This is a genomic window from Serratia sp. 2C06, from assembly GCF_050037615.1.
GTDB lineage: Bacteria > Pseudomonadota > Gammaproteobacteria > Enterobacterales > Enterobacteriaceae > Serratia > Serratia ureilytica.
In genome coordinates this window covers 3,974,857-4,084,427 of record NZ_CP188299.1, presented here as the reverse complement: position 1 = coordinate 4,084,427, position 109,571 = coordinate 3,974,857, and the positions used below count along the sequence as shown (strand labels likewise).

Annotated in this window: 117 protein-coding genes and 1 riboswitch (2 of these 118 only partly in view); of the genes, 61 read left to right on the top strand and 56 right to left on the bottom strand. The window is 58.0% G+C overall.

All coding sequences use genetic code 11. The features are described from left to right. Positions 1-108 carry the 3' portion of a DUF1304 domain-containing protein gene (locus ACP3TA_RS20095; protein ID WP_047574842.1) on the top strand. It extends 246 nt beyond the left edge of the window, so only the last 108 of its 354 coding nucleotides appear in the window; its start codon lies beyond the left edge, outside the window; it ends in the stop codon at positions 106-108. Between the two features lie 25 nt (positions 109-133). Here the strand turns inward: ACP3TA_RS20095 and ACP3TA_RS20090 are convergent, their stop codons facing one another. Further along, positions 134-520 (bottom strand): helix-turn-helix domain-containing protein, encoded by a 387-nt coding sequence (locus ACP3TA_RS20090; RefSeq protein WP_004927697.1) that lies wholly within the window; start codon positions 518-520, stop codon positions 134-136. Positions 521-964: 444 nt separating this feature from the next. Further along, positions 965-1,177, bottom strand: coding sequence for a YccJ family protein (locus ACP3TA_RS20085; RefSeq protein WP_004927694.1), 213 nt, complete (start codon positions 1,175-1,177; stop codon positions 965-967). 188 nt (positions 1,178-1,365) lie between these two features. Here ACP3TA_RS20085 and ACP3TA_RS20080 point away from each other — a divergent pair, with 188 nt between their 5' ends. Next, on the top strand, positions 1,366-1,605 hold the full coding sequence (locus ACP3TA_RS20080; RefSeq protein WP_033643399.1) for a DUF2766 family protein: 240 nt from the start codon (positions 1,366-1,368) through the stop codon (positions 1,603-1,605). A 40-nt stretch (positions 1,606-1,645) separates the two neighbouring features. Here the strand turns inward: ACP3TA_RS20080 and ACP3TA_RS20075 are convergent, their stop codons facing one another. After that, complete coding sequence (locus tag ACP3TA_RS20075) at positions 1,646-1,879, bottom strand: YobH family protein (RefSeq protein WP_033643398.1); 234 nt, start codon at positions 1,877-1,879, stop codon at positions 1,646-1,648. A gap of 161 nt (positions 1,880-2,040) precedes the next feature. On the opposite strand from ACP3TA_RS20075, the gene ACP3TA_RS20070 reads away from it, so the two are divergent. Next, positions 2,041-2,199 carry a PhoP/PhoQ regulator MgrB gene (locus ACP3TA_RS20070; RefSeq protein ID WP_206196355.1) on the top strand — a complete coding sequence of 53 codons (159 nt, stop codon included), beginning with the start codon at positions 2,041-2,043 and terminating at the stop codon, positions 2,197-2,199. An 81-nt stretch (positions 2,200-2,280) separates the two neighbouring features. Then, a complete protein-coding gene (locus tag ACP3TA_RS20065; protein ID WP_033643394.1) occupies positions 2,281-2,556 on the top strand; it encodes a YebO family protein in 276 nt (91 codons plus the stop codon). A 38-nt stretch (positions 2,557-2,594) separates the two neighbouring features. Here ACP3TA_RS20065 and fos read toward each other — a convergent pair whose 3' ends face one another. Beyond that, positions 2,595-3,002: a fosfomycin resistance glutathione transferase gene (gene fos / locus ACP3TA_RS20060; RefSeq protein ID WP_033643393.1), complete on the bottom strand. Its 408-nt coding sequence runs from the start codon at positions 3,000-3,002 to the stop codon at positions 2,595-2,597. A gap of 169 nt (positions 3,003-3,171) precedes the next feature. Between fos and ACP3TA_RS20055 the strand changes: the two genes are divergently transcribed. From ACP3TA_RS20055 to ACP3TA_RS20045, 3 genes are all read left to right on the top strand, one after another. Continuing rightward, the gene (locus ACP3TA_RS20055) at positions 3,172-3,474 is read left to right on the top strand and encodes a phage protein NinX family protein (protein WP_033643391.1); all 303 of its coding nucleotides are present in this window, start codon (positions 3,172-3,174) and stop codon (positions 3,472-3,474) included. Positions 3,475-3,549: 75 nt separating this feature from the next. Further along, positions 3,550-3,786 carry a DUF4060 family protein gene (locus ACP3TA_RS20050; protein WP_025303167.1) on the top strand — a complete coding sequence of 79 codons (237 nt, stop codon included), beginning with the start codon at positions 3,550-3,552 and terminating at the stop codon, positions 3,784-3,786. A gap of 175 nt (positions 3,787-3,961) precedes the next feature. Continuing rightward, positions 3,962-5,323, top strand: coding sequence for an amino acid permease (locus ACP3TA_RS20045; RefSeq protein WP_033643390.1), 1,362 nt, complete (start codon positions 3,962-3,964; stop codon positions 5,321-5,323). 40 nt (positions 5,324-5,363) lie between these two features. Here ACP3TA_RS20045 and ACP3TA_RS20040 read toward each other — a convergent pair whose 3' ends face one another. Continuing rightward, positions 5,364-5,654: a hypothetical protein gene (locus ACP3TA_RS20040; protein WP_033643389.1), complete on the bottom strand. Its 291-nt coding sequence runs from the start codon at positions 5,652-5,654 to the stop codon at positions 5,364-5,366. Between the two features lie 221 nt (positions 5,655-5,875). On the opposite strand from ACP3TA_RS20040, the gene ACP3TA_RS20035 reads away from it, so the two are divergent. The 3 genes from ACP3TA_RS20035 (at position 5,876) to cspE (ACP3TA_RS20025) (ending at position 7,960) form a co-directional block, all read left to right on the top strand. Beyond that, a complete protein-coding gene (locus ACP3TA_RS20035; protein ID WP_046687259.1) occupies positions 5,876-6,910 on the top strand; it encodes an MBL fold metallo-hydrolase in 1,035 nt (344 codons plus the stop codon). 682 nt (positions 6,911-7,592) lie between these two features. After that, on the top strand, positions 7,593-7,709 hold the full coding sequence (locus tag ACP3TA_RS20030; protein ID WP_002211058.1) for a DUF2627 domain-containing protein: 117 nt from the start codon (positions 7,593-7,595) through the stop codon (positions 7,707-7,709). A 41-nt stretch (positions 7,710-7,750) separates the two neighbouring features. After that, positions 7,751-7,960, top strand: a complete 210-nt coding sequence (gene cspE, locus ACP3TA_RS20025; protein WP_002221949.1) for a transcription antiterminator/RNA stability regulator CspE — start codon at positions 7,751-7,753, stop codon at positions 7,958-7,960. Between the two features lie 52 nt (positions 7,961-8,012). On the opposite strand, the gene pgeF is transcribed toward cspE (ACP3TA_RS20025), so the two are convergent. Further along, positions 8,013-8,729: a peptidoglycan editing factor PgeF gene (gene pgeF / locus ACP3TA_RS20020; RefSeq protein ID WP_099817951.1), complete on the bottom strand. Its 717-nt coding sequence runs from the start codon at positions 8,727-8,729 to the stop codon at positions 8,013-8,015. 161 nt (positions 8,730-8,890) lie between these two features. Between pgeF and rlmA the strand changes: the two genes are divergently transcribed. Next, positions 8,891-9,709 (top strand): 23S rRNA (guanine(745)-N(1))-methyltransferase, encoded by an 819-nt coding sequence (gene rlmA / locus ACP3TA_RS20015; RefSeq protein ID WP_096242324.1) that lies wholly within the window; start codon positions 8,891-8,893, stop codon positions 9,707-9,709. Between the two features lie 62 nt (positions 9,710-9,771). Here the strand turns inward: rlmA and mntP are convergent, their stop codons facing one another. From mntP to manX, 5 genes are all read right to left on the bottom strand, one after another. After that, a complete protein-coding gene (gene mntP, locus ACP3TA_RS20010; protein ID WP_025159822.1) occupies positions 9,772-10,341 on the bottom strand; it encodes a manganese efflux pump MntP in 570 nt (189 codons plus the stop codon). A gap of 11 nt (positions 10,342-10,352) precedes the next feature. After that, a riboswitch (yybP-ykoY riboswitch) is annotated at positions 10,353-10,535 on the bottom strand. 218 nt (positions 10,536-10,753) lie between these two features. Then, positions 10,754-11,212 carry a DUF986 family protein gene (locus ACP3TA_RS20005; protein ID WP_033643385.1) on the bottom strand — a complete coding sequence of 153 codons (459 nt, stop codon included), beginning with the start codon at positions 11,210-11,212 and terminating at the stop codon, positions 10,754-10,756. A 54-nt stretch (positions 11,213-11,266) separates the two neighbouring features. After that, complete coding sequence (locus ACP3TA_RS20000) at positions 11,267-12,109, bottom strand: PTS mannose transporter subunit IID (protein WP_033634889.1); 843 nt, start codon at positions 12,107-12,109, stop codon at positions 11,267-11,269. Positions 12,110-12,124: 15 nt separating this feature from the next. Further along, positions 12,125-12,925 (bottom strand): PTS mannose/fructose/sorbose transporter subunit IIC, encoded by an 801-nt coding sequence (locus ACP3TA_RS19995; protein WP_033634888.1) that lies wholly within the window; start codon positions 12,923-12,925, stop codon positions 12,125-12,127. 56 nt (positions 12,926-12,981) lie between these two features. Next, the gene (manX, locus tag ACP3TA_RS19990) at positions 12,982-13,941 is read right to left on the bottom strand and encodes a PTS mannose transporter subunit IIAB (protein ID WP_042784756.1); all 960 of its coding nucleotides are present in this window, start codon (positions 13,939-13,941) and stop codon (positions 12,982-12,984) included. Between the two features lie 562 nt (positions 13,942-14,503). On the opposite strand from manX, the gene ACP3TA_RS19985 reads away from it, so the two are divergent. Further along, the gene (locus ACP3TA_RS19985) at positions 14,504-16,048 is read left to right on the top strand and encodes a TerC family protein (RefSeq protein WP_033643383.1); all 1,545 of its coding nucleotides are present in this window, start codon (positions 14,504-14,506) and stop codon (positions 16,046-16,048) included. A gap of 16 nt (positions 16,049-16,064) precedes the next feature. Here the strand turns inward: ACP3TA_RS19985 and ACP3TA_RS19980 are convergent, their stop codons facing one another. The 4 genes from ACP3TA_RS19980 to pabB form a co-directional block, all read right to left on the bottom strand. Further along, positions 16,065-17,651 carry an EAL domain-containing protein gene (locus ACP3TA_RS19980; RefSeq protein ID WP_033643382.1) on the bottom strand — a complete coding sequence of 529 codons (1,587 nt, stop codon included), beginning with the start codon at positions 17,649-17,651 and terminating at the stop codon, positions 16,065-16,067. A 267-nt stretch (positions 17,652-17,918) separates the two neighbouring features. Beyond that, complete coding sequence (sdaA, locus tag ACP3TA_RS19975) at positions 17,919-19,283, bottom strand: L-serine ammonia-lyase (RefSeq protein WP_096242323.1); 1,365 nt, start codon at positions 19,281-19,283, stop codon at positions 17,919-17,921. A gap of 446 nt (positions 19,284-19,729) precedes the next feature. Next, a complete protein-coding gene (locus ACP3TA_RS19970) occupies positions 19,730-20,308 on the bottom strand; it encodes a CoA pyrophosphatase (RefSeq protein ID WP_033644292.1) in 579 nt (192 codons plus the stop codon). After that, complete coding sequence (gene pabB / locus ACP3TA_RS19965; RefSeq protein ID WP_426784409.1) at positions 20,305-21,678, bottom strand: aminodeoxychorismate synthase component 1; 1,374 nt, start codon at positions 21,676-21,678, stop codon at positions 20,305-20,307. Before pabB ends, ACP3TA_RS19970 begins: the two co-directional genes overlap by 4 nt. Positions 21,679-22,204: 526 nt before the next feature. Between pabB and ACP3TA_RS19960 the strand changes: the two genes are divergently transcribed. Both ACP3TA_RS19960 and ACP3TA_RS19955 read left to right on the top strand, forming a co-directional pair. Beyond that, positions 22,205-23,206 carry a glycosyltransferase gene (locus tag ACP3TA_RS19960; RefSeq protein WP_096242322.1) on the top strand — a complete coding sequence of 334 codons (1,002 nt, stop codon included), beginning with the start codon at positions 22,205-22,207 and terminating at the stop codon, positions 23,204-23,206. Positions 23,207-23,276: 70 nt separating this feature from the next. Next, on the top strand, positions 23,277-23,516 hold the full coding sequence (locus ACP3TA_RS19955; protein WP_033643378.1) for a YoaH family protein: 240 nt from the start codon (positions 23,277-23,279) through the stop codon (positions 23,514-23,516). A 34-nt stretch (positions 23,517-23,550) separates the two neighbouring features. Here ACP3TA_RS19955 and purT read toward each other — a convergent pair whose 3' ends face one another. Next, entirely contained in the window at positions 23,551-24,729 is a 1,179-nt protein-coding gene (gene purT, locus ACP3TA_RS19950; RefSeq protein WP_089197146.1) for a formate-dependent phosphoribosylglycinamide formyltransferase, read from the bottom strand. A gap of 246 nt (positions 24,730-24,975) precedes the next feature. On the opposite strand from purT, the gene cspE (ACP3TA_RS19945) reads away from it, so the two are divergent. From cspE (ACP3TA_RS19945) to yebF, 5 genes are all read left to right on the top strand, one after another. After that, a complete protein-coding gene (gene cspE, locus ACP3TA_RS19945; protein WP_004927572.1) occupies positions 24,976-25,185 on the top strand; it encodes a transcription antiterminator/RNA stability regulator CspE in 210 nt (69 codons plus the stop codon). A 147-nt stretch (positions 25,186-25,332) separates the two neighbouring features. After that, positions 25,333-26,715, top strand: coding sequence for an ATP-dependent RNA helicase DbpA (dbpA, locus tag ACP3TA_RS19940; protein WP_033643376.1), 1,383 nt, complete (start codon positions 25,333-25,335; stop codon positions 26,713-26,715). 88 nt (positions 26,716-26,803) lie between these two features. Then, the gene (locus ACP3TA_RS19935; RefSeq protein ID WP_033643375.1) at positions 26,804-27,127 is read left to right on the top strand and encodes a YebG family protein; all 324 of its coding nucleotides are present in this window, start codon (positions 26,804-26,806) and stop codon (positions 27,125-27,127) included. A gap of 39 nt (positions 27,128-27,166) precedes the next feature. Then, positions 27,167-27,475, top strand: a complete 309-nt coding sequence (gene yqfB, locus ACP3TA_RS19930) for a N(4)-acetylcytidine aminohydrolase (RefSeq protein WP_004927562.1) — start codon at positions 27,167-27,169, stop codon at positions 27,473-27,475. Positions 27,476-27,545: 70 nt separating this feature from the next. Beyond that, positions 27,546-27,905 carry a protein YebF gene (yebF, locus tag ACP3TA_RS19925; RefSeq protein ID WP_033643374.1) on the top strand — a complete coding sequence of 120 codons (360 nt, stop codon included), beginning with the start codon at positions 27,546-27,548 and terminating at the stop codon, positions 27,903-27,905. A gap of 57 nt (positions 27,906-27,962) precedes the next feature. Here yebF and ACP3TA_RS19920 read toward each other — a convergent pair whose 3' ends face one another. The 5 genes from ACP3TA_RS19920 to mdtH form a co-directional block, all read right to left on the bottom strand. Beyond that, positions 27,963-28,526: a lipoprotein gene (locus ACP3TA_RS19920; RefSeq protein ID WP_206196352.1), complete on the bottom strand. Its 564-nt coding sequence runs from the start codon at positions 28,524-28,526 to the stop codon at positions 27,963-27,965. A 152-nt stretch (positions 28,527-28,678) separates the two neighbouring features. Next, on the bottom strand, positions 28,679-30,319 hold the full coding sequence (locus ACP3TA_RS19915; protein WP_195879925.1) for an ABC1 kinase family protein: 1,641 nt from the start codon (positions 30,317-30,319) through the stop codon (positions 28,679-28,681). Positions 30,320-30,353: 34 nt separating this feature from the next. After that, positions 30,354-31,001: a glutaredoxin 2 gene (gene grxB, locus ACP3TA_RS19910; protein ID WP_033650938.1), complete on the bottom strand. Its 648-nt coding sequence runs from the start codon at positions 30,999-31,001 to the stop codon at positions 30,354-30,356. Positions 31,002-31,128: 127 nt separating this feature from the next. Then, positions 31,129-31,377: a hypothetical protein gene (locus ACP3TA_RS19905; protein ID WP_033643371.1), complete on the bottom strand. Its 249-nt coding sequence runs from the start codon at positions 31,375-31,377 to the stop codon at positions 31,129-31,131. Between the two features lie 73 nt (positions 31,378-31,450). Next, entirely contained in the window at positions 31,451-32,656 is a 1,206-nt protein-coding gene (mdtH, locus tag ACP3TA_RS19900) for a multidrug efflux MFS transporter MdtH (RefSeq protein ID WP_033643370.1), read from the bottom strand. A gap of 346 nt (positions 32,657-33,002) precedes the next feature. On the opposite strand from mdtH, the gene rimJ reads away from it, so the two are divergent. The 4 genes from rimJ to murJ all read left to right on the top strand — a co-directional run bounded on the left by rimJ (position 33,003) and on the right by murJ (position 36,796). After that, positions 33,003-33,587, top strand: a complete 585-nt coding sequence (rimJ, locus tag ACP3TA_RS19895) for a ribosomal protein S5-alanine N-acetyltransferase (RefSeq protein WP_033644290.1) — start codon at positions 33,003-33,005, stop codon at positions 33,585-33,587. 9 nt (positions 33,588-33,596) lie between these two features. Further along, positions 33,597-34,241 (top strand): YceH family protein, encoded by a 645-nt coding sequence (locus ACP3TA_RS19890; RefSeq protein WP_042784746.1) that lies wholly within the window; start codon positions 33,597-33,599, stop codon positions 34,239-34,241. Continuing rightward, entirely contained in the window at positions 34,234-35,154 is a 921-nt protein-coding gene (locus ACP3TA_RS19885) for a Gfo/Idh/MocA family protein (protein ID WP_033643368.1), read from the top strand. The genes ACP3TA_RS19890 and ACP3TA_RS19885 overlap by 8 nt, the downstream gene beginning before the upstream one ends. Before the next feature lie 106 nt (positions 35,155-35,260). Then, complete coding sequence (murJ, locus tag ACP3TA_RS19880; RefSeq protein ID WP_033643367.1) at positions 35,261-36,796, top strand: murein biosynthesis integral membrane protein MurJ; 1,536 nt, start codon at positions 35,261-35,263, stop codon at positions 36,794-36,796. Between the two features lie 65 nt (positions 36,797-36,861). On the opposite strand, the gene argS is transcribed toward murJ, so the two are convergent. After that, positions 36,862-38,592, bottom strand: coding sequence for an arginine--tRNA ligase (gene argS, locus ACP3TA_RS19875; RefSeq protein ID WP_033643365.1), 1,731 nt, complete (start codon positions 38,590-38,592; stop codon positions 36,862-36,864). Between the two features lie 200 nt (positions 38,593-38,792). Here argS and ACP3TA_RS19870 point away from each other — a divergent pair, with 200 nt between their 5' ends. Continuing rightward, positions 38,793-38,951, top strand: coding sequence for a hypothetical protein (locus tag ACP3TA_RS19870; RefSeq protein ID WP_154219869.1), 159 nt, complete (start codon positions 38,793-38,795; stop codon positions 38,949-38,951). 474 nt (positions 38,952-39,425) lie between these two features. Then, positions 39,426-39,992 carry a VOC family protein gene (locus tag ACP3TA_RS19865; protein WP_099785887.1) on the top strand — a complete coding sequence of 189 codons (567 nt, stop codon included), beginning with the start codon at positions 39,426-39,428 and terminating at the stop codon, positions 39,990-39,992. Here the strand turns inward: ACP3TA_RS19865 and ACP3TA_RS19860 are convergent. Continuing rightward, positions 39,989-41,137: a MalY/PatB family protein gene (locus ACP3TA_RS19860; protein WP_426784408.1), complete on the bottom strand. Its 1,149-nt coding sequence runs from the start codon at positions 41,135-41,137 to the stop codon at positions 39,989-39,991. The two genes, ACP3TA_RS19865 and ACP3TA_RS19860, sit on opposite strands and share 4 nt — an antisense overlap. 101 nt (positions 41,138-41,238) lie before the next feature. Between ACP3TA_RS19860 and cutC the strand changes: the two genes are divergently transcribed. Beyond that, positions 41,239-41,997, top strand: coding sequence for a copper homeostasis protein CutC (gene cutC / locus ACP3TA_RS19855; protein WP_060660624.1), 759 nt, complete (start codon positions 41,239-41,241; stop codon positions 41,995-41,997). 131 nt (positions 41,998-42,128) lie between these two features. Here the strand turns inward: cutC and ACP3TA_RS19850 are convergent, their stop codons facing one another. Next, positions 42,129-43,949: a hypothetical protein gene (locus tag ACP3TA_RS19850; protein WP_033643361.1), complete on the bottom strand. Its 1,821-nt coding sequence runs from the start codon at positions 43,947-43,949 to the stop codon at positions 42,129-42,131. Between the two features lie 443 nt (positions 43,950-44,392). On the opposite strand from ACP3TA_RS19850, the gene ACP3TA_RS19845 reads away from it, so the two are divergent. Then, the gene (locus ACP3TA_RS19845; protein ID WP_033643360.1) at positions 44,393-44,797 is read left to right on the top strand and encodes a hypothetical protein; all 405 of its coding nucleotides are present in this window, start codon (positions 44,393-44,395) and stop codon (positions 44,795-44,797) included. Continuing rightward, positions 44,794-46,644, top strand: a complete 1,851-nt coding sequence (locus tag ACP3TA_RS19840; RefSeq protein ID WP_198808844.1) for an FKBP-type peptidyl-prolyl cis-trans isomerase N-terminal domain-containing protein — start codon at positions 44,794-44,796, stop codon at positions 46,642-46,644. Before ACP3TA_RS19845 ends, ACP3TA_RS19840 begins: the two co-directional genes overlap by 4 nt. Before the next feature lie 36 nt (positions 46,645-46,680). Here ACP3TA_RS19840 and cmoB read toward each other — a convergent pair whose 3' ends face one another. The 5 genes from cmoB to ACP3TA_RS19815 all read right to left on the bottom strand — a co-directional run bounded on the left by cmoB (position 46,681) and on the right by ACP3TA_RS19815 (position 50,439). Then, positions 46,681-47,652 carry a tRNA 5-methoxyuridine(34)/uridine 5-oxyacetic acid(34) synthase CmoB gene (cmoB, locus tag ACP3TA_RS19835; RefSeq protein WP_033643358.1) on the bottom strand — a complete coding sequence of 324 codons (972 nt, stop codon included), beginning with the start codon at positions 47,650-47,652 and terminating at the stop codon, positions 46,681-46,683. Then, entirely contained in the window at positions 47,649-48,392 is a 744-nt protein-coding gene (cmoA, locus tag ACP3TA_RS19830) for a carboxy-S-adenosyl-L-methionine synthase CmoA (protein WP_033650946.1), read from the bottom strand. Before cmoA ends, cmoB begins: the two co-directional genes overlap by 4 nt. 102 nt (positions 48,393-48,494) lie before the next feature. Then, positions 48,495-48,890 (bottom strand): MAPEG family protein, encoded by a 396-nt coding sequence (locus ACP3TA_RS19825; protein ID WP_004932387.1) that lies wholly within the window; start codon positions 48,888-48,890, stop codon positions 48,495-48,497. A 102-nt stretch (positions 48,891-48,992) separates the two neighbouring features. Beyond that, entirely contained in the window at positions 48,993-49,808 is an 816-nt protein-coding gene (locus ACP3TA_RS19820) for a DUF72 domain-containing protein (RefSeq protein WP_089195493.1), read from the bottom strand. A gap of 52 nt (positions 49,809-49,860) precedes the next feature. Then, positions 49,861-50,439, bottom strand: coding sequence for a hydrolase (locus ACP3TA_RS19815; protein WP_033643355.1), 579 nt, complete (start codon positions 50,437-50,439; stop codon positions 49,861-49,863). A 215-nt stretch (positions 50,440-50,654) separates the two neighbouring features. Between ACP3TA_RS19815 and ACP3TA_RS19810 the strand changes: the two genes are divergently transcribed. The 7 genes from ACP3TA_RS19810 (at position 50,655) to ruvB (ending at position 56,280) form a co-directional block, all read left to right on the top strand. After that, positions 50,655-50,885 carry an FmdB family zinc ribbon protein gene (locus ACP3TA_RS19810; RefSeq protein ID WP_320204121.1) on the top strand — a complete coding sequence of 77 codons (231 nt, stop codon included), beginning with the start codon at positions 50,655-50,657 and terminating at the stop codon, positions 50,883-50,885. Between the two features lie 74 nt (positions 50,886-50,959). After that, positions 50,960-52,744 carry an aspartate--tRNA ligase gene (gene aspS / locus ACP3TA_RS19805; RefSeq protein ID WP_197665062.1) on the top strand — a complete coding sequence of 595 codons (1,785 nt, stop codon included), beginning with the start codon at positions 50,960-50,962 and terminating at the stop codon, positions 52,742-52,744. Then, positions 52,744-53,190, top strand: coding sequence for a dihydroneopterin triphosphate diphosphatase (gene nudB, locus ACP3TA_RS19800; RefSeq protein ID WP_004932373.1), 447 nt, complete (start codon positions 52,744-52,746; stop codon positions 53,188-53,190). The genes aspS and nudB overlap by 1 nt, the downstream gene beginning before the upstream one ends. Before the next feature lie 19 nt (positions 53,191-53,209). Continuing rightward, on the top strand, positions 53,210-53,953 hold the full coding sequence (locus ACP3TA_RS19795; RefSeq protein ID WP_004932370.1) for a YebC/PmpR family DNA-binding transcriptional regulator: 744 nt from the start codon (positions 53,210-53,212) through the stop codon (positions 53,951-53,953). 57 nt (positions 53,954-54,010) lie between these two features. Then, positions 54,011-54,532 (top strand): crossover junction endodeoxyribonuclease RuvC, encoded by a 522-nt coding sequence (gene ruvC, locus ACP3TA_RS19790; protein WP_004932367.1) that lies wholly within the window; start codon positions 54,011-54,013, stop codon positions 54,530-54,532. A 112-nt stretch (positions 54,533-54,644) separates the two neighbouring features. Next, complete coding sequence (gene ruvA / locus ACP3TA_RS19785) at positions 54,645-55,256, top strand: Holliday junction branch migration protein RuvA (RefSeq protein WP_033643353.1); 612 nt, start codon at positions 54,645-54,647, stop codon at positions 55,254-55,256. A gap of 19 nt (positions 55,257-55,275) precedes the next feature. Next, positions 55,276-56,280 carry a Holliday junction branch migration DNA helicase RuvB gene (gene ruvB, locus ACP3TA_RS19780; protein ID WP_033643352.1) on the top strand — a complete coding sequence of 335 codons (1,005 nt, stop codon included), beginning with the start codon at positions 55,276-55,278 and terminating at the stop codon, positions 56,278-56,280. Between the two features lie 61 nt (positions 56,281-56,341). Here ruvB and znuB read toward each other — a convergent pair whose 3' ends face one another. Together znuB and znuC are read right to left on the bottom strand one after the other, a co-directional pair. Continuing rightward, the gene (gene znuB, locus ACP3TA_RS19775; RefSeq protein ID WP_033643351.1) at positions 56,342-57,127 is read right to left on the bottom strand and encodes a zinc ABC transporter permease subunit ZnuB; all 786 of its coding nucleotides are present in this window, start codon (positions 57,125-57,127) and stop codon (positions 56,342-56,344) included. Further along, positions 57,124-57,882 (bottom strand): zinc ABC transporter ATP-binding protein ZnuC, encoded by a 759-nt coding sequence (gene znuC / locus ACP3TA_RS19770; protein ID WP_004932357.1) that lies wholly within the window; start codon positions 57,880-57,882, stop codon positions 57,124-57,126. The genes znuB and znuC overlap by 4 nt, the downstream gene beginning before the upstream one ends. A gap of 78 nt (positions 57,883-57,960) precedes the next feature. Here znuC and znuA point away from each other — a divergent pair, with 78 nt between their 5' ends. From znuA to lpxM, 3 genes are all read left to right on the top strand, one after another. Further along, complete coding sequence (znuA, locus tag ACP3TA_RS19765) at positions 57,961-58,905, top strand: zinc ABC transporter substrate-binding protein ZnuA (protein ID WP_033644289.1); 945 nt, start codon at positions 57,961-57,963, stop codon at positions 58,903-58,905. A 20-nt stretch (positions 58,906-58,925) separates the two neighbouring features. After that, positions 58,926-60,248, top strand: a complete 1,323-nt coding sequence (gene mepM, locus ACP3TA_RS19760) for a murein DD-endopeptidase MepM (protein WP_033643350.1) — start codon at positions 58,926-58,928, stop codon at positions 60,246-60,248. 150 nt (positions 60,249-60,398) lie between these two features. Next, positions 60,399-61,367 carry a lauroyl-Kdo(2)-lipid IV(A) myristoyltransferase gene (lpxM, locus tag ACP3TA_RS19755; protein ID WP_042785718.1) on the top strand — a complete coding sequence of 323 codons (969 nt, stop codon included), beginning with the start codon at positions 60,399-60,401 and terminating at the stop codon, positions 61,365-61,367. Positions 61,368-61,416: 49 nt separating this feature from the next. Here the strand turns inward: lpxM and ACP3TA_RS19750 are convergent, their stop codons facing one another. The 3 genes from ACP3TA_RS19750 to ACP3TA_RS19740 form a co-directional block, all read right to left on the bottom strand. Continuing rightward, positions 61,417-62,298 (bottom strand): leucine-rich repeat domain-containing protein, encoded by an 882-nt coding sequence (locus tag ACP3TA_RS19750; protein WP_426784407.1) that lies wholly within the window; start codon positions 62,296-62,298, stop codon positions 61,417-61,419. Positions 62,299-62,382: 84 nt separating this feature from the next. After that, positions 62,383-63,825: a pyruvate kinase gene (gene pyk, locus ACP3TA_RS19745; protein ID WP_019452801.1), complete on the bottom strand. Its 1,443-nt coding sequence runs from the start codon at positions 63,823-63,825 to the stop codon at positions 62,383-62,385. A 190-nt stretch (positions 63,826-64,015) separates the two neighbouring features. Next, positions 64,016-64,888, bottom strand: a complete 873-nt coding sequence (locus ACP3TA_RS19740; protein ID WP_033643347.1) for a MurR/RpiR family transcriptional regulator — start codon at positions 64,886-64,888, stop codon at positions 64,016-64,018. A 447-nt stretch (positions 64,889-65,335) separates the two neighbouring features. Between ACP3TA_RS19740 and zwf the strand changes: the two genes are divergently transcribed. From zwf to mdtI, 4 genes are all read left to right on the top strand, one after another. Beyond that, a complete protein-coding gene (gene zwf / locus ACP3TA_RS19735; RefSeq protein WP_033643346.1) occupies positions 65,336-66,811 on the top strand; it encodes a glucose-6-phosphate dehydrogenase in 1,476 nt (491 codons plus the stop codon). Between the two features lie 154 nt (positions 66,812-66,965). Further along, positions 66,966-67,607, top strand: a complete 642-nt coding sequence (locus ACP3TA_RS19730) for a bifunctional 4-hydroxy-2-oxoglutarate aldolase/2-dehydro-3-deoxy-phosphogluconate aldolase (protein ID WP_089197700.1) — start codon at positions 66,966-66,968, stop codon at positions 67,605-67,607. Positions 67,608-68,159: 552 nt separating this feature from the next. Then, positions 68,160-68,528 carry a multidrug/spermidine efflux SMR transporter subunit MdtJ gene (gene mdtJ / locus ACP3TA_RS19725; protein ID WP_004932327.1) on the top strand — a complete coding sequence of 123 codons (369 nt, stop codon included), beginning with the start codon at positions 68,160-68,162 and terminating at the stop codon, positions 68,526-68,528. Further along, the gene (mdtI, locus tag ACP3TA_RS19720) at positions 68,515-68,844 is read left to right on the top strand and encodes a multidrug/spermidine efflux SMR transporter subunit MdtI (protein WP_016927446.1); all 330 of its coding nucleotides are present in this window, start codon (positions 68,515-68,517) and stop codon (positions 68,842-68,844) included. Before mdtJ ends, mdtI begins: the two co-directional genes overlap by 14 nt. A 61-nt stretch (positions 68,845-68,905) precedes the next feature. Here the strand turns inward: mdtI and ACP3TA_RS19715 are convergent, their stop codons facing one another. Continuing rightward, entirely contained in the window at positions 68,906-69,250 is a 345-nt protein-coding gene (locus ACP3TA_RS19715) for a RidA family protein (protein WP_004932322.1), read from the bottom strand. A gap of 133 nt (positions 69,251-69,383) precedes the next feature. Here ACP3TA_RS19715 and ACP3TA_RS19710 point away from each other — a divergent pair, with 133 nt between their 5' ends. The 5 genes from ACP3TA_RS19710 (at position 69,384) to rnd (ending at position 75,874) form a co-directional block, all read left to right on the top strand. Beyond that, positions 69,384-71,300, top strand: coding sequence for an ATP-dependent DNA helicase (locus tag ACP3TA_RS19710; protein ID WP_004932318.1), 1,917 nt, complete (start codon positions 69,384-69,386; stop codon positions 71,298-71,300). 79 nt (positions 71,301-71,379) lie between these two features. Next, on the top strand, positions 71,380-72,081 hold the full coding sequence (gene tsaB / locus ACP3TA_RS19705) for a tRNA (adenosine(37)-N6)-threonylcarbamoyltransferase complex dimerization subunit type 1 TsaB (protein ID WP_170853002.1): 702 nt from the start codon (positions 71,380-71,382) through the stop codon (positions 72,079-72,081). A gap of 101 nt (positions 72,082-72,182) precedes the next feature. Continuing rightward, positions 72,183-72,773: a Slp family lipoprotein gene (locus ACP3TA_RS19700; protein ID WP_021503867.1), complete on the top strand. Its 591-nt coding sequence runs from the start codon at positions 72,183-72,185 to the stop codon at positions 72,771-72,773. 209 nt (positions 72,774-72,982) lie between these two features. Beyond that, positions 72,983-74,671 carry a long-chain-fatty-acid--CoA ligase FadD gene (fadD, locus tag ACP3TA_RS19695; RefSeq protein WP_033643344.1) on the top strand — a complete coding sequence of 563 codons (1,689 nt, stop codon included), beginning with the start codon at positions 72,983-72,985 and terminating at the stop codon, positions 74,669-74,671. An 81-nt stretch (positions 74,672-74,752) separates the two neighbouring features. Beyond that, positions 74,753-75,874, top strand: coding sequence for a ribonuclease D (gene rnd / locus ACP3TA_RS19690; protein WP_096242316.1), 1,122 nt, complete (start codon positions 74,753-74,755; stop codon positions 75,872-75,874). Between the two features lie 237 nt (positions 75,875-76,111). Here rnd and minE read toward each other — a convergent pair whose 3' ends face one another. From minE to minC, 3 genes are read right to left on the bottom strand one after another with little or no spacing between them, the layout of a single operon-like run. Continuing rightward, positions 76,112-76,381, bottom strand: coding sequence for a cell division topological specificity factor MinE (gene minE, locus ACP3TA_RS19685; protein WP_004932303.1), 270 nt, complete (start codon positions 76,379-76,381; stop codon positions 76,112-76,114). Positions 76,382-76,384: 3 nt separating this feature from the next. Beyond that, on the bottom strand, positions 76,385-77,197 hold the full coding sequence (gene minD / locus ACP3TA_RS19680) for a septum site-determining protein MinD (RefSeq protein WP_004932300.1): 813 nt from the start codon (positions 77,195-77,197) through the stop codon (positions 76,385-76,387). 25 nt (positions 77,198-77,222) lie between these two features. Next, on the bottom strand, positions 77,223-77,918 hold the full coding sequence (gene minC, locus ACP3TA_RS19675; RefSeq protein WP_033650952.1) for a septum site-determining protein MinC: 696 nt from the start codon (positions 77,916-77,918) through the stop codon (positions 77,223-77,225). A gap of 136 nt (positions 77,919-78,054) precedes the next feature. On the opposite strand from minC, the gene ACP3TA_RS19670 reads away from it, so the two are divergent. The 4 genes from ACP3TA_RS19670 to ACP3TA_RS19655 all read left to right on the top strand — a co-directional run bounded on the left by ACP3TA_RS19670 (position 78,055) and on the right by ACP3TA_RS19655 (position 80,662). Next, positions 78,055-78,327 carry a YcgL domain-containing protein gene (locus tag ACP3TA_RS19670; RefSeq protein ID WP_033643340.1) on the top strand — a complete coding sequence of 91 codons (273 nt, stop codon included), beginning with the start codon at positions 78,055-78,057 and terminating at the stop codon, positions 78,325-78,327. A gap of 28 nt (positions 78,328-78,355) precedes the next feature. Then, on the top strand, positions 78,356-79,378 hold the full coding sequence (locus ACP3TA_RS19665) for a lytic murein transglycosylase (protein ID WP_046687238.1): 1,023 nt from the start codon (positions 78,356-78,358) through the stop codon (positions 79,376-79,378). A 58-nt stretch (positions 79,379-79,436) separates the two neighbouring features. After that, a complete protein-coding gene (locus tag ACP3TA_RS19660; protein WP_033643338.1) occupies positions 79,437-80,093 on the top strand; it encodes a fumarylacetoacetate hydrolase family protein in 657 nt (218 codons plus the stop codon). A gap of 122 nt (positions 80,094-80,215) precedes the next feature. Then, complete coding sequence (locus ACP3TA_RS19655; protein ID WP_025159803.1) at positions 80,216-80,662, top strand: YcgN family cysteine cluster protein; 447 nt, start codon at positions 80,216-80,218, stop codon at positions 80,660-80,662. A gap of 118 nt (positions 80,663-80,780) precedes the next feature. Here the strand turns inward: ACP3TA_RS19655 and ACP3TA_RS19650 are convergent, their stop codons facing one another. The 3 genes from ACP3TA_RS19650 to nhaB all read right to left on the bottom strand — a co-directional run bounded on the left by ACP3TA_RS19650 (position 80,781) and on the right by nhaB (position 84,408). Beyond that, positions 80,781-81,542 (bottom strand): aspartyl/asparaginyl beta-hydroxylase domain-containing protein, encoded by a 762-nt coding sequence (locus ACP3TA_RS19650; RefSeq protein WP_033643337.1) that lies wholly within the window; start codon positions 81,540-81,542, stop codon positions 80,781-80,783. 649 nt (positions 81,543-82,191) lie between these two features. Further along, positions 82,192-82,722: a disulfide bond formation protein DsbB gene (gene dsbB, locus ACP3TA_RS19645; protein WP_033643335.1), complete on the bottom strand. Its 531-nt coding sequence runs from the start codon at positions 82,720-82,722 to the stop codon at positions 82,192-82,194. A gap of 120 nt (positions 82,723-82,842) precedes the next feature. Next, a complete protein-coding gene (nhaB, locus tag ACP3TA_RS19640) occupies positions 82,843-84,408 on the bottom strand; it encodes a sodium/proton antiporter NhaB (protein ID WP_033643334.1) in 1,566 nt (521 codons plus the stop codon). Positions 84,409-84,651: 243 nt separating this feature from the next. Here nhaB and fadR point away from each other — a divergent pair, with 243 nt between their 5' ends. Beyond that, positions 84,652-85,371, top strand: a complete 720-nt coding sequence (gene fadR, locus ACP3TA_RS19635; RefSeq protein ID WP_033643333.1) for a fatty acid metabolism transcriptional regulator FadR — start codon at positions 84,652-84,654, stop codon at positions 85,369-85,371. Positions 85,372-85,428: 57 nt separating this feature from the next. Here the strand turns inward: fadR and ACP3TA_RS19630 are convergent, their stop codons facing one another. Continuing rightward, complete coding sequence (locus tag ACP3TA_RS19630; protein WP_033643331.1) at positions 85,429-86,964, bottom strand: SpoVR family protein; 1,536 nt, start codon at positions 86,962-86,964, stop codon at positions 85,429-85,431. A 298-nt stretch (positions 86,965-87,262) separates the two neighbouring features. On the opposite strand from ACP3TA_RS19630, the gene zinT reads away from it, so the two are divergent. Then, the gene (gene zinT, locus ACP3TA_RS19625; protein ID WP_033643330.1) at positions 87,263-87,913 is read left to right on the top strand and encodes a metal-binding protein ZinT; all 651 of its coding nucleotides are present in this window, start codon (positions 87,263-87,265) and stop codon (positions 87,911-87,913) included. 46 nt (positions 87,914-87,959) lie between these two features. Here the strand turns inward: zinT and ACP3TA_RS19620 are convergent, their stop codons facing one another. Then, positions 87,960-88,277, bottom strand: coding sequence for an antibiotic biosynthesis monooxygenase family protein (locus ACP3TA_RS19620; protein WP_033643329.1), 318 nt, complete (start codon positions 88,275-88,277; stop codon positions 87,960-87,962). 534 nt (positions 88,278-88,811) lie between these two features. Here ACP3TA_RS19620 and ACP3TA_RS19615 point away from each other — a divergent pair. Then, entirely contained in the window at positions 88,812-90,116 is a 1,305-nt protein-coding gene (locus tag ACP3TA_RS19615) for a D-amino acid dehydrogenase (protein ID WP_046687235.1), read from the top strand. Positions 90,117-90,192: 76 nt separating this feature from the next. Beyond that, positions 90,193-91,266, top strand: coding sequence for a catabolic alanine racemase DadX (gene dadX, locus ACP3TA_RS19610; protein ID WP_033643327.1), 1,074 nt, complete (start codon positions 90,193-90,195; stop codon positions 91,264-91,266). 8 nt (positions 91,267-91,274) lie between these two features. On the opposite strand, the gene ACP3TA_RS19605 is transcribed toward dadX, so the two are convergent. From ACP3TA_RS19605 to ACP3TA_RS19595, 3 genes are all read right to left on the bottom strand, one after another. After that, positions 91,275-92,468 (bottom strand): Bcr/CflA family efflux MFS transporter, encoded by a 1,194-nt coding sequence (locus tag ACP3TA_RS19605; RefSeq protein ID WP_206196482.1) that lies wholly within the window; start codon positions 92,466-92,468, stop codon positions 91,275-91,277. Between the two features lie 77 nt (positions 92,469-92,545). Next, positions 92,546-93,106, bottom strand: coding sequence for a 3'-5' exonuclease (locus ACP3TA_RS19600; RefSeq protein WP_426784406.1), 561 nt, complete (start codon positions 93,104-93,106; stop codon positions 92,546-92,548). Between the two features lie 306 nt (positions 93,107-93,412). Next, complete coding sequence (locus tag ACP3TA_RS19595; protein ID WP_033643322.1) at positions 93,413-93,895, bottom strand: hypothetical protein; 483 nt, start codon at positions 93,893-93,895, stop codon at positions 93,413-93,415. 225 nt (positions 93,896-94,120) lie between these two features. On the opposite strand from ACP3TA_RS19595, the gene ACP3TA_RS19590 reads away from it, so the two are divergent. After that, positions 94,121-94,417, top strand: a complete 297-nt coding sequence (locus ACP3TA_RS19590; RefSeq protein ID WP_033643321.1) for a hypothetical protein — start codon at positions 94,121-94,123, stop codon at positions 94,415-94,417. A gap of 159 nt (positions 94,418-94,576) precedes the next feature. Here the strand turns inward: ACP3TA_RS19590 and ACP3TA_RS19585 are convergent, their stop codons facing one another. After that, a complete protein-coding gene (locus tag ACP3TA_RS19585) occupies positions 94,577-94,753 on the bottom strand; it encodes a GhoT/OrtT family toxin (protein WP_033634815.1) in 177 nt (58 codons plus the stop codon). A gap of 395 nt (positions 94,754-95,148) precedes the next feature. Between ACP3TA_RS19585 and ACP3TA_RS19580 the strand changes: the two genes are divergently transcribed. Together ACP3TA_RS19580 and ACP3TA_RS19575 are read left to right on the top strand one after the other, a co-directional pair. Then, entirely contained in the window at positions 95,149-95,487 is a 339-nt protein-coding gene (locus ACP3TA_RS19580; protein WP_426784405.1) for a hypothetical protein, read from the top strand. A gap of 140 nt (positions 95,488-95,627) precedes the next feature. Next, positions 95,628-96,317 carry an alpha/beta hydrolase gene (locus tag ACP3TA_RS19575; protein ID WP_033643320.1) on the top strand — a complete coding sequence of 230 codons (690 nt, stop codon included), beginning with the start codon at positions 95,628-95,630 and terminating at the stop codon, positions 96,315-96,317. A 174-nt stretch (positions 96,318-96,491) separates the two neighbouring features. Here ACP3TA_RS19575 and ACP3TA_RS19570 read toward each other — a convergent pair whose 3' ends face one another. The 3 genes from ACP3TA_RS19570 to yeaG all read right to left on the bottom strand — a co-directional run bounded on the left by ACP3TA_RS19570 (position 96,492) and on the right by yeaG (position 100,386). Continuing rightward, positions 96,492-96,722 (bottom strand): hypothetical protein, encoded by a 231-nt coding sequence (locus ACP3TA_RS19570; protein ID WP_033643319.1) that lies wholly within the window; start codon positions 96,720-96,722, stop codon positions 96,492-96,494. A gap of 328 nt (positions 96,723-97,050) precedes the next feature. Continuing rightward, a complete protein-coding gene (locus ACP3TA_RS19565; protein WP_033643318.1) occupies positions 97,051-98,319 on the bottom strand; it encodes a YeaH/YhbH family protein in 1,269 nt (422 codons plus the stop codon). Positions 98,320-98,451: 132 nt separating this feature from the next. Beyond that, the gene (gene yeaG / locus ACP3TA_RS19560) at positions 98,452-100,386 is read right to left on the bottom strand and encodes a protein kinase YeaG (RefSeq protein WP_016927472.1); all 1,935 of its coding nucleotides are present in this window, start codon (positions 100,384-100,386) and stop codon (positions 98,452-98,454) included. Positions 100,387-100,812: 426 nt separating this feature from the next. Here yeaG and ACP3TA_RS19555 point away from each other — a divergent pair, with 426 nt between their 5' ends. Beyond that, the gene (locus ACP3TA_RS19555) at positions 100,813-101,577 is read left to right on the top strand and encodes a MipA/OmpV family protein (RefSeq protein ID WP_069100696.1); all 765 of its coding nucleotides are present in this window, start codon (positions 100,813-100,815) and stop codon (positions 101,575-101,577) included. A gap of 94 nt (positions 101,578-101,671) precedes the next feature. On the opposite strand, the gene ACP3TA_RS19550 is transcribed toward ACP3TA_RS19555, so the two are convergent. Both ACP3TA_RS19550 and gapA read right to left on the bottom strand, forming a co-directional pair. Continuing rightward, complete coding sequence (locus tag ACP3TA_RS19550; RefSeq protein WP_033643316.1) at positions 101,672-102,547, bottom strand: D-hexose-6-phosphate mutarotase; 876 nt, start codon at positions 102,545-102,547, stop codon at positions 101,672-101,674. A gap of 194 nt (positions 102,548-102,741) precedes the next feature. Further along, entirely contained in the window at positions 102,742-103,737 is a 996-nt protein-coding gene (gene gapA / locus ACP3TA_RS19545; RefSeq protein ID WP_004932222.1) for a glyceraldehyde-3-phosphate dehydrogenase, read from the bottom strand. Between the two features lie 348 nt (positions 103,738-104,085). On the opposite strand from gapA, the gene msrB reads away from it, so the two are divergent. Together msrB and ACP3TA_RS19535 are read left to right on the top strand one after the other, a co-directional pair. Continuing rightward, on the top strand, positions 104,086-104,499 hold the full coding sequence (gene msrB / locus ACP3TA_RS19540; RefSeq protein WP_033643315.1) for a peptide-methionine (R)-S-oxide reductase MsrB: 414 nt from the start codon (positions 104,086-104,088) through the stop codon (positions 104,497-104,499). A gap of 63 nt (positions 104,500-104,562) precedes the next feature. Continuing rightward, positions 104,563-104,835, top strand: a complete 273-nt coding sequence (locus ACP3TA_RS19535) for a YeaC family protein (protein ID WP_004932218.1) — start codon at positions 104,563-104,565, stop codon at positions 104,833-104,835. Positions 104,836-104,880: 45 nt separating this feature from the next. On the opposite strand, the gene ACP3TA_RS19530 is transcribed toward ACP3TA_RS19535, so the two are convergent. The 4 genes from ACP3TA_RS19530 to sppA all read right to left on the bottom strand — a co-directional run. Then, positions 104,881-106,158 (bottom strand): glycoside hydrolase family 18 protein, encoded by a 1,278-nt coding sequence (locus ACP3TA_RS19530; protein ID WP_197666135.1) that lies wholly within the window; start codon positions 106,156-106,158, stop codon positions 104,881-104,883. A 233-nt stretch (positions 106,159-106,391) separates the two neighbouring features. Next, the gene (gene pncA, locus ACP3TA_RS19525; RefSeq protein ID WP_089191889.1) at positions 106,392-107,024 is read right to left on the bottom strand and encodes a bifunctional nicotinamidase/pyrazinamidase; all 633 of its coding nucleotides are present in this window, start codon (positions 107,022-107,024) and stop codon (positions 106,392-106,394) included. Positions 107,025-107,046: 22 nt separating this feature from the next. Then, a complete protein-coding gene (ansA, locus tag ACP3TA_RS19520; RefSeq protein WP_033643312.1) occupies positions 107,047-108,063 on the bottom strand; it encodes an asparaginase in 1,017 nt (338 codons plus the stop codon). Between the two features lie 93 nt (positions 108,064-108,156). Next, positions 108,157-109,571, bottom strand: partial view of a signal peptide peptidase SppA gene (gene sppA, locus ACP3TA_RS19515; protein WP_033643311.1) — the 3' portion only. It continues 442 nt past the right edge of the window; the window shows 1,415 of its 1,857 coding nt (coding positions 443-1,857); its start codon lies beyond the right edge, outside the window; it ends in the stop codon at positions 108,157-108,159.

Here is a 109,571-nt window from a genome sequence, read left to right as displayed (position 1 = left end):
GTGCTGGCGGCCGGCGTGTTCGGCGGGCTGACCGCCAGCCGCAAGATCCTGTGGGTGCAGGCGTTGCCGGCCGCGATCGCGCTGCTGGCGGTCTCGGGCGCGCGTTAACCCGCCGGTTGACGGCGGGCGAAAATCAGGCGGATTTTTGGTGAATGACGTGCAGCGGCGGATCGATGTGCAGATCGACGCTCAGATCCTGGCGGAAATCGTAAGGCGTGATATTAAAACGCTTTCTGAACATGTAGGTGAAGTGGGACTGTGAGCCGAAGCCAAAGTCCAGGGCGATATCGAAAATCGACGCTTCACTGCTGCGCAGTTGATAGACCGCGCCGGCCAGACGGCGTTCACGAATGTATTTGCCCAGCGAAATCCCTGTCGCTTCTTTGAACAGCTTCTGCATGTGCCACAGCGAGTAGCCGGAGTACTCGGCCAGCTCTTCGAGATGGATCACTCGTCCGAGGTGAGTTTCGACCCATTTGCTGAGGGCGCAGACCAATGAGAGATGGTGTTCTTGTATCATCAGTGCGTCAGTGTGAGATCTACATAGCGGTGAAGTATACACAACTTGCCGCCGCGGACAAAAAACGCCGCCGATGACGGGGCATGATTCGGAAAAACCGTTGAACCGCCGCTTGTCAGCCGAAAGGAAAAACGGCTAATCTGAGACTGTCGCCGCCGCGGTGGGTGACGCGGAGCAGACCGCAGCAAGAACCGCCAAAACAGAGTCAGCCGTAACAACTCAACGTTGATGGGGTGATCGCATGTTAATGACAGTGATTATTACTCTGGTTGTAATCGTGGGCGTCGGCGCTTTTATGGCGACGCCGGTGATGAGCATGAAAAATGCGGAAGGTGTGGGAGGTGAAGAACCGTGAGAGCAAGCAGAGATGCACGCCGCTGAGCGGGGTGAGCGCTAATCGGGAAAGCCTGGGCCAGAAACCCGGGCTTTTTGTTGCCTGGCGGCTTAAACGTTTTTACGCTCGACGGTTTCCTCTCCCCAATAAAGCTGGTCTGCGGTGGTTTTGGCAAAAGCCTTTTCCAGCGCTTCATCGCTGCCTTCTTCCCAGATCTTCTGCGCCAACACTTCATCGTTCCCTGCCAGTTCAAAAATAGCTTCGGCAATTTCCACCGAAGTTTCACGCACTGTTGCCCAGGATTTCACATTGTGATTCGCCATAACTATCTCCTGTTGGTTGTGGCTTAGGTTACGGATGTTTTTATCACCGTCATGCTGCAAGTATAGGCTAATCTGCCGCGGGCTTTTGCCCGGCGGTGCGCAGAATGGGGAAAAAGGCGGGGAGGGCGGGCAATGGCGCAGGCGGCATGCTATTCTGTGCGGCGTTTGAATCAAGAGGGAAAGTTATTATGTCTGACATGCTGAGCAACGAGCAGGAATTGGCTTCCGATTTGGTCGCTTGCCAACTGGTCATTAAACAGATTCTGGACGTTATCGACGTGATTGCGCCGACCGAAGTGCGCGACAAGATGGCGGGCCAGCTCAAAAGCATCGATTTCTCCACGCATCCCGCCGGCGCCGATCCGGTGACCCGCAGAGCGATTGACAAGGCGATTGCGCTGATCGAGTTGAAGTTTACCCGCGATTGAGGCGGAGCCGCCGCAGAGCGACGGCGTCGGGCGGTGGCGGTTAATCCACCACCGTTTCGATTTTCTTGAACAGCGGGCAGTCGGTCACGCCGATGAAACCGTTGTCGCCATTGACGTACTGGGCGATCGCCACGTTGCGCGCCGTCAGGTATTTGCACTGCAATCCCAATCCGCCGACGTTCTTGTTGCTGCCGATCAGCACGCCGTAGCCCGAGATCAAAAAGCCGCCGTAAATGACCGCCAATACCAGTACCCACTTAATCAGTCTGCTCATTGCGTTTCCTCGTTATCCCTGAGGGTTCATCTAGCCACGGCGCCAGCGCGAGGGCAAGGGTAACAGTCTGAAAACCGGGCGATAGCCAGAAATCTAAACGACAAGTTAAACTTCGTTTAACTTTGCTGTGATAACATGCGCGATAGACCATCCTGATAACAATGAGGCTGCTAAATTTGTTGCGAAAAAAAATCCTCGTGATAATGACGGCCGTCGCTGCCTGCCTGTTTTTCTACCTGTTGGCGCTGGACAGTTATTGCGACGATGGTGGAAATTTTGCGCTGGGCATCTGTGCGGTGACGCGCTTCGTACCCTGGTAAGCAATTTTTGGCAGGGATGTTCGCCCGGCCGCCGCGAGTGTTAAGATGGCGGCCTGAATTTCGCAGTAGATAGGGTTGTCCATGTACGATTTAGGTTTTGGCCAGAACGGCCTGTTGTCGTTGGCTCTCGCCGCCGTGGCGTTGCTGGTGGGGCTCTGGGTTTGGTTCCTTGTGAACCGCGCCAGCGTGCGCGCCAACGAGCAGATTCGCCTGCTGCAGGAAATTGCCGAGCAGCAACGTCAACAAACGGCGCTGTTGAAGCGTTTGGCGCACAGCGCTCGCGCCGACGGCGGCGATGCTGATGACGACGATCTCAGCCCCGCGCTGGATTTTAAAGGTTTTATCCCCGAACGTTGAACACCTTGCTCCGGCCGGCGCTGCGCCGCCGGGGCGCTTCAGTAAAATACCATGCCCTGATACGGTTTTTCCCGGCATGCCGCCAGGCGGCTGGCCAGATCGCCGGCATGGATCTCCAACTGATGCCCATCAGGATCGAGAAAATAGAGCGACTCGCCCTCGCTGCGATTGCTTTTCCACTCTTCTGCGCCGCTCTGGCGCAGCCGCTCGCTGACCCGTTCAATGTGTTCCGGCGCGACGCTGAAGGCGTAATGGGTGTAATCACGCGCCCGTGGTTGCGTGCGGGCCTCATCCAATGACAGGCACAGCCACAACGCCCCCAACGACAGATAGGCGCCGCCTTGCCAGCGGGCGTGAGGGGTAAACCCCAACAGATGACGGTAAAAATCGAAGCTGCGATCGAGATCGCTGACGGCGAGCGTCAGGTGGTTGAGGCCGGTCAACATGCGTGCGTTTCCTGGGCGCTAAACAGACGAAAAGTGTACGCAGAAGGGGAGAAAAGTTAAAGGGGGCGAAACATTAGTGCAGATAATGTGAAAACCGGCGACGCTGTCATAAAACTGTCTTACAGACATCGTAATGTAGCGCGAACCTTACAAAAGATGGATAAAGCCGATGATTAAATGGTACGAAGAAAGCGATGCCGAAGTGAACCGCAGCATTGCGCTGCTGACCGGGGAGAACCCGGACAAGTGGTATCCCTACGGCGGCGTGAAAGGTAAAGATTACTGCAAGAATCCCTCCGACGCCTGGCCGATCATTTGCGCCAACAAAATCAGTCTGAACCCCGACAACCACAGCGACAGCCCACAGTGGCAGGCGCGCATGAGCACCCAGGGCGGTGAATGGCAGGCCGACAGCGCCAGCCCGCTGCGCGCGGCGATGATCTGTTTTCTGATGAGCCGACAGGCTAACTGATTCGCAAAAATACCGGTGATTGGTAAGAGTTTCTCCTTTTTCTAATAACAGAGCTGTCGTTGGCGGAGGCTGTTTATGAAGCGCATTATCAAAGGTGATAAAAACTTGTCTCATCTGGTGATTGCCCATGCGGCGATCGATCGTCATGCCGAAAGCTTCGGCCAGCGCCGTCAGGGCTGGCCCTCGACCTATCTGATAAAATATCAAAACGATCGCGTGGCGGTGGAAGTGGTTACGCGTCGCCAATCTTATGTCGCCACGCTGATGATCGGCGCGCGCAACCTGACCAAACTGTGCGGTATGCCTGGCTGAACGCCGCCGTTACCCGCTCTCCCTCGGTTAAAAAATCGCGCTCCGGTCTGCCGTCTCGGGGCGCTACTCCTTGATGCTCACGGGGTTAAGTGTTAAAAAGCCGCCCGCAGATACATTTATTGATTGGTGAAATCTTGGCCGATAACGGCAAGGAGGTACGCCATATGAGGATAAGATGGGCGGTCAGCATCAGGATACCCCGCTAAAACGCGGATTAAAAAACAGACACATACAGCTTATTGCCCTCGGGGGCGCCATCGGCACCGGTTTATTTCTCGGCATTGCGCAAACCATTAAAATGGCTGGCCCCGCCGTGCTGTTGGGCTACGCCATCGGCGGTTTTATCGCGTTTTTGATCATGCGCCAGCTGGGCGAAATGGTGGTGGAGGAGCCGGTCGCCGGATCTTTCAGTCACTTTGCCTATAAATATTGGGGTGATTTCGCCGGTTTCCTTTCCGGCTGGAACTACTGGGCGATGTTCATTCTGGTCGGCATGGCGGAATTGACCGCCGTCGGCATCTACATTCAGTACTGGTGGCCAGAGATCCCCACCTGGGCGTCCGCCGCGCTGTTCTTTGTGTTGATCAATCTGATCAACCTGGTGAACGTGCGCCTGTACGGCGAAACCGAGTTTTGGTTCGCCATCATCAAGGTGGTGGCGATTGTCGGCATGATCGTGTTTGGCGCCTGGCTGTTGGCCAGCGGCAACGGTGGGCCACAGGCCAGCATCACCAACCTGTGGCAGCAGGGCGGCTTTATGCCGCACGGCTTCTCGGGGCTGGTGATGGCGATGGCGGTGATCATGTTCTCGTTCGGCGGGCTGGAGATGGTGGGCATCACCGCGGCGGAAGCCGCGGATCCGCGTCGCAGCATTCCTAAAGCGACCAATCAGGTGGTGTACCGTATTCTGATTTTCTATATCGGTTCGCTGACCGTACTGCTCTCGCTTTATCCGTGGGGGCAAGTGGTGGAGGGCGGCAGCCCGTTCGTGCTGATCTTCCATGCGCTGAACAGCAATCTGGTGGCGACGGTGCTCAACGTGGTGGTGCTGACCGCCGCATTGTCGGTCTACAACAGCGGCGTTTACGCCAACAGCCGCATGTTGTTCGGGCTGGCCAGCCAGGGCAATGCGCCGAAAGCGCTGACGCGCGTCAACAAGCGCGGCGTGCCGGTCCTGTCCATCGCGCTGTCGGCGCTGATTACCTCGATCGGCGTGCTGATCAACTATCTGATGCCCGGCAAGGCGTTTGAGCTGCTGATGGCGCTGGTGGTGTCCACCCTGGTGATCAACTGGGTGATGATCTGCCTGGCGCACCTGAAATTCCGTGCGGCGAAGAACCGTCAGGGTGTCATTCCGAGCTTTAAGGCGCTGTGGTATCCGTTCGGCAACTATCTGTGCCTGGCGTTCCTCGGCCTGATTTTAGTGATTATGTATTTCAGCGAAGGGATCCGCATTTCGGTGCTGTTGATGCCGGTGTGGGTTGCAGTGCTGTGGGGCGGATTCATGCTGACGCGCCGCAAAGGCGCCAAGCGTTAATCTGCGCGCGGAGGCGTATTGCGCCTCCGCGCTCTTCTCGTCAGCTGCGCGGCATAAAGGCGCGCCCCTCACCGTCACCCCGTCCCAGCAGTTTCCGGCACAGCAGCAGCAGGGTGCTGATGACGTCGATGGTCACCACGCTGAGCATCAGCAGGGTCAGCATGAAGAACCCGAGCAGCGAACCGCCAAGCAGCACCAGCGGTGCAGGCACGCGCACGCGGCGCAGCTTCATGGCGAAATACATTTTCCAGTATTGCTTCTGCGCCAGCAGCGCGCTGCGAATACGGCGCCCCAGGCCTGCGCCTGATTTGCGGGATGTCGAACGACTCATAACTTCTCCTTTTCTGTATGCCCTACAAGTCAATCACAAAGTTCTTAAGAGAGTCTTAACGGGCTCTTGGCGGCCCTGGCTGTCTCACCGAAGTGAGACAACAGCATACGGCAAAAGCTCCCTCAATGCAGCGCACGGCTGACGAAGTGCGAGCTTCATCGGGTTTGTTACACTGAAAGCCATGCCCGTGCAGGGCGCTGAGGGTCGGGAGAAGACGCTGGATGAAAAGAATCAACCGTTATTACGACGCGGCCAAGGCGCATCACACGCCGGAGGGATTTCGCAACCCGGAACCTTCGCGGCGTCAGGAGGGGGATCTTCAACGTTGGCAAGATGAGCGCAAGCGCCAGGGGTTGCCCAAGCCGCCGCAGCAGGGCTACGCGCAATTTACCGAACGCTGGTGGCAGCCAGCCGATCTCAGCGGCAGTGGCGACAGCGTCTGGTGGTTGGGGCATGCCTCGATGCTGCTGCGGTTGAGCGGGCGCTATATCCTGATCGATCCGGCGTTGTCCCAACGCGCATCGCCACTGAGCTTTTACGGCCCGAAGCGCAGAACGCCGCCGCCGCTGACGGTGGAGCAACTGCCGGCGGTGGATGCGGTGCTGATCTCCCATAACCATTATGACCACCTTGACAGGCGCACGGTGCGGCAATTGGCGCGGCGTTTCCCTCAGGCCGAGTTCATCGTGCCGCTCGGCTTGAAGCGCTGGTTCCGCCGTTATCGGCTGAAGGTGCATGAGCTGGACTGGTGGCAGAGTCTGCCGTTGGGCGAGCTGACGGTCTACGCCACGCCGGCGCGGCACTGGAGCATGCGCACGCTGTGGGATCGCAATCGCTCGCTGTGGTGCGGCTGGGTGATCCACCATCCGGCGCTGCGGTTTTATTTTTCCGGTGACAGCGGCTATTCGGAACGGTTGGCGGAGATCGGTCAACGGCTGGGGCCGTTCGACGTGGCGGCGCTGCCCATCGGCGCCTATGCGCCGCGCTGGTTTATGCAGGAACAGCATATGGATCCGCAGCAGTCGGTGACGCTGTACCGTCAACTGAATCAGCCGCGCGCCATTCCCATTCATTGGGGGGTGTTCGAATTGGCGGATGAATCGCTGGACGAGCCGCCGCAGCAGTTGAACCTGGCGTTGAGTGAAGCGGGGCTGGAGCAGCATCAATTCCATCCGCTGAAGATTGGCGAGCGCATCGCGTTGCAGGGCTCACCGTCTGCGTTACCTCATCACCCGGCGGCGCTGCGGGATGAATAAAACCAACGGTTTGAAAGCGCGGCTGTAATTAGCCGAATTGATAAGCGCGGGTGGTGATTCAAATAACCCCCTTGTTTTCAGGATTTAATTCAACGTTGAACTTTCGTTATTGATAAGACTATTCCGGCTATTGAGGTTAATGATATTCGGATTATTTATGATGAACCCACCGGCAAGCGGGAGAGGTGTCGGCGCTTTGCATGTTTATGCATCCGTTGTGCAGGGCGGATGCGTCACCGCTGGCCCGTTCGCCGTGCTCGCCCGCGCCGTTTGGCGGCAGGGCTGAAAGCCGATGATGAATGGGCTTTCCGGCGGTAAATGGTCGGAGGAGCGATGAATAAATTGGCCCCCGTTCATCGATATTCAAATGTTGCATATCAAATTCCATAAAGATTCAAATTTTTTAACGCTATAAGCGGCAAAAAAGCGGAAATGACGAGACAGATAGGCGTCAATACGATGAAAGTTTTGTTAAAACGCCAGCAGAATGCGGGGTCTGGCGCAGTGATTTTGGCAAGCAGAAAATAGCCGATGCTTCAACATCTTTTGGCCTATTTAAGCAAATGTGGCTCTCGACCGTTTCAAATATGTGCGACATGTCGTTCAGTGATTAAAAATGGCTTGCCATCGCATACAGAGTATGTGATAACGCATCTGGGTAAAACGAGGTACAGTTCTGTATATGTGTGGCATTTTCAGTAAAGAAGTTCTGAGTAAAGACGTTAGCGTTGAATACCGCTTCTCTGCCGATCCTTATCTTAGTGCCTCAAGCAGTAACGACTCTAGTTTGTCTATGTAACGCCTACGGGCGGTTTAAACAATCCAAAGGAAATACTCAAGATGGCAAAGATCAAAGGTCAAGTTAAGTGGTTCAACGAGTCTAAAGGTTTCGGTTTCATCACCCCGGCTGACGGCAGCAAAGACGTATTCGTACACTTCTCTGCAATCCAGGGTAACGGCTTCAAAACCCTGGCTGAAGGCCAGAACGTTGAGTTCGAAATCCAAGATGGCCAGAAAGGCCCATCTGCAGTAAACGTTACTGCTATCTAATCAGCGTCAGCTGTACAAAAAGCCCGCCTTTGCGCGGGCTTTTTCGTTTCCGTCATTCGGCGACGATGACGATGCCGGCGTACTGGTTGCGGCCTTTAATGCCCGGATGCGTCGGATCCTGCGCGCGCCGATGGCTGTTGCGGCGATAGCTGGTGTATTTGAAGCGCTGCGGCCGCTGCGGATCGACGTCCGGCGTGCAGATAGTGCAACTGCCTGAGCGGTCAACGGCGGCGAAGCCGAGTGCCGTCAGCTTGTATTCGGCGATCGCGGCCAGATCCAGATGCCGATAGTGCGGGCTGATCAGCGTAGCGGGCAGCGGCAGACGCTGTTTAAAGTTTTCCACCAGCGCTTCGTCAACTTCGTAACAGCACGGGCCGGCGGCGGGGCCGATGGAGGCCACCCAATCGGCGGTGTCGCCGTCCTGGCGAATGCGGGCCGCCATCTGTTCCAGAATACCGTCCAGCAACCCGCGCCAGCCGGCGTGCACCGCCGCGATGGCACCGCCGTCACGACGGCTGAACAGCACCGGCAGGCAATCCGCCGTCAGCACGCTGAGCAGAATGCCGGGCTGGCGCGTGTAGAAGCCATCGGCCTCACCGCACGCCTGCGCCGGTTGCAGCACATCGACGATGCGGGTGCCATGCACCTGCTTCTTTTCCGGCAATGTGGCGCTGTAGGGCAGCAGATGCCCCGGCAGCAGCGCGAGTTTGCTGCCGAAGCCGTGCTGAATGTGGGGCACCGCATCAAGCAGCGCGGAACGATCGCTCATAAATTATTTTCACCTGCGTGAGAAAACAGACTCTCAGTGTAGCCAGCTTTTTCCCCGCTTGGCCAGGTGTTGTTGGCGATGAAAGCGAGCGGGGATGCGCCTTGCATCAAACCGGCGCCTTCTTTAGACTAGCCGCGCCCTGTCTCTCTGGAAGCCCATTCATGTCTTATCAATGTCCCCTGTGTCATCAGCCGCTGCATTTTTCATCTCAACAATGGCGTTGCGACGGCAATCATCAGTTCGATCAGGCCAAAGAGGGCTACGTCAATCTGCTGCCGGTACAGCACAAGCGATCGAAACAGCCGGGAGACAGCGCGGAAATGATGCAGGCGCGGCGCGCGTTTCTCGACGGTGGATATTATCAGCCGTTGCAAGCGCAGGTGGCCGAGTGGCTGGATGTGGCGCTGGCGGCCGATGCTGGCGCGTTATTGGACATAGGCTGTGGGGAAGGGTATTACACCGCCGCCGTGGCCTCACGGCTGGCCCAGGGGCGCAATATGGCGGTCTACGGGTTGGACGTCGCGAAGGTGGCGATCCGCTATGCCGCCAAACGTTATCCGGCGGTCTCGTTCTGCGTCGCCTCCAGCCACCGCTTGCCGTTCGCCGACGGGGCGCTGGATGCGGTCTTGCGCATCTACGCCCCTTGCAAGGCGCAGGAGCTGGCGCGGGTGGTGAAGCCGGGCGGCGTGGTAGTGACGGTTTCGCCGGGCCCGCGTCATCTGTACCAGCTGAAAGAGCGGGTGTACCAGCAGGTGCAGCTGCATGCCGAACAGGACGAACAGTTCGATGGGTTCGACTGCGAGCGCAAAGAGGCGCTGGCCTATACGATGACCTTGCCGGGCGCGCAGGCCGCCAACCTGCTGCAGATGACGCCGTTCGCCTGGCGCGCCACGCCGGAAGTGCAACAGCGGTTGGCCGAGGGCGGGGAGTTTGTGTGCGAGACGGATTTCGTCCTGGCGCTGTACCGACGTCGCGCTTAAAAGGCGCGGCGTCCAGAAACAAAAAAACCTGCCGCGGCAGGTTTTTTTGCAGTTCGGTCGCCTCAGGCCAGGTAGCCGAGGTGTTCCAGCAGGATGTTGACGCCGATACCTATCAGCACCACGCCGCCGAGGATCTCGGCGCGTTTGCCGAGCAGCGGGCCGATAAAGCGGCCGATCATCATGCCCAGCGTCGCCATGATCATGGTGGCGCAGCCGATGGCCATCGCGGTGTGCACGATATTCACCTGCAGGAAGGCCAGGCCGACGCCGATCGCCATGGCGTCGAGGCTGGTGGCGATGGCGGTGGCGACCAATAACCAGAAACCATGGCGTTTGACCTTCTCTTCTTCGTCGGGCCTGTTGCGCACCCCTTCGACGATCATGCGCATGCCGAGAATGAACAGCAGCGAGAAGGCGACCCAGTGGTCCCATTCCATGATGTATTGGCTGGCGAACAGGCCGATGGCCCAACCGATGAGCGGGGTGATCGCTTCCACCACGCCGAAGATCAGGCCGGTGCGGATCGCTTCGCGAAAACGGGGTTGATGCAGGCTGGCGCCTTTGCCAATTGAAGCGGCGAAAGCATCCATGGACATGCCGAAAGCGAGAATAAGCGTTGCTGAAAGGTTCATGTGAAATAGCCTCGGCCGGGTGGCTCCATATACACGTAACCCACCCCCAACCAAACGACGGAGTTACGTGTCTATGGTCTCGCCAACCTTACCTGGCTGCCCGCACCACGTTTCATACGGCGAAACGAGTATGTTGATACGGGCGTTTCTGGTTTTTATTCTCCAGAAACCGGCTACTCCCCAATGACGGCGCAACCATACCATATTATTTCAGCCATCGACAACCTTATTCTTTGGCTATATTGGCTCTTAATTGAGACTCGTTTTCATTAATCTGAGTTCATGCGGGAATATAATGTAGCCGGGGGTAACAATGTTGCGGAAATAATAGTCAGAAAGGAAATGGCGCTGCCGATTAATTGTCCACAAGCAGCGCGGGGTTTGAGCGATAACGGAATGGATTTATTTTTATTTATTGATTATCAACGAAAAAGTGATAAATCTTCTCCAGGTCGTCCAGGTGAGTTACCTGAACCAACAGCCGGCGCTGTTCCAGGTCGATGGCCAGAATGCCATCCTCCGATAAATTCATGGCTTTAATGCGGTTATATTCGACAAACACATTGGCGAAGAAAAAACCGTGCGCTTTAAACACCATCTTGGGCGAGCGAATATAAGCGATATAGATGGCGAGCAGCGCCAAAGAAATAAGCAGGTAAGTGGTTAATGCCGCGCCGTTGGTGGTGACGTTGCGGTAAATCAGAATGGCGATCAGGCCGACGAAAATCAGGCTGTCGAGCCGGTTGCGGCGTTTGAGCGGCACTTTGAGCCGCGTTTTGCCTTTCAGCAGATCCATGCCGAATTCGTCATACAGCGAATACAGCAACAGCAGGGCGATGAACAGCATCAGTACGGCGTCGGTCAGTGACATCTCTTGCTCCACACATAAAAAAGCCGGGGGTTGCCCCCCGGCCGTTTCGAACGATTACAGGCCCAGCAGGCCAATCCAATAGCCAAAGATACCGATGACGAAGAAGCCGATGATGATCCACAGCGCGTTGACTTTCTTGCGCAGCAGCCACATGCAGGCGAAGGTCAGCAGCAACGGCACCAGGCCCGGCATCAGCTGGTCGAGGATAGTCTGCACCGTGGTGACGTTGGTATGCCCGGTCTGGTCGGTTATCTTGGACACCACCAGCGGGATATTCACGTGCGTCCACTTGTTGACCAGCGCCCCCATCACAAACAGGCCGAGAATGGACGCTCCTTCCGTCAGTTTTTGCAGGAAGCCGCCGCCCATGTCGTTGACGATATCCACCCCTTTACGGTAACCGTAGGCCACGCCGTAGTAGCGGGTCAGCAGGCGCACCAGGTTGAACAGCACGAAGAACAGGATCGGTCCGAGCAGGCTGCCGCTCATGGCGATGCCGGCGCCGAGCGCGGCGAACACCGGCCGCACGGTGCCCCAGAAAATCGGGTCACCGACGCCTGCCAACGGCCCCATCAAACCGACCTTGATGCCGTTGATCGCGCCGTCGTCGATCGGCGCGCCGTTGGCGCGTTGCTCTTCCATCGCCATGGTCACGCCGAGCACCGGCGCCGCCACGTAAGGGTGCGTGTTGAAGAACTCGAGATGGCGTTTGATCGCCTGTTTGCGATCGTCATTGTTTTCCGGATACAGGCGACGGATCACCGGCACCATCGAGAAGCAAAAACCCAGCGCCTGCATGCGTTCGAAGTTCCATGACCCCTGGAACAGGTTAGAGCGCAGGAATACGCCGCGAATGTCGGCCGGCGTGAGTTTCTTTTGAGCAGTTGTATCAACCATTTCTCTCACCTATTCCTAGTCGAGTTCGTTATCGAGATCGTTCGCGTTAGCCGGGCCGGCCTGGACAACCTGAGATTTGTTGTATTTCGGGCTGAGCTGGATATACAGCACGGCCATCACCACGCCGATGACGCCGAGCGCCACCAGGTTGAAGTTGGTGAAGGCGGCGGTAACGAAACCGAGATAGAAGAACGGCATCAGGTAGCCGGCGCGCATCATGTTAATCACCATTGCGTAACCGACCACGACGATCATGCCGCCGGCGATGTTCAGGCCGCTGGTGACCACTTCCGGGATCGAGTTGAGCAGGGCGTGTACCCCGGCGGTGCCGACCGAGATGGCGACGATGACCGCAGGGATGGCGATACGCATCGCCTGCAGCAGCAGGGCACCGATATGGATCCAGGTGATGGCGCGCAGGCTGCCGCGCTCCGCCGCGCTGTCCGCCGCGTGCTGGAAGGCCACGGTGAGGGTGCGCACGATGATGGTCAGCACCTGGCCGGCCGCCGCCAGCGGAATGGCCAGCGCGATACCGGCGCCGACGCTCTGCCCACCGGCGATGACCAGAATGGTCGAGATGATGGACGCCAGGGCGGCATCCGGCGCGACCGCCGCACCGATGTTCATCCAGCCGAGGGCGATCATTTCCAGCGTACCGCCGATGATGATGCCGGTTTTCATGTCGCCGAGGATGAAGCCGATCAGGGTACAGGCGACCAGCGGGCGGTGGAACTGGAACTCGTCGAGGACGGAACCCATCCCGGCGATACAGGCAACGATAAATATCAGCACAATCTGAAGAGTGGTGATCTCCATTGCACTTCTCCTATGACCAAAAAAGCTCTGAGTAAAATAATCAGCGGCTGGCGCCACTAATTGAGTTTGTTAATCAGGTCCATCATTTTTAGCCGGCTGTCGGACGAGACCTTACGCACCTCCAGCTCGATACCGCGGTCGTTCAGCTTCTTAAACGCTTCGATATCTTTTTCATCGACGGAAACGGCGTTATTCACCTGGGTTTTCCCCTGACGGAACGCCATGCCGCCGATATTGACGGATGTAATCTCCACGCCGCCTTCCACCAGACGCCAAACGTCGGTCGGGTTGGTAAATAACAGCATCACGCGATCGTTGGCGTATTTCGGGTTGTTCCAGACGCGGATGGCCTTCGCCACGTCCACCACGTGAGCGGTGACGCCCGGCGGGGCAACCTGGGTCAACAAGGTCTTGCGCACATGGTCGGCGGCGACCTCATCGCTGACGACGATGATGCGGCTGACGTTGGTCTCTTTGGTCCAGCGGGTGGCGACCTGGCCGTGGATTAAGCGATCGTCGATACGCGCCAGGCCGATTTTCATGTGATCGTTCGGCCCCAACGGCGCCTGAGGAGCAGCGGCTTTCGGGGCGGGTGCTGCGGGTTTTGCGGGTTCTTCCTGCGGTTTTTTCAGCGCTTTCACGCCTTCACGGCCGGTTTCCAATGCCAGCGCCACCAGTTCATCGAAAGCGGGGTTATCGTCCCGCGCCATGAAGGTTTCCACCAGCATCGGAATGTTGACCCCGGTGACGACCTCATAGTTGTCTTTATCGACCGCAATGCGGCTGGCGGCGTTGAACGGGCTACCGCCCCAGGTATCCACCAGGAACAGCACGCCGCCGCTGGTATCCAATCCACTGATTTTTTCGTTGTACTTGACGATTAACGTTTCGGCATTCTCACCGGGAACGAAGTCTATAAAGGCGACGTTGTCCTGCTCGCCCAATAGCATCTCCGCCGTTTTCAGCAGTTGTTCCGCTGCAGCCCCGTGTGTGCCGATGATAATAGCTATTGCCACTCGCTACCTCCTCGTTGAACTCCAGGCACGGTGTGTATCGTTCTTCCGTGCCGTCTTGGCAGTCACTTCCGCGGTTCAGATACATTATGGTAGAAAAAAAGAAACGCACGCCTAACATTTCTCACGCAGTTTCAAATGCCTGTGCGCGATACTTCACGAACGCGTCATTTATTTTAGTGAGTGAAAAAATATTTTTTGTGACGCTGCTCCGCTATTGAATGCTCGGATAAATCTTAACGGTCGTGGGCGAGATGACAGGGCGCAACCTTAAACCGCCGTTGAAAAAGCCGCTTTGTCCGCCAGAAAAATCCTGATACAGTAATTTCCTCTTTCATCACTAAGGAGTGAAGGGCCTCAGCCCTCCCTATGGACTGTCACCGAAGTTACTGTTTTTCCAGGTTTCACCCGCCACCTGCTGGCGTTACATATGCTGTTCGGCCGCTCGGCCACCACCCGGTAATCCCATCCCGTCACCTTGCTATTGTCGACTGCGCCCATGCAGCGGCGGCATCGTCACGTCTGAGCCTCCTGCGCTCGTTCCCACTTTTCTCTGGAGTCTGATATGGAATTTTTAATGGACCCCTCTATTTGGGCGGGGTTGCTTACGCTGGTGGTGCTGGAAATCGTGCTGGGCATCGACAACCTGGTGTTCATTGCCATTTTGGCCGACAAGCTGCCGCCGAAGCAGCGTGATAAAGCGCGCATCATCGGCCTGTCGCTGGCACTGCTGATGCGTTTGGGCCTGTTGTCGGTGATCTCCTGGATGGTGACGCTGACCACGCCGCTGTTCAGCGTCGGCGATTTCAGCTTCTCGGGCCGCGATCTTATCCTGCTGTTCGGCGGGGTGTTCCTGTTGTTCAAAGCCACCATGGAGCTGCATGAACGGCTGGAAGGGCAGACGCACCAGGACGGCGCCAACCGCGGTTACGCCAAGTTCTGGGCGGTGGTGGTGCAGATCGTCATCCTCGACGCGGTGTTCTCGCTCGATGCGGTGATTACCGCAGTGGGCATGGTGAACGATCTGCCGGTGATGATGGCGGCGGTGGTGATCGCGATGGCGGTGATGCTGTTGGCGTCCAAACCGTTGACTAACTTCGTTAACGCGCACCCGACCATTGTGGTGCTGTGCCTGAGCTTCCTGTTGATGATCGGCCTGAGCCTGATCGCCGAAGGCTTCGGCTTGCATATTCCTAAAGGTTATCTGTACGCCGCGATCGGCTTCTCGATCCTGATTGAATTGTTCAACCAGATCGCGCGTCGCAACTTCATCAAGCATCAGGCGCGTCGCCCGATGCGCGAGCGCACCGCGGAAGCGATCATGCGCCTGATGGGGCAGCAGCGCGCGCAGCAGACGGACGATGCGGTCGCCTTGCCGCGGGATGAAACCTTTGCGGAGGAAGAGCGTTATATGATCAGCGGCGTGCTGACGCTGGCCTCGCGCTCATTGCGCAGCGTGATGACGCCGCGCACCGAGATTTCCTGGGTCGATTGCGAGCGCTCTCGTGAAGAGGTGCGCGAACAGCTGCTGGACACGCCGCACAGTCTGTTCCCGGTGTGCCGCGATTCGGTGGATGAGATTGTCGGCGTGGTGCGCGCCAAGGATCTGCTGGTGGCGCTGGAGCAGGGTGAAGATATCGCCGAGTTCGCCGCCCGCACGCCGCCGATCGTGGTGCCGGAAACCATGGACGTCATCAAGCTGTTGGCGGTGCTGCGTCGCGCCAAAGGGCGTCTGGTGGTGGTCACCAACGAGTTCGGCGTCGTGCAAGGGCTGGTGACGCCGCTGGACGTGCTGGAAGCGATTGCCGGTGAATTCCCGGACGAAGATGAAACCCCGGACATTGTGGCGGAAGGCGACGGCTGGCTGGTGAAGGGCGGGACCGACCTGCACTCGCTGGAACAGGCGCTGGCCTGCGATGACCTGGTGAGCCCAACCGCGGACTACGCCACCCTGGCGGGGCTGCTGTTGGCCCACTACGGCCAGATGCCGGTGGTGGGGGATACTATCGAGCTGAACCACCTGCGTTTCGATATCGTCGACGTCTCCGAATACCGCATCGAACTGGTGCGTGTCACCCGCGTCGTCTTTGACGAGCCGACGCAGTCGTAACCCGTTCGCCGGAGGCTCAGGCCTCCGGCGGATCCTCTTGCGCATGTCTGACGCGCGATTCGTACTGCTGCAACCACAGCGGGAAAACGTGGATCGGCATCGGTTTGGCGAAATAATACCCCTGCAGGGCATTGACCTCGCGTGAGCGCAGATAGTCAGCCTGTTCCGCCGTTTCTACCCCTTCAGCCACCAACTTCAGCTTCAGCCGCTGCGCCAGCGTAATGATGGTGTCGGTCACCGTGGCGTTTACCGCGTCGGTGCCGATGGCCGCGGTAAACCCGCGGTCGATCTTCAACACGTCCGGGCTGAGGTTTTTCAGGTAGCTCAGCGAACTGTGGCCGGTGCCGAAATCGTCGATGGCCAGCATGATACCCATGTCTTTCAGCGTCCGGATCTGGTCATGCTGGATGGCCGACAGCGCGGTGCGCTCGGTCAGCTCCAGCATCAGTGACGGCATTGGGTGCGCCGGCAGCCAAATCTGGCGGATATCGTCGATGATGTTGAGCGTTTTAAAATGTTCGGCCGCGACGTTGATGCTGATGTAGAACGACGGCCGCGGCGGGAATAGCTGCAGATTTTCCGTCACGGTGTTCATCAGATAACGGGTCAGCGGAATGATCAGCTCATGCTGCTCGGCCAGCGGGATAAACACGTCGGGCGAGATCCACCCCTGCCGTTTCTTTTTCCAACGCAGCAGCATCTCGACGCCGGCGCAGCGGCCGGTATCGCTGTGAATGATCGGTTGGCAGTAAACGCGGAACTCCCGGTGGGTAATGGCATGACCGATGTGATAAGACAGGCTCATACGGTTAGCGGTGAGCAGGTAGACCACGTAGGCCGCCAGCAGGCTGATCAACAGCGCCAGAGGAATATGGCGCGGCAGTGCGGAAAACGCCAGCATGCCGACCTGCGGGCCGAACAGCGAAATCGAGAACGGGTACCGCTCGGAACCGGCGGTGTAACGCAGATCGTTGGTCAGGGTGTCGCGGCGCAGGATTTCACGGCGTCCGTATTCCAGGCTGCTGTCGGCTACGTTCAGCACCATTCGCTGAACATAAGGCTCCTGCGGTTCGAGTAAAAAGTTCGATAACAGCTCGATATTGAAGACGTGCAGAACGCCGCTGGTTCTATCGCCGGGGGAGGGTGTCCACATCACCAACGTGGGCAGTCCTTTGCTCACCGCCAACGAAGGGCGCAGCGCCAGCTTGACGTTGCTGTTGACGAAAATCGGCAGCACGGCGGCCAACTGATAATGACGGGCGCCAAACAGGCTGGAGCAGTAGATGACGCCATTTTTTACCAGCAGCATGGCGCGCAGCGCCTGATTTTGCGCAGCGCGAAAGCGTAGGGTCGATGAGACGTTCTCGCAGGGTTGTTCCAGCATGTCCATACTGCGTTCCGCCTGCAGCTGTGCGGGGGACAGCAGCTGGTCAATCTTGCCGACGGTGCGGGTGGCCAACGTTTGCTGGCTCTGCTCGATGCTTTTGACCTCTTGATAGTAACGGGTATACAGCGATACCAACAGAATAGCCGCGCCCACCGCTCCGGCCAGCAGCCAACGGTAGTAACGATATTGGGACGCGGCGAGGTGGGTCATCAACATCCGGTAAATCCTTGTTCGGTAATCCAGCTCCGAGTCACGGTCAGGCCATAGATCCTTAAGTTACGCTCGGCTAATTCTAGCCTGAGGTTATACAAGATTGATGGTAACTCAGTAAATTATTTCGATTTGGCAAAACAGAAGGTCAATTTGCAGGCTAACCGCCGGATCGATGAGAAAAATGCAGGATTTTTTCTGGTGACATTGTCACAAAAACGCTCAATGAATTGATTACCCATAAAAAACCCCGTCGGATGGCGGGGTTGTCGGTCAGTCGCATTGCACCTTGATAGCCAGGCCGCCGCGTGATGTTTCTCGATACTTGGCGTTCATGTCTTTGCCGGTTTCATACATGGTCTCGATCACCTTATCCAGCGAAACGCGCGGTTCGCTGGTGCGGCGCAGGGCCATGCGGGCGGCATTGATCGCCTTGACCGAGGCGATGGCATTGCGCTCAATGCACGGCACCTGCACCTGGCCGGCGACCGGATCGCAGGTCAGACCCAGGTTGTGTTCCATGCCGATTTCCGCCGCCACGCATACCTGCTCAGGGCTGCCGCCCAGCAGTTCGGCCAGGCCGGCCGCCGCCATGGAGCAGGCAACGCCGACTTCACCCTGACAGCCGACTTCGGCGCCGGAAATGGAGGCGTTCATCTTGTACAGCGCGCCGATGGCGCCCGCCGCCATAAAGTAGCGGATATAGATGTCCGGGCTGACGGACTCGATGAAGTGATCGTAGTAAGCCAGCACGGCAGGCACGATGCCGCAGGCGCCGTTGGTCGGCGCGGTGACGACGCGGCCGCCGGCGGCGTTTTCTTCGTTAACCGCCAGCGCGAACATGTTGACCCAGTCGATCACGTTCATCGGATCGTTGGACAGTTTATCCGACGCCACCAGCATGCGGCGCAGCGCGGAGGCACGGCGCGGCACGCGCAGCGGGCCCGGCAGCACGCCTTCGGTGTTCAGACCGCGATCGATGCAGGCGCGCATGGTTTGCCAGACGTTACCGAAGTAGGTGTCGATCTCTTGCATGCTGTGCAGCGCCAGTTCGTTCTGCATCACCATGCCGGACAGCGACAGCCCGGTATCGCGACAGTGGTCGAGCATTTCGCGCGCGGAATTGAACGGATAAGGCATTTGCAGTTCTTGCTCGGCGGCCTTGCCGAAGTTCTCTTCATCGACGATGAAGCCGCCGCCGATAGAATAATAGGTCTTGCTGTACACTTCTTTATCGCCGGCGAAGGCGTGGACCTGCATACCGTTTTCGTGCAGCGGCAGGTTGTCGCTGCGGAAGACCATGCCGCCGTCGCGCGGGAAATCGACTTCATGCAGGCCGTTGGCCAGCATCAGGCGTTGACGTTGTTCTACATCGCGAATAAAACCCGGAATGCTATCGATATCGACGGTGTCCGGCATGTTGCCGGCCAGGCCGAGAATGATAGCGATATCGGTATGGTGACCTTTGCCGGTCAATGAGAGTGAGCCGTAAACGTCTACGGCAACACGCGTGATAGAAGGCATCAGGCCTTTATTTACCAGATCGTCGACAAACTGTTTGCCGGCTTTCATCGGTCCAACCGTATGAGAGCTGGACGGGCCGATGCCGATCTTAAACATGTCGAAAACGCTAATCACGCTAAAACTCCTTAAAGAGACGTATTGTTATGGCTGCGGCGGTTAAAAACCGCGCAGGGAACAGCGATATTGTAAAAGGGCCGTGCGGGTTCGGCTGCCTTTTTCGCATGAAATTAAATAATCCGTGGTGTCGCTTTTTTTACTGATTACCCGGGGCGAACCCTTGTGCGGGGCATCCGCTTTCGCCCAAGCTCCATTAACGGTAATCGCGCCAGCTTTCCTTGCTGAACGCCGCCGGCTTAATCCCTGTTTCTACAGTGGTTTATCTCGGACGGTGGTATTTTACAGGTATTTCGTAAGGTTTAAGAGAGGGTTTACAGTTTTTTTAAAACCATTCAACCGGAACGGTAGTTGAAAAAGCGATCAAATGAAGTGATTTCGATCGCTTTACCCGCAGCGGAGGCCGGCAACCGTGCCAGATTGCGAGTCAGATCACGCAATGCCGGCTAAATACTGACTTGCTGCGCCAGGCGGCGAATGATGGCGGCGGTCAGCCCCCAGATAAACTGGCTGTGGTACCAGGAAAGGTAAATCCGGTGCGTATGGCCGGCGCGATGAATGTCCAGCGGGTAGTAACGCGACAGGGTCAGCGCCTCCCGCAAAGGCATTTCAAACACGTCAGCCACTTCGCCTTCGTTGGCGCGGAACTGCACGTCCGGCGAGACCAGGCCGACGATAGGCGTGACCTGAAATCCGGTGCTGCTGTCGAGCGGCGCCATTTGGCCGAGTATGGTAACCGCCTGTGGCGGTATCGCCACTTCTTCCTGCGCTTCTCGCAGCGCCGTCACGATCGCCGACCCGTCTTCAGCGTCGGTTTTACCGCCGGGGAAGGCCACCTGGCCGGCATGTTTGCGCAGCGAGTCGGCGCGGCGGGTCAACAGCAGCGTTGGCTCGGCGCGACAGACGATCGGGATCAGCACCGCGGCCGGGCGCACATTGTGCGAGATCTGCGCCGCCTGCGGCAGCTGCAGTTGGAAACGGCTGATAAAGGCGTGCAGTGAGGCCGGTGCATTTGGTGGGATCACGATTGGGCGCACTCCCCGAGCTGCGGCAGAATGCGGCCAACCTTGTCGAAGGTCTCCTGATATTCCGCCTGTTCCTGGCTGTCCGCCACGATGCCGCCGCCGGCGGAGCAATGGATGCGGCCGTTTTCGGTGACGAGCGTGCGAATAGTGATGTTGGTGTCCATGGTGCCGCAGGCGCTCAGGTAACCGATGCTGCCGCAATAGGCGTTGCGACGCTGCGGCTCCAGTTCTTCGATGATTTCCATCGCCCGCACCTTGGGCGCGCCGGTGATCGAGCCGCCGGGGAAGCAGGCGCGCAGCAGTTCGGTCGCCGAGGCGGTGTCCGGCAGGGTTGCGGTGATGGTGCTCACCAGGTGGTGCACCGCCGGGAACGGCTCCACGATGAACAGTTCCGGCACGCGCACGCTGCCGGGCTGGGCGACGCGGCCGATATCGTTGCGCAGCAGATCGACAATCATCAGATTTTCAGCGCGATCTTTGGGCGAACCGGCCAAACGACGAGCCTGTGCGGCGTCTTGTTCTGCGTCCGCCAGCCGCGGCAGCGTGCCCTTGATCGGGCGGGTTTGGATGCGCTGCTGCTCCAGCCACAGGAAGCGCTCGGGAGAAACGCTCAACACGCTGTTGTGAGGCAGACGCAAGAACGCGGAGAACGGCGCGCGGTTGCTGACGCTCAATTGGCAAAACGCCTGCCATTCATCTCCCTGATAGTCTGCGGAGAATCGCTGCGCCAGATTGATTTGGTAACAGTCGCCGCTGCGCAGGTAGTGCTGAATGCGTTGGAACTTCTCGCCGTACTGCTGCCGGCTCATATTGGCGTGCCAATCGCTCAGCAGTGTGAAAGGGCGTGCCGCAGGCGCGGTTTGGCTATTGAGCCAGCGCCAGCGCTGTTCCACGTCGCCATAGCTGAGCAGCGTCAGCGTTTGCAGCCGGTGGTCGGCGATCAGCGCCCAGTCATAAATGCCCACCGCCATGTCCGGTAAGGCGAGGTCGGCTTCGGCCAACTGCGGCAAGCTTTCCACCCGCCGCCCAAGATCGTAGCCGAACAGCCCCAGGGCGCCGCCCTGAAACGGCAGATCCGGATTAAAGGCCGGTTGCCAACCTTGCGCCACCATCTGCTGTTGCAACAACTCAAACGGATCTTGTTGCGACCGTATTGTTACGTCGTCACTTATGATTTCTGTGGTGGCGCCATGAGTCGTGAGAGTAATGCGCGGCTGCGCGACCAGAATATCGAAGCGGTTGTGCGAATGGTCGGCAAAGCCCGAGTGCAGCAGCATCGCCCAAGGCTGCGATGAAAGCGGGGCAAAAAGCGTCATCAGGGCGCTGCGATGGTAGGGCAAAGACTTTATGTTTGGGGCGGTTACGCTCATGAACGTCAATAAACCTGGCTGTGAAGACGGCAATATCTGGCGGCTAGTGTGCCATAGACGGCCATGGCATGCATGTTTTGCCATGCGAGACATGCAGCACACCTCACATAAACGACAGTTCAATAAACCTGAAATAAGGCATTTTTTGCGCCATTGTTTATACTTCGATATGTTAAAAATTTAACGTCAAAATAACTGAAAGCATTTTTCACCGAGGGCGCAAGACCCGAGAAATATAAAGACAACTCGTTAATTTCACACTTTTATTGTTGCTCGCTTTTATTAAGCGGGCGATGCGAAACGGTTTTGCCTGTGTTTTTTAAGGTGGCCGTCTTGTGAAAGTTATTCCTTGTTGTGGAACGCTTTTCTTGTAGAAAGCATGAAAAGACAAACAAGATGAATCTTATTTGGCTCGCGGCGGAAATGTGAATGTTCGCGTCATATTTTCGCTCGGGCGCTGAAGCGATTTCTATTTTTCAAAAAAATAAAATTATCATTTTGTTACATTATTATTGAAGAGCTGCCTATGTCGTTAATGCTGAGCGTCATCGTCCCGATGCACAATGCGGGAGAACTGTTAGAACCTTTCCTGGCTTCGTTGCTTGCTCAACGAGAACAGCGGTTGGAGGTGATCATCGTTAACGATGGTTCCACCGACGGTTCGGGGGAGGTCGCCCACCGCTATGCGGCGGCGCATCCGCATATTCGGGTTATCGATCAGGCGAACGCCGGCGTTTCCAATGCGCGTAATGCCGGGCTCGCCGTTGCCCGAGGAAAATACGTGGCGTTTCCCGACGCTGACGATCTGCTGGCGCCGGAAATGTATTCCACGCTGCTCGAGCAGGCCGAACGGCACCAATTAGACGTGATGCAATGCAATGGCGAACGCTATTTTGCCAGCCAGGACGAATTGCAGCCGATTTTTCCTCAGGAGCGTTTACGCACCACTGATGTTATCACTGGCGTTCAATGGTTCGAACGCGCGTTGAAATCGCGAAAGTTTATTCACGTTGTGTGGTTGGCGATATATCGTCTCGATTTTATCCGCCAGCATCGGCTCTATTTTGAACCGGGCTTACATCACCAGGATATTCCCTGGACGACGGAGGTCATGTTTAATGCCAAGCGGGTCAAATATTTAAGCACGCCGCTGTACCGCCAACGGGTGCACGACAAGTCGATCAGCAATCGCCGCCGCACCGGCAAGGCTAACGTGGATTATCAGCGCCACTATATGAAAATCGTCGAAATGCTGGAGCGGCTCAACCTGCGTTATGCGAACACCATCGCCATTCGGCCGGCGTTCCATTGGCAGATCACCCGCGAAGCGCTGGGGATTTGCCACAGCATTCGCCGTGAGCCGGATCCGGCCGCTCAGAATCAGATTACCGAGGAATTTTACCAACGTGGCATCGACAGAGCGATGCTCGCCAATGCGCGCGGCGTGAAGCAGGGGTGGCATGTCATGCTGTGGCGGCACCGTTTAAAGCAGTGGCGCAACGATAACGGCTGTTCACAGCCGGCCTGAGGCACAAGACGTTGGGATCCGCCGCGTTAGCGCGTATACTCCTTCTCCCTTTTGCCGGAGAGAACGACACATGCATGCAGGTATGCCATTACTGAGCCACGCGGAGCAGCAGGAAGCGGCGGATCGCATCCATCAGCTGATGGAACAGGGCATGAGCAGCGGTGAGGCCATTGCTCGCGTTGCGCAGGAAATTCGTGAGAAGCATCAGGGCGCTCATGTCGCGGTGCTGTTCGATGACGAAGACGAACAGCAGGATGCCGCGCCGGAGGCGTCGCGGGATGACGATGCTGAAGAAGACGAAGACTATTGATGTTATCGGGGCCGCGCAAGCGGCCCCGTCAGTTTTAGCGGTTGACCGCCACGGTGGCGGCGGCCTGTTTCGCCAGCTCCACCGCGAGTTCCGTGGTGTCCGCCGTCGCCAGCGCTACACCCAGGCGGCGCTGGCCGGCGATTTCCGGCTTGCCGAACAGACGCAGCTGGTTGTGCCCGCGCAGCGCGTTTTCCAATCCGCTGAAGCGCACATCGGTGCTGGTGAGCTGTGGCAGGATCACCGCCGAAGCGGAAGGGCCGAACTGGCGGATAGCGCCGATCGGCAAACCGAGAAACGCGCGCACGTGCAGGGCGAACTCAGACAGATCCTGTGAAATCAACGTGACCATGCCGGTATCGTGTGGGCGTGGCGACACTTCGCTGAAGATCACGTCGTCGCCACAGACGAACAGCTCCACGCCGAACAGCCCGAAGCCCCCCAGGGCCTTCACCACTTTCTCGGCGATAGCCTGGGCCCGGCTCAGCGCCGTAGCCGACATGCGTTGCGGCTGCCAGGACTCGCGGTAATCCCCATCCTCCTGACGGTGCCCGATCGGCTCACAGAAATGCACGCCATCCACGGCGCTGATGGTCAGCAGCGTAATTTCAAAATCAAATCTTACCAGCCCTTCGACGATCACCCGGCCACCGCCGGCACGGCCGCCCTGTTGGGCGTAATCCCAGGCGCTTTGCAGCTGTTCGGGCGTGCGGATCAGGCTCTGGCCTTTGCCGGAAGAGCTCATCACCGGTTTGACGATGCACGGGTAGCCGATATGCTCGACCGCCTGACGGAAGACCGTCTCGCTGTCGGCAAAGCGGTAGCTGGAGGTGGGCAGGCCAAGTTCTTCCGCCGCCAGTCGGCGGATGCCTTCACGGTTCATGGTCAGGCGCGTGGCTTCGGCGCAGGGCACCACGCGATGGCCCTGGCGTTCAAGTTCGACCAACATGGCGGTGGCGATCGCTTCGATTTCGGGAACGATATAGTCCGGCCGCTCGTGTTCGATGACGGCTTTCAACGCGTCACCGTCCAGCATATTGATGACGTGGCTGCGGTGCGCCACATGCATGGCCGGCGCATCGGCGTAGCGATCGACGGCGATCACCTCCAGACCGAGGCGCTGGCATTCAATGGCGACTTCTTTACCCAGCTCGCCTGAGCCGAGCAACATGACGCGGGTGGCGGAAGGGCGCAGGGCGGTTCCAATCGTTAACATAGTTTCGTACCTGGATCGGTGAAAGTAAGCGGATTGATGATCGGCGGGCAGTATATACGAAAACGATTGCGCGCGCAGCCGCCGCGCCGTTTTTGTTGCTAACTGGCTGTTTTTATAACAAACAGAAATATTTGCCCTGTATGAGCGATTGTGCGTTAATAACCGACGGCGAAAGAAGACCTACTTATCGAAAGGTTTTCGCGTCTCGTGCCGTCAAGGCAGGTTTATCAAGTAAAGGAAACACAAATGAGCAAGATCACTGGTCACGTTAAATGGTTCAACGAAAGCAAAGGTTTCGGCTTTATTACCCCTGCCGACGGCTCTAAAGACGTTTTCGTTCATTTCTCCGCTATCGTCAGCGATGGTTTCAAGACCCTGGCTGAAGGCCAGCAGGTTGAGTTCTCCATCCAGGACAGCCAACGTGGCCCAGCCGCAGCCAACGTCGTTGCGATTTAACGACTGCGTTGCCAAGAAACCCGCCGCCGGCGGGTTTTTTTATGCCCGCACCCCGTAACGCCGCCCATCTCTGTTATCATTTACCGCTGATTCGGCGCTTACCTGCGGGCGCGCCGCCATTCCATTCGTCACATAAGAGTTATCGCCGTGAGCACAGTTTCTTTTTCTTCCCTGCCGCTGCCAGCCGAACAGTTGGCCAACCTCAACGAACTGGGGTACGCCGAAATGACGCCGGTACAGGCCGCCGCATTGCCCGCCATCCTGCAAGGGCGGGACGTGCGCGCCAAGGCGAAAACCGGCAGCGGTAAAACGGCGGCCTTCGGCATTGGTCTGCTGAACAGTATCGTCGTCGGTCAGGTCGCCACGCAGGCGCTGGTGCTCTGTCCCACCCGCGAGCTGGCCGATCAGGTGAGCAAAGAGCTGCGTCGCCTGGCGCGTTTTACGCAAAACATCAAGATCCTGACGCTGTGCGGCGGCCAGCCGATGGGGCCGCAGCTCGATTCGCTGGTGCATGCGCCGCACATCGTGGTGGGGACGCCGGGCCGTATCCAGGAACACCTGCGCAAGAAAACGCTGCAGCTGGACGAGCTGAAGGTGCTGGTGCTGGATGAGGCCGATCGCATGCTGGACATGGGGTTCGCCGACGACATCGACGATGTGATCAGCTATACGCCGCCGCAACGTCAGACGCTGCTGTTTTCCGCCACCTACCCGGCAGGCATCGAGCGCATCAGCGCGCGCGTTCAACGCCAGCCGCTGAGCGTCGAGGTGGACGATGGCGAAGCGCAGACCTCCATCGAACAACGCTTTTATGAGACCACGCGCGATCAGCGCCCAGCGCTGCTGGTGTCGGCCATTCGCTATCATCAACCCGCGTCCTGCGTGGTGTTCTGCAATACCAAGCGCGACTGTCAGACGGTGCTTGAGGCCCTGGAGGCCCGCGGCATCAGTGCGCTGGCGCTGCATGGCGATCTGGAACAGCGCGACCGCGACCAAGTGTTGGTGCGTTTCGCCAACCGCAGTTGCCGGGTATTGGTGGCGACCGACGTCGCCGCACGCGGGCTGGATATTAAAGAGCTGGAGCTGGTGGTCAACTACGAGCTGGCGTTCGATCCCGAAGTGCATGTGCACCGTATTGGCCGTACCGGCCGCGCCGGCATGAGCGGGTTGGCGATCAGCCTGTGCACGCCGCAGGAAATGGCGCGTGCGCACGCGATTGAAGACTATCTGCAGATGAGCGTCGACTGGTCGCCGGTGTCCGAGCTGAGCGGGGCGGCCAACGGCTCGCTGGAGGCGGAAATGGTGACGCTGTGTATCGACGGCGGCCGCAAGGCGAAGATCCGTCCCGGCGATATTCTCGGGGCGCTGACCGGTGATGCCGGGCTGACGGCGGCGGAAGTGGGCAAGATCGATATGTTCCCGGTGCATGCCTATGTCGCGATCCGCAAAGCCAGCGCGCGCAAGGCGCTGCAACAGTTGCAGCAGGGTAAAATCAAAGGCAAAAGCTGCAAGGTGCGGCTGCTGAAATAAGCCGAAGGCGGGCGGCGGTTTGCCTTCCCGCCACGATCTATTTATACTGTATATAATCACAGTAATTTGAGTATTTGAGGACGCACGCATGGCGGTTGAAGTTAAATATGTGGTGGTGAGAAACGGTGAGGAAAAAATGACTTTCGCGAGCAAGAAAGAAGCCGACGCCTACGACAAAATGCTGGATCTGGCGGACAACCTTGGGGAGTGGCTGCAGCAGGCGCCGCTGAACCTGGATGACGAACAGCGCGAAGGGCTGAGCTTCTTCCTGGCGGAAAACAAGGATGCGCTGGGCCTGATTCTGCGCGGCGCATCGCCGGCGGAAACCCTCAAGAAACCGGCGGAAAGCAAAGCGAAAAAAGCGGCCTCTACCCCAAAAGAGGGATCTGCGTCAGAAAAGCAGGCGGCATAATGACTTATGTTGCGGTGTTGTGATGAAAAAGGATCTAAAATGAGCCGTGAAATAACTTTCTTCAGCCGCTTTGAGCAAGACATTCTGGCCGGGCGTAAAACCATCACCATTCGGGATGCCAGTGAATCGCATTTTGAACCGGGCGAGGTATTGCGCGTTAGCCGCAATGAGGACGGCGTATTTTTCTGCTTTATCGAAGTGCTGTCGGTAACGCCGGTGCGCCTGGATGCGCTGACCGAACGCCACGCACAGCAGGAGAACATGTCGCTCGGCGAACTGAAGCAGGTGATCAAGGAAATCTATCCGGGCCTGGATGCGCTGTTTGTCATTGAGTTCGTCAAACGGTAACCCTTTGCCGAAGCCCTGTTGTGAGCCAGGGATGGGCGCCCGGATAGCGCTAATCACAACGGGAGGACATATGAAAAAAACGGGTTTGGCTATCGCCTTGTTGGCCATGATGGGAGCATCGACGACGGTGTGGGCGCAGGATCACGAACAGCGCGCCGCCAAGGTGGGGCAGTGTGCGGGCCTGCAGCCGGCGGATATCGCCGCCCAGGTCAAGCGCGACTTCTTGCAGAACCGCATTACGCGCTGGGAGTCGGACAAAAAGCTGCTGGGTACCGCAACGCCGATTGCCTGGGTTAGCCCGGATGCCATCAGCGGCAAGGATCAGGTATGGCAGGTGCCGTTGACGGTGCGTGGCACCAAGGCAGATAAAACCTACAACGTGACGCTCAACTGCAACACCGGCGAAATCGCCTACAGCGCCCCACAGTAACGCTTTCCCGGCAGTAAAAAGCCCGCCGAGCGGCGGGCTTGATGTTCTCAGGCGGCGTCAGTCGCTGAACGGGATCACCAATTCACCCGGTTTCACTTCCAACCCTTTCGCCAGTTTTTTCGCCAGCGCTTCGGTTTTGCTGTTGTCAGGATTCAGCACATAAGCCGGCTTTTGGTCGAAGTAGGATTTCAGCGACTGGTTCAGATACGGCGTCAGCGCTTTCATGACCGTCTGCATTTTTTCCGGTTGCACGCTGTAATCGGTCAGCTCCATGTCCTTCAGGAAAATGGCGCCCTGCGCCCGGTCATAAACCGGCTGCGCCTTCAGCGTCAGCTTCAGATCAGCGGTCTGCGGGCCGAGAATCGACGTGATGTTGACCTTGGCGTCGCCGGAAAGGGTGACTTTACTCGGTTCGCTGCGGCCGATCTGGCTTTGCAACTGAGTCAGCACGATGTTAGCGTCCAGCAGGCCGGGCACGCCGATTTGCTTCTGATAGTCGTTATGTTTCTGCAGGTAGTCATTCACTTCCTGCTCACTCAGGGTGTACTGGGTCAGTTGATTGCAACCGGCCAATACGCCGGCGAACAGCAGGGCGGCTGCGCCCATCAGGATCTTCTTCATTAATGCCTCATTGCGACTGCTGGCGAAAAGTGCTGCAGATAATTGATTAATCATTATAAACGCTCCGCCTGCGCGTGAAAACGGCAGGCGGCGGTATGGCGGGAATAGTGCGCGTAAAACAGGGCGAGACCTATCGGATAACGCCGAAAGCGTCAGCGCCGTAATCGCAGCGCCAAGAGGATCACGCCGGCCAGGCAGGCTGCGCCTCCCAACAGCGGGAACAGCGGAATGCCCCACAGCCGCAGCGACGAATGCATCAGATAAGGCGCCAGCCCCAGGGCAAAAGCGGCGGTGACGATGGCGATGGCCAGGGTAACGGCGCTGCGCTCCAGCGCTTTGCTCAACTGACCGAGGTTCTTGACGTTAATGTCGGCATTGAGCTGCCCGCGTTTCAGGCGGCGCACCAACAGCCGCAGGGTTTGCGGCAGTTCCTCTCCGGCATCGAGCGCTTCCCCGCCCAGGGTCAAGAGCCGTTGGCGCACGGCGTCAGGGGCATAACGTTGCAGCACCGTTTGTTGCAGCATCGGTTTGAGCGTGGCGACGATGTCAAAGGCCGGATCCAGCCGGTGCAGCACGCCGTCGGCGGTGATTAAGGCCTTGAACAGCAGCACCAGATCCGGCGGCAGCGCCAGCTGGTGCTCACGCGCCATCACCAACAGGTCAGTGAGGGCTTTGCCGAGCGTTAGGGTGGCGGCGGCCTGCTTGTCGAGAAAGTTTTGCGCCGCCAGCTCCAGGTCCATCAGATCCAGCGGTTCGCTGTCCGACCAGGCGATCAGCGTGTTGACGATGCCTTCGGACTGACGATCGGCGATGGCCTGCAGCAGCAGGAGCAACTGGTTGCGCCGCCGTTCGGACAACTGGCCCACCATGCCGAAGTCGATGAAGCCGACGCGATCGCCGCTCAGCGCCATCACGTTGCCGGGGTGTGGATCGGCGTGATACAGCCGGTGCTCCAGCACCATGCTCATAAAGGCGCGAGCGCCGCGCCGCGCCAGCAGCGGGCCGTCAAATCCCGCTTCCGCCAACTGCCGGGGGTTCTCCGGCGCGGTGCCGGGCAAGTATTCCTGCACTAACAGACGCGGAGAAGACCATTGCCAATAGATTTTCGGCACGACCACGTCGGGTTCACGCGCAAACATGCCGGCGACGCGATCGCAGTTATGCCCTTCATGGGTCAAATCCAGTTCATGATTGAGCGCCGTCGCCAGCGCTCTGACCATCTGCCGTGGTCGATAGCGCGCCAGCGCCTGACTCTGCTGCTCCACGGTTTCCGCCAGCGAGGCCAGCAGCCGCAGATCGGCGTGAATGGTTTTTGCCAGGCCGGGGCGCAGCACTTTCACCACTACCTGTTCGCCGCTGTGCAGGCGCGCGCGGTAAATTTGCGCCATCGACGCCGCGGCCAGCGGTGTGCGATCGAATTCGGCAAACAGCTGCTCAGGATCATCCCCGAGATCGGCGATGATCTGCGGCGCCAGCATTTCCCATGGCAACACCGCCGCCTGGCTGTGCAGACGATCCAGTTCGTCGGTCCAGGCCGGATCCAGCAGGTCAGAACGCGTGGCCAGGATCTGGCCGAATTTGACGAAGGTTGGGCCGAGCGCCTCGAGCGCTTCGCGCAGCCGCTGAGGAAGGGGCTGCGCACTCTGCCGTGCGGGCTCACTGCGGGCGCCACGCAGCAACGCCCCCAGGCCCAGCAGGCGCAGAACGTCTTGCAAACCATAACGAATCAGAACGGAAGTAATTTCCTTCAGCCGCGCCCGATCGCGAGCGGTGGCGAGCACCATTTTCAGCATCAGTACGCCATATCCTTTTTGTGACTGTCGAACGTTATTGTTCCATATCCAGCAGCAACGGCACTTCGCTGCGCTGCGCCATGCGGTTGCGGTAGGCTTCCACGTTGTCCGGCAGGGCAACCCCGGCGACGATCGACAATGAGCGCAGCAGCGGGAACAGATGAATATCGTCCTCAGAAAGCTCGCCGTTCACGGCGTCGGCGGAGACGATCAGCGGTGACAGCGTTTGCAGGTCGGCCTCCAGTTCGGCGATCAGATCGGCGCTGTTGGCGAGATGCTCGGCGAAATCACCGATTGACGCCTGCTTTTTATCGATAAAGTAACGGCGGGCGCTGTCGGTGGCAAATTCTTCGAAATCGGCATGCGCAATACGCGGCAACAGCAATTTTGCCGCATAACTGTCGACCCGGCGCAACCACTCGGCGATGGCAGGGTTGGTGCGGCCGGTCAGCACCGGTTTGCCGTCCAAGCCATCGACATAGCGCACGATATCCAGGCTTTCCGGCATCGCTTCGCCGTCGTCTTTGATCAGGATCGGCACCATTTTTTTGCCAATCAGATTGAACGGGGTCGTCTCATCGTCGTTGAGCAACGTGACCAGGCGAATCGGCAGATGTTTCAGGCCGAAAATCATGCGGGCTTTAACGCAGAATGGGCAATGATCGTAAATGAACAGTTTCATGCTTGCTCCGGGTTGTCAGGTTTTAACAGCAATAGTTACCACAGCTTATCGAGGCTGTCTTGAAACGCGTGTGTTGGATGGTGCGTTATTGCGATATTGCCCGCGCAACAGGCGCGGGCGAGGGGTGCTATTTCTTGACCGGTACCGAGTTGAGCACATCGATCAGGTGAATGCGGGCTTGTTCCAAATCGATCTGGTCGCGTTCGTTGGCGGCGGTGACGACCTGCAGCTGTTTGATAATATCGTTTTTCAGGCCGGCGTCGCTGGCGAGGATATGCGCCAGCGCCTTTTCCACCAGGGTGGAGCGCGCATAAATCATGCGCAAGTTCAGTATCATATGTTCGAGTAGTTGCGGTAATTTGGCTTCTTCGCTCATGCCGACGGGCTCCTGTGGGTGTTTTTACTAACAGGATAGCAGCTGTTGCCGATTCGGCCGGATTTCTATGGCGTTAGCCGCCGCGCAGTATCACCGACGCGTTGCGCCGCGGGCTGAATTGCCAGTACAGCGCCAGCAGCGTGGCGAAGCCGACGGCGCCGAGCAGCAGCCAGGGCAGCTCCGGCATGTTCATCATCCGCCCGGTATCGTACATCCAACCGCCGCCGGTATATCCCAACGCACCGCCCAACGCCAGCCCGAGGCGGCTGAAGCCCATGTAGCTGCCGCGCGCCCGCGGATCGGCCAGTGACGCGCTGAGCGTTTCGCGCGCCGGCTCGGCGATGATCGAACCCAGATAGAAACAGCAGATCAGCGTGAACACGCCTTGCAGGCTGCTGGCAAGGCCGATCGGCAGCAGGCTGAGCGTCATCAGCAGCAGGCCCGCCATCAGGCGTTGTTCAAGCCGAAAATGTTTTTCACCCCAACGCGCCAGCGGATAGAGCAGCGACAGCGACAGCGCCGCTTCGATCGCGTACATCCATTTCACCGCCGCCGGTGAGCCGGCAATTTCATTGACCACGATCGGCAGCATCAGCATCACCTGTACCGCCAGCATATAGTAGCCGGTCAGCGTCAGGACATAGGTGAGGAAGCGGCGATCGCGCACGACCCGCAACATGCCTTCTTTCATCGGCACGCGCACGGTGGAGATGCGATAAGCCGGCAGTAACCAGGCGTTCCAGCCGGCGGCCAGCACGAAGATCGCCGCCCCGACCCAGCAGACAAAGTGGAAATCGTATTGCAGCAGCCAACTGCCGATCAGCGCGCCGACTACCGCGCCGGCGCTGTCCTGCATCATCAACAGCGAGAAAAAGCGGCCGCGTTCGTGCGGACGGGTCAGTTTGATCACCAAAGCGGTGCGCGGCGGATCGAACAGCGTGCCGCCGAGGGCCGACAGCGCGCAGGAGAACCACAGGATCCACGGCGCATCGGCCATCGCCATGGTGGCGAAACCGGCGGCGCGCAGCAGCATGCCGGTGACGATCATCGGCTTGGCGCCAAAGCGATCGGCGACCGCGCCGCCAAAGATGCCGAGCCCTTGTTGCAGCAACTGACGCAAACCCAGCGCGATGCCGACGATCAGCGCCGCCCATCCCAGCTGATCGACGAAGCGGATCGAAATAAGCGGGAACACGACAAAGAAGCCTAAAACCACCAGCAGGTTGTCGAGCAACAGAAAATATTTACCCAAGCTGCGCGCTTGCGACACCAGAGACATGCATCACCATGAGCAATTAAGAGAGAGGGGGAAGGCAACCCCACCATTCTCTACCCAATTGGCGGACGGCGACAGGGGCGGAGTAGATAATATTTTTTTATCGTCAAGGTGTTACCTGAACTGCAAAATTGGCGGAAAAACGCCGTAAAACGCGTATTCGGCGATTTACTGAGCGGCCGGTATTTTACCTCGGGGGCGGCCTACGGTTATATTGAATGCAAGGGAGCGCGGTTCTGAGGCGCTATTGGCAACATAAAGTCATGGCCTCAGATCGGCGTCGGATAATTATCCACGAGGCTTCCTAATAAATACTTCTTATCGAACCGTTTTGACCGCGGGGGAAATGATGTTCGGCTACCGCTCTGCATCGCCAAAAGTACGTCTTACTACCGACCGGATGGTGGTCCGTTTAGTGCATGAACGGGACGCCTATCGTCTGGCGGACTATTATGCCGAGAACCGGACCTTTCTCAAACCCTGGGAGCCGGTGCGCGATGAAAGCCATTGTTATCCGTCCGGCTGGCAGGCGCGCCTGGGGATGATCGCTGAAATGCAAAAGCAGGGCAGCGCCTACTATTTTATCCTGCTCGATCCGGAAGAGCAGGAAGTCCGCGGCGTGGCGAACTTCAGCAACGTGTTGCGCGGTTCGTTTCACGCCTGCTTCCTCGGTTATTCGCTGGGGGAGAAATGGCAGGGGCAGGGGTTGATGTTCGAAGCCTTGCAGTCCGCCATCCGCTATATGCTGCGCCAACAGCGCATGCACCGCATCATGGCCAACTATATGCCGCATAACCAGCGCAGCGGCGCATTGCTGACGCGTCTGGGATTCGAACGCGAAGGTTACGCCAAAGATTACCTGCTGATCGACGGCAAGTGGCAAGACCACGTTTTGACGGCATACACCAATAAAGAGTGGCTACCCCCACGTTGAGGCCAAACGATGAAATATGAATTGAACGCCAAAGAGGCCCGGGTCATCGGCTGCCTGTTGGAAAAACAGGTGACGACGCCGGACCAATACCCGCTTTCGCTTAACGCCATTACCCTGGCCTGTAACCAAAAGACCAACCGCGAGCCGGTGATGGATCTGAGCGAAAGCGAGGTGCAGCAACTCCTCGATCTCTTGCTGCGCAAACATTTCCTGCGCACCCTCAGCGGGTTCGGCAATCGGGTCGTGAAATACGAGCAGCGGTTTTGCAATTCCGAGTTTGGCCAGCTGAAGCTCTCTCCCGCCGAACTGGCGGTGATCGCCACCTTACTGCTGCGCGGCGCGCAAACGCCGGGCGAGCTGCGCACGCGCACCAACCGAATGCACGAGTTCAGCGATGTCAGCGAGGTCGAACAGGTGCTGCAGCAGTTGACCACGCGCGAAGACGGCCCGTTCGTGGTGCGCCTGGCGCGCGAGCCGGGCAAGCGCGAAAGCCGCTTCATGCATCTGTTCAGCGGGCCAATCGATGAGGCGCCGCCGGCGCTCGAGTCGGAGATCGACGGTGAATTGAGCGCCAGGGTCAGCGCGTTGGAAAACGACGTGGCGGAGCTGAAACGGCAGGTGCAGCAACTGTTGGCGAGGGAAACGCATGACTAAATTGCGCGTGGGCGTGGTGGGGCTGGGCAGCATCGCGCAGAAGGCCTACCTGCCGATCCTCAGTCAGGCGGCGGACTGGACGCTGGTGGGCGGCTTCTCGCCTAATCAACAGAAAGCGCAGCCGCTGTGCGACAGCTACCGTATGGCCTGTTTCCCTCGGCTGGACAGCTTGGCCGAACAGTGCGATGCGGTCTTTGTCCACAGCAGCACCGCCAGCCATTTTTCGGTCATTGGCGAGCTGCTTAACCGTGGCGTACATGTTTACGTCGATAAGCCGCTGGCGGAAACGCTGGAGCAGGGCGAGCAGTTGCTTGAGCTGGCCGAGCGGCGGGGCAAAACGCTGATGGTGGGGTTCAACCGCCGTTTCGCGCCGCTTTACCGCCAACTCAAGCAGCAAATGAATCAGCCCGCCTCCATTCGCATGGATAAACATCGGGCGGACAGCGTCGGCCCTCACGATCTGCGTTTTACCCTGTTGGATGATTACCTGCACGTGGTGGACACCGCCCTGTGGCTGGCGGGCGGAGGCGAGCAACTGCTGAGCGGCAGCGTGCGCGCCAACGCTGCAGGCGAGATGCTGTACGCCGAGCATCACTTCGCCTGTGGCGATACGCTGGTGACGACCAGTATGCATCGCCGCGGCGGCAGCCAGCGCGAAAGCGTGCAGGCGGTGACAGACGGCGCGCGGTATCAGTTGACCGATATGCGCCACTGGCTGCGCGAAGATGCGCAGGGCGAGTTGGAACAGCCGGTGCCGGGTTGGCAAAGCACGCTGGTGCAACGCGGTTTCGACGGGGCGGTGCGGCATTTCCTCTGCGCCGTCGCCAATCAGAGCGCGCCGGAAACCGGCGGCGAGCAGGCGTTGGTTGCGCAGCGGGTGGTCGAGCGTTTGTTACGCGATAACTCTATGTAACATATGGCGGTAGCTATTCTTTTCCGGATGCGTAAACTGAGCCGATTGTTTCACTGACGCCTGCTGTTGCAGGCGTTGATATTTACGGTACCTATCAGACAACCACATGAACCTACTCAAATCATTGGCTGCCGTCAGCTCGATGACGATGTTTTCGCGGGTGTTGGGCTTTGCCCGCGATGCGATCGTCGCGCGCGTGTTCGGGGCCGGCATGGCAACGGACGCCTTCTTCGTGGCGTTCAAACTTCCTAACCTGCTGCGTCGTATCTTTGCCGAAGGCGCATTTTCGCAGGCTTTCGTGCCGATCCTGGCGGAATATAAGAGCCAGCAGGGCGAGGAAGCGACGCGCACCTTTATCGCCTATGTCTCCGGGCTGTTGACGTTGGTGCTGGCGGTGGTGACGGTGCTGGGGATGCTGGCCGCGCCCTGGGTGATCTATATCACTGCGCCGGGCTTTACCGATACGCCCGACAAGTTTGCGCTGACGTCGGCGCTGCTGCGCATTACCTTCCCCTATATTCTATTGATTTCGCTGGCCTCGCTGGTGGGGGCGATCCTCAATACCTGGAACCGTTTCTCGATCCCGGCCTTTGCGCCAACGCTGCTTAACGTCAGCATGATCGGCTTCGCGCTGTTCGCCGCGCCGTATTTCCACCCGCCGGTGCTGGCGCTGGCGTGGGCGGTGGTGGTCGGCGGCGTGCTGCAACTGGGCTATCAGCTGCCGCACCTGCGCAAGATCGGCATGCTGGTGCTGCCGCGCATCAAATTGGGCGACGCCGGGGTCTGGCGGGTGATGCGCCAGATGGGGCCGGCGATCCTTGGGGTGTCGGTCAGCCAAATCTCGCTGATCATCAACACGATCTTCGCATCGTTCCTGGTGTCCGGCTCGGTGTCCTGGATGTACTATGCCGACCGCCTGATGGAGTTTCCTTCCGGCGTGCTGGGCGTGGCATTGGGCACCATCCTGCTGCCGTCGCTGGCCAAAAGCTTCTCGAGCGGCAACCACGACGAGTATTCGCGCCTGATGGATTGGGGGCTGCGCCTGTGCTTTCTGCTGGCGCTGCCTAGCGCCATCGCGCTGGGTATTTTGGCCAAACCGTTGACCGTCTCGCTGTTCCAGTACGGTAAGTTCAGCGCCTTTGACGCGGCGATGACGCAACGCGCGCTGGTGGCTTACTCGGTGGGGCTGATGGGGCTGATCGTGGTTAAGGTGCTGGCGCCGGGCTTTTATTCGCGTCAGGACATCAAAACGCCGGTCAAGATCGCCATCATTACGCTGATCATGACGCAGGTGATGAACCTGGCGTTTATCGGTCCGCTGAAGCATGCCGGCCTGGCGCTGTCGATCGGTTTGGCGGCCTGCCTGAACGCCGCGCTGCTGTATTGGCAGCTGCGCAAGCAGAAAATCTTCCAGCCACAGCCGGGTTGGGCGCTGTTCCTCACTAAGCTGGTGATTGCCGTACTGGTGATGTCGGCCGTGCTGATTGGCTTGATGTGGCTGATGCCGGCCTGGGATCAGGGCAACATGCTGGAGCGTTTGCTGCGCTTGGCGGCGGTGGTGGTGGCCGGTGTGGTAGCCTACTTCGGCGTGCTGGCCGGGTTGGGTTTCCGCCCGCGTGATTTCGCGCGCCGGGTCGTCTGAGCCGAGTGAAAGCGTAAAAAAAAAGGTCGCCACGGCGACCTTTTTGCTTTTCCGCGCGGCGCGGTTTACATGCGCTCGACGGTTTCGATGCCCAGCGTATCCAGGCCGGTTTTCAGCGTTTTGGCGGTCAGCAGCGCCAGCTTCAGGCGGCTCTGACGGGCTTCTTCGCTGTCGGCGTTGAGGATCTGGCAGTGCTCGTAGAAGCCGGAGAACAAGCCGGCCAGATCGTACAGGTAGCTGCACATGACGTGCGGCGTGCCTTCACGCGCGACGGCGGTGAGCACCTCTTCGAACTGCAGCAGGCGAGTGGCCAGCGCAATTTCACGCTCTTCGGTCAGGATCAGCGGCAGCGTCAGGCTGCTTTCGTCGATCCCGGCGCGTTTGAATACCGATGCCACACGGGTATAGGCGTATTGCATGTAAGGCGCGGTATTGCCTTCGAAGGCCAGCATGTTATCCCAGTCGAAAACATAGTCGGTGGTGCGGCTTTTCGACAGATCGGCGTATTTCACCGCGCCGATACCGACCACGCGAGCGATGGTCTTCATTTCGTCTTCCGGCATGTCCGGGTTTTTGCCGGCGATCAGCTGTTCGGCGCGTTCGATGGCTTCATCCAGCAGGTCGGAGAGCTTCACGGTGCCGCCTGAGCGGGTTTTGAACGGCTTGCCGTCTTTGCCCAGCATCATGCCGAACATGTGATGTTCCAGCGAGACGGACTCCGGCACATAACCGGCTTTGCGCACGATGGTCCAGGCCTGCATCAGGTGCTGATGCTGGCGGGAATCGATGTAATACAGCACGCGATTGGCGCCCAGGGTCTCGTAGCGATACTTGGCGCAGGCGATATCGGTGGTGGTATAGAGGTAGCCGCCATCCTTTTTCTGGATGATGACGCCCATCGGGTCGCCGTCCTTGTTCTGGTATTCGTCGAGGAACACCACGGTGGCGCCTTCGCTTTCCACCGCCAGCCCTTTGGCTTTCAGATCGGCGACGATGCCCGGCAGCATCGCGTTATACAGGCTTTCGCCCATCACGTCGTCTTCGGTCAGCGTGACGTTCAGGCGGTTATAGGTCAGCTGGTTTTGCGCCATGGTGATGTCGACCAGCTTGCGCCACATTTTCAGGCAGTATTGATCGCCGCCCTGCAGCTTCACGACGTAAGCGCGTGCGCGCTCGGCGAACTCGGCGTCTTCATCGTAATGCTTCTTGGCTTCGCGGTAGAACTGCTCGAGATCGGACAAGCCCATATCGCTGGCGTTTTCATTCTGCATTTTTTCCAGGTAGGCAATCAGCATGCCGAACTGGGTGCCCCAGTCGCCGACGTGGTTGGCGCGGATCACTTTATGGCCCAGAAACTCCTGAGTACGCGCTGCGGCGTCGCCGATGATGGTGGAACGCAGGTGGCCGACGTGCATTTCTTTCGCCACGTTCGGCGCGGAATAGTCGATAACGATGGTTTGCGGTTCAACCGGCGCAATGCCCAATTTCGGTGCGTTCAGCACCTGGTCGGCCTGGCGGGCGACCCAGTCGCTGTTCAGGAAGATATTGATAAAGCCGGGGCCGGCGATTTCCACTTTACTGGCGACGTCGCCGAGATCCAGCAGTTGCACCACTTTTTCCGCCAGCTGACGGGGCGGCATGCCCAGCTTTTTGGCGACTGACATCACGCCGTTGGCCTGGTAATCACCAAACTGCGCCTTGGCGGATGGGCGGACCTGCGCTTCGCAATCGGCTGGCGCGCCAGCGGCGATCAGCGCCTGGCTGACTTTATCTGAAAGAAGAACCTGAATATTCACCGGGTTACCTTAATGACGAACGAGGGGCCGAAACCAGCCCCCGAGGGATTCAACGGTGGTGGCCAACGGCGCGCGGGCGGCGGCGACCTCCACAAAACAGCCTGCAATTGTAACCGATCTGAGGGAGCCCGTCAGCAGTTGGCGCGACCGCAGCGATGAAACAGTTGCGGAGGCGCGCGTTATTGCCGTGGGGATAAAAGATGGACAACCGAGAGAAGATATACGGTGGAAAAAATGAGGGGCTAGCGTTTTTTATTGCGGCGACCGGAATCCAGCGTATTGGTGCTGCGAGATTTAAAATGACGGTAGATGGCGTATACGGCGATAATTATCAACACCAAGGATATCGTCAGCAATAACATAATGATCATCTCTAATTTAAATTTCCCCCAAAGTAGCCGAGTTGAGTGGGTGAATCAATTGCCCGGCATTAAATTAAGATAATCCTTAGTTTTCCATCATTTTTTGCGCGGCATTCTCTTTGTTTACAATTGGTTAAACTTCATGTTTTGTGTGACTTATATAAGTGGGTGAGGTTTGATTAAGCGAAAAATATCAATCGATTTAGCCCGCAGGTGGCGTAGGGTTTTGTGCAAAATAACTTAAATCTTACTGTCATAAGGAAATGATATAATTGCTTGCGAAAAATCCTATTTTTTATTTAATTGCCGAATTAATAAGCTGCCATCTCAATAAGCGCTGGGTTTTCGTCCCCCATCCAGAACCGAAAATTATGCTGTACTGCCGCTGAAAAATCTCGCCACTCTGGCGAGCGCCGTCGCCACCGTGTAAATTACGGCCTTTAACTTTGCGCTCGTTGTTTTGAGGTTTCTATGACCAATCCCTTGCAGGCCATTGCCGAGCTTGACGATCTGAGGCTCGACCTGCCGCGTTTCGAGCAGGCGTTGCAACAATTCGCCGCCAGATTGCAGCTTGACCTGTCCTCGTTTACCGCCGATCACATTTCCTTGCGCTGTCACCAGAACGCTACCGCCGAACGCTGGCGCCAGGGATTGATGCAGTGCGGGACACTGTTGTCCGAATCGATGATCAACGGGCGGCCTATCTGTCTGTTTGATTTACAGCAGCCGCTGGCCATGGGGCCGTGGCGGATAGATTGCGTCGAGCTGCCGTATCCCGGGGAGAAACGGTATCCGCATGAAGGGTGGGAACATGTCGAGCTAGTGCTGAGCGGCGATCCGCAGACGTTGCACGCCCGCGCGCTGAGCCATCTCGCTGATGAAGCGTTGCTGGCGCCGGGGATCAAACTGAAGCAAAGCTCGCCAAAAGGCGAGGGCGAGCGGTTGCCGAACCCGACGCTGGCCATCACCGATGGAACGGTCACGATCAAGTTTCATCCTTACTCAATTCGAGACATTGTCGCCAGCGAGCAAGGCTAGTCGAACAGCGTGGCGCAGGCCCGCGCCATGCGATCGAGCGCTTCATCGAGCAGAGCCCGCCGGCAACCGAAGTTCAGTCGTACAAAGCGCCGATCGCCGAAATCCAAACCGGCGCTTAATCCAACGCCCGCGCGCTCGAAGAACTGATGCGGATTGTCCACCGGCAACGCGCCGCAGTCGATCCAGGCCAAATAGGTGGCTTCAATCGGCAACAACTTCAATCCCGGCATGGCGTTGATGCGCTCTGTCACCCGATCTCGATTGGCGCGCAGATAAATCAACTGCTCGTCCAGCCAGGGTTGCCCGTATTGATAGGCCGCCTGGGCGGCGACCAGCGCCAGCAGATTGACCTCCGGCACGATGCCGCTGCGCGCGCGTTTCAGCTTTTGTCGCAGCGCCTCATTAGGGACGATCGCCATCGAGGCGCCCAGCCCGGCGAGATTAAACGCCTTTGACGGCGACATCAGCGTCACGCTGCGCTGGGCCGCGTCTTCGTTCAGGGTAGCGAAAGGAATATGCCGTGCGCCGGGTTCAAGCAGCAATTCGCAGTGGATTTCATCCGAACAGACGATTAAATCGTGCTCGCGGGCGAACTGATGGTGCTGCGACAGCTCTTCTCGACGATAAACGGTGCCACCGGGATTTTGCGGGTTGCACAGCAGCAGGAGCTTCTCATTGCCGCTGAGCTGCCCATGCAGCGCGGAAAAATCCAGTACCCAACGTTGGCCTGCTGCCGCCAGCGGTACCGAGAGGTGCTTGCGCCCGGCGAATTTGGCCGCTTTGCGAAATGGCGGATAAATGGGGCTGGGCGCGAGCGTGCTCTGATGGTCTTCGGTGAAGGCGCGCACGCACAGGTTCAGGCTGCACACCAGGCCGGGCAGGAAAAGGATCCATTCAGGCTTGATGTGCCAGCGGTAGCGCTCTACCATGCGGCGGGTAAAAACCTCAAGAAGATCGGGGGATGGGTGCGTGTAGCCGAACACGCCGTGCGCCACGCGCCGCTGCAAGGCGTCGATGACCGCCGGCGGGGAGGCGAAGTCGCTGTCGGCGACCCACAGCGGAATGATGTCGCGGTCGCGATATTTATCCCACTTAACGCTGTCACTGTGACTGCGGTCTACCCATTGATCAAAATTGAATGCCATAGTTACAACCCTGAGCCGGTTTATGCCTAAGCATGAGCCTACGTGAGAAATGAAGAAATGAACAATTGCCGCCGTATGTTGGCCGTTATCTGGGGGTGACAATGATAAAACTGGAAGTTTGTTGCTTTAGCGTCGACTGCGCGCTAACGGCCGAACGGGCGGGCGCCGATCGTATCGAGTTATGCGCCAGCCAGAGCGAGGGCGGATTGACGCCGAGTTATGGCACGCTGCGTTTGGCGCGGGAACGGGTTTCGATTCCGGTTCATCCGATCGTACGCCCTCGCGGTGGCGATTTCTGTTATGGCGCGGTGGATTTCGAGGTGATCAAGCAGGATATCCGCCAGATCCGTGAGTTGGGATTCCCCGGCGTGGTCGTCGGCATGCTGGACGAAGAAGGGCATATCGATCTGCCGCGCATGCGCGAGGTAATGGCGTTGTGCGAGGGGATGGCCGTCACGTTCCATCGCGCATTCGACATGTGCCAAAACCCGATGGTGGCGCTGGAGCAACTAACCGACCTGGGCGTGGCGCGCATTCTGACTTCCGGTCAACAGCAGAGCGCCGAACTGGGCCTGCCGCTGTTGCGTGATTTGCGTCAGGCCAGCCAGGGCCCGGTGATCATGGCGGGCGCCGGCGTGCGTCTGAGCAATTTGCACAAGTTTGTCGATATCGGCCTGCATGAATTGCACAGCTCTTCCGGCCATCTGGTGCCATCGACCATGCGTTATCGCAAGGCGGGGGTCACCATGTGTTCCGATAACGAGTTTGACGAATTTAGCCATTATTGCGTGGATGGCGAAATGGTGGAGGCGATGAAAAACGCGCTGGCCTTGGTTGACCCCTTGGCGCAAAGCGCATAAACACGCAGCTAACCGCGTTTGATAACCGGTTTCCGGGCCGTAAGACCCCTTTGCGTGTCACTGAGCCTTCGGCGATCACGCAAGTACCAGGCCCCGGCGTTTTGCCGGGGCTTTTTTTATGCCGCGAGAGACTATTGCAACGTGTCAGGCGAGAAGTCAAAGATTTCACCCGGGCTAATGCCGCAGGCTAAAATGCGCACTGTATTATTGCCGTTACCGGGATTGATCAGGATATCGTGGATGGTGCGGTTATTATTCATGACAAACCGCGCATAATAGAGGTTCCCGATGCGCATCCAGGGGATGGCATTATTGCTCTCGATCGTGTCAGTGTAGTCATCGTTGAATGAACGGGCCCAGATACCGGTCGAGGCTTGTGCGGTAGATTGTTCACCGATATAGGATGCGATGGCCCAGAATGTCCTTAATCCCATGCTCCGATGGATGCGCTGGCCCAAACCTTTATAAGCCGGGTTGTCGCCATTGGCCGTCAGGGTATTGCTATCCGCCGTCAGATTCCCATCAATAAACCAGCCTACAGGCTGTTTGTCAGCACCGATGGCGATCATATTGCTGTTCGTCAAACAATTTAGCGGAGCCGCATGTAGCTGATAGCTGCGTTGCGCAATGCTCAGTGTGCCTCTAAGAATGTTGTAACCCGCTTCATTGTTCAGACTGCCGTTCGTCCACATTGGCATGACGGTGTTGCTGAATGAAAGTTGATACCCGCCGTTCGCTTCGAAGCGAATGGCCTGAGGGGAGAGTGAACCCTTCGGTCCATTAGCGGTAGCGAAGTTAACATTGCTGATTTGCACTGGGGTGATATTTGATTGGCCAGTAGACTTTCTTAATACCAGGAACCCTCCAACGATATCACCATAGTCATTAATATAAGAACCGTTGGCGATTTGAATATTGGCGGAGGAATCCGAGTCGATATCAATTCCGGTACCATTTCTGTCTGCCATGAAATTGCTCAGGCTAAGGCCGCCTAAATAGGAGGTTCCTTGTGTTGTAGTTTTGATAAAGATCTTTTTGCCATAAGAGAACACATTCACCATAAACGTATTGTCGTGGCGATCGAGATTGAAAGCACAAGAACCGGCTACGGCGATAGAGGCAGTCACCGCGTTTTCTGTCGGGCGCACGACGTTGGCATTGACGTGAACATTGGTAAATCTGTTGATGTCCCTGCTTTCATAAACCCTGTAGTCGCAGCGTACTGCCCAACCGTAGATATTCTCAAAGCTGTTGGCTTCTCCACGAGCTTCAACAAAATCATAGGCGCCTACATAACGGCAGTTGGCGACTGACAGAGCGCCGGTTGCGGTAATGGTGGCTCCGTATGGAACAAACGCCTCCGGCTGGGTGGCAGTATATTTCTGATCTGGATAGAGGAACGACCAACCATCAAAGACAACGTTCTTATCGCAGGCGAAACAAACCGTACCTGCCGGCTTTTTGATGATGAAAGCACTATCGTCAGCAAGGCCTGCCCGATTAGGGCCATTGTTTGTAAGACTTGCAGGGCCTTGAGCAATACCGCGGCGGGATCCTCTGACTGTGACGCCATTTGCGACGTTGATAGGTTGAGTGCTGGTCAGCAGATATTGAGCATTTTCCGAAGCATAGACCACTTTGTTTTTTAAACTCGCGGCATAGTTTAATGTGGCGCTGATTGCCGCGTCAGAGGCGAAAGTGCCACTGGGATCGGCGCCGAAGTGATCGAAGGTAAGCTTAGTGTCCAGTCGTTTCCAGCGGGCTCCGTCTGCAGTAACCACTACGGTACCGTTATTGTCCGTACTGGTTGTATCCGTTTTCGCATAATAGAATTCGCCGCCGCCGGCGAAACGTCCGGTGGAGTGAGAAACTAAAAAGACAATCTGATCGTCTGTCGCGGGTGTCAGATTACGCAATTCACTGATGTTATTCACACTAATCATATTGCCCATGATATCTCTCCTGTTGATTGGCAACATGATTCTCAATCAGGGTGGACGTTTTAAAAAGCCGATGAGGTTTGTTGGGCGCTGATACAGTATGAAGGTCAGGCTGCGGTGTTCGGAGCATGGATTAGCTTGTTACTTTGTAAAGACACCGCGCCCGTTCCTGCGCTGTTTATCGGTCGGTCAGGCGCCATCTCTTCTCTTGCGCTCGTCATGCCCTGCTGATAAGTTTATGAGTTAAAATCCTTTAAATATCATAACATTAAATGATTTTTTGGTATGTATTGGCGTGGTGAATGATTTGCGCTCTGCCGTTCATCACCGCGTCTGCATTTCTATACCTGTTCACCGCCGGTTTTTATGGCCGGAACATCACAGCACCAATGAGGAGAGCCGTCGGCGCAGCCACAGAGCACGTCGACGGCGGACTTTACAAGGAGATAACGATAATGACCCGAACGGCACACTGTTTGACCGCTGCGCTTTTGCTGACCTTGGCCCTGACCGGCTGCCAGACCACCAAGCGGCCTGTTTCTACCTTAAGTAAGCCCCCCAGCGCAGAAGAAATTGCGGAGCAAGACAAACGGCAACGTGAGGCCGAACGCATGCAGCAGTGCCAGCGCGAGCTGGATGCCATGCGCGGCATGGATAACGAAAAATACCAAAAATTCAAACGCGAATTCGATGCTTTGATGGGCGGCGCCGCGCAGTATGCCGGGGTGCGTCAGCGGGTCAACACGGGGACGCAGGAAACCGTTGACGCCCTGTATCGTTATCGCACCAGCCGTCTGTGCGCAGACATCAGTTCTGCCATGATGACCGGTCTGGCTGAGCGTGGAGAGCGCACCCAATGACCCCGCGTGCGAGAAAGGCGTTACTGAGCCTGATGATACCGTTGGCGTTTGCGCCGGCGGTGGCCGCTGCGGATGACGATGTGCCGGCGTTATTGCAGTTTGCCGAGCGCTACCAGCGGCAGGATGCACCGGCCGCGGAGGCTGATGCCGCCGTCACGCAACCCCAGGCCCCCCAGAAGTCGGCATCCCGCCAGGTTCAAACGCGTGAGGCGACGGCGAAGAAGCAGCAGCTGGCGCAGTGGCAAAAGGCGCTGCGCGAGAAAGATGCCCGACTGGAGCAACAGCAGGCTTCCATTCAATCACTGCAGCAGGAGCTGACCGCGTTGCGCGTCGCGTCTTCCCTGGCGGCTGCCGATAAACCGGCTCCGGCGCCCGATCTGAGCGCGTTGAGCGACTTTGCCAGCGGCGTGCGACAGGCGCTGAACCTGACGCCGCAGGAGCGTAAGGCTCAGGCGCAAATCGCCGAGGCGCAAGCGGCGTTAGCGCGGCAAAAGCAGCAAACCGAGGAGCGGGATCGACGCATCGCATCGCTGGAGCAACGGTTGGCGGCGTTGCCAAAACAGTCTGATAACGCGCAGCAACAGGTTTGGCAGGAGAAACTGGCGGCGGCGCAAGCTGCCAACGATAAAGCGCGCCAGCGTTATGAACAGGACCGAAAAGCGGCCGCCGCTGAACTGGAACAGCAGAAGGCCGAAGCCGCCAAGGCGCTAGGGGCACTGCAACAGCAGCTGACGCAGTTGCAAAAAGAGCAGGAAAGCCAACGCCAGCAGGGTGGGCAGCAAGAGAAAAACCTGAAGGCGGCGCTGGAGCAACAAAAGGCCGAGGCCGCCAAAGCGGCGGGCGAACTTCAACAGCAGTTGGCAGCGCTGCAAAAAGAGCGTGATGACCAACGCCAGCAGGCCGAGCAGCAAGAGAAAAACCTGAAGATGGCGCTGGAGCAACAAAAGATCGAGGCCGCCAAAGCGGCGGGTGAACTTCAGCTGCAGCTGGCGCAGCTGCAGGAAAAAAACAAGACGCAAACCGAACAAGCTAAAGCGTTGGAACAACGTTTGGCGGTGGTAACGGCGGAAAGCGCGCAGGCTGCGCAGCAACGGGATAAAGCGGCGCAACAGGCGGATAAAACGGCGACGGAGCTGGCGGCCGCGCATCAGGCGCAGCAAGCCTTGCGTGAGGAACTGGACGGGCTGAGATCGCGGGCCAAATGGCTGCCGGATAGGCAAGCGCTGAAGAAAAAGCCGGAGCAACAGAGCTATGCCGCCGGTGTCGCTTTGGGGCGCGATATTCAAACAATGCTGGCGGAACGTAAAAATTGGGGTATCACGCCCGACAAAACCGCGCTGCTGGCGGGCGTGATCGATACCTTCAACGGCCATTACCAGTTGAGCGATGCGCAGTTGACCAGCGCACTGGCGGAGTCGGAAAAAGCGGTGAACGACGCCAGAAACCAGGCGGCGAAGACGCAGACCAGCAAAGGTGAGGCGTTCGTCGCCGAGTTCCAAAAGAAGAAGGGCACGCAGAAGTCGCCTTCCGGTTTCTGGTATCGCATCGATTATGCGGGTGATGAGGCCATTACGGAAAACGCGCGGGTGGATATCGTGGTGAAAGAAAGTTTAACCGACGGTCGCGTGATTCAGGATATGGATCGCAGTGGGAAGGTGATGTCCCAGCCGCTCTCCGCCTATCCGCCGTTGTTCCGCGAGGCTATCGGCCATCTGAAAAATCACGGCTCGCTGACGATGGTGGTGCCGCCGGCGTTGGCGTACGGTGAAACTGGCTATGCGCCGCAGATCCCGCCAAACGCGACGATGGTCTATGAGCTGCGGATTGTCGATGTCAGTAACGGGTGAAGGCGGGCCGGCGCAGGCCGGCCCGATTAGCGTGCGCTAGGGCTTTTTGGCGGTCAGCACGGCGCGCAGCGGCGCCGGATAGCCTTCGACCGTTTTACTGCGATCGTTCGGATCGAGGAATTCGGCCAACGATTCGCTGGTCATCCAGTCAGTGCGTCGCTGCTCTTCGAGGCTGGTGACGCACATATCGGCGATCTTCACGTCGACAAAGCCGCACTTCTCCAGCCAGCATTTCAGCGCTTCGGCGGAAGGGATGAAATACACGTTGCGCATCTGCGCATAACGATCGCCCGGCACCAGCACCTGGTGACGGTCGCCTTCCACCACCAGCGTTTCCAGCACCAGCTCACCTTCAGCCACCAGCTGATTTTTCAACTGATAGAGATGATCGAGCGGCGAGCGGCGATGATACAGCACCCCCATCGAGAACACGGTGTCGAACGCCGCCAGATCCGGCAACTGCTCGATGCCGAGCGGCAGCAGATGGGCGCGCTGATCGCCGCCCAACAGTTTGCGCACGGCTTCAAACTGGCACAGGAACAGCTGCATCGGATCGATACCCACGGCGAAGTGTGCGCCGGCGCCAATCATGCGCCACAGGTGATAGCCGCTGCCACAGCCGACGTCGAGAATGGTGCGGCCGGCCAGCGGAGAAATGTGCGGCAGTACGCGATCCCATTTCCAGTCGGAATGCCATTCGGTATCGATATCGATGCCATACAGCGAGAAGGGCCCTTTGCGCCACGGCATCAGGGTGCGCAGCATTTTCTCGATGCCTTCAAGCTGGCCCGGCGACAGCCCCGGCTCCATCTCGGCGCGCACGCCGTGCAGCAGATCGAGACGGGTGGGAGTCAGCGTCGGCAAATGCTCTACCGAGTTGAACCACTGCTTGAATTTGCCGTGCAGCGATTCGCGCTGCCAGGCGCTCAGCTGAGCGGGCAGCGTATCCAGCCAGTGGCTGAGGGGGCTCTTGGCAATCCGCTGATAGAAGTCACCAAACTCGATCATTGCGCATCCCCCGCTTTCAGAGCGATCAATGAACCGAAGTTGAAGCACTGGAACCACACTTCGGCATGCTCGAATCCGGCCTGTTGCAGACGCGCCTTGTGCGCTTCCACCGAGTCGGTCAGCATCACGTTTTCCAGCATGCTGCGTTTTTGGCTGATCTCCAGCTCGCTGTACCCGTTGGCGCGCTTGAAATCGTGGTGCATGTTAAACAGCAGCTCGCCGACTTCGGCGTCTTCAAAGCTGAACTTTTCCGACAGCACCAGTGCGCCGCCCGGGCGCAGGCCACGATAAATTTTTTCCAGTAGGCGCAGGCGATCGGCAGGTTCGAGGAACTGCAGCGTAAAGTTCAGCACCACCATCGAGGCGTCTTCGATATCGATGTCGCGAATATCGGCTTCGATGACGTCGACCGGCGTGTCGGCGCGGAAGGCGTCGATATGGCGGCGGCAACGTTCCACCATCGCCGGCGAATTGTCGACGGCGACGATAGTGCAGCCGGGCACCCTGATATTCCGCCGCATCGACAGCGTCGCCGCGCCCAGCGAGCAGCCCAGGTCATACACCCGGCTGTCGGGTTGCACAAAACGTTCGGCCAGCATGCCGATCATCGAGATGATGTTGGAATAGCCGGGAACGGAGCGTTGGATCATGTCGGGAAACACTTCGGCGACGCGTTCGTCGAAGGTCCAGTCGCCCAGTTTGGCGATGGGGGCGGAGAAAAGAGTATCGCGGTTTGGCATAGCGGCAAATCAGTTCAGAATTCGAAGCTGCGTAGTCTAACAGAAAAGCGTAAAAAAGCGGAGCGGAAGCAGGCGGCGCGGCCGCCTGATGATAAAACGGGATCAATGCAGGCTGAAAATCAGATCCCAGGGCAGATAGAAGATATTTGCCAGAACCATCAACAACAAAGAGATGTAGGTCGCGGCCATGCCCGAACGACGCCAGCGAACCTCGCGGTTGCGCAAACCGTAGTAATGCACCAGTCGCCCGGCCATCAGCATCAGGCCGCAAAGGTGGATCATCCAGATTTCCGCGCCGTTCATTTCCATAATCACCAGCAATACAGCAGCGATAGGAATGTATTCAACGGCGTTGCCATGCACGCGGATGGCGGTCTGCAATTCGTAAAAACCGCCGTCGCCGTAGGCTACGCGGTACTGCATCCTTAATCTGACAACGTCATAAGAGAGTTTGATCAACAACAATGCGCCGAGCACCACATAAAGCGCGCTTACCATTTTTAACTCCGTTCCCTAACCAAAACTGGCAGCCAGCATCATAGCCGTCATTGTATTCACTGTCGCGGGGAAATATTTGATGTTATTGGTCAGATTAATAGGTCAAAACAGTGCATCTTGCTCTGGCCAGTCCGGCGGCGCAGGCAAATCGGGGATCGCCCGGCGCAGCTGCTGCCAAATTTTTTGCGCTTGCTGGGGCGAATCGCCGTTGTCCGGCGTATGAATAAACAGATACGGTTGATGCTGTTGCTGCCACAGCGGCAGTTTTTGCTGCCAGGCTTCGAACCAGCGCAGGTTGTCGGCCAATTGGTCGCCGCCGATAAAACGCACCAGCGGTTGGTCGGCGGTGACCAGCGCGTGCACCGGCAGCTTCGGTTTTTTCTGCTGGGCATCGCGCACGGCGGCGGTATGGGGGGCGGCGTGATGCACCGGGCGGCTGTCGAGGATCACCCGATTGATGCCGCGCTGATGCAGCCCCTGATTCAACGCGCGCTCTTCCTCCCCTTTGGCGAAAAATGCCGGATGACGCACTTCGACGCCGTAAGTGAACTCCTGCGGCAGGCTTTCGAAGAACTGCCACATGCGCGGCAGCTCATCGGGGCCGAAGGCGGCGGGCAACTGCAGCCACAGTTGGCCGATACGTTGATGCACCGGGCTCAGGCAGTGGTAAAACGCCTGCAGCTCGGCGGCGCAGTTGCGCAGGGCGGCCTTATGGCTGATGTCCGACGGGAATTTGAAGCAAAAGCGAAAATCGTCGCCGGTCATGTCGCGCCAGCGCTGCACGATTTCCAGCTTCGGCAGCGCATAGAAGGTGGTGTTGCCCTCCACGCAGTTGAAGTAGCGGCTGTAATCCGCCAAGTCGCGCAGCCCGATACGGTTCCAGGCTGCATGTTGCCACTGTGGCAGTCCGATGTAGATCACGGCTTGTCTTCCTTTACTTGTGCTTGGCTTATCAGGCTAAAACTTAACGTTACCGGTCGAGCGCGGCAAGAATTTCGCCGGTGTCGCGCACCCGCGCTAAACGCGGGAAGATGTGTTCGAACGCGAAACGGTGCATTTCCGCGTTCTGCGCGCTGCAGACGTCTTCGGCGATCACCAGCTCATAGCCGTGTTCCCAGGCGGCGCGGGCGGTGGATTCCACGCCGATATTGGTGGATATGCCGCCCAAGACTACGGATTTGATGCCGCGACGGCGCAGCTGCAAGTCCAGATCGGTGCCGTAGAAGGCGCCCCATTGGCGCTTGGTGATCAGAATATCGCTGTCGCAGACCGCCAGCGGCGCGGGGAACTCCCACCAGGTGGCCGGCAAACCGCCGGCGGGCGCGGGAGCCGGCTTGTCCACCGGTTGTTTCAGCGCCTCGGCGAAGGAGTCTGACCAACCGACGCGCACCAACAGCACCGGCGCGCCCAGCATGCGAAAACGCGCGGCCAGCAGGGCGGCGTTCGCCACCACCTGGTCGGCGCCGTGCGGGCCGCCGGCGTAGGGCAGAATGCCGTTTTGCAAATCGATCAGCACCAGAGCGGTGGTTTGGGCGTCAAGTTTCAGCATGGATTTCATCTCGTTGCGAAGTGGATAAAAACTGTTCGGCGCGTCGGGCGAGCTGCGTTCGGCGCAAAACCGGGGGAGAATCAGGCTACGTGAAAAAACTGTCGCAGGTTAATGGGAAATTTGTTAACCGATGTGTTGATTCGAACAAAAACGCGCCATTTAGTGCAGTAACAATGCTGTGTTCGCACTTATCGGGCGGATGAATTTCCTTTATAATGACTCCCTTTTTTCAACACTCTTTAATCCAACGACCTATGCCGATTTATGAATATGCATGTGGTGCTTGCAACCATCGGTTAGAGAAATTGCAAAAATTTTCCGATGCGCCGCTGGCAGACTGCCCGGCGTGTGGGCAGCCCGCGTTGACCAAGTTGATTTCATCTTCCGGTTTCCAGCTTAAGGGCACCGGCTGGTATGCGACGGATTTTAAACCGGGTAACAAGTAGAATTTATCAGATAACAGCCGCGCGACAGGGGCGCAGTAGCCCGGCGCGGCATCGGCTGTGTAAAAGGATAGCGTATGCGTACTGAATATTGCGGGCAGTTGAATCTGTCCCACGTGGGCCAGGAAGTCACTCTGTGTGGTTGGGTCAATCGTCGTCGCGATCTCGGCGGCCTGATCTTTATTGATATGCGCGACCGCGAAGGCATCGTGCAGGTGTTCTTCGATCCGGACCAGAAAGTCGCGTTCGACAAGGCCTACGACCTGCGCAACGAGTTCTGCATCCAGATCGTCGGCACCGTGCGTGCGCGTCCGGACAGTCAGGTCAATAAAGATATGGCCACCGGCGAAGTGGAAGTGTTCGCCCACGCGCTCGAGATCATCAACCGCTCCGAGCCGCTGCCGCTGGACTCCAACCAGGTCAACAGCGAAGAAGCGCGCCTGAAATACCGCTACCTGGATCTGCGCCGCCCGGAAATGGCCGAGCGTCTGAAGACCCGCGCCAAAATCACCAGCTTCGTGCGCCGTTTCATGGACAGCCATGGCTTCCTCGACATCGAAACGCCGATGTTGACCAAGGCGACGCCGGAAGGCGCCCGCGATTACCTGGTGCCGAGCCGCGTGCACAAGGGCAAATTCTACGCGCTGCCGCAGTCTCCGCAGCTGTTTAAACAGCTGCTGATGATGTCCGGCTTCGATCGTTACTATCAGATCGTCAAATGCTTCCGTGACGAAGACCTGCGTGCGGACCGTCAGCCTGAATTTACCCAGATCGACGTCGAAACCTCCTTCATGACCGCCGACCAGGTGCGTGAAGTGATGGAGAAACTGGCGCGTGAACTGTGGCTGGACGTGAAGGGCGTGGATCTGGGCGATTTCCCGGTCATGACCTTCGCCGAAGCGATGCGTCGCTTTGGTTCCGATAAGCCGGACCTGCGTAACCCGCTGGAGCTGGTGGACGTGGCAGACCTGGTCAAGGACGTCGAGTTCAAAGTGTTCTCCGGCCCGGCCAACGACGCCAAAGGCCGCGTGGCGGCGATCCGCGTACCGGGCGGCGCACAGCTGACCCGCAAGCAGATCGACGAGTACGGCGCTTTCGTCAACATCTACGGCGCGAAAGGCCTGGCCTGGCTGAAGGTCAACGACCGCGCCGCCGGCATGGAAGGCGTGCAGAGCCCGATCGCCAAATTCCTCAGCGCGGAAGTGCTGGAAGCTGTCCTGGCGCTTACCGACGCGCAGACCGGCGACATCCTGTTCTTCGGCGCAGACAGCTTCAAGATTGTCACCGATGCGATGGGCGCGCTGCGCCTGAAGCTGGGGCGCGATCTGGGGCTGACCCAACTCGACAGCTGGGCGCCGCTGTGGGTGGTCGACTTCCCGATGTTCGAAGAAGACGAAGAGGGCGGCCTGGCGGCGATGCACCACCCGTTCACCTCGCCGCGCGACATGAGCCCGGAAGAGCTGGCCGCAGCGCCGGTCAACGCTATCGCCAACGCTTATGACATGGTCATCAACGGTTACGAAGTGGGCGGCGGTTCGGTGCGTATTCACCGCAGCGAAATGCAGCAGACGGTATTCAGCATTCTGGGCATCGACGAACACGAACAGCGCGAGAAGTTCGGCTTCCTGCTGGACGCGCTGAAGTACGGCACGCCGCCGCACGCCGGCCTGGCCTTCGGCCTGGACCGTCTGGTGATGCTGCTGACCGGCACCGACAATATCCGCGACGTGATCGCCTTCCCGAAAACCACCGCGGCGGCCTGTCTGATGACCGACGCCCCGAGCTTCGCCAACCCGGCGTCGCTGCAGGAGCTGGCGATCAGCGTGGTAAAGAAAGCCGGTGCGGAACAAGAGAGCGAGTGATGAGTTATAAGCGCCCTGAATCTATCCTGGTAGTGATTTACGCGAAATCCAGTGGTCGGGTGCTGATGTTACAGCGGCGCGACGATACCGAGTTCTGGCAGTCGGTCACCGGCAGTCTGGAGCAGGATGAGTCGCCGCCGCATGCCGCGCGGCGTGAAGTCATGGAAGAAGTCGGCATCGATATCGAAGCAGAGCACCTGCCGTTGTTCGATTGCCAACGCTGCGTGGAGTTTGAACTCTTTGTCCATTTGCGACATCGCTATGCGCCGGGAACCACGCGCAATAAAGAGCACTGGTTCTGTCTGGCGTTGCCCGAGGAGCGCGATCCGGTGATTACCGAGCATCACGCTTACCAATGGCTTGAGGCGGCCGAGGCCGTGAAGTTGACCAAGTCGTGGAGCAATCAGCAGGCGATTGAAGAGTTCGTGATCAATTCAGTCCAGTAGTTTTTTTCGGAGATTTTTTATGGCAGGTCATAGTAAGTGGGCCAACACAAAGCACCGTAAAGCGGCGCAGGACGCCAAGCGCGGTAAAATTTTCACCAAGATTATTCGTGAGCTGGTCACTGCCGCGAAGCTGGGCGGCGGCGATCCGGATTCCAACCCGCGTCTGCGCGCGGCGATGGACAAGGCGCTGTCGAACAACATGACGCGCGACACCATGAACCGGGCGATCGCGCGTGGCGTGGGCGGCGATGATGATACCAACATGGAAACCATCATCTACGAAGGCTACGGCCCTGGCGGCACCGCCGTCATGATCGAATGCCTGAGTGACAACCGTAACCGCACCGTGGCGGAAGTGCGTCACGCCTTCACCAAATGCGGCGGCAACCTGGGTACCGACGGTTCCGTTGCCTACCTGTTCACCAAGAAGGGCGTAATCACTTACGCACCGGGCCTGGATGAAGACAGCGTGATGGAAGCGGCGCTGGAAGCCGGTGCGGAAGACATCGTGACCTATGACGATGGCGCCATCGACGTGTTCACCGCCTGGGAAAGCCTGGGCGCGGTGAAAGATGCGCTGACCGCGGCGGGCTTCGAAGCCGAAGCGGCGGAAGTGTCGATGATCCCATCGACCAAGGCCGACATGGACGCGGAAACGGCGCCTAAGCTGCTGCGCCTGATCGATATGCTGGAAGACTGCGACGACGTGCAGGAAGTTTACCATAACGGTGAGATCTCCGACGAAGTGGCGGCGACGCTGTAATCCGGTAAAACGGGCGCCGCCATCAGGCGGCGCCGTGCATGCAAGGTGGATGTAGATATGGCGATCATACTCGGTATCGATCCCGGCTCACGCGTCACCGGCTATGGCCTTATCCGCCAGCAGGGGCGCCAGTTGAGCTATATCGCCAGCGGCTGCATCCGCACGGTGGTGGACGACATGCCGACGCGGCTGAAGCTGATTTACGCCGGCGTCAGCGAGATCATCACCCAGTTTCAGCCCGACTTCTTCGCCATCGAACAGGTGTTTATGGCCAAGAACCCGGATTCGGCGCTCAAGCTCGGCCAGGCGCGCGGCGTCGCGATCGTCGCGGCGGTGAATCAGAATCTGGAAGTGTTCGAGTATGCGGCGCGGCAGGTCAAACAAACCGTGGTCGGCACCGGCGCAGCCGAAAAGGCGCAGGTGCAGCACATGGTGCGCTCGCTGCTCAAACTCTCGGCCAACCCGCAGGCGGACGCCGCCGATGCCCTGGCCATCGCCATCACCCACTGCCACCTCAGCCAGAACGTGCTGCGGATGAGCGAAGGGCGGCTTAACCTGGCGCGCGGGCGTTTGCGCTGACGCGAAGCGATGATTGCTCAGGCTGGATATTCATCCAGCCTTTTTTATGTTATAAGCTTTACCAGCAACGGCATGGCAGGGCGCCATGCCCGGTCATTCTGCAGGAGGGTAAATGATAGGTCGTCTCAGAGGAAATATTCTGGAAAAGCAGCCGCCGCTGGTGTTATTGGAGGCGAACGGCGTGGGCTATGAAGTGCACATGCCGATGACCTGCTTTTACGAGCTGCCGGAACTGGGGCAAGAGGCCATCGTGTTTACCCACTTCGTGGTGCGCGAAGACGCGCAGCTGCTGTACGGTTTCAACGATAAGCAAGAGCGCGCGCTGTTCCGCGAGCTGATCAAGGTCAACGGCGTCGGGCCGAAACTGGCGCTCGCGATCCTGTCCGGCATGTCCGCGCAGCAGTTCGTCAGCGCGGTGGAACGTGAAGAGATCACCGCGCTGGTCAAGCTGCCGGGCGTGGGCAAGAAAACCGCCGAACGCCTGGTGGTAGAAATGAAAGACCGCTTCAAAGGGCTCAACGGCGATCTGTTCAACAGCAGCGAGATCAGCTTGCCGTCCGCCGCTGAGAAAGCGCCTGAGGCGGATGCGGAGGCCGAAGCGGTCTCGGCATTGGTGGCGCTGGGCTATAAGCCGCAGGAAGCCAGCCGCATGGTCAGCAAAATTGCCAAACCGGGTGCCGACTGCGAGACCCTGATCCGCGACGCGTTGCGCGCTGCTTTGTAAGGCCGCTAAGAGGTAGATAATGATTGAAGCCGATCGCCTGATCTCCGCCGAACCGCTCAACGAGGAAGAAGTCCTCGATCGCGCCATTCGTCCTAAGCTGTTGACCGAATATGTGGGCCAGCCGCACGTACGCGAGCAGATGGAGATTTTCATCCAGGCGGCTAAGCAGCGCGGCGACGCGCTCGACCACTTGCTGATCTTCGGTCCGCCGGGGCTGGGGAAAACCACCCTGGCCAACATCGTGGCCAACGAAATGGGCGTGAATTTGCGTACCACTTCCGGCCCGGTGCTGGAGAAGGCGGGCGATCTGGCGGCGATGCTGACCAACCTTGAACCGCATGACGTGTTGTTCATCGATGAAATTCACCGCCTGTCACCGGTGGTGGAAGAGGTGCTGTATCCGGCGATGGAAGACTATCAGCTGGATATCATGATCGGCGAAGGGCCGGCGGCGCGTTCGATTAAGCTCGATCTGCCGCCGTTTACCTTGGTGGGTGCAACCACCCGCGCCGGTTCGCTGACCTCACCGCTGCGCGATCGTTTCGGCATTGTCCAGCGGCTGGAGTTTTATCAGGTGGCGGATCTGCAGCACATCGTCTCACGCAGCGCCGGCTGCCTGGGGCTGGAGCTGTCCGACGAGGGCGCCCATGAGGTAGCCCGCCGCGCGCGCGGCACGCCGCGTATCGCCAACCGTCTGTTGCGCCGGGTGCGCGACTTCGCCGAAGTGCGCGCCAACGGCGTGATCAGCGGCGCGGTGGCGGCGCAGGCGCTCGATATGCTTAACGTCGATGCCGAAGGCTTCGACTATATGGATCGCAAACTGCTGTTGGCGATTATCGACAAGTTTACCGGTGGCCCGGTCGGGTTGGATAACCTGGCGGCGGCGATCGGCGAGGAGCGTGAGACCATCGAAGACGTGATCGAACCGTTCCTGATCCAGCAGGGCTTTATCCAGCGCACGCCGCGCGGCCGTCTGGCGACGCAGCACGCCTACCGGCATTTCGGCCTCGAACGCGAAGCGTAAGTTTTTAATCCGCCAATAAGAAAGGGCCGCAGATGCGGCCCTTGTCATATCCCGGTTTTAATCAAGCCTGCTGTTTTTTAAACAGGCTCAGCGTGAACAGCACGGCGGCGCAGAGCACCACCGAAGGGCCGGCAGGCGTATCGTAAAACGCCGAGAAGGTCAGGCCACCGGTAACCGCCACCATCCCGAGCAGCACCGCGATGCCCGCCATCTGCTCCGGCGTGCGCGCGAAGCGGCGAGCGGTGGCCGCCGGGATGATCAGCAGCGAGGTGATGATCAGCGCGCCGACGAATTTCATCGCCAGACCGATGGTCAAGGCGGTGACCAGCATCAGCACGGTGCGCGCCCGCGCCAGATTGACGCCGTCGACGTGCGCCAGCTCAGGGCTGATGGTCATCGACAGCAGATCGCGCCATTGCCACCACAACACCAATAGCACCACGGCGACGCCGCCGGCGATCATCACGATGTCGCTCAGCGTGACCGACAGCAGATCGCCGAACAGATAGGCCATCAGATCGACCCGCACGTTGGACATCAGCGCCACCACCACCAGCCCCAGCGACAGCGCGCTGTGGGCCAGAATGCCGAGCAGCGTATCCACCGAGAGCTGCGGGCGGCGCTCCAGCCACACCAGGGCCAGGGCCAGCAGCAGCGTAATGGCGATCACCGCATAGAAAGGATTGATGTCCAGCAGCAGACCGAAGGCGACGCCGAGCAGCGAGGCGTGCGCCAGGGTATCGCCGAAGTAGGACATGCGGCGCCAGACCACAAAGGAGCCCAGCGGCCCGGCGGCGCCGGCCAACAACACCCCGGCCAGCCAGCCGGGAAGTAACAATTCGATCATGCTTCGCGGCTCCCGGTCTTCTTCAAGACAATTCTTCCCTGCAGGTCGTGACGGTGGTTGTGATGGTGGCGATACACCGCCAGCTGCTCTGCGCCGCGGTTGCCGAACATGGCGATGAATTCGGGATGCATCGACACCACCTCCGGCGCGCCGGAGCAGCAGATGTGCTGATTGAGGCACAACACCTCGTCGGTTTTCGCCATCACCAGATGCAGATCGTGCGAGACCATCAGCACGGCGCACCCCAGCTCCTTGCGCAGTTGATCGATCAGATCGTACAGCGCCAGTTGGCCATTGACGTCCACCCCTTGCGTGGGTTCGTCCAGCACCAGCAGCTGCGGTTTATTCAGCAGCGCTCGCGCCAGCAGCACGCGCTGGTTTTCGCCGCCGGAGAGCTTTTGCATGGGCTGGTCGAGCAGGTGGGCGGCGTGCACGCGTTTGAGCGCCGGCAGAATGTCGGCTTTCTTTACGCCCGGTTTCAGGCGCATAAAGCGGCTGACGGTCAATGGCAGGGTAGCGTCGAGGTGCAGCTTTTGCGGCACGTAGCCGATGCGCAGATCGGGCTCACGCTCCAGCGTGCCGGCGGTCGGTTTTACCAATCCCAGCACTACGCGCACCAGCGTGGATTTACCCGCGCCGTTCGGGCCCAGCAGGGTAAGAATGCGGCCAGGCTGCAGGCTGAGGGAAATATTCGACAGCACCTTGCGGCTGCCGAAGGCGACGGAGATATTTTTTAGCGTTATCAGTGTAGACATCTCGAGATTACAGGTTGCAGAACGAAGCGAATGTTATAATATCACGCCTTGTTGATGAAAACGATGGGATTACTGATGATGGCACAGAAAAATAAATGGCTGCAGCGCACGCTGCTGGCCAGCGCACTCGTGATGGCCGGCCCGCTGAGCAGCGCTTCCGCGGCGGTGGTGACGACGATTCGTCCGCTGGGCTTTATCGCTTCGGCTATCGCCGACGGCGTGACGCCGACCGAGGTGCTGCTGCCGGATGGCGCTTCGCCGCACGACTTCGCGCTGCGGCCTTCCGATATTCAGCGTTTGCGTTCTGCCGACCTGGTGCTGTGGGTCGGACCGGACATGGAAGCGTTCCTGACCAAGGCGCTGGTGCCTATCTCGGCAACCCGCAAGCTCGCCATCAGCGAACTGCCCGCGGTGAAGCCGCTGCTGATGAAAGGCGAAGATGACGACGATCATGATCATGCAGGCGAGGCGCATAACCATGCTGATGACGATCATGGGCATCATCACGGCGAGTACAATATGCACGTTTGGCTGTCGCCGGAGGTGGCAAAAGTGACCGCGATCGCGATTCACGACAGATTGTTGGAACTTATGCCGCAAAATAAGGACAAATTAGACGCAAACCTGCGCCAGTTCGAGAATCTGCTGACGCAAACTGACAAAAATGTTGGTAACATGCTTACGCCTGTGCAAGGTAAGGGTTATTTTGTTTTTCATGATGCTTACGGCTACTTTGAGAAACACTACGGTTTGAGTCCGCTGGGCCATTTTACCGTCAATCCCGAAATTCAGCCTGGAGCACAGCGCCTACACCAAATTCGAACACAGTTGGTTGAGCAGAAAGCGGTATGCGTTTTTGCTGAGCCACAATTCAGGCCGGCCGTAATCAATGCCGTCGCCAAGGGTACCACTGTGCGTTCCGGAACGCTGGACCCGCTGGGCATCGGCATCGCGCTGGGGAAGGACAGCTACGGGAAATTCCTGACACAGTTGTCAAGCCAGTACGTGAGCTGCCTGAAGTAAGCTTATGAGGATAATATCGAGTGCAGCAGATAGTCCGAACTATCGCTCTGGCGTATAACAACCTGCCACGGCCCCACCGCGTCATGCTGGGGTCGCTGACAGTCGTCACATTGGCCGTCGCTGTTTGGCGGCCTTTTGTTTACCACCCAGAACACAATCCCATCGCCAAGAGCGTCGAGTTAGAATCCAGCCAGTTGCGGTCATTGCTCCCCGAAGCCAGTGAACCGATAGATGCCGACCAACCCACCCCCGATGACGAAATCCCGCAGGATGAGCTGGACCAGAAGGATGCCGGCGATGATGGCGTGCATGAATATGTGGTTTCCACCGGCGATACCCTCGGCAGCATTCTGACGCAGTACGGCATCGATATGTCGGATGTCACGCTGCTGGCTTCGCAAAACCGCGATCTGCGCAACCTGAAGATCGGCCAACAGCTGTCGTGGACCGTGAACGAAGCGGGCGATCTGCAGCAGTTGACCTGGGAAGTTTCTCGTCGAGAAACCCGCACCTACGATCGCGTCGGCAACAGCTTCAAAGAGTCGAAAGAGGCGCAGCAGGGCGAATGGCGCAACAACGTGATCAGCGGCCGCGTTAACGGCAGCTTCGTCAGCAGCGCCGGCGACGCCGGGTTGAGCCGTAACGAAATCAATGCGGTGATCAAGGCGCTGCAATGGCAGCTCGATTTCCGCAAACTGCGCAAGGGCGACCAGTTCTCCGTGCTGATGTCGCGCGAACATTTCGACGGCAAGAAATCACAAAGCCAACTGTTGGGCGTGCGTCTGCGCACGGGCGGCAAAGATTACTACGCGATCCGCGCCGAGGACGGCAAGTTCTACGATCGCCAGGGCTCTGGCCTGGCGCGCGGCTTCATGCGTTTCCCGACCATGAAACAGTTCCGCATCTCCTCCAACTTCAACCCGCGCCGGGTGAACCCGGTGACCGGCCGCGTGGCGCCGCACAAAGGCGTCGATTTTGCCATGCCGGTCGGCACGCCGGTGCTGGCGGTCGGCGACGGCGAGGTGGTGATCGCCAAGCGCAGCGGCGCAGCGGGCAACTATGTGGCGATCCGCCACGGCCGCCAATACACCACGCGCTACATGCACCTGAAAAAGCTGCTGGTGAAACCGGGCCAGAAGGTGAAGCGTGGCGATCGCATAGCGCTCTCCGGCAACACCGGCCGTTCCACCGGGCCGCACCTGCACTTTGAACTGTGGACCGGTCAACAGGCGGTGAACCCGCTGACGGCCAAGCTGCCGCGTTCCGAAGGCCTGAGCGGCAAAGACCGCAGCGATTATCTGGCGCAGGTGAAGGAAGTGGTTCCTCAGCTGCAACTGGATTAACGTCCCCCTTATTCCGGCGCTCCGGCGCCGTTAATTTCATCGGCCTGATTGCGGGCCGATGCTGTTTTATCTGGGCGGTTCGCGGTTGTTAATTGCAAAATTGGTGATGGCAATTATGATTAGCCGAATTGCTAAGCGAAGAGCATGTGCATGCAAAACGAGAAGAAATCGAACGTAGAGTTCATCCCGCAGTTTCAAAAAGCCTTTTTATACCCGCGCTACTGGGGCGTGTGGCTGGGAACCGGCCTGATGGCCGGCGTTTCTCTGGTGCCTGCGCGCCTGCGCGATCCGGTGCTGGGGGCGATCGGCACACTGGCCGGCAAGCTGGCGAAAGGGGCGCGTCGTCGTGCCCGCATCAACCTGCTGTATTGCTTGCCGGAACTGCCGGAAAGCGAGCGTGAGCACATTATCGACCAGATGTTCGCCTGTGCGCCGCAGTCGATGGTGCTGATGGCGGAACTGGCCTGCACCAAACCGGAAAAAGTGCTCAAGCGCGTGCGTTGGCACGGTGAAGAGGTGTTGGACAAGATCCGCGCGGAAGGGCGCAACGTGATTTTCCTGGTGCCACATGGCTGGGCGGTGGATGTGCCGGCGATGTTGATGGCCGCGCGCGGTCAACCGATGGCGGCGATGTTCCACAATCAGCGCAATCAGCTGATCGACTACCTGTGGAATGCCGTGCGTCGTAAATTCGGCGGCCGCATGCACGCACGCAATGACGGCATCAAACCGTTTATCAGTTCGGTTCGCCAGGGATATTGGGGTTACTATCTGCCCGATCAGGACCACGGCGCTGAGCACAGTGAGTTTGTCGACTTCTTCGCCACCTATAAGGCGACGTTGCCGGCGGTCGGGCGGTTGATGAAAGTGTGTCGTGCGGCGATCGTGCCGTTGTTCCCGGTGTACGACGGCAAAACCAGCATGCTGGATATTTATATTCGCGAGCCGATGGACGATCTGGCCGAAGCGGACGATCCGCGCATTGCCCGCCGCATGAACGAAGAGGTGGAGAATCTGGTGGGCCCGAACCCTGAGCAGTACACCTGGATCCTCAAACTGTTGAAGACGCGCAAGGAAGGGGAGATTGAACCCTACTCGCGCGACGATCTGTATCGTTAATCCTATCTACCGCTAACGCCGGTCGGGCCACACCCTGGCCGGCGTCACTTCAGATGTGCACCATACAGCCGCGCGCCCGCAGGATCTCAATGACGTTGGGCGTGTGGGTGAAATCATTCCAGCGCAGATCCAGCTTGCGCAGCCGGCTCAGTTCACCGAGGCTTTTCGGCAGATCGCTCAGGCGGTTGGCACGCAGATCCAGACTTCTCAGCGCCGTGAGCTCACCGATATTTTCCGGCAGGCGCGTCAGCTGATTAAAACGCAGGTTCAGCTCGCTCAATCGCGGCAGGCGGCAGAAGGCTGCCGGCAGTTCGGTGATGGCATTGTTGGCCGCATCGAGTATTTCAAGCTCGCCGAGCAGAGTCATTTCCGCCGGCAGCGTGGTCAGGGCATTTCTCATGATATGCAACTCGCGCAGCGCGCGTAGTTGCCCGATTTCGCCGGGCAGGCTGCGGATGCGATTGTTGTATAAACGCAGCTCCTGCAACGCCGCCAGCCTCGGTATTGCCTGCGGCAAGGCGGTCAGCTGGTTATCGGTCGCGTTGAGATAGATGAGCTGCTGCAGTTGCGCCAGCGCACGCGGCAGGTCGCTAAAGCCGTTATCGCTCAGGTAGAGGTATTTCAGCCGGTGCAGCTGCCCCAACGTTTCAGGCAGTTCGCTCGCGCGGTTGTGACCAAAATCGAACATCTCGAGCTGTTGCAACTGACCAATATCCGGCGGCAGACGGTCGAGCTGATTGCAAGAGATGTTCAGCACCCGCAGATTCTGGTGCCGGAATAGGGGAGTAGGGAAGGCCGTCAGCTGATTGTTGTACAGGCTGACCTTGCGCAGCGCGTGGCCAGCAAACAGCGATTCGTCGAGCTGCGTCAGGCCGCGTCCATCGAGCTCGAGTTCATCATAGGTCGAGGCGGGATTGTGCTGGTGGAGCATGGCGTTCTCCGTCGTAATGGCAGTGTCAGAGCAAAAAAAATGCCGGCCTAGGTGAGCCGGCCGGCATTTCGTCTGCGGCGTGAATTACTCGACGCGCAGGATACGGCTGGTATTGGTGGTGCCGACGGTTTCCATCACGTCGCCCTGGGTGACGATCACCAGATCGCCGGAGACCAGGAAGCCTTTGTCGCGCAGGCGATTGACGGCTTCGTTGGCGGCGATGACGCCGTCTTTATGGCTGTCGAAATACACCGGCGTCACGCCGCGATACAGCGCGGTCAGGTTAAGCGTGTGCTCATGCCGCGACATGGCGAAGATCGGCAGGCCGGAGCTGATGCGTGACATCATCAGCGCGGTGCGGCCGGACTCGGTCATGGCGATCAGCGCGGTGACGCCTTTCAGGTGGTTGGCCGCATACATCGAAGACATGGCGATCGCCTCTTCGATATTGTCGAACTGCACGTCCAGACGGTGTTTGGAAACGTTGATGCTCGGGATCTTCTCGGCGCCCAGACAAACGCGCGCCATCGCCGCCACGGTTTCCGCCGGGTATTGGCCGGCAGCGGTTTCCGCCGACAGCATGACGGCGTCGGTGCCGTCCAGCACGGCGTTGGCCACGTCCATGACTTCGGCGCGGGTCGGCATCGGGTTGGTGATCATCGACTCCATCATCTGAGTCGCGGTGATCACCGCGCGGTTCAGAGTACGGGCGCGGCGGATCAGTTTCTTCTGGATCCCGACCAGTTCCGGATCGCCGATTTCGACGCCCAGATCGCCACGGGCGACCATCACCACGTCGGAGGCCAGAATGATGTCGTCCATCGCTTCGTCGCTGCAGACCGCTTCGGCGCGCTCGACCTTGGACACGATCTTGGCGTTGCAGCCTGCGTCGCGCGCCAGGCGGCGAGCATAGTTCAGATCTTCACCGGTGCGCGGGAAGGAGACCGCCAGGTAGTCGACGCCGATCTTGGCGGCGGTGACGATGTCCGCCTTGTCTTTTTCGGTCAGCGCTTCGGCCGACAGGCCGCCGCCGAGTTTGTTGATGCCCTTGTTATTGGACAACGGGCCGCCAACGGTGACTTCGGTAAATACTTTCATGCCCTGAACTTCGAGCACTTTCAGCTGAACGCGGCCGTCGTCGAGCAGCAAGACGTCGCCCGGCACGACGTCGGCAGGCAGGCCTTTATAGTCGATACCGACTTTTTCTTTATCGCCTTCGCCTTTTGACAGGTTGGCGTCCAGCAGGAATTTATCGCCCACGTTGAGGAAGATTTTGCCTTCCTTGAAGGTGGAAACGCGGATTTTCGGCCCTTGCAGATCGCCGAGGATAGCGACGTGACGTCCCAGTTTGGCAGCGATTTCGCGAACTTTGTCTGCGCGAGCCTGGTGATCTTCCGGGCTGCCGTGGGAGAAGTTAAGCCGAACTACGTTGGCGCCGGCGGCAATGATCTTTTCCAGATTATTGTCGCGGTCTGTAGCCGGACCCAGGGTGGTAACGATTTTGGTTCTTCTGAGCCGTCTGGACATGTATTACTCCGTTGACTGGTGAAGCAAATATTGGTGTTGCGATAACGTCGGATAACGAAACCAGGCGTGAAATGTAATTTTACAACACTGATATTTCACCCGGGTTACCCGCATGAGCGTATTAACAGGGTACAGCCTCTGATGTCGCCATTCAAATGTCTGTTGAACGGCGACTTTTTTCTTCGTCGGGTTACGAGTCAAAACTGTTGGGAATGACTACGCCTTTATCAAAGCGCGATTCTTTGAGCGCTTCTTTGACCCGCTTCAAGTTATCTCTGAATTTAGCCCCTCTGCGCAAGGTAAATCCGGTGGCGAGCACGTCAATGAGCGTTAATTGCGCGATCCGCGACACCATCGGCATGTAAACGTCGGTGTCTTCAGGCACGTCGAGCAGCAACGCGAGGGTCGCCGCCTGGGCGAGCGGGGTATCGCGCGAGGTGATAGCCAGTACCGTGGCGTCGTTTTCTCGCGCCAGGTGGGCCATTTCCACCAGGTTCTTGGTGCGGCCGGTGTGAGAGATCAACACCACCACGTCGCCCTCGCCGGAGTTCATGCAGCTCATGCGCTGCATGACGATGTCATCGAAGTAGACCACCGGAATATTGAAGCGGAAAAATTTGTTCATCGCGTCGTGGGCCACGGCGGCGGAGGCGCCCAGACCGAAGAAAGAGATCTTTTTTGCCTGGGTGAGCAGGTCAACCGCACGATTGATTGCGGCAATATCCAAATTTGCCTTTACTGTATCCAGGCTGGCCATCACCGATTCGAAGATCTTGCTGGTGTAGGAATCGACGCTGTCATCTTCCTCGACGTTGCGGTTTACGTAGGGCGTGCCGTTAGCCAGACTTTGGGCGAGATGCAGTTTGAAGTCGGGAAAGCCTTTGGTATCAAGGCGACGGCAAAAACGGTTGACGGTGGGTTCGCTGACGTCGGCCATGCGCGCCAGCGTGGCGATGCTGGAGTGAATGGCGGTCTGCGGGGAGGCCAGGATCACCTCGGCGACTTTCCTTTCAGATTTGCTCAGGAGCTCCAGATGGCTCTGGATTTTGTCCAGCGTATTCATATAACGAGAGTCACTCATGGTTTTATCCCTGTGGCTTTCAAGCAACAGCGCCGAATTTCGCCCGTGTTCGCCGTGCAAGCAGACGCCAAACGAGCGGCTGTAACCTGAAATCGATAGGGTATGTCGATTGCAAACAAAGGAGAAATCAATGCCGGTTTAGTGAAAATATACTACGTGCTGGTAACCGTTGGCAGTCTCGACAGGGCGTATGCAGGCTTTTTTCACCAGAATATGACCTGTGTCTAACTTTCATAATGGTAACAGAGCGTCAAAAAAGACGAAAAATTACAGTTTTGCCCGCCTGTGAGGGCGCCGGCGCGCAGTGGCGCTACCACTGAGATCTTAACGTCTTTTTTCTGCTTCTGCGCCGGGTTTGCTGGCCGTAGTCAAACAGAGTACATTAGTAATGTAAGAAAATTACAAATATCCTGCAACGAGGAGATGAACATGGCGGTAACCTCTACAGCCCAGGCGTGTGACCTGGTTATTTTCGGCGCGAAAGGTGATTTGGCGCGCCGTAAGCTGCTGCCTTCCCTGTACCAGTTAGAGAAAGCCGGACACATCCACCCGGATACGCGGATCATCGGCGTCGGCCGCGCGGAGTGGGATAAAAAAGCCTATACCGAAGTGGTCAAGGAAGCGCTTGGCACCTTCATGAAGGAAAAGCTGGATGACGAACTCTGGGCCACGCTGAGCGCGCGCCTGGACTTCTGCAATCTGGACGTCAACGACAGCAAGAACTTTACCAAACTCGGTAAAATGCTGGACCAGAAGCACCGCACCACCATCAACTACTTCGCCATGCCGCCAAGCACCTTCGGCGCCATCTGCAAAGGGTTGGGCGAAGCCAAGCTGAACCATGAGCCGGCGCGCGTGGTGATGGAGAAACCGTTGGGCACCGATCTGGCGTCCTCCCGCGTGATCAACGATCAGGTGGCGGAGTTCTTCAACGAGTCCCAGGTCTACCGCATCGACCACTACCTCGGCAAAGAGACGGTGTTGAACCTGTTGGCGCTGCGTTTCGCCAACTCGCTGTTCGCGTCCAACTGGGACAACCGCACCATCGATTCGGTGCAGATCACCGTGGCGGAAGAGGTGGGCATCGAAGGGCGCTGGGGCTACTTCGATCAGGCCGGCCAGATGCGCGACATGATCCAGAACCACCTGCTGCAGATCCTGACCATGATCGCCATGTCGCCGCCGGCGGATCTGACCACCGACCGCATCCGCGACGAGAAGGTGAAGGTGCTGCGTTCGCTGCGCCGCATCGATCAGACCAATGTACGGGAAACCACCGTGCGCGGTCAGTACACCGCCGGTTTCGTTCAGGGCAAGAAAGTGCCGGGGTATCTGGAAGAAGAAGGGGCGAACAAGAGCAGCAGCACCGAGACCTTCGTTTCCATCCGCGTGGACATCGACAACTGGCAATGGGCCGGGGTGCCGTTCTATCTGCGTACCGGTAAACGTCTGCCGACCAAATGCTCGGAAGTGGTGGTGTACTTCAAGAATCCGCCGCTTAACCTGTTCAGCGACTCTTATCAGCAGCTGCCGCAAAACAAGCTGACCATTCGTTTGCAACCGGACGAAGGCATCGAAATTCAGGTATTGAACAAGGTGCCGGGGCTGGATCACAAGCACCGCCTGCAGACTACCAAGCTGGATCTGAGTTTCTCGGAAACCTTCAACCAGGAGCACGTGGCGGACGCCTACGAGCGCCTGCTGCTGGAGACCATGCGCGGCATTCAGGCGCTGTTCGTGCGCCGTGACGAAGTGGAAGAGGCCTGGAAGTGGGTCGACTCCATCATGGACGCGTGGAAAGCCGACAACGAAGCGCCTAAGCCTTATCAGGCGGGCACCTGGGGGCCGGTGGCCTCGGTGGCGATGATCACCCGCGACGGCCGTTCCTGGAACGAGTTCGAGTAATGCGCAATGCCGGCAGCCCGTCTGCCGGCTTTTTTTTGCCTGCGATCTGCGCGTGGGCCACATCACTTACGGTACGGCCGGACGTTCGCGCGTTTGCGCGGAGCCCTGTGGCAGGGGCGTGCCATTGTTAACCGCGAGTAATGGAGAAAGAATGATGAAAAACTGGAAAACCAGCGCTGAACAGATCCTGACGGCGGGGCCGGTGGTGCCTGTTATCGTGATCAACACGCTGGAACAGGCGGTGCCGCTGGCGAAAGCATTGGTTGCCGGCGGCGTGCGGGTACTGGAGGTGACGCTGCGCACCGCCTGTGCGCTGGAGGCTATTCGCGCTATCGCCAAAGAGGTGCCGGAGGCGATCATCGGCGCCGGTACGGTGATCAATCCACAGCAGCTGCGGGAGGTGACCGAGGCCGGGGCGCAGTTCGCCATCAGCCCGGGGCTGACCGACGCTTTGCTGCAGGCGGCGACGGCGGGGTCAATCCCGTTGATCCCGGGCATCAGCACCGTATCTGAACTGATGCTGGGCATGGATTACGGCCTGCGCGAATTCAAATTCTTCCCGGCGGAAGCCAACGGCGGCGTGAAGGCGCTGCAGGCGATCGGCGGCCCGTTCCCGCAGGTGCGCTTTTGCCCGACCGGCGGCATTACGCCGAACAATTACCGCGATTATCTGGCGCTAAAAAGCGTGCTGTGCATCGGCGGCTCCTGGCTGGCGCCGGCCGATGCGCTCGAAAGCGGCGACTACGCGCGCATCACTGAACTGGCGCGCAGCGCCGTCAGCGGCGCCGCGTTGTAACCCGCGCCAGGCCTGGGGTTGGCGCTTATTTGCTCACCCGCGGATCTCGCAAGGCTCAACGCTCCGTTGGGCCTTTTTTAATTTTTATCGCGATTAACTTTCTTATTTTTAACCCGTTTTTTTCTGCTTTTTTATGAAAACGGCAGTTTGCTTTCTTATTTTGGCTATGGTAAAAATATCTCAGTTGAAAATTTTACTTTTATGAGGATATTGGGCAAATCGCACGGTGTGCGGCTGATAATAGAGAACTATTATGATGACTATTAACGGAACTACCCTCAGAACCTCTACGTGCCAACTCTTCCTGTCTGCGATCCTTGCCAGTGAGCATCACTGGTGCAGCGAGCTATAGCGTCTTTCTCCCTTAACCGGTGCTGGTAGCGGGCTTACGCCTTCGCTCTACCGTTCAGCCGGACAAACATTCTTTTTGCGTTTGGGTCAGTTTATCCCCAGGGATCTCTGCGTCTTGCGCGCCGTACTGCGGCCGTTCGACGAGATAAATCGGGATAAATATGCCTTGGCGCGCGTTATTCGCCGTTTGGGAGAAAAATTATGATTTATTGGATCTTTTTAGGTTTGGCCATCATGACCGAAATCATCGGCACCTTGTCGATGAAATACGCCAGCGTCAATGGCGGCATGATCGGGCATATCGTGATGTACGTGATGATCACCGCGTCTTATGTGTTGCTGTCAGTAGCGGTAAAACGCGTGGCGTTGGGCGTAGCTTATGCGCTGTGGGAAGGTATCGGCATTCTGTTCATTACCCTGTTCAGCGTGCTGTGGTTCGACGAGCCCATTTCGGCGCTGAAGGTACTGGGTCTGGCTACGCTGATCGCCGGTATCATGCTGGTGAAATCCGGTACCCGCAAAGAGCGAAAACAGGTCAGCCCGCGAGGTGACAACCATGCAACAGTTTGAGTTGTACCACATTGGGTTCCTGGGATTGGCCATCGTGCTGGAAATCATCGCCAACATCTTCCTGAAGATGTCGGACGGTTTCCGTAAAATTTGGCTGGGATTGCTGTCGCTGCTGTCGGTGCTCGGTGCGTTCAGCGCCCTGGCGCAGGCGGTGAAGGGCATCGATCTGTCAATCGCTTACGCGTTGTGGGGCGGTTTCGGCATCGCCGCCACCATCGCCGCAGGCTGGATCATGTTCGGCCAGCGGTTGAACGCCAAAGGCTGGATTGGCCTGGCGCTGCTGTTGACGGGGATGGTGATCCTCAAACTGTCCTGATAGCGGGCAATAAAAAACCGCAGGCGTTGCCGTCTGCGGTTTTTTTTCGTCTGCGCGAGGCTTACAGCGCGGCGATGATTTTGATTTCCACCTTGTACTTCGGATTCATCAGCTGAGCCTGCACGGTGCAGCGCACCGGCGCGCTGCCGGCGACAACCCAGGCGTCCCAGGCGGCGTTCATCGCGGCGAAGTCGGCGGTATTGGCCAGGAAGATGGTGGCATCCAGAATACGGCTTTTGTCCGACCCTACACGTTCCAGCAGCACGTCGATGGCGGCAAGGGCGTTGGCGGTCTGCGCGGTCGCGTCATCGTCCAGATTCTCAGGCACGCTGGTGTAGTAAACGGTCTCGTTGTGCACCACGGCTTCGGACCAGCGCTGATCGGGATCAATTCTTTCGATATTCATTTGCTTATCTCCATATCATAGTCCCGCTAAGGGTAGCACAGCCGGTGATGAAAAAGCGCGGCGATAAAGTGGGTGGTAGCCGGGCGGCAGGCTTGGCATAATCACCGCTGAATGACACCGGCAGAGAGACAGCGTGACAGACGATTTTGCAACAGACGGCGCATTGGCGCAGGCTATCAAGGGATTCAAACCGCGTGAGCCGCAGCGGCAGATGGCGCAAGCCGTTACCGAAGCGATCAATTTCAAGCAGGAACTGGTGGTGGAAGCCGGCACCGGCACCGGCAAAACCTTCGCTTATCTGGCGCCGGCGCTGCGTGCCGATCGCAAAGTGATCATCTCCACCGGTTCGAAAGCGCTGCAGGATCAGCTGTATGCGCGCGATCTGCCCACCGTCGCCAAGGCGCTGAAGTACAAAGGCAAGCTGGCGCTGCTGAAGGGGCGCTCCAACTACCTGTGTCTGGAGCGTCTTGAGCAACAGTCGATGGCCGGCGGGGAGCTGGCGGGGCAGACGTTGATCGATCTGGTGCAACTGCGCAAGTGGTCGTCGCAGACCAAAGAGGGTGATATCAGCACCTGCAGCGAAGTGGCGGAAGACAGCTTCGTCTGGCCATTGGTGACCAGCACCAATGACAACTGTCTCGGCAGCGACTGCCCGCTGTATCAGGATTGCTTCGTGGTCAAAGCGCGCCGCCGCGCGATGGATGCGGATGTGGTGGTGGTGAACCATCACCTGTTCCTGGCGGATATGGTGGTGAAAGAGGGCGGCTTCGCCGAGCTGATCCCGGAAGCCGAGGTGATGATTTTCGATGAGGCGCACCAAATTCCCGACATCGCCAGCCAGTATTTCGGCCAGCAGCTCACCAGCCGCCAACTGCTGGATCTGGCGAAGGACATCACCATCGCCTACCGCACCGAGGTGCGCGATGCCGCCCAACTGCAAAAAAGCGCCGACCGTCTCAGCCTGAGCACGCAAGATTTCCGTCTGAATCTGGGGGAGCCGGGTTTTCGCGGCAACCTGCGGGATGTGCTCGGCGAACCGAACGTGCAGCGCGCTTTGTTGCTGCTCGATGACGCGCTGGAGCTGTGTTATGACGTCATGAAACTGTCGCTGGGGCGTTCGGCGCTGCTGGATGCCGCCTTTGAGCGCGCCACGTTGTATCGCGCGCGTCTCAAACGCCTCAAGGCGGTGACGGAACCGGGCTACAGCTATTGGTATGAGTGCAATTCGCGCCACTTCGTGTTGGCGCTGACGCCGCTGACGGTGGCCGATCGTTTCCGCGAAATGCTGGACGAGAAGCCGGGCAGCTGGATCTTTACCTCGGCGACGCTGTCGGTCAACGATCAGTTGGGTCACTTCACCGAACGGCTGGGGCTGACCAAGGCCAAAACGCTGCTGTTGCCGAGCCCGTTCGACTATGCCAAACAGGCGTTGCTGTGCGTGCCGCGCTTTTTGCCTTCGCCGAATCAGCCCGGCGGGGCGCGCCAGCTGGCGCGCATGCTGCGCCCATTAATCGAAGCCAACAACGGCCGCTGCTTCTTCTTGTGCACGTCGCACCAGATGATGCGCGAGCTGGCGGAAGAGTTCCGTGCCACGATGACGCTGCCGGTCTTATTGCAAGGGGAAACCAGCAAAGGGCAGCTGTTGGCACAGTTCGTCGCCGCCGGTAACGCGCTGTTGGTGGCGACCAGCAGCTTCTGGGAAGGGGTGGACGTGCGTGGCGATGCGCTGTCGTGCGTGATCATCGATAAGCTGCCGTTTACCTCACCGGACGATCCGCTGCTGAAGGCGCGCATTGAAGATTGTCGCCTGCGCGGCGGCGATCCGTTCAATGACGTGCAGTTGCCGGATGCGGTCATCACCCTGAAACAGGGGGTGGGCCGTTTGATCCGCGATACCGACGATCGCGGCGTGCTGGTGATCTGCGATAACCGTCTGGTGATGCGCCCTTATGGCGAGGTGTTCCTCAATAGCCTGCCGCCTACGCCGCGTACCCGCGATCTGAAGCAGGCGATCGCCTTCTTGCAGGCCGCTGATACGTCGGCCACGTGAAAGATGAAGGGCTTACGGGGCTGTGCTACAATGCGCGCCCTGTATGAAAAACCCAGTTTTATTCCCGCCAGAGGTTGGCATGTCCACGCGAATTTTAGCGATCGATACCGCGACGGAAGCCTGTTCCGTCGCCGTCTGGAATCAAGGCGAAATCCACGCCCTGTTTGAGCTGTGCCCACGCGAGCATACGCAACGTATTTTACCTATGGTGCAGCAGGTGCTGGCGGAATCCGGCCTGGCGCTCAACCAGCTCGATGCGCTGGCCTTCGGCCGCGGCCCCGGCAGTTTTACCGGGGTGCGCATCGGCATCGGCATCGCTCAGGGCCTGGCGCTGGGCGCCGATCTGCCGATGATCGGCGTTTCTACGCTGCAAACCATGGCGCAGGGCGCCTGGCGCGTCAGCGGCGCGGAGCGTGTGCTGGCGGCGATCGATGCGCGTATGGGCGAGGTCTACTGGGGGCAGTTCGAACGTCAGGCCGACGGCCGCTGGTTGGAAAGCGAAGGCGAGGCGGTGCTGTCGCCGGCGCAGGCGCTCGAGCGTGCACGGCGCCTGCAGGGCGAATGGGCCCACGTTGGAACCGGCTGGCAAACCTACCCCGATCTGGTCAACGGTTCCACGCTGAGCGTGCGCGACGGCCAGATGCTGTTGCCGCAGGCGGAAGACATGCTGCCGCTGGCGCTGCACGCCTGGCAACAGGGGCTGGCGGTGGCGGTGGAAAACGCCGAGCCGACCTACCTGCGCAATGAAGTGACCTGGAAAAAACTGCCGGGCCGCGAGTAATCGCGGCGTTATTGTGCTGATGTTGATGCCGGGCGATGAAGGCCTGCAACTTGAGCGCTGAAACGCGGTCAAAGTTACAGGCATTTCAGGAGATTGCGACCATGTTAATCCGCACTGCAAGTAAAAAGCTGTCGCTGCTGGCCGTCGCCTGCGGCGCGCTGGTTCTGACCGGGTGCGTCACCGTACCGGATGCGATCAAAGGCTCCAGCCCTTCGCCGGTGACTCAGCTTTCCTCGGTACAAAATGCACCGAACCTGTTTACCGGCGCGGAAGCCCGCTTCGGCGGCACCGTGGTGAACGTCGCCAACGAACAAGGGCGCACGCTGCTGGAGATCGCGGCGGTGCCGCTCGACAGCGGTGCGCGGCCGATACTGGGTGAACCGTCGAACGGCCGCTTGCTGGCCACGGTGAACGGCTTCCTCGAACCGGTCGATTTCAAAGGCCAATTGGTGACCGTCGTCGGCCCTATCACCGGCCTGAAAGAGGGGCGGATCGGCATGACGCCATATCGCTTCGTAACGATGAACGTGACCGGTTTCAAGCGCTGGCATCTGGTACAGCAGGTGGTGATGCCGCCTGCGCCGATGGGCCCTTGGGGCTGGCGCGGTGGCCCGTGGGGACCCGGCTGGGGCGCAGGCTATGGCTGGTACAACCCCGGCCCGGCACAGGTGCAAACCATCGTAACCGAGTAACATACGCTTGATGTGAACAAATTTGACAGGGCGGCTCAGGCCGCCCTTTTGTTTTTTGGGATAAGGAATATCCGACAATTAGTGACGTACATCGCAACCTGAGTAATGTTTAAAACCCGAACTGGTCTGCTGAGTTAAAATATTGTTATGGTTAGGCTGCGAGTTTGAGGGCTGCGATGATAATTAGTAATGATTTCAGGAGTAATACCTTGGATAAGGTCTGGTTAAAACGGTATCCGGCAGATGTGCCCGCAGAGATTGATGCCGATCGCTATTCGTCGTTGATCGAAATGTTTGAGCATGCCGTGCAGCGCTATGCCGATCAGCCCGCCTTTATCAATATGGGCGAGGTGATGACCTTCCGCAAACTGGAAGAACGCAGCCGGGCTTTCGCGGCTTACCTGCAAAATGAGCTGGGCCTGAAGAAGGGCGACCGCGTCGCGCTGATGATGCCTAACCTGTTGCAATACCCCATTGCCCTGTTCGGCATTCTGCGTGCCGGCATGGTGGTGGTCAACGTCAACCCGCTGTATACCCCGCGCGAGCTGGAGCACCAGTTGAACGACAGCGGCGCCAGCGCCATCGTCATCGTCTCCAACTTTGCCCATACGCTGGAAAAAGTGGTGTTCAACACCCAGGTCAAACACGTGATCCTGACGCGCATGGGCGATCAGCTGTCGGCTGCCAAGGGCACGTTGGTCAACTTCGTGGTCAAATACGTTAAGCGTCTGGTGCCGAAATACAACCTGCCGGACGCCATTTCCTTCCGCAGCGCGCTGCAGCGCGGCCGCCGTTTGCAATATGTAAAACCGGACATCATTAATGCCGATCTGGCTTTCCTGCAATACACCGGCGGCACCACCGGGGTGGCGAAGGGGGCGATGCTGACTCACCGCAACATGCAGGCCAACCTTGAGCAAGCCAAGGCCGCCTATTCGCCGCTGTTCCGTGAAGGGCAGGAGCTGGTGGTGACGGCGCTGCCGCTGTATCACATTTTCGCGCTGACGGTGAACTGCCTGCTGTTTATCGATCTGGGCGGGCGCAATTTGCTGATCACCAACCCGCGTGACATTCCGGGCCTGGTGAAAGAATTGGGCAAATACCCGTTCACCGCCATGAGCGGGGTAAATACGCTGTTCAATGCGTTGCTGAACAACGAAGACTTCCACAAGCTCGATTTCTCTACGCTGCGTTTCTCGGTCGGCGGCGGCATGTCGGTGCAAAAATCGGTGGCCGAGAAGTGGGAGAAAACCACCGGCAAACACCTGCTGGAAGGTTACGGCCTGACGGAGTGCGCGCCGCTGGTGGCCGGCAACCCTTACGATCTTAAACATTACAGCGGCAGCATCGGTCTGCCGGTGCCGTCGACGGACATTCGGTTGGTGGACGACAACGGCCATGACGTGCCGCCGGGCGAGCCGGGCGAACTGTGGGTCAAAGGGCCGCAAGTTATGTTAGGCTATTGGCAGCGCCCGGATGCCACCGACGAAGTGCTGAAAGACGGCTGGCTGGCGACCGGTGATGTGGTGACCGTGGACGATCAGGGATTTGTGCGCATCGTCGACCGCAAGAAAGACATGATCCTGGTATCGGGTTTCAACGTGTATCCGAACGAGATTGAAGATGTGGTCAGCCAGCACCCGAAAGTGCTGGAATGTGCGGCAATCGGCGTGCCCAGCGAGGCCTCCGGCGAAACGGTGAAGATCTGCGTGGTGAAGAAAGACGCCTCGCTGACCAAGGAAGAGCTGTTGACCCATTGCCGACGCCACCTGACCGGGTATAAAGTGCCTAAAATTGTTGAGTTCCGCGATGAACTGCCGAAGTCGAACGTCGGCAAGATTTTGCGGCGAGAATTGCGCGATGAGCAAAAAGCGCCTAAGCCGGCCGATGCCGCCTAGGTTTTGCTTTCGCGTCAGCCTATCAACAACGCCGGTGAATGCCGGCGTTGTTGTGTTTGAATCCTACAAGAGAATGATGTTTTGAATTATCAGTTGATCACTACCGATGCCGGATTGCAGCAGGTCTGCGAGCAGGCGAGAAAGCATGCCCAGGTTGCGCTGGACACCGAGTTTGTCAGAACGCGTACCTACTATCCGCAGCTGGGCCTGATCCAGCTTTACGACGGTGAACAACTCTCCCTTATCGATCCTCTGCCGATCAAGCACTGGCAACCGTTTGTCGAGCTGCTGGCCGACACCGCCGTGGTGAAGTTTCTGCATGCCGGCAGTGAAGATCTTGAAGTGTTTCTCAACGCCTTTAAAACGCTGCCGACGCCGATGATCGACACTCAGATCCTGGCGGCCTTTACCGGTCGGCCGCTCTCCTGCGGCTTTGCGACGCTGGTGGCGGAGTACATGAAGGTTGAACTGGACAAGAGCGAGTCGCGCACCGATTGGCTGGCGCGCCCGCTGACTGAAAGACAGTGCGTGTATGCGGCCGCCGACGTGTTCTACCTGCTGCCGATGGCCAAACAGCTGGTGCAGGAGACTGAAGAGGCCGGCTGGACCGCTGCGGCCAATAACGAGTGCTTGCTGCTGTGCCAACGCCGTAGCGAGGCGCTGGCGCCGGAAGTGGCCTATCGCGAAATCAGCAATGCCTGGCAGTTGCGCCCGCGTCAGCTGGGGTGCCTGCAGAAGTTGGCGGAATGGCGGTTGCGCCAGGCGCGCGAGCGCGATCTGGCGGTGAACTTCGTGGTTCGCGAGGAGAACCTGTGGCAGGTGGCGCGCTTTATGCCGTCTTCGCTGGGAGAACTGGATTCGCTGGGCCTGAGCGGGCCGGAGATCCGTTATCACGGCAAAACGCTGTTGGCGCTGGTGGCCGAAGCCGAAGCGCTGGAGGAGTCCGAGTTGCCGGCGCCGTTGGCTAACCTTATCGATCAGCCGGGCTACAAGAAGGTGTTTAAGGACATCAAGGCCGCTATCGCCAGCGTCAGCGAGCAAAGCGGGTTGAGCAGCGAGCTGCTGGCATCCCGTCGCCAAATTAACCAATTGTTGAACTGGCATTGGAAACTGAAGGACGGCGAGAGTCGCCCTGAATTAATCAGCGGCTGGCGCGGCGATTTATTAATGGCGCCGTTGCAGGACATCCTGAAAGATTATTAATCGCTGGTTATCACCAGGGCAGGGTAGGGAAACTCTGCTCGGGTGAATATAGGCAGGAAATAATGCGTTGAAGGTAAATCTGGCCAGAATTTACTTTAAACGAGGTGGCGGCAAAGTTAATTGGGAATTGTCCCAAAGGGAAAAATCGATTTTTTGCTGCCGATAATGCTTAATAACTGGATACACATACAGTTACCCCCTGCATAAAATATACAGGGGGTAATTAATGCGTCGCAATCATTTAGCTGCTTCTTCCGATTCCGGTAATGTCACGTTAAGTTCAAGTACCGAAATATCGTCCCCTTTCTGCTCGAACTGCACATGCAGCATTTCAGGATCGATCTGAATGTATTTGCAAATAACCGCCAGAATATCGCGTTTCAAATCAGGCAGATACGGGGGCTCACTGTCCCCGCGACGACGCTCTGCGACGATAATCTGCAGCCGTTCCTTGGCTATATTGGCTGTCTGTTTTTTGCGGGACAGAAAGAAGTCTAATAAGGCCATGGTTTATCCCCCAAAAAGGCGTTTCAGGAAACCCTTCTTCTCTTCTTCAATGAAGCGGAATGGGCGTTCTTCCCCCAACAAGCGGCAAACGGTATCGTCATACGCCTTACCGGCGTCTGACTCGGCATCCAGAATGACAGGCTCACCCTGGTTGGAAGCACGCAGTACGGACTGGTCTTCCGGGATCACACCCACCAGTGGAATGCGCAGGATTTCCAGCACGTCTTCCATGCTCAGCATGTCGCCACGGCTGACGCGGCCCGGGTTGTAACGGGTCAGCAGCAGGTGTTCCTTGATAGGCGATTCGCCTTTCTCGGCGCGGCGCGATTTGGAGGAAAGGATGCCCAGGATACGGTCGGAGTCGCGTACCGAAGAGACTTCCGGGTTGGTGGTGATGATAGCTTCGTCGGCGAAATACAGCGCCATCAGCGCACCGGTTTCGATACCGGCCGGTGAGTCGCAGACCACGAAGTCAAAATCCATCTCGCCGAGATCGTTGAGGACTTTTTCAACGCCTTCACGGGTTAACGCGTCTTTGTCGCGTGTCTGCGAAGCCGGCAGGATATAGAGGTTTTCAGTGCGTTTGTCTTTGATCAACGCCTGATTCAGCGTGGCGTCGCCCTGAATCACGTTCACGAAATCATAAACTACCCGACGTTCGCAGCCCATGATCAGGTCAAGATTACGCAGGCCGATATCGAAATCGATCACGACGGTTTTCTTGCCTTTCTGGGCCAGGCCGGTAGCGATGGCCGCGCTCGAAGTGGTCTTGCCAACGCCCCCTTTACCCGATGTAACAACAATAATGCGTGCCATGAAATGGATTCCTTGTCAAAAGGGCTTAATTTAAAGGTTGTATGGTTAAAGCGTTATCCAACAGGCTGAGTCGTACGGCCTGCCCGACGTAATCGGACGGGATTTGGTCGCTCAACCAGTACTGCCCTGCGATAGAGACTAGCTCAGCCGCCAGGTGGGTGCAAAAAATCTGACATTGCGTGTCGCCTGACGCGCCTGCCAGCGCGCGACCGCGCATCATGCCGTAGACATGAATGTTGCCGTCGGCAATCAGTTCGGCGCCGGCGCTAACGCTGCTGGTCACGATAAGATCGCAGTTGCGGGCGTAAATCTGTTGGCCGGAACGGACAGGGGTGCTGATGATACGCGTTTTGGCGGGGGCGTTGTCCGCCACCACGGGCGCAGGTGCAGGCTCCGGCGCCGCCATTTTCTGGCCTCTGCCTTCGCTCAACAGCGGCAGCCCGGCACGGGCTATCGCGCGCTTTTGACGCTCATCTCTGCAACCGCTGATACCCACAACGCGCAGACCTGCCGCCGCGACAGCCTGTTGAAGTTCTTTCCAGTTCGCATCGCCATCCAGCGTTGCGACGTTGATAACAACAGGGGCGTTTTTCAGAAAAGCGGGCGCTTGCTCAACTTTTTCCTGTAACGCCTGGCGTATTACCTCGGGCTGCGAATTATGCAAATGAACAACCGATAGGGTAAAACTGCTGCCTTTTAGCTCAATTGGCGATTGTGACATCTATCCTGACTCAGTCTCAGCAACTTTAAATCCCCGGAATACCACTCGGGGTGCGATATTCCGATGTACTATAAGCATGTTATAGTCAGAGTTATATCCAGGCAAGACGCTCCCTCAATTAAATAGAGTTAAAAAAATGCTTTGTGTGATCTATAGAAGCCCGAAACGCGATCAAACTTATCTTTATGTCGAAAAAAAAGACGATTTCTCTCGTGTGCCGGAAGCGCTGATGAAAAGTTTCGGCGTACCGCAATTCGCCATGATGCTTTCACTCGATGAACGCAAGAAATTGGCCTCGGCGGATATCGAAAAGGTGAAGCAGGCGCTGAAAGACGAAGGTTATTACCTGCAGTTCCCGCCGCCGGTGGAAAACCTGCTCAATCAGCATTTGGCGGGCGACAAGGCCTGAGACCGCCGCCACGGTCAGGGGAGGCATGATGACACGTTCGGCGAGAAGTACCGCGTTGGCCGTTTGGCTGGCGCTGGGCGGTGCGATGATGCCGGGCGCACCGCAGGCGGCGCAGGAGACGACGCTGGCGACCAGCGGGCGCGATCCGGCGCAGTTCCCGGCGTATGTCGAGCAACTGAAGCGCCGGGCGCGGGAACAGGGCATCAGTCAGGCCACCCTTGACCGCGCCTTTGCGCAAATCCATTTCGTCGATCGGGTGATCAAGGCCGATCGCAATCAGCCGGAGCAGAAGATCACGTTGGACGATTACCTGCGGCGGGTGATGTCGCCCGCCAAGGTGCGGCAGGGGCGCGAACTGTACCGGCAGCGCCATGCGCAATGGCTGCGGGCCAGCGAACGCTATCGGGTGCCGGGGCGCTATATCATCGCGCTGTGGGGCATGGAGAGCGCCTATGGCAAGATCCAGGGGCGGGAGGACGTGGTGTCCGCGCTGGCGACGCTGGCGTTCGAAGGGCGCCGCGAGGCCTTTTTCAGCCGGGAGCTGCTGGCGGCGTTGCAGATAGTCGAACAGGGGCACGTTGGCGATACGTCGCTCAAAGGGTCCTGGGCCGGCGCGATGGGGCAATGTCAGTTTATGCCAAGCTCCTTCCTGCGCTATGCGGCGGACGGCGACGGTGACGGGCGCATCGATATCTGGAATAACATTGACGACGTTTTCGCGTCCACGGCCAGCTACCTGTCCAAAGAGGGCTGGCAGCCCGGCATCGGTTGGGGGCGCGAGGTCAAACTGCCCGCCGGCTTCAATCGAGCCGAACTGGGCCTGAAAGACGCGCAGGCGCGCAGCGTCAACGACTGGCAGAAACGCGGCGTGCGCCGTGCGGATGGCCGCGCGTTGCCGCACGCCGTGCAGCGCGGCTGGATCATCGCGCCGGATGATCTGCAGGGGCGGACCTTCCTGGTCTATGATAATTTCCGCACCCTGATGCACTGGAATCGCTCTTACTATTTCGCTATCGCCGTGGGTATGATGGCAGACGCGATCGGGCATTGATCCGGCACACCAATAATCGGCTTGGCGCGCCAAGCCTCTACAGTTTGGGAGAAGCGGTATGTATCAACACAGAGACTGGCAGGGTTCGCTGCTCGATTTCCCGGTGAACAAGGTGGTCTGCGTCGGCAGCAACTACGCCGATCACATCAAGGAAATGGGCAGTGCGGTGTCCGTCGAGCCGGTGGTGTTTATCAAACCGGAGACGGCGTTATGCGATATCCGCCAGCCGGTGGCCATCCCTAAAGAGTTCGGTGCGGTGCATCATGAGGTAGAGCTGGCGGTACTGATCGGCACGCCGTTGAAGCAGGCCAACGAAGATCGCGTGGCGCGTGCGATTGCCGGTTACGGCGTGGCGCTTGATCTGACGCTGCGCGATCTGCAAGCCGGTTTTAAAAAGGCCGGTCAGCCCTGGGAGAAGGCCAAGGCCTTCGACGGGTCTTGTCCGATGTCGGGGTTTATCCCGGTGGCGGAATTCGGCGATCCGCAAAACGCCGAGCTGTCGTTGACGGTCAACGATCAACTGCGCCAGCAGGGCAATACGCGTGACATGATCACGCCGATCCTGCCGCTAATCAGCTACATGAGCCGTTTCTTCACGCTGCGCGCCGGCGACATCATCCTGACCGGCACGCCGCAGGGCGTAGGCCCGATGGCTTCCGGCGACATGCTGAAAATCAGTCTGAACGGTAAAGCGCTCAGCACCCGGGTGATCTGATCGCTGTTCGCCGCCGGCATCGTCGGCGGCAAAACTTGCATCTCGCGGCTAAAATGTCTATATAGTCCCCCCTCGAACCTGTGCGCAGGTGAGTTATCCATTTACCGAAACCGGACGCTAACATGTCACAACTCGCTTTTTGGCAACAGAAAACGCTGGCGGAAATGTCAGAACAAGAGTGGGAATCGCTGTGCGACGGGTGCGGGCAATGCTGTTTGAATAAGCTGATCGACGAAGATACCGACGAGATTTATTTTACCAACGTAGCCTGCAACCAGCTCAACATCAAATCCTGCCAATGCCGTAACTACGAGCGGCGCTTCGAGCTGGAAGAGGACTGCATCAAATTGACGCGCGAAAACCTCACCACCTTCGATTGGTTGCCGCCGACCTGCGCCTATCGCCTGATCGGCGAAGGCAAGCCGCTGTTCCCCTGGCACCCGTTGCTGAGCGGCTCCAAGGCGGCGATGCACGGTGAGCGCATCACGGTGCGGCATATCGCGGTGCGCGAGAGCGAAGTGGTGGACTGGCAGGACCATATCCTCAACAAGCCGGACTGGGCCAGATAACGCCGGCCCCCTTGCGCAGCAAGGCGCGTTTTCATGCAAGAGGGCGGCGTGTCAGGACACGCCGCCCTCTGCAATTGCGCTAACCGGCAGGCGTGAGGTTATGGCATAAGCCGTCACTTCACTCCTTTTTGTCGCGGCGGCGCCAGTTGGCCAGATTTTTCAGCGGCTGCTTCACGTAAGGGCTGGCTTTAATCAGGCTGAACAGCAGTTTATTTACCGCCGTCCCCACTTTGTCCATCGGCCGGTCGATATCGAGAAACAGCACCGCACGCAGTTCGTCGGTATCATTGCGCACCTCGTGTTCATAAGAGTCATCAAACAAAATGACCTTGCCTTCATCCCAGTGCAGGATCTGATCGTCGACGCGGATCCAGAGCTTTTCCCGATCCTTTGGCACGATCAATCCCAAATGCGCGCGCACCACGGCACGAGTCGGGCCTTTGTGGGGGACGATGTGATAGTGCGGCTTAAGAATCGAGAACATGGCGGTGCGCATGCCGGGGATCTCGCTGACCGCCTGTGCGGTGTGCGGACAAATGGCGCAGTTCTCATCAACGCGCTGCCCGTAGACAAATAGCCCGAAGGTTTTCCAATTATCCCCTTTGGAGATGCGTTTCTGATCCGGTGATATTTGGTGGAACGCGGGGATGTCCTCCGGATGCTCCAGTAACCGATCCAACTCCTGGCGAATGGCAGGCCAACGGGCTTCCAGCGCCGTCACCCAATTAAATTCATGATTACCGATCCGCGGCGTGGTGGAGATGAGCGAATGGCGAGTCTGAAATTCGCCGTTCCAGCGCAGGAATTTTTTCCCTGCTTTGAGCAGCATGCGCCGCAGGAACGGGCGCTGAGACGTGGGGGGAAATGTGCTATCCGGCATAAATCGTGTCCTTGATATCATTGGCCTACTGCATTCAGCATAAGGAAAGAATCACGGACGATTTTAATCATTAGTGCGCGAACGTTGGCCGATGAGTGATACCGCGCAGAGTTAAATTTGAATGATTTATTTAAAGGCAGCGGGGACTGACGGTTGGGGGAGAAGGAAAAAAGCCCCTGCAAAGATGAGGGGCAAGACACACAACAACACCAGGGAAATCGGTAGTACTCACTTTGCCGATACTATAAGGATTTTATGGGCAAACTTCACCAAAATATTGTGCTCTGAATGTGACAAAGACGCAGTCGTTCATAAATAACGGTAATTTATTGATGCCCGCAGGCCGTGAGGAAAGTGCCTGCACAGCATGTGTTGGCCCGCTGGCAACGCAGAAGTTTAATGTTATGTAAATTACGCGCTTAATCGAGCCAGGATGCTTCTTTTTAAACGATAAGTTGGGTAATTTGGCCGCTCTCCCGCAAGTTCGAGAGCATAACAATGAAAATGGTCCGTCTGTTTGCCGTAGCTGGGGCACTGATCGTGCTCGTTTACTTCCTTACACATACCTGAAATGGGGTTATCTCTGAATTCAACAGTAATACCCTAAAAAAACGGCGCCCTGAGGCGCCGTTTTTTGTTTGTTGGCCTATCAGCGGCCGAACAAATCGCGGCGGCGTGGGCGAACAAATTGCGCGATCAGCACAATCAGCGCCACCAGCAGATAGGCACCGAAGATACCCACCAGCCACTGTGGCATTTCCAGCGTCAGGAACTGCCATTGACGCACGGAACAGTCACCGGAAGCGTGGAACACCGCAGGCAGCCATTTATCCAGCGGCAGCCAGGACGGGAAGCTGACGAAGAAATCGCAGGTATTGAACGGCGAGGGGTGCAGTTGGATCATGGTGTGTTTCCACGCCAGCTGTACGCCTTCCCAGGCGCTGTAGATCCACAGCAGGATCGCCACATAGCGCAGCGGCGTTTTCGGCGCGATGGCGCCCACCAGTGAGGCGCCGAGGATGCCGAACAGCGCGCAACGCTCGTAAATGCACATGACGCAGGGCTGCAGCAGCATAACGTGCTGGAAATAGAGCGCGACCAGTTCCAACACCAACGCTGTCAGGGCCATCAGCAGCCAGGCGCCGCGTCCTTGTGAACAGCGGTTAAAGAATTGCAACATATCTAGATTCTTCCATGCAGTAAGCAATTGAACCGGCAGTGTAAACCAATTCCCCCTCGCTGCCAGCCACCTGGGCCGGTTTCAGCGTAAAAATAGTCGGTTTACCCTGCCGGCGCCGCATCAGTGGCCGATGGCGTCGACAGGCGGCAGCGTCAGCCAGTGCCACTGTGTCAACAGTTCGGTCGCCGGCTCCAGCGTGAACTGTACGCACAGCAGGCCGACCACGGTCAATACGATCGTATAAGGCAGAGCCATCCACACCATGCGGCCATACGACAGACGCACCAGCGGCGCCAAGGCCGACGTCAAAAGGAACAGGAACGCCGCCTGGCCGTTGGGGGTCGCGACCGAAGGCAGGTTGGTGCCGGTATTGATGGCGACCGCCAGCAGTTCGAACTGTTTCAGCGCAATGGCGCCGGTTTCCAGCGCGGTGCGCGCTTCGTTGATGTAAACCGTGCCGACGAATACGTTGTCGGAAACCGACGACAGCAGACCGTTGAACAGGTAGAACAGCGAAAGCTGAGAAGCGGGCTCGGCGCGCAGTACAAACTGGATCACCGGGCTGAACAGGTGTTGCTCAATGATCACGGCCACCACGGTGAAAAATACCGTCAGCAGGGCGGTGAACGGCAGCGCCTCTTGGAACGCTTTGCCGATGGCGTGTTCGTCGTTCACGCCGCACAGCGATGTGGCGAGAATGATGACCGACAGGCCGATCAGCCCAACTTCCGCCAGGTGGAAGGCCAGCGCCAGCACCAGCCAAACGCCGATCAGCGCCTGCATCACCAGCTTGAGCCTTTCTTGCTTGCTGCGGCCTGCGGTGGCCTTGCGATCATACTCTTTCAGCACCTCACGCACCGCTTCCGGCAGTGGCGTGCCGTAGCCAAACAGGCGAAAACGCTCTACCAGCCAGCAGACCAGCAGGCCGCATGCCAGCACCGGCAAAGTGACCGGCGCCATCCGCAGGAAGAAGTCGATAAAGCCCCAGCCCGCGCTTTTGGCGATGATCAGGTTCTGTGGCTCGCCCACCATGGTCATGACTCCGCCGAGCGCGGTGCCGACGCCGGCGTGCATCAGCAGGCTGCGCAGAAAGGCGCGGAATTGCTCCAGCGTCTGCTTGCGCTCTTCGCCGGTGAAATCGCTGTCATCGCCGATGTCGCCGTCGGAGCGGTTCGACGTCACATTGTGATAGATGGAATAGAACCCCGTGGCGACGCTGATCACTACCGCGACGACCGTTAGCGCATCGAGGAAGGCGGAAAGGAAGGCGGCCGCCAGGCAGAACGCCAGCGACAGCAGCGTTTTCGAGCGGATATTGAGCAGCAGTTTGGTGAACACGAACAGCAGCAGTTGCTTCATAAAGTAGATGCCGGCCACCATAAAGACCAGCAGCAGCAGCACTTCCAGATTGTGTTCGATTTCTTGCGAAACCTGCGCCGGGCTGGTCATGCCGATGGCCACGGCCTCCAGCGCCAGCAGGCCGCCCGGCAGCAGCGGGTAACATTTCAACGCCATCGCCAGGGTAAAGATGAACTCGATCACCAACAGCCAACCCGCGAGAAACGGGCTGGCGAAAAAGAACACCAGCGGGTTGATCGCCAGGAAAATGAGAATGGTCAGTTTGTACCAGTCGGGAGATTGCCCCAGGAAGTTTTTGAGCAGGGCGCTGCGCAGGGTTGTTTCCATTGTCCTTTATGCATCCTTAAATCAGTCGTAGCACGTACCCTAACAACGCGGCGGGGGCGGGCGCAACCGGAGCTTGTTTTACGGCGGCAAATTTCTCAGGGCCGGTGTTTTTGCGCGTTTTTTGCCACTTTATGCACACTTTCGTTTATTGTTTTTCGCTCACGCTATGTCATGTCTGTGTGATCTGGTATGATGAGCTGATTACTTTTACTGATTTTATCGTCGCAACGGAACGTCAAACACATGGTCATAAAGGCGCAGAGTCCTGCCGGTTTCGCGGAAGAGTACATTATTGAGAGTATTTGGAATAATCGCTTCCCCCCTGGCTCTATTTTGCCCGCGGAGCGTGAGCTTTCGGAGTTGATTGGCGTCACGCGCACCACGTTACGTGAAGTGTTGCAACGTCTGGCCCGCGATGGCTGGTTGACCATACAGCATGGTAAACCGACCAAAGTGAACAATTTCTGGGAAACGTCCGGCCTCAATATCCTTGAGACCGTGGCTCGTCTCGATCACAAAAGCGTCCCGCAGCTGATCGATAACCTGCTGTCCGTGCGTACCAATATCGCGTCGATCTTTATTCGCGCTGCGGTGCGCAATCATCCTGAGCAGGCGCAGGAAGTGCTGGCGAAAGCCGCCGAGGTGGAAGATCAGGCGGATGCCTTCAATGTCCTGGACTATGAGATCTTCCGTGGTCTGGCGTTCGCTTCCGGCAACCCGATCTATGGCCTGATTTTCAACGGCCTGAAAGGGCTGTACACCCGCGTGGGCCGTTACTACTTCTCCAACCCGGAAGCGCGCAAGCTGGCGCTGACCTTCTACAGCAAGCTGTCTACGCTTTGCCATGAGAAGCTGTACGACCAGGTGATGGACACCGTGCGCAACTACGGTAAAGACAGCGGGGCGATTTGGCAGAGCATGCAGGGCACCATGCCGAGCGATCTGACCGAAGCGCGCCGCTGATGCCGTGCGAATGGCATAATAAGGGCGCCGTGTTGGCGCCCTTTGTCGTTATGGCGGTTACAGCGGCGTAGGCCGCGGCGGGCAGCGGTCGAGCAATTCCACGCTTCCGTCTTCGTTTTGCTGCTCGAGGATCACGTCGAAGCCCCACAGGCGATGCAGGTGCTTCAACACGTCGCGGCGGCTCTTATCGAGCGGCGCGCGCTCCTGCGGGATGTAGCGCAGCGTCAGCGAACGGTCGCCGCGCAAGTCTACGTTCCAGATCTGAATGTTCGGCTCGTGGTTGCTCAGATTGTATTGAGCCGACAGCTCCTGGCGGATTGCCCGGTAGCCCGCTTCGTTATGGATCGCGGCAATTTCCAGGTAGTTGTTGCGATCGTCGTCCAGCACGGTAAACAAGCGGAAGTCGCGCATCACTTTGGGCGACAGGAACTGGCTGATAAAGCTCTCATCCTTAAAGTCGCGCATGGCGAAGTGCAACGTGTCCAACCAGTCTTTACCGGCGATGTCCGGGAACCAGTAGCGATCTTCCTCGGTCGGCGATTGGCAGATGCGCTTGATGTCCTGGAACATGGCGAAGCCCAGCGCGTACGGGTTGATGCCGTTATAGTATGGGCTGTTGTACGGCGGCTGATAAACCACGTTGGTGTGGCTGTGCAAAAACTCCAGCATGAACCGCTCGGTCACCCGGCCTTCGTCGTAAAGATGGTTAAGGATGGTGTAGTGCCAGAAGGTCGCCCACCCCTCGTTCATTACCTGGGTCTGTTTTTGCGGGTAGAAATATTGGCTGACTTTGCGCACGATGCGCAGCACCTCACGCTGCCACGGTTCCAGCAGCGGCGCATTCTTCTCGATAAAATAGAGGATATTTTCCTGCGGTTCGCTCGGATATCGGCGCGCCTGCTCAGGTGACTCTTCGCGCTCGACGCGTGGCAGGGTCTTCCACAGCGTATTCACCTGGCTTTGCAGGTACTCTTCGCGGCTTTTCTGGCGCGCTTTTTCTTCCACCAAAGAGATTTTTTGCGGGCGTTTGTACCTGTCGACTCCGTAGTTCATCAGCGCATGGCAGGAGTCCAGCAGCCGTTCCACTTCTTCGACGCCGTAGCGTTCTTCGCACTGGCTGATGTAGTGGCGAGCAAACAGCAGGTAATCGACGATGGAGCTGGCGTCGGTCCAACTGCGGAACAGGTAGTTATTCTTGAAGAACGAGTTGTGGCCATAGCAGGCGTGCGCCATCACCAGCGCCTGCATGGTGATGGTGTTCTCCTCCATCAGGTAGGCGATGCAGGGATTGGAGTTGATGACGATTTCATACGCCAGCCCTTGCTGGCCCTGTTTGTAGCGCTGCTCGGTTTCGATGAATTTTTTGCCGAAGGACCAATGGGTATAGTTGATCGGCATGCCGACGCTCGAATAGGCGTCCATCATCTGTTCTGAGGTGATCACCTCGATCTGATGGGGGTAGGTGTCGAGCCGGTAATGCTTGGCGACGCGGTCGATCTGCTCCAAATACACCTGCAGCAGTTCGAACGTCCAGTCCGGTCCATCGCTCAGACGTTTATCATCCTTAACCTTGTCATGTGTTGAAGTAGTCATCAGCGCACCCTCATTATTCACGGGCCTTGCTCAAACGGCAGACCCTGTAACAAGCATAGTTCAAGTCATAATTAACCATTGCAAATCAGTGAAATAAAAATGCCGGTACGCAAAGGGGCGAACGGCGGTCGATCCGGCGCCCGTCCCGGCAGAAGGCGGTGCAACACCGCGCATCTTCTCCGAGTATAGCCCTGCGGCAGGGGCGTGCAACACATTGCCTGCTGTGCGACAGGGATTGAAAGCTGTTATGTTATATTGTAACTTTTCATTTTTCTCAATAACGGACAAGGAGCGCGTTTTGACGAGGCATTTGGGCAAATTGGCAGTGGCGCTGGCGGCGCTGTTCATCAGTGGGCAAACGTTGGCTCACGGGCATCATTCACATGGCAAGCCGCTGACGGAAGTGGAAAAAAAGGCGGAGGGAGGCGTGTTCGACGATAAGGACGTCAAAGATCGCGACCTGGCGGATTGGGAGGGCGTATGGCAATCCGTGTATCCGTATCTGATCAATGGGGATCTTGACCCGGTGTTCAAGAAGAAAGCGGCGCAGGATAAGAGCAAAACCTTCGCAGAGGTGAAGGCGTATTACCGCAAAGGTTACGCCACCGATGTGGATACCATTGGCATTGAGAACGGTATCATGGAATTTCACCGTGGCGACCAATCCAGCGCCTGTCAGTACAAGTACGCCGGGCATAAGATCCTAACGTATGTCTCCGGTAAGAAAGGCGTGCGTTATCTGTTCGAGTGCCAGGATGCCGACAGCCAGGCGCCGAAATTCGTACAGTTCAGCGATCACATTATCGGGCCGCGCAAATCGGCGCATTTCCATATCTTTATGGGCAACACGTCGCAGGAGGCGTTGCTGAAAGAGATGGATAACTGGCCGACCTACTACCCATTCCAGCTGCAGACCAAAGAAGTCGTGGACGAGATGCTGCATCATTGATGCTTCTCTCTTCTGCCACCACAAGCCCGCACGCGTGGGCTTGTGGTCAGTCGAACGACCTGATTTGCAGGTAATCGTCCGTGACGTCCATTTCAAATAGCGTTTCATCCGCCAATAAAGTGGCGCGCATACGATCCCGAGCCGCTCGGTACCGTTCATCCAGCTGAATATCACCGGCGTTTTCCCATGCCGAGCGGCTTGGCCACTGCGCATAGCCGATATATTTGCCGTTCACCTCCCGATGCAGGCGCGAGCCCAGGCTGCCGCGTTGCTGATAGATGCCCTGCGTCAATTCAAGCCAGGCCTGGCGAAAAGCGTGTTCGTGTCCGGTTTTGACTGAGAACTGATAGAGAGCGATGAACATGCGAGGTTCTCCTGAATAGCGACAGTATGAACTCTGGGCGCGGCTGGGGGCTTGAACGTTCATATCGTGCTGCAGCGAAAACAAGATGGCGCCACAGTGAACGCCGCTTTATTCCAACAGTAAAAATAAGGCTATTAAGGGCTGAAAATTTACGCGATTTTTCTGCTGCAGCGGGTGGTGCCGTTATTTGCCAGTTGTTTTGGTATTTTTTGTTTTTGTGGTTTTTTATTCTATTTATAGGTTAGCTGATATTTTTATATTCTGTTAAATCCATGTTGATTATCACGCCAATTTTCCATGACATCAATGATAGCAATGCTAGCGAATCAGGGGTGACCTCGCGCCATAAACCCCCTTAAACCGTATCTTATCGCTATTTTCTGGCGGCTATTGCAAATGCGCGGGCCATCGACGATAAATTAATTGTGAATATTGTCACGTTTGATGACGAAGTTGTTGGACGGATTTTTTCACTGAGTTAATTTCCTGTTAGCAGAAGATTGTGCTTTGTGAAGCCTTGGGCTGGAGTCAGCGATGCGAGTGGTAATTTTAGGTAGTGGAGTGGTGGGCGTAGCCAGTGCCTGGTATTTGGCGAAGGCTGGGCATGAGGTGACGGTGATCGATCGTCAGCCTGGCCCGGCACTGGAAACCAGCGCGGCGAACGCCGGGCAGATTTCACCGGGCTATGCCGCTCCCTGGGCGGCGCCGGGCGTGCCGCTGAAGGCCATTAAGTGGATGTTCCAACGCCATGCGCCGCTGGCGATCCGTCTCGACGGCAGCAGCTTCCAGCTGAACTGGATGTGGCAGATGCTGAAAAACTGCAACACCGAACACTACATGACCAACAAAGGCCGCATGGTGCGCCTGGCGGAATACAGCCGCGACTGCATCAAGGCGCTGCGGCAGGAAACCGGCATCCAGTACGAAGGCCGTCAGGGCGGCACGCTGCAGCTGTTCCGCACCCAACAACAGTTCGAAAACGCCGCGAAAGATATTGCGGTATTGGAAGATGCCGGAGTGCCTTACCGATTGCTGGAGGCCGGCCAACTCGGCAGCGTTGAGCCTGCGCTGGCGCAGGTGGCGCACAAGCTGACCGGCGGCCTGCAGTTGCCGAACGACGAAACCGGCGATTGCCAACTGTTTACGCAACAGTTGGCGAAGATGGCTGAGCAGGCGGGCGTGACCTTCCTGTTCAACCGCAGCGTAGACCGTCTGTTGGTGGAGGGGGACAAGATCGCCGGCGTACAGTGCGGCGAGGAAGTGTTCAAAGCCGATAGCTATGTGGTGGCGTTCGGTTCGTACTCCACGGCGCTGCTGCGCGGCCTGGTGTCTATTCCGGTTTACCCGCTCAAGGGCTATTCGCTGACGATCCCTATCGTCGATGAGGCGGCGGCGCCATTCTCTACGGTACTGGATGAGACGTATAAAATCGCCATCACGCGCTTCGACCAGCGCATTCGCGTCGGCGGCATGGCGGAGATCGTCGGTTTCAATACTCAGCTGGAGCAAAAGCGGCGAGAAACGCTGGAGATGGTGGTGCGCGATCTCTACCCGAACGGCGGCAGAGTGGAAGAGGCGACGTTCTGGACCGGCTTGCGCCCGATGACGCCGGACGGCACGCCGATCGTCGGCCGCACCTCGTTGAAAAACCTGTACCTCAACACCGGGCATGGCACGCTCGGCTGGACCATGGCCTGCGGTTCCGGGCAGTTGTTGTCCGATCTGATGTCCGGCATTACGCCGGCAATCCCTTCCGATGACCTGGCGGTGGCGCGTTACAGCGCCGGATTTCGCCAGCAACACGCGGTTCCGCTGAACGACGTGCATCCCGCACGTTAATCGTCGACGCTGTCATAGACTTTTTCGGCCACGCGCAGGCGCGCATGGCCGCTGTACGCTGCCCCAAGGAGAAGCGATGCCCCGTCCGATAACCGCCACGATGCATCTCGGTGCAATTGAAAACAACCTGCAGGTGGTGCGCCGTTTCGCCCCCGGCGCCAAAGTCTGGGCGGTGGTCAAGGCCAACGCCTATGGCCACGGCATCAAACACGTTTGGCGCAGCATGGCGCACACCGACGGCTTCGCCATGCTGGATCTGGCCGAAGCGGTGTTGCTGCGCGAGTCCGGTTGGCAGGGGCCGATCCTGTTGTTGGAAGGCTTCTTCCAGCGACAGGATCTGGCCTTGCTCGATCGTTATCGCCTGACGACGGCGGTGCACAGCGACTGGCAACTGGCGGCGATCGCCGACGCAAAGCTGAGTGCGCCGCTTGATGTCTATCTGAAAGTGAACAGCGGCATGAATCGGCTGGGGTTTGCGCCCGAGCGCCTGCATGAGGTGTGGCGCAGGGCGCAGGCTGTCGCCAATATTGCCGAGCTTACGCTGATGAGTCACTTCGCCACCGCCGACGGGCCGGAAGGCGTAACTCAACAGATGGCCACCATCGAGGCGGCGGCGGCCGATGTACCGCTGCCGCGTTGCCTGGCCAACTCGGCCGCTACGCTGTGGCATCCTGCGACCCACGGCAGCTGGGTGCGCCCTGGGATCATTCTCTATGGCGCTTCGCCGAGCGGATGCTGGAACGATATCGCATCGACGGGGTTGCAGCCGGCGATGACGCTGAGCAGCGAGATCATCGGCATTCAGCAGCTGAAGTCTGGAGATCGCGTGGGCTACGGTGGCCGTTACAGCGCCGCCGGCGCGCAGCGTATCGGCGTGGTGGCCTGCGGTTATGCCGACGGCTATCCGCGTCATGCGCCGACCGGAACGCCGGTATGGGTCGATGGCGTGCTGACACGCACCCTGGGAACGGTATCGATGGATATGCTGGCGGTGGATTTGACGCCCTGTCCCCACGTTGAACTGGGCGCCGAGGTGGAGCTGTGGGGAAAACGCCTGCCGGTGGACGAGGTGGCCACGGCGGCAGGGACGTTAGGCTATGAACTGTTGTCGGCGTTGGCGGCACGGGTGCCGGTCGTTACCGAAGCCTGAGCCGCGGCTCAGGCGACTTTTCTGATCTGTCCTTTAATCTGCTTGCTGAGCCGCCGCGCGTGCAGCGCCAGCAGGCAGCCCGCCAGCATGACCAAAGCCAGCGACAGCTTCGGTTGCAGCGGCAGCGCCATCGCCAGCAGCCCCAGCGCGGCGCCCCCGGCCATCTGTACGAAACCGACCAGTGCGGACGCGACGCCGGCCTCATTGGAGTACGGTTCCAGCGCATAACTGGTGGCCGGGCCCATCACGAACGCCAACCCGGCGCAGGCGCTGGCGACCGGCAGCATATACGCCAGCCAGTGCGCTTGCGCCGCCGCGGGAAGCCACATGACGCCCAGCAGCAGGCCCAGGCAGCCCAACCCCATCAAAATGCCGCCGGTCGCCAGACAAACCGGGCGGCCGACTTTGTGGATGATGCGGTTAGCGAAGAAGCTGACCAACATGATCCAGAAGCCGTTGGCGCCGAACACCAACGAGAATTGCAGCGGAGTCAGGCCCGCAGTGCCCATCAGCACGTTAGGCGCCAGAGAAACGTAGGTCAGTGCCATGCCCATCGCCCCGGAGTTCACCACCGCGAAAGAGAGGAAACGCCGTTCGCTGAGGATGCGCGCGTATTGGCGCACCGGCAGCCCTTTGACCGGCACGGTGTCGGCGGGGCGAGTTTCCGGCAGGCGCAGCGCGATGAGCACCAACACCAGCAGCGCGTAACTGGCCAGGAACCAAAAGGGCGCGCGCCAGCCGAAGGCTTCGGCGAGCAGGCCGCCGAGCAGCGGCGCCAATGCCGGGATGATGTTCAGCGTGCCGTTGAGAAAGCCGAAGGCGCGGGCGGCGTCGTCGCCATTCAGCCGATCGCGCACGCCGCTGAAGGCGACGACGGCGGTGCAACAGACCGCAACCCCTTGCAACAGGCGCGACGCGATGAAGATCGTCGGGCTGGTGGCCAGCGCCGCCATTGCCGCGCCGATCGTGTAGAGAATAATGCCGGCCAGCGCCACCGGTTTGCGGCCATAGTTATCCACCAACGGACCGGCGATGATTTGACCGAGGCCGAGCACCAGAATAAACAGCGAAATGGTGGATTGGATCAGCGCTTCACTGCTGCCCAGGCCGACGGCGATGGCGGGAATGGTGGGCAGATAGAGATCGATGCCCAATGGGCCGAGCAGCACCAGGCTGAGAAGCAGAAACAGGAACTTTTGCATAGCAGGAAAGGCACGTCCGAGTGACAAAGAGGGCTAGAGTAGAGATTCTGGCGGCAAATGAAAAGGGGCAAAGCGGGTCAGCGCTGCGCTCCCGGGCGGAGATAAAGCGCCGAGACGGTATCGGCCACATAACGGGCCTGATGGCGAGCGTCATCCAACGCGCGATGCGGCATGCCTTCGAACGGACGGGTTTTTTTAGGGTTAAAGCCGTGCAGTTCCGCCAGCGTTATCACCGTGCGCACATCCTGGGTATCCCAGAATTTCCACGGACAGGGCATCTCCAACTGCTGGAAGGCGTGTTCGAGGATCGCGCAGTCGAACTCTTTACCGTTGCCCCAGACCTTTACCGTATCGGTGCTGTTCATATGGATAAAACGGCTGAGACTGCTCAGCACGCGCTTGAGGCTCTCGGTGCCGCCGAAGGCCAGCTTGCGCGCTTCATCGGATTGTTTCGCCCACCAGGCAACCGTGTCCAGGCTTATGGTTCGCCCCGGCTGATCTTTCTGGCTGCTGACGGCGGCCTCGAATTCGGCGCCGAGTTCGCCGGTGCGGGGATCGAAAAACACCGCCGCGACCACCAAAATCACGGCGCTGGGTTTTGTATCCAGGGTTTCAAGGTCTAACATCAGATGGTGCATCGGCGTTTCCGGTGGTTGGCGTGGTGGCTTAATGTTACTACAGAACGTGCGCCGATGCGGCCAGTGCGCACATGAAATCCTTTTAAAGCGCCTCGTTCAGGTTATGATGCTGGAGATACTCTTGTCAGGTTGGTCGCTATCGGTGAGAACGCTTATCTTTATTTTGTGCATGGTTGGCTACTTGCTGCTGCTGGGCTACCTTAGCGTGTTCGTCACGGACAAGATCTGTGAGAAGGCAGGCAACTACACCAAAATATGCCGCATCGTAGACATTTCAGAGCCCCATATCCCCAGATAGCACCGCGTTTAGCCGAGGTAATCGGTGGTGATCAGCGGGGTCAGGATTGCCGCCAGCGCCGCGAGCGTCGTCCATTGCCGCCAGCCTAGGCGAGCCAGCCAGTCATGCCGCTGTGGCGGCGTGGCCAGCTGCCCGACGGCCACGGTGCCGGTCAGCAGCAGCGTCAGAATCAGCAGCACCAGGCCACGGCTCACCAGCGTGAACTCAATGTGCAGCACATTGGCGTAATACAGGCGCATCAGAATAAAATAGCCCAACAAGATCCAGGCGAAAACGACGTTTTTCTTGAGCACCTGTTGCAACATCAGCGCGAGAAACAGGCTGTGAAACAGCGATAGCAGCGGGGCTTCGATCGGATGCCGAACGCAGACGTTGTAGACCGCCATGTAAATGTTGAAAACCAGCAGGATATAGATCACGTAAATATACCAGCCGTAGATCACTTTGAGTTTTTTGGCGCTCGGCGGCAGGGAGAGTGCGTCCGGTTTCATTAGGGCCTCCTGATGACGCCACGCAAACGCTGCAGTTGAAGGCGGCGCGTCGGCATCGTAATTTATAATCCACAGGGTATATATCACCCGAGCGCTAAATGAGAATTAAACGCTGAACCGGCTTTATTCCCGCGTTTGCGCGGAACTATTTTTGGCCCGCAGGGTCGATTGGCGAGCGATCGCCAGGCGATTCTCGCACTGAGATGAAGCAAGCAATACGCTGATATGAAAGATTATAAAAACACGCATGGCACCAGGCTGCTGCTGATATTCACCCTGGCGTTTTACATCCTGTTGCCGCCTGTGCTGACCGCCTGCGTCTTCACCCGTTTCAATCTTAATCCCTTCGCGATCGTCAAATTCTTGCACTTTAATCCGTTCTTCGCCGATCGGGGCATACCCGGTTATCAGACTTTCCTCTACCTGCTGATGCTTTGGTTGGGGGGGAATATTTTGCTATGGCTGATGGTATGGGGCGCGGGGCGGCTGTACCGCCGTTGGCGATCGCGGCGCGGCGAATAGTCTACCCCCAAGTAAAACGTTACGCGGGGAAATGGCCTTTCATTTAACAATGCGCCGTATCGTCACTTGTTTCGCTGGTGAGGGGCAGCGTCGTCGGCTGACCCATTCCATTAGCACGGCTGTTTAAAAGCATCCGTGGCGGCACAGCCGGTTAGGGCGTTAGAACAGCGAAAACAGCAAGACGACCGGCAGACTCAACGGCCAGGTTAACCCGATGGTCAGCGCGCTGATGCAACGAATTTTGACGGTGTCCCTGCTTACCAGGTAGGTGAAAATCATTGAAACTAACAGACCAATAAAATAACAGTATTGCGTTGCAACCCACAGCGACGACATGAAACTCGATCCCAGTTGTATTTTTACGCGCGAATTCTAGGAGCTTGGCGGGCGATAATCAATGACCGAAGGCCGTTAATTCATGCCTTTATCCATAAGAATGCATAATTTATTTCTATAAAGAATGTAAGGTTATTAACGGCTTTATGCTTATTACGAAAAGAAATCAACAACATAGTTACCGGTAACATTTTAAGGTTGTCAGCCTGATTTCAGGCGGGAACGGTGTGAAGAAGGAAAATAGTCATTCAGACGTCCGGAAACGCGACGAGGTTATAACTCATAAATTTTATTGATGTTTCAGTGGGCAAGCAGACGAAGGCGAGATCGCGTTGCGCCGGCGAGCTTTGGGTTCTTTTTTTTAGCTGTCGGCGGGCGAATGATGGGATAGAAACATGCGGGGAGAGGGGTTTTTAGCGCATCGTCCGGATGCGCTGCCGGTCAGCCAGGAAGGGGGGGTTGGTGTTGCTGTAGGTTTAATGAATGTTAAGACCGTAGACGAACAGCCACGAAAACAGCAGCGCCAGCAGGCATGTCATCAATACGATGGAGATCATTTCCTTCACAACTTCATTCCTTTTCCCGATGAACCAAATTTACTTGTCTTTGTTTTTGCGTGGGATTTTAGATCGGTATGGGTAAAAATCCTAGTTTTAATCCCGTTTTTTGCACTGGCGCCACGGCGTACGCTGCCTCGGCAAGTCATGACGATGCCTGTAAACCGAGCGCCTTAACCCGTCGTAGCTATTGCCGAATACCGCAGTGCTAACTATATAAATGGAGATCGCGCGACGTCGCCGGCTGCAAGGCGCGTCCCTGTAGGGCGGCTGTTGATCAGTCTACAGCGCCTCCAAATGAGATGAAGAGGTCGGCAATGAGCACAAAACCAACCATCGTGCTGGTGCACGGATTCTGGGGCGGCGCCGCGCACTGGAGTAAGGTGATTATCGAGTTGTCGCGCAGGGGCTATTCGGCGATTCATGCGGTGGAAATGCCGCTGACCTCACTGGCTGAGGATGCGGAACGGGCGCGCAAGATGGTCGCGCAGCAAGCGGGACCGGTATTGTTGGTGGGGCACTCTTACGGTGGCGCGGTGATCACGGAAATGGGCAACCAGCCTAACGTGGTCGGCCTGGTCTACATTGCCGCGTTTGCCCCGGATGCCGGTGAAAGCCCCGGTGGCATTACGCAAGCGCATCCTCCTGCGGCAGTCGCGAATCTGATTCCGGACAGCGACGGTTATCTGTGGATCAAGAACGACAAGTTTCACGAAAGCTTTTGCCAGGATCTTACCGCCGACGAGGCTCTGGTGATGGCGGCGACGCAGAAGGCGCCATTGGCCGATACCTTCGGCAACCCCCTCGGTGAGCCCGCCTGGAAACATAAACCGTCGTGGTATCAACTCTCCAGCGACGACCGTATGATAGCGCCGGAGAACCAACGGCGTATGGCGCAGCGGCTGCAGGCTAAGAAAGTGATGGTGCTGAAGGCCAGTCATGCCTCGCTGGTTTCCCATGCCGATGACGTGGCGGGATTGATTGACGAAGCGGCCGGTTCAAAATAAAACCCGGGCAGAAACGCGCTTCGGGCCAGAAAAGAGGCACCTTGCGGCAAAGGAGTGCTTCGCTTCACATTAGGGATAAGCGCTGATATCGCTGCCGGAGTTCATTATTAACAGCATAATCAACACCACGACGGCGGCAATAATGGCGTAGATTTCCGCCTTGCGCATATCGATCTAGCGCCCGTTAACGCCGATCATTTCTATTGCCGCGCGATGCAATTTTTGAAAATACTCGTCGTGCTGTTGTTCAACTTCCTGAATAAGACTGGCCAGCAGATTCTGTTTGGTGATCGGTTTGTTGGCGATGAGCACCAGCAGCACGCTTTTGCCGAGCAGGCAGCAGATTTGCTTATGGTATTCATCAACATCATTCTTGTTGAGGCCATAGAGGGTGTAATCGATCATGGTGTCTAACCTGCTGACAGGTAAATTGCCCGCCGAAGCGGGCTGAGAAGCCATAGAAAATAAAATGAGTCAAATTTCGCTTAGGGTGGAACCCGATGCGTGTGTTAACGATAACTGAATGGGAATATTCCCATCAAGACGCATGAGGGAGGATGTGAAGGTTTAGGAATAACCTCAGAAGAAATAATAATAGAGGTCGTCATTCGGGATAATGCGGCTTATTATTTTGCCGGTGAAGGTCAAAATTTATGTGTGAGGGATATATCAGGGTGAAAAAGAAACAGCCGGAAAACGGGTTCTCCGGCTGCTATGATTACCGCGATATTATTCACGCGGTCTGTTTGCGGAACAGTTCGCGGAATACCGGATAGATATCGTCCGGTTCGCGGATATGCTGCATGGCGAAGTTGTCGAATTTCGCTTGCAGATCTTCGTATTCGCGCCACAGCGTTTGGTGAGCGCGGCGAGTGATTTCGATGTAGCTGTAGTACCGCACCATTGGCAGGATCTTCTTCGCCAACAGCTCGTGACACAGCGGTGAATCGTCGGCCCAGTTGTCCCCGTCCGACGCCTGCGCGGCGTAGATATTCCATTGCGCCGGATCGTAACGCTCTTCGACCACGTCGTTCATCAGTTTCAATGCGCTGGAGACGATGGTGCCGCCGGTTTCCTGCGAATAGAAGAACTCCTGCTCGTCCACCTCTTTCGCCTGGGTGTGATGGCGAATATAGACCACCTCGACGTTTTTGTAGGTTCGGCTCAGGAACAGATAAAGCAGAATGTAAAAACGTTTGGCCATGTCTTTGGTGGCCTGATCCATCGAACCGGATACGTCCATCAGGCAGAACATCACCGCCTGGCTGGAGGGCTCCGGCCGACGCTCGTAGTTTTTGTAACGCAGATCGAAGGTGTCGATAAACGGCACGCTTTCGATTTTCTTGCGCAGTTCGGCAATCTCTTTGCGCAGCCGCTCTTCTTCCAGCAGTTGCACCGGCTCGGTGTTTTCCAACTGGGTCAGCGCGTCTTCCAGTTCGTGCAACGCGCGCCTTTTACCGGCGGTCATGGCGGTACGCCGCGCCAGCGAGTTTTGCAGCGAACGCACGACGCTGATGTTGGCCGGCACGCCGTTAGCGGTATAGCCGGCGCGGTGGGTTTTGAACTCGGTCAGCTGCTTGTACTGATTCTTTTTCAGGTTGGGCAGGGCGAGATCCTCGAACAAAAGATCGAGGTACTCGTCTTTGGATATCTGGAAGACGAACTCATCCTGGCCTTCACCGTCCTGGCTGGCGTTGCCCTGGCCGCCGCCACCGCCTGCGCCGCCCTGAGGCCGTTCGACGCGATCGTTCTGCACGAAGTGGTCATTGCCCGGGTGAACGCGATGGCGCGTGCCGCCGCGCCCCTGATGAAACATCGGTTCGTTGATATCGTCAGTGGGGATAGAGACTGACTCCCCGCTGTCTACGTCGGTGACCGAACGCTTGTTGATGGCTTCGGCAATCGACTGTTTGATTTGCGACTTGTAACGGCGCAAGAAGCGCTGGCGGTTCACCGTGCTCTTGTTTTTGCCGTTCAGCCGCCGGTCAATGAAATAGGCCATACTTCCCCCAAACGACGTTGCCAACTCTTCATGTCCCGGCCGCGGCAGCGCAATGTGTCAGCCCCTCCGTGGGCTGCGCTGCAACGTCCATGACTATGGACATGGCCCTGATAATGCCGCTTACCTGAGGCGTTATGAGGATTTTCTGACCCGCAGATACCATTCACACAGCAGGCGCACCTGCTTGCGGGTATAGCCTTTCTCCATCATGCGATCGACGAAGTCGTCGTGTTTTTTCTGCTCGTCCGTCGATGTTTTGGCGTTGAACGAAATCACCGGCAACAGTTCTTCGGTATTGGAGAACATCTTTTTCTCAATCACGGTGCGCAGCTTCTCGTAGCTGGTCCAGTTCGGGTTGCGGCCGTTGTTGTTGGCGCGGGCGCGCAGCACGAAGTTCACGATTTCGTTGCGGAAATCTTTCGGGTTGCTGATGCCGGCCGGTTTTTCAATTTTCTCCAGTTCGGCGTTCAGGGACTCGCGGTCGAACAGCTGGCCGGTGTCGGGATCGCGATACTCCTGATCCTGGATCCAGAAGTCGGCATAGGTGACGTAGCGGTCAAAAATGTTCTGTCCGTATTCCGAGTAGGATTCCAGATAGGCGGTCTGGATCTCTTTGCCGATAAACTCGGCGTATTTCGGGATCAGATAGCCTTTCAGGTGCTCCAGGTATTTCTCCGCCAAATCCTGCGGGAACTGTTCGCGCTCGATCTGCTGTTCCAGCACATAGAACAGGTGCACCGGGTTGGCTGCCACCTCGGCGTGATCGAAGTTGAATACCCGCGAGAGGATTTTAAAGGCGAAACGGGTGGAGAGGCCGTTCATGCCTTCGTCAACCCCGGCGTAGTCGCGGTATTCCTGATAGGACTTGGCTTTCGGGTCGGTATCTTTGAGACTTTCACCGTCATACACGCGCATTTTCGAGTAGATGCTCGAGTTTTCGGGCTCTTTTAGCCGCGACAGCACGCTAAAGCGCGCCAGCGTTTCCAGCGTGCCCGGCGCGCAGGGCGCATGGGTCAGCTCACTGTGATCCAGAAGCTTGTCGTAAATTTTGATCTCTTCCGACACGCGCAGGCAGTAAGGCACCTTGACGATATACACGCGGTCGAGGAACGCTTCGTTGTTCTTGTTGTTACGGAAGGTCACCCACTCGGATTCGTTGGAGTGCGCCAGAATAATGCCGCTGAACGGCAGGGCGGAGATGCCTTCGGTGCCGTTGTAGTTGCCTTCCTGGGTTGCAGTCAGCAGCGGATGCAGCACCTTGATCGGCGCTTTGAACATCTCGACGAATTCCATAATCCCCTGGTTGGCGCGGCACAGGGCGCCGGAATAGCCGTAGGCGTCCGGATCGTTCTGCGCGTGGTTCTCCAGTTTACGGATGTCCACTTTACCGACCAGTGCCGAGATGTCCTGGTTGTTCTCATCGCCCGGCTCGGTTTTGGCGATGGCGATCTGTTCCAGAATGGAAGGGCGCACTTTCACGACTTTAAACTTGGTGATATCGCCACCGAACTCATGCAGGCGCTTCGCCGCCCACGGCGACATGATGGTGCCGAGATAGCGACTTGGGATATTGAACTCTTTTTCCAGGATCGTGGCATCTTCCTGCGGATTGAACAGGCACAGCGGATGATCGTTGACCGGGCTGCGTTCGCCGTTGGCGCTGAGGGTGTAGATGGGCACGCGCTGCATCAGCGCTTTCAGACGTTCCGCTAGCGAGGACTTGCCGCCGCCCACCGGGCCCAGCAGGTAAAGGATCTGTTTCTTCTCTTCCAGGCCCTGAGCGGCGTGTTTCAGGTAAGAGACGATCTGTTCGATGGCCTCTTCCATGCCGTAGAACTCTTCGAAGGCCGGATAGCGTGCGATCACGCGGTTGGAGAACAGGCGCGACAGGCGTGATTCTAGCGCAGTGTCGACCATCACAGGTTCACCGATAGCCATCAGCAGACGTTCGGCCGCGTTGGCATAGGCACTGCGATCTTGCCGGCAAATGGTAAGAAATTCCTGCAGTGTGAACTCTTCGTCCTTGGCAGCTTCGTAGCGCTGGCGATAGTGGTCAAATATGTTCATGATGCCCGTCCTTTCGTTATTAGCACAGGTTAAAGAGAGCGTGTGATAGTGTTCTGGCTCCCGAAAGATGAGAATACGCCTGAGTACAGCAACCCGTATGCCAACTTGGTGCGCTTATTATCGCGAGTTGCGCTGTATGCCACTGGGCCCAGGATAAATTCACCTTCTGATTTAAGCTTAGTTTGCTTGCCGGAAAATTTCCTGCCGTAGAAAAAGCTTTTTTTAAGTCATATCAATGACTCAGTTATTGCCGGGATAACCAAATGCCTTGTCTGGCGCGGCCTGCGGCATGAATCGTCATCGTTCCGCCATGATTAATTCATAATTCCGCTATAAGTTATTCGATCTTGGTCGTTTTCTATTGTAAAGATTAGGCGCGTAACTAAATTTTCACATAAACTATTGCGGCTATTAACCCTGTAATTTATGGAAAAAGAACCAGTGAAGATTTCAAAACTCAAAACGCTAGCAATTATCGCTTCCGCAATGGTTTGTGCGCAAAGTGCCCAGGCGGGAACCTGGTCACTGGGTGCTGCCGCGCTGGTTAGCCCGGACCCGTATCGCGGTTATCAGGATCGCGTTTATCCGGTGCCCGTCATCGACTATGAAGGTGACGACTTCTACTTCCGTACTCTGACCGCCGGTTACTACCTGTGGAAAGATCAAGAAAATCAGCTGAGCATCATGGGGTATTACACGCCATGGGGCTACCGTCCGGGCGACAGCGACGACGATCGCATGAAGCGTCTCGACAAGCGTCGCGGCACGCTGATGGCCGGCCTGGCCTATTCACACAACGCAGAGTGGGGCACCATTCGCACCACCTTCACCGGCGACACGCTGAACTACAGCAACGGGCTGGTGGGCGATGTGGCCTATCTGTACAAGTTTGATCTGGACGCGTTGACGCTGGTTCCGGGCGTAGGCGTGATGTGGAACAGCAAAAACCAGAACAAATATTACTATGGCATCAGCGCCAATGAATCGCGCCGCAGCGGTCTGGACAGCTACACCCCGAGCGATAGCTGGGCGCCGTATCTCGAGCTGAGCGCCAATTACCAGATCAACAAGAGCTGGAACGCCTTCTTCCTCGGCCGCTATGTGAAGTTGTCGGATGAAGTGAAAGACAGCCCGATGGTGGATAAATCTTACACCGGTTTGCTGATGACGGGTGTGAGCTACACCTTCTAATCGCGCATTGCACGATAAGCGTGCATGGCGTGCATCAAAAAGGGGCGCAAGCGCCCCTTTTGCACATCCGTAGTGCGCTGGCGCGCACGGGGTTTCAGGCCTTTTTACGGCTGCGGAAGGTCACACCCAAACGGGCGGGTTGTTCGCCGGCGGCGACCAGCGGTTTGCTGACGCGCCCGGTCTCAACGCAGACCATGGTCTTGTAACCGTCGTTCGGCATGTCTCCCATGCTGCAGGAAAGCTCTACGCCGGGGTTCCAGGCGATAACGTCGCTCATATGATGGTGATGAACCTCGATGGTGCGTGCGAGCGCCGGATCGCGGATCAGGCTGAAGGCCTCCGGACGGGTATAGACGCGGTCAGTTTGGCCGACGAAGGTCACTTCGCCCGTCTGACGCGCTTCGACGCCGCCCGCCACCTTATCAATATAAGGTTCGCCCAGGCCCGCCACGCTGACCCGATCGATATCGCCAACCTGGAAGTAGCTGTGCAGCGCCGCCGTGGCTTGATAATCGCCGTGCGATTCCAGTTCGATCTCGCACTCTTCACCCAGCTTGAAGCGAGCAATCAGCGTGAAGGCGTGCGGCCACAGCTTGCGGGTCTGCTCATTGTCTTTCAGCGTAAAGGTCAGGATGACGCCGTTGTCATCTTCATCGTGCGCCGTCAGGCTCCAGGGCTGGTTGCGGGCGAACCCGTGGGAGGGTTGCGCCACCGGGCCGAACCACGGCCAGCAGATCGGCACGCCGCCGCGGATGGCCTTGCCTTTGGCGAAAGGCGTGTTGTTGCTGAGCCAAATCACCGGCTGCTCACCGCTGGGCTGCCAGGCCAGCAAATGGGCGCCCTGCAGCGCGACCGCCGCGCGCACTTTCGGGTGCGACACGACCACCACGCCCAGCTCATCGAGTTGGCGCTGGCTGATATAAGGCGAAATCTGTTCGGAAACGGGCAGGGTGAAAATTTTCTCGTTCATTTCATAACCTATTGTTTGCCGGAAATAGAAATGGACCCTATTAGCTTTCGGGTCACAACCAGGCCCTCAGGCGCATGCTTAGACAGTGACTGAGGTGAGTGTGTGCAGCGAACAACGCTGTGACTCGAAAGATGACGGGTAAAAAAAGGGCGACAAAAAAATGTCGCCCTCATTATCAGCTTAACATCATGCCATTACTTGGAGATGTGAGCGATCAGATCCAGAACCTTGTTGGAGTAGCCGGTTTCGTTGTCGTACCAGGAAACCAGTTTCACGAAGTTGTCGTTCAGTGCGATACCGGCTTTGGCATCGAACACGGAAGTCAGCACTTCGCCGTTGAAGTCGGTGGAAACCACGTCGTCTTCAACATAGCCCAGAACGCCTTTCATAGAGCCTTCAGCGGCGTCTTTGATGGCTTTCTTGATTTCTTCGTAGGTAGCCGCTTTTTCCAGACGAACGGTCAGGTCAACAACGGACACGTTAGGGGTCGGTACGCGGAACGCCATGCCGGTCAGTTTGCCTTTCAGTTCTGGCAGAACCACGCCAACCGCTTTCGCTGCGCCGGTAGAAGAAGGGATGATGTTCTGGGATGCGCCGCGGCCGCCGCGCCAGTCTTTGTGAGACGGGCCATCAACGGTTTTCTGAGTCGCGGTGGTGGCGTGAACGGTGGTCATCAGGCCTTCAACGATACCGAAGTTGTCGTTGATGACTTTAGCCAGTGGCGCCAGGCAGTTGGTGGTGCAAGAGGCGTTGGACACGATGTCCTGGCCGGCATATTTGTCAAAGTTGGCGCCGCGAACGAACATTGGGGTCGCATCTTTGGATGGGCCAGTCAGAACCACTTTTTTAGCGCCGGCGGTGATGTGTTTACGTGCGGTTTCGTCGGTCAGGAAGATACCGGTCGCTTCAGCAACCACATCAACGCCCACTTCGTTCCACTTCAGGTTAGCCGGGTCTTTCTCTGCGGTAACACGGATGGTTTTGCCGTTAACAACCAGGTGGCCGTCTTTAACTTCTACCGTACCGTTGAAACGGCCGTGAGTAGAGTCATACTTCAGCATGTAAGCCATGTACTCTGCGTCCAACAGGTCGTTGATTGCAACGATCTCGATGTCAGAACGCTCTTGAGCAGCACGGAAAACAATGCGACCGATACGGCCAAAACCGTTGATACCTACTTTGATAGTCATATATTCCACCAGCTATTTGTTAGTGAATAAAAGGTTGGTTGTAAAATTACAAAAACCTTACCCAGCGTCAAGCGGAATCGTGTCAATACTTGCGGCAAGTCAAACCGGAAGGGTGGTTTTGCACGCTTATTGCACAGTCCATTTGCGCTCGGCCTCATCCGTTATATGGGGACAAGCCGCCAAGTATAAAGTCAGCATACGCAAGATGTGTGATCGCTATCACATATCATCGTGACGTGGCCTTTATGGGCTACAGTTTAGGCCAAAAACCCCTGCAGCGGTGTTAATTTTTTGTTATTATTAATCATTGTTTTCGTTGACATTATCCACATTCAGAGATAAGCACAAATGGCTAAAGAGACAACCCCCGCTCATCCGGTCACGGAACTGAATGAAATCCAACGTTATGTCACGCAACAGCGTGGCACCGAAGCGCCGTTTAGCGGCAAATTGCTGCATAACAAGCGTGAGGGCGTGTACCATTGTCTGTGCTGTAACCAGCCGCTGTTCTATTCCGAAACCAAATACGATTCCGGCTGCGGCTGGCCCAGCTTTTACGAGCCGGTTTCCGCCGATGCAATCCGTTATCTTGATGATAATTCACATAATATGCATCGTGTTGAAATCCGCTGTGGCCACTGCGACGCGCACCTGGGGCATGTATTCCCCGATGGCCCGCAGCCGACCGGTGACCGTTACTGCGTCAATTCCGCCTCGCTGAGTTTCACCGATGGCGAAAATGGCGATCAAACGGCCGGTTAAGCGGTAATTTAACCAACAAAATCGATTCAGCTAATTATTCTTCCGTAAGCGAGAAGGGCCCTGATGGACGTGAAAGATCTGATTGCGGCGATGACGCCCGAGATATACCAACGCCTGGTGCAGGCGGTTGAACTGGGCAAATGGCCGGACGGCGTGGCGCTGACGCCGGAGCAAAAGGAAAACAGCCTGCAGGCGGTGATGCTGTGGCAGTCGATGAACAACGTCGATCCGCAGCACATGAGCATTGGCACCGACGGGCAGATCGTGATGAAGAGCAAACAAGAGCTGAAGCAGCAGTTCGTTGCCGAGCCGCTGGTGAAACTCAAGCCGCAGTAAGGCTCCACCCCTAAAGCGGGGCGATGTCGCCATCGCCCCGTCGATTCAACGTTTCTCGCCCTTTATGCCCAGCGATTCCGCCAGCTGCTGCGCCAGCCGGTTGTTGTCGTCTGCGCCGTATTCCCAGAACATCGCACCGCCCAATCCCTGGCTTTTAATATAATCGGCCTTGATGGCCACCGAACGCGGGTTCTCGTACGAAATGGCGAACAGCGGCTTGCCTTCGGCGGATTGCAGCGTCAGGTATGGCACTTTGGCGTCGTCATCCCAGTGCTCGCGGAAACGCTGCTGCGGATCGTTGAGCAATTTGTTGACGATATCGCGGTATTTAAAATAAGTGTCTTTGCTGAGATCCAATCCCAGCGTGCGGAACAGGGCGATTTCTCGCGCGCTGAAGTAAGGCTGCGTCACCGGATGGTTGGCGGCATCCGGTTTGTCCCAGTCGATGCCCGCCTCGGTCGCCCGTTTCGGTACCCGGCCGTAGAAACCGATACCCAGGTTCATCTGCGCCGGTTTCAGACCGGCGGCCAGATAATGCTTTACCACGTTATCGGCGCTGTAGCGATCGGCGGCGGCTACGGTTGGCCAACGCGTTGAATCGTACAGGTTGGCATTGAAGTACTGCGTGCCGTAAGCCATGTCGTAAGTCATCAGATTGATGTAATTGAGGTAGGGCGCAATATTTTTCACATCGACCCATTCACGTGGGCTTTTGACGTTGGCGCCAACGGCGATGGTCAACAGTTTGCCTTTACCCAGCGCCTGATGAAGCTCTTTCAGCAGCAGGGTGAAGTTGTCGCGGTCTGCCGGTTGGCTTTCCACCAAACCCCAGGCGCCGTTTACCGGGTATTCCCAGTCCAGATCGATCCCATCCAGCCGGTACTGCTCGATCACCTGCAACGCGGAGCGAATGAAAATCGCCCGGTTTTCCGCGGTGGCGGCGGCGCCGGAGAAACCGCGTGCGCCCCAGCCTCCGACCGACAACAGCACTTTCAGCTCGGGGTTCTGTTTGCGCAGCACCGGCAGACGTTGCAGATCGGCCGTGACTTTCGGCGACAGGTAGATCTGGTGGCGGCGAGCAGGGTCTTTCAGCGCCGCATTGGTTTCGTCTTTCTCGTCGTTGTAGATCAGGCCAAACGAATAGTTGAGGTGGGTGATTTGCGTCACGTCCAGCTTGTCGATGTCACCACCGGGGCCGGCGGTGACGTCGCCGCCGCCGTTGAAGTAGCCGACGGAGAGATAGGCCGCCTGAGCCGCGCCGATACCGGCGATAGCCAACTGCACCGCTGCCAGCAAAGGCAGCAGTTTTCGGGTTATTTTCATGTTTGTCTCCTTGGGATCGGCAAGGCCGACCGTACCGCCAGTAGCGGTCACAATAAAGCCGGGCTCAGCGGGCCCCGGATGCGTATAACCGTTTGACGCCAAAAGCGTCGCTGCCATAACAGCAAAAGCGCCTGCCGGTCACAAGCGGCTGGAGGAGAAGAAAAACAGCATTGTGAGCGACGTCGATATTTTCGCCGCCGCCCAGAGAGGGCGCCGATAGCGCCCGGCAGGATTTAATTGGCGAGAAATTGTGACAGGGTAACCAGTTGAGCGCCGGCGCGCGCCATCTCCTGCAGCGCCCGCTCACTGTCGTCCGGCTGCAGATTCACGCCGCGGCAGCCGTCGACGATCACCTGCGTCGGATAGCCGGCAGCCAGCGCATCCAGCACGCTGAACTTCACACAATAGTCGGTCGCCAGGCCCATGATCGCCAGCCGCTGAATGCCCTGCGATTGCAGCCAGCCGTGCAGTTCGGTCTGCGCCCGGTGGCCGTTATCGAAGAACGCGCTATAGCTGTCGATGTCCGTATCCTGCCCTTTGCGAAAGACGGCATTGATGTGTTGCCGCTGCAGTTGAGGATGAAAATCGGCGCCGAGGCTCCCTTGCACGCAGTGCACCGGCCACCACACCTGCGGTAAGCCTTCCAGCTCACCGAGGGTGCCGACTTGCGCATCGGAGTTCACCGCAAAGCTGCGGTGATTGGCGGGATGCCAGTCCTGGCTGGCCACCACCGGTTCGCCGCGCGCCAGGCAGGCGGCGATCGCCTGATTGGCGACCGGGATGACGGCGTCGCCCTCCGTGACCGCCAGCGCGCCACCGGGGCAGAAATCATTTTGCAGATCAATCAACAACAGGGCCGTTTTCATCGCCGCTCCAAAGATCGGTAGGTTAACCGTTGATGCTCAGCTCGCCGCGCAGATCTTGCTGCATCAGGGCGCGGATTTGTTCCGGCGTCAGCGGCTGGCTCAACAGATAGTGCAGCTTGGTCAGAGCGGCTTCCACCGTCATGTCGAAACCGCTGATCACCCCGGCGTGCGCCAGCGCGTTGCCGGTGGCGTAGCCTTCCATATTGACGCGCCCGGAGATGCACTGCGTCAGGTTGACCACTACGATGCCGCGTTCGGAGGCCGCGCGCAACTCGTCGATCAGCTCGGCCTTCTGCGGCGCGTTACCGACGCCGTAGGAGCGTAAGATCAGCGCCTTGACCGGCTGCAGCAGGAAGTTGCGCACCACCGCGCCGGAAATGCCCGGATAGATAGTGACCACGCCGATCGGCTGCGGCGTGATGTCATGTACCTGCAGCGCGCCGTTGCAAACCGGGCTGTCGATGCCGTGCTGGCGACGAATGTGGATACCGGCTTCCAGCAGCGGCGGCAGGTTGGGTGAAGCGAAAGCGTCGAAGCCATCGGCGTGCGCTTTGGTGGTGCGGTTGCCGCGGAACAGCTTGTTGTTGAAGAACAGGCTGACTTCGTTCACCGGATGGTTGGCCGCCAGGTACAGTGCATTCAGCAGATTGGTTTGGCCATCGGAGCGCAGCTCCGCCAGCGGAATCTGCGAGCCGGTGACGATCACCGGTTTGGCCAGGTTCTCCAGCATGAAGGAGAGCGCCGAGGCGGTGAACGCCATGGTATCGGTGCCGTGCAGGATCACGAAGCCGTCGTAGCGATCGTAGTTCTGTTTGATGTCGTCGGCGATGTGCTGCCAGTCTTCCGGCGTCATGTCCGAGGAATCGATGAGCGGCGCGTATTCATGAATGGTGAAATCCGGCATCTCCGGCCGATGGAATTCCGGCATCAGCGCCAGCTGACGCTGCAGGTGGCCGGAAACCGGAATATAGCCGTGCTCGGAACGCTGCATGCCGATGGTGCCGCCGGTGTAGGCGACGTAAATGGATTTCTTTTGCATGGTTATGATTTTAACAAAGATAAGATGGGCTGAATTATAGGGACATGGCGGCAGAAAAAAAGCCCGGCGGAGGCCGGGCTGCAGAATTATTTGTTAGCGGACTTCTCCGCAGGTCAGACAGATCGCGTAGCGGTTCTGCGGATCGTTCAAGTTATTGAACAAACCCGGCTGCTCTTTCACCGCATTGGCGACCGAGGCCAGCGGGGCAGGCAGCATGGCCTGAATCGCCGCCGGCAGCATGGCGTGAATGGAAACGCCGAACTGGCTGAGCACCATATCGCTCAGGCTCGGGGTGTCGACGAACCAGTCGAGCTGCCACTGTTGCAGTTTCGCCAGCTCAGCGGCTTTCTTCACCGCGTCGTCGAAATCGCCCAACTGATCGACCAGGCCGTTGGCCTTGGCGTCGCTGCCGAGCCACACGTGGCCCTGCGCGATTTGGTCAACCTGCTGCGGGGTCATCTTGCGTGATTTGGCGACCAGATCGAGGAAGTTCTTATACCCGTTTTCGATATTCAGCTGCATCATCTGCGAGAACTCCTGCGGCAACGCCTTGGTGACCGCGATATCGGCCAGCGGGGATGTCGCTACGCCGTCGGTGTGCACGCCCAGCGTATCCAGGGTTTTCTCGTAGGTATTGATGATGCCAAAAATACCGATGGAGCCGGTCAGCGTGCTCGGGCTGGCGATGATGTAGTCGGCCGGCGTCGAGACCCAGTAACCGCCCGACGCGGCCATGCCGCCCATCGACACCACCACCGGTTTGCCGGCGGCGCGCACGGCGGCCAGCTCGGAGCGGATCACTTCGGACGCGCTGACGCTGCCGCCAGGGCTATTGACGCGGAACACCACGGCTTTGACGGCCGGATCCAGACGGGCCTGACGCAGCTCGGCGGCGGTGGTGTCGCCCCCGACGTTGCCCGGCGTCTGCGGGCCGTCCATGATGGCGCCGTTGGCGAACACCACGGCGATCTTGCCACCCTGGTTGGCGTCCGGCTTCGGCTGGTAGTCGTAGATGCTGATGGCGTTAAAATCGTTCGCCTGTTTGTCCCAGCCGAAGGTTTTGACCAGCTGATTTTCGATCGCGGTGCGCGATGCCAGCTCGTCCACCAGCTTATTGTCCAGCGCATAGCGGGCGGTGTCGCCGCCTGCCGCCTGCAGGCCGCTCAGCACGCCGGCGGCGCCGGGGAACAGCTGCTGCGGCGTCAGCTGCCGGTTGGCCGCCACGGTTTCCAGATAGTTCTGCCACAGACCGCCAATCCAGCGGCTGTCCGCTTCGCGCGCCGCCGGGGACATGTCGTCGCGGATCAGCGGTTCGACCGCCGATTTATAGGTGCCGACGCGGAAGATATTGGTGGTGACCTTGAGCATGTCCAGCAACGACTTGTAATACAGGTTGTTGGTGGCGAAACCGTGCAGATCGACCGCGCCCTGCGGCGAGAGGTAGACCTTGTTGGCGTAGCTGGCCAGGTAGTATTGCGTTTGATTGTAACTGTCGCCGATGGCGAAGA

Bases quoted from the DNA above. Each gene is read 5' to 3' on its own strand.
- ACP3TA_RS19655 (WP_025159803.1), top strand. From the start codon at position 80,216: ATGTCACAACTCGCTTTTTGGCAACAGAAAACGCTGGCGGAAATGTCA.
- ACP3TA_RS19555 (WP_069100696.1), top strand. From the start codon at position 100,813: ATGGAAAAAGAACCAGTGAAGATTTCAAAACTCAAAACGCTAGCAATT.
- ACP3TA_RS19565 (WP_033643318.1), bottom strand. From the start codon at position 98,319: ATGGCCTATTTCATTGACCGGCGGCTGAACGGCAAAAACAAGAGCACG.
- ACP3TA_RS19850 (WP_033643361.1), bottom strand. From the start codon at position 43,949: ATGGGCAATATGATTAGTGTGAATAACATCAGTGAATTGCGTAATCTG.
- ACP3TA_RS19845 (WP_033643360.1), top strand. From the start codon at position 44,393: ATGACCCGAACGGCACACTGTTTGACCGCTGCGCTTTTGCTGACCTTG.
- ruvC (WP_004932367.1), top strand. From the start codon at position 54,011: ATGGCGATCATACTCGGTATCGATCCCGGCTCACGCGTCACCGGCTAT.
- ACP3TA_RS19985 (WP_033643383.1), top strand. From the start codon at position 14,504: ATGGAATTTTTAATGGACCCCTCTATTTGGGCGGGGTTGCTTACGCTG.
- pyk (WP_019452801.1), bottom strand. From the start codon at position 63,825: ATGTCCAGACGGCTCAGAAGAACCAAAATCGTTACCACCCTGGGTCCG.
- pabB (WP_426784409.1), bottom strand. From the start codon at position 21,678: ATGAGCGTAACCGCCCCAAACATAAAGTCTTTGCCCTACCATCGCAGC.
- ACP3TA_RS19865 (WP_099785887.1), top strand. From the start codon at position 39,426: ATGACCAATCCCTTGCAGGCCATTGCCGAGCTTGACGATCTGAGGCTC.
- ACP3TA_RS19730 (WP_089197700.1), top strand. From the start codon at position 66,966: ATGAAAAACTGGAAAACCAGCGCTGAACAGATCCTGACGGCGGGGCCG.
- ACP3TA_RS20080 (WP_033643399.1), top strand. From the start codon at position 1,366: ATGTCTGACATGCTGAGCAACGAGCAGGAATTGGCTTCCGATTTGGTC.
- gapA (WP_004932222.1), bottom strand. From the start codon at position 103,737: ATGACTATCAAAGTAGGTATCAACGGTTTTGGCCGTATCGGTCGCATT.
- tsaB (WP_170853002.1), top strand. From the start codon at position 71,380: ATGTCCACGCGAATTTTAGCGATCGATACCGCGACGGAAGCCTGTTCC.
- ACP3TA_RS20005 (WP_033643385.1), bottom strand. From the start codon at position 11,212: ATGTCACTGACCGACGCCGTACTGATGCTGTTCATCGCCCTGCTGTTG.
- znuC (WP_004932357.1), bottom strand. From the start codon at position 57,882: ATGTCTACACTGATAACGCTAAAAAATATCTCCGTCGCCTTCGGCAGC.
- cutC (WP_060660624.1), top strand. From the start codon at position 41,239: ATGATAAAACTGGAAGTTTGTTGCTTTAGCGTCGACTGCGCGCTAACG.
- ruvB (WP_033643352.1), top strand. From the start codon at position 55,276: ATGATTGAAGCCGATCGCCTGATCTCCGCCGAACCGCTCAACGAGGAA.
- ACP3TA_RS19605 (WP_206196482.1), bottom strand. From the start codon at position 92,468: ATGCAAAAGTTCCTGTTTCTGCTTCTCAGCCTGGTGCTGCTCGGCCCA.
- ACP3TA_RS20030 (WP_002211058.1), top strand. From the start codon at position 7,593: ATGTGTGGCATTTTCAGTAAAGAAGTTCTGAGTAAAGACGTTAGCGTT.
- minD (WP_004932300.1), bottom strand. From the start codon at position 77,197: ATGGCACGCATTATTGTTGTTACATCGGGTAAAGGGGGCGTTGGCAAG.
- ACP3TA_RS19905 (WP_033643371.1), bottom strand. From the start codon at position 31,377: ATGAGCGAAGAAGCCAAATTACCGCAACTACTCGAACATATGATACTG.
- ACP3TA_RS19815 (WP_033643355.1), bottom strand. From the start codon at position 50,439: ATGCTGAAACTTGACGCCCAAACCACCGCTCTGGTGCTGATCGATTTG.
- cmoB (WP_033643358.1), bottom strand. From the start codon at position 47,652: ATGATCGAGTTTGGTGACTTCTATCAGCGGATTGCCAAGAGCCCCCTC.
- pncA (WP_089191889.1), bottom strand. From the start codon at position 107,024: ATGAAAACGGCCCTGTTGTTGATTGATCTGCAAAATGATTTCTGCCCC.
- yebF (WP_033643374.1), top strand. From the start codon at position 27,546: ATGAAAAAAACGGGTTTGGCTATCGCCTTGTTGGCCATGATGGGAGCA.
- lpxM (WP_042785718.1), top strand. From the start codon at position 60,399: ATGCAAAACGAGAAGAAATCGAACGTAGAGTTCATCCCGCAGTTTCAA.
- yqfB (WP_004927562.1), top strand. From the start codon at position 27,167: ATGAGCCGTGAAATAACTTTCTTCAGCCGCTTTGAGCAAGACATTCTG.
- cspE (WP_004927572.1), top strand. From the start codon at position 24,976: ATGAGCAAGATCACTGGTCACGTTAAATGGTTCAACGAAAGCAAAGGT.
- rimJ (WP_033644290.1), top strand. From the start codon at position 33,003: ATGTTCGGCTACCGCTCTGCATCGCCAAAAGTACGTCTTACTACCGAC.
- ACP3TA_RS19935 (WP_033643375.1), top strand. From the start codon at position 26,804: ATGGCGGTTGAAGTTAAATATGTGGTGGTGAGAAACGGTGAGGAAAAA.
- ACP3TA_RS20070 (WP_206196355.1), top strand. From the start codon at position 2,041: ATGAGGCTGCTAAATTTGTTGCGAAAAAAAATCCTCGTGATAATGACG.
- ACP3TA_RS19860 (WP_426784408.1), bottom strand. From the start codon at position 41,137: ATGGCATTCAATTTTGATCAATGGGTAGACCGCAGTCACAGTGACAGC.
- ACP3TA_RS19915 (WP_195879925.1), bottom strand. From the start codon at position 30,319: ATGCTGAAAATGGTGCTCGCCACCGCTCGCGATCGGGCGCGGCTGAAG.
- ACP3TA_RS19615 (WP_046687235.1), top strand. From the start codon at position 88,812: ATGCGAGTGGTAATTTTAGGTAGTGGAGTGGTGGGCGTAGCCAGTGCC.
- ACP3TA_RS20065 (WP_033643394.1), top strand. From the start codon at position 2,281: ATGTACGATTTAGGTTTTGGCCAGAACGGCCTGTTGTCGTTGGCTCTC.
- ACP3TA_RS19530 (WP_197666135.1), bottom strand. From the start codon at position 106,158: ATGAAAATAACCCGAAAACTGCTGCCTTTGCTGGCAGCGGTGCAGTTG.
- ACP3TA_RS20035 (WP_046687259.1), top strand. From the start codon at position 5,876: ATGAAAAGAATCAACCGTTATTACGACGCGGCCAAGGCGCATCACACG.
- mdtJ (WP_004932327.1), top strand. From the start codon at position 68,160: ATGATTTATTGGATCTTTTTAGGTTTGGCCATCATGACCGAAATCATC.
- ACP3TA_RS19660 (WP_033643338.1), top strand. From the start codon at position 79,437: ATGTATCAACACAGAGACTGGCAGGGTTCGCTGCTCGATTTCCCGGTG.
- cmoA (WP_033650946.1), bottom strand. From the start codon at position 48,392: ATGCCAAACCGCGATACTCTTTTCTCCGCCCCCATCGCCAAACTGGGC.
- mdtH (WP_033643370.1), bottom strand. From the start codon at position 32,656: ATGTCTCTGGTGTCGCAAGCGCGCAGCTTGGGTAAATATTTTCTGTTG.
- dsbB (WP_033643335.1), bottom strand. From the start codon at position 82,722: ATGTTGCAATTCTTTAACCGCTGTTCACAAGGACGCGGCGCCTGGCTG.
- ACP3TA_RS20055 (WP_033643391.1), top strand. From the start codon at position 3,172: ATGATTAAATGGTACGAAGAAAGCGATGCCGAAGTGAACCGCAGCATT.
- fos (WP_033643393.1), bottom strand. From the start codon at position 3,002: ATGTTGACCGGCCTCAACCACCTGACGCTCGCCGTCAGCGATCTCGAT.
- ACP3TA_RS19535 (WP_004932218.1), top strand. From the start codon at position 104,563: ATGGACGTGAAAGATCTGATTGCGGCGATGACGCCCGAGATATACCAA.
- ACP3TA_RS19960 (WP_096242322.1), top strand. From the start codon at position 22,205: ATGTCGTTAATGCTGAGCGTCATCGTCCCGATGCACAATGCGGGAGAA.
- ACP3TA_RS19670 (WP_033643340.1), top strand. From the start codon at position 78,055: ATGCTTTGTGTGATCTATAGAAGCCCGAAACGCGATCAAACTTATCTT.
- minC (WP_033650952.1), bottom strand. From the start codon at position 77,918: ATGTCACAATCGCCAATTGAGCTAAAAGGCAGCAGTTTTACCCTATCG.
- rlmA (WP_096242324.1), top strand. From the start codon at position 8,891: ATGTCTTATCAATGTCCCCTGTGTCATCAGCCGCTGCATTTTTCATCT.
- znuA (WP_033644289.1), top strand. From the start codon at position 57,961: ATGGCACAGAAAAATAAATGGCTGCAGCGCACGCTGCTGGCCAGCGCA.
- ACP3TA_RS19575 (WP_033643320.1), top strand. From the start codon at position 95,628: ATGAGCACAAAACCAACCATCGTGCTGGTGCACGGATTCTGGGGCGGC.
- ACP3TA_RS19980 (WP_033643382.1), bottom strand. From the start codon at position 17,651: ATGTTGATGACCCACCTCGCCGCGTCCCAATATCGTTACTACCGTTGG.
- ACP3TA_RS19620 (WP_033643329.1), bottom strand. From the start codon at position 88,277: ATGTTCATCGCTCTCTATCAGTTCTCAGTCAAAACCGGACACGAACAC.
- ACP3TA_RS19750 (WP_426784407.1), bottom strand. From the start codon at position 62,298: ATGCTCCACCAGCACAATCCCGCCTCGACCTATGATGAACTCGAGCTC.
- ACP3TA_RS20045 (WP_033643390.1), top strand. From the start codon at position 3,962: ATGGGCGGTCAGCATCAGGATACCCCGCTAAAACGCGGATTAAAAAAC.
- aspS (WP_197665062.1), top strand. From the start codon at position 50,960: ATGCGTACTGAATATTGCGGGCAGTTGAATCTGTCCCACGTGGGCCAG.
- mntP (WP_025159822.1), bottom strand. From the start codon at position 10,341: ATGAACCTTTCAGCAACGCTTATTCTCGCTTTCGGCATGTCCATGGAT.
- nhaB (WP_033643334.1), bottom strand. From the start codon at position 84,408: ATGGAAACAACCCTGCGCAGCGCCCTGCTCAAAAACTTCCTGGGGCAA.
- znuB (WP_033643351.1), bottom strand. From the start codon at position 57,127: ATGATCGAATTGTTACTTCCCGGCTGGCTGGCCGGGGTGTTGTTGGCC.
- ACP3TA_RS20050 (WP_025303167.1), top strand. From the start codon at position 3,550: ATGAAGCGCATTATCAAAGGTGATAAAAACTTGTCTCATCTGGTGATT.
- fadR (WP_033643333.1), top strand. From the start codon at position 84,652: ATGGTCATAAAGGCGCAGAGTCCTGCCGGTTTCGCGGAAGAGTACATT.
- zwf (WP_033643346.1), top strand. From the start codon at position 65,336: ATGGCGGTAACCTCTACAGCCCAGGCGTGTGACCTGGTTATTTTCGGC.
- ACP3TA_RS19920 (WP_206196352.1), bottom strand. From the start codon at position 28,526: ATGAAGAAGATCCTGATGGGCGCAGCCGCCCTGCTGTTCGCCGGCGTA.
- mdtI (WP_016927446.1), top strand. From the start codon at position 68,515: ATGCAACAGTTTGAGTTGTACCACATTGGGTTCCTGGGATTGGCCATC.
- ACP3TA_RS19700 (WP_021503867.1), top strand. From the start codon at position 72,183: ATGTTAATCCGCACTGCAAGTAAAAAGCTGTCGCTGCTGGCCGTCGCC.
- ACP3TA_RS19665 (WP_046687238.1), top strand. From the start codon at position 78,356: ATGACACGTTCGGCGAGAAGTACCGCGTTGGCCGTTTGGCTGGCGCTG.
- dadX (WP_033643327.1), top strand. From the start codon at position 90,193: ATGCCCCGTCCGATAACCGCCACGATGCATCTCGGTGCAATTGAAAAC.
- ACP3TA_RS19810 (WP_320204121.1), top strand. From the start codon at position 50,655: ATGACTCCCTTTTTTCAACACTCTTTAATCCAACGACCTATGCCGATT.
- ACP3TA_RS19590 (WP_033643321.1), top strand. From the start codon at position 94,121: ATGAAAGATTATAAAAACACGCATGGCACCAGGCTGCTGCTGATATTC.
- ACP3TA_RS19570 (WP_033643319.1), bottom strand. From the start codon at position 96,722: ATGATCGATTACACCCTCTATGGCCTCAACAAGAATGATGTTGATGAA.
- ACP3TA_RS19825 (WP_004932387.1), bottom strand. From the start codon at position 48,890: ATGGTAAGCGCGCTTTATGTGGTGCTCGGCGCATTGTTGTTGATCAAA.
- purT (WP_089197146.1), bottom strand. From the start codon at position 24,729: ATGTTAACGATTGGAACCGCCCTGCGCCCTTCCGCCACCCGCGTCATG.
- ACP3TA_RS19585 (WP_033634815.1), bottom strand. From the start codon at position 94,753: ATGTCGTCGCTGTGGGTTGCAACGCAATACTGTTATTTTATTGGTCTG.
- grxB (WP_033650938.1), bottom strand. From the start codon at position 31,001: ATGAAACTGTTCATTTACGATCATTGCCCATTCTGCGTTAAAGCCCGC.
- murJ (WP_033643367.1), top strand. From the start codon at position 35,261: ATGAACCTACTCAAATCATTGGCTGCCGTCAGCTCGATGACGATGTTT.
- minE (WP_004932303.1), bottom strand. From the start codon at position 76,381: ATGGCCTTATTAGACTTCTTTCTGTCCCGCAAAAAACAGACAGCCAAT.
- ACP3TA_RS20075 (WP_033643398.1), bottom strand. From the start codon at position 1,879: ATGAGCAGACTGATTAAGTGGGTACTGGTATTGGCGGTCATTTACGGC.
- ACP3TA_RS19650 (WP_033643337.1), bottom strand. From the start codon at position 81,542: ATGCCGGATAGCACATTTCCCCCCACGTCTCAGCGCCCGTTCCTGCGG.
- ACP3TA_RS19885 (WP_033643368.1), top strand. From the start codon at position 34,234: ATGACTAAATTGCGCGTGGGCGTGGTGGGGCTGGGCAGCATCGCGCAG.
- cspE (WP_002221949.1), top strand. From the start codon at position 7,751: ATGGCAAAGATCAAAGGTCAAGTTAAGTGGTTCAACGAGTCTAAAGGT.
- yeaG (WP_016927472.1), bottom strand. From the start codon at position 100,386: ATGAACATATTTGACCACTATCGCCAGCGCTACGAAGCTGCCAAGGAC.
- ACP3TA_RS19890 (WP_042784746.1), top strand. From the start codon at position 33,597: ATGAAATATGAATTGAACGCCAAAGAGGCCCGGGTCATCGGCTGCCTG.
- ACP3TA_RS19580 (WP_426784405.1), top strand. From the start codon at position 95,149: ATGCGGGGAGAGGGGTTTTTAGCGCATCGTCCGGATGCGCTGCCGGTC.
- ACP3TA_RS19795 (WP_004932370.1), top strand. From the start codon at position 53,210: ATGGCAGGTCATAGTAAGTGGGCCAACACAAAGCACCGTAAAGCGGCG.
- ACP3TA_RS19630 (WP_033643331.1), bottom strand. From the start codon at position 86,964: ATGACTACTTCAACACATGACAAGGTTAAGGATGATAAACGTCTGAGC.
- ACP3TA_RS19550 (WP_033643316.1), bottom strand. From the start codon at position 102,547: ATGAACGAGAAAATTTTCACCCTGCCCGTTTCCGAACAGATTTCGCCT.
- ACP3TA_RS20085 (WP_004927694.1), bottom strand. From the start codon at position 1,177: ATGGCGAATCACAATGTGAAATCCTGGGCAACAGTGCGTGAAACTTCG.
- ACP3TA_RS19840 (WP_198808844.1), top strand. From the start codon at position 44,794: ATGACCCCGCGTGCGAGAAAGGCGTTACTGAGCCTGATGATACCGTTG.
- ACP3TA_RS19870 (WP_154219869.1), top strand. From the start codon at position 38,793: ATGGACAACCGAGAGAAGATATACGGTGGAAAAAATGAGGGGCTAGCG.
- ACP3TA_RS20000 (WP_033634889.1), bottom strand. From the start codon at position 12,109: ATGGTTGATACAACTGCTCAAAAGAAACTCACGCCGGCCGACATTCGC.
- ACP3TA_RS19595 (WP_033643322.1), bottom strand. From the start codon at position 93,895: ATGAAACCGGACGCACTCTCCCTGCCGCCGAGCGCCAAAAAACTCAAA.
- ACP3TA_RS19995 (WP_033634888.1), bottom strand. From the start codon at position 12,925: ATGGAGATCACCACTCTTCAGATTGTGCTGATATTTATCGTTGCCTGT.
- ACP3TA_RS19600 (WP_426784406.1), bottom strand. From the start codon at position 93,106: ATGCACCATCTGATGTTAGACCTTGAAACCCTGGATACAAAACCCAGC.
- pgeF (WP_099817951.1), bottom strand. From the start codon at position 8,729: ATGAGCGATCGTTCCGCGCTGCTTGATGCGGTGCCCCACATTCAGCAC.
- ACP3TA_RS19715 (WP_004932322.1), bottom strand. From the start codon at position 69,250: ATGAATATCGAAAGAATTGATCCCGATCAGCGCTGGTCCGAAGCCGTG.
- ACP3TA_RS20040 (WP_033643389.1), bottom strand. From the start codon at position 5,654: ATGAGTCGTTCGACATCCCGCAAATCAGGCGCAGGCCTGGGGCGCCGT.
- nudB (WP_004932373.1), top strand. From the start codon at position 52,744: ATGAGTTATAAGCGCCCTGAATCTATCCTGGTAGTGATTTACGCGAAA.
- ruvA (WP_033643353.1), top strand. From the start codon at position 54,645: ATGATAGGTCGTCTCAGAGGAAATATTCTGGAAAAGCAGCCGCCGCTG.
- ACP3TA_RS19955 (WP_033643378.1), top strand. From the start codon at position 23,277: ATGCATGCAGGTATGCCATTACTGAGCCACGCGGAGCAGCAGGAAGCG.
- ACP3TA_RS20090 (WP_004927697.1), bottom strand. From the start codon at position 520: ATGATACAAGAACACCATCTCTCATTGGTCTGCGCCCTCAGCAAATGG.
- ACP3TA_RS19740 (WP_033643347.1), bottom strand. From the start codon at position 64,888: ATGAATACGCTGGACAAAATCCAGAGCCATCTGGAGCTCCTGAGCAAA.
- msrB (WP_033643315.1), top strand. From the start codon at position 104,086: ATGGCTAAAGAGACAACCCCCGCTCATCCGGTCACGGAACTGAATGAA.
- ansA (WP_033643312.1), bottom strand. From the start codon at position 108,063: ATGCAAAAGAAATCCATTTACGTCGCCTACACCGGCGGCACCATCGGC.